This window comes from Martinezella sp. CNPSo 3957 (genome assembly GCF_057784395.1).
In genome coordinates, this window is the sequence record NZ_JBXSOU010000007.1 from 115,343 (window position 1) to 230,323 (window position 114,981).

Here is a 114,981-nt window from a genome sequence, read left to right on the forward strand (position 1 = left end):
TTGGCGCGATCCTTCGCGAGGCCATACCGCTCCTGGATTTTACCTTTGTAGCTGATCCCGCTTTCCCGCGATTTGATCGAGATCGCCGTCGGTAAGCTTACCCCATTGTTCTTTGACCTTGCCCTTAAACTGCTTCCAGTTGCTTTCGACGCGATTCCAATCCATGAGTGGCGGCATGGGTCGTCGGCTGTTCAGGCGAGCATGCGTATTTTGGGCTCGCGATCCCAATATCGCTTGGAAGCGGCCTCTATGAAGGAGCCGAGATCTACGACGCCGGCATCCGGTTGAATACCCGCTTTGTCGAGCAGCGCCTTGGCGGCTGCGTCATGACCGATGGCTTTCAAGTGTCCGAATGCATCCATGACCCACTGAACCGCCGCTCCCTCGTTCATCAAAGACGTTGCTCCCTCGTTTGAAAGAATGACGGCGATCGCGTCGAAAAGCTGCGAAGGCGAACCAAGGAGCTGTCCGTCGGCACGGATCGTATTTCCGTCGGAAAGCTTGGTCTCCCCGACCTTGGGTGCGACGATAAAGGGCCTCGCCTTGGCGTTGTTCAGAGCGCCGATGAGATCGGAGATCGCCTTGGCGTTGCTTCCGCCGGCGATCAATATGCCGATCTGCCGTCCTTCCAGCGTCTCCTTCATGTTTTTCTGAATGGAAAGAGCGGCGGACGCATCGAGCTCGATCGGTTCGCGCGCCGGCGAGTTCCTGGTCGGGTTGACAAGTCCCAGCCCGGCGGCAACGCGATTGGCGAGACCTGCATCGACGTTCAAGAGATTGCCGACCATGCGCGGAGGCACATGCGGCAGTTGCACTTTTGATAGTTCGAAGACGAAGGCGGAAGCAATGTGGGCCTGTTCCGACGGCGTCTGGGATTTCCAGAAGAGACGCGCCTGGCTGTAGTGGTCGGCAAAAAGTTCGGCACGCGCACGCCGCTTGTCGCCTTGTTCACCAGGAGCCGACGCATGCTCATAGGTGTGGAAGCCGGTTACGGGGCATTCGCGGGGGCCTCCAGCTTCGCTATTCTCACTCAAACTGTTCGGCTCGTAATTGGCGCGGCCCTTCGGAATCTCCATTTGCATTTGCCCGTCGCGCTGGAAATTCATGACGGGACATTTCGGCGCGTTGATTGGCAATTGATGGAAATTGGCGGTCCCGAGACGGGATTTCTGCGTGTCGAGATAGCTGAACAGACGACCCTGGAGCAGGGGATCGTTGGTGAAATCGACACCCGGTACGATGTTGGCCGGGCAGAACGCCACCTGTTCGGTTTCGGCAAAGAAATTGTCCGGGTTGCGATCGAGAACGAGGCGTCCGACGATCTTCAGCGGCAGGACTTCTTCCGGGATGATCTTGGTGGGGTCGAGGATGTCGTAGGGGAGGCTCTCCGCTAGAGCCTCGCCGAACAGCTGCAATCCCAACTCCCATTCCGGAAAGTGCCCGGCGGCGATCGCTTCGAAAAGATCGCGGCGATGATAGTCGTTATCGGCCGCCTGCAGTTTCAATGCCTCATCCCAGACCAGCGATTGCACGCCAAGCTTCGGTCTCCAGTGAAACTTCACGAATGTCGATTTGCCCGCATCGTTGACGAGGCGGAAAGTGTGAACGCCGAACCCTTGCATCATGCGGAAGGATCGGGGAATGGCGCGATCCGACATTGCCCACATCAGCATATGTGTGGATTCCGGCATGAGCGACGCCCAGTCCCAGAAGGTGTCATGGGCGGTGGCGGCCTGCGGATAGCCTCGGTCAGCTTCCATTTTAACGGCATGAACGAGGTCTGGAAACTTCATCGCGTCCTGGATGAAGAATACAGGGATGTTGTTGCCGACCAGGTCCCAATTGCCTTGCTTGGTATAGAACTTCACTGCAAAGCCGCGAACATCGCGCGGTGTGTCCACCGAGCCGGCGCCGCCGGCGACGGTTGAGAAGCGGACGAAAACCGGCGTCTTCTCGCCTTTGCGCTGAAAAAGATCGGCGCTCGTGATGTCCGAAAGCGGCTCATAAAGCTCAAAGAAGCCGTGCGCAGCCGATCCGCGGGCATGTACGATCCTTTCGGGAATACGCTCGTGGTCGAAATGGAAGATCTTTTCACGCAGGACAAAGTCTTCTAGCAGGGTCGGGCCCCGGACACCGGATTTGAGGCTGTTCTGATTGTCGGAAACCCGAATGCCCTGGTTGGTCGTCAGATGATCGGCGCCCCCATGAGGGCCGCTTTCGGGGATGTGCTGGTGTGTCTCGCCGCCTTCGCCGCGGGAAGTTTCGAAGGGTGTGTCTGTTGCCATGATATCCTCCTTCTGCCGTCAGAACTGCTGACCGAACCTCTTTCGATCGGCAATGTTCCGTTTGCTTAGAGATTGGTATCCGACGACCTCAAAGCTCGATCAGTGCGATGCCGAGATCCTTCCGATGGCGACGATGCAGCGCTACCGGCGTTTTGATGATGGTCGCTTCCAAGGTCGGATGCACGACACCTTCGAGGAAGTGACCGCCGCGCGTCGAGCCATCCCTGAGGCCCAAGACGGCATGAAGGTGGAGGTTCGCCTTGCCGTCGTCGCCCGTCGCAATATCACCGATCAGGCTCAGCACCTCGCACTGTTCGGCAACGGGAATCTTGCGATAGCTGCGGTCGGCGAAATCGAACCAGCCGACGGTCGCACGTTCAAAGGCGCCGATTGCGGTGATCGAAGCTGCGGTCAAACCCTGTTCGGTTGCGAATGCGGCAAGCGTCGCGAATGCTTTCTCATTCGCGTCGAGAACGACGACATAGGTCTTCTGCCCGTTCTGAAGATCGATTTTCTCGTGACGCATGGCATCGCCTCCATGTTGCCCGTCGTGATCGATGCATGCCAAGACTGCCTCTGCCGTTGGCGGCAGCCTCGGCACGGTCACTCTGCCGACCTTTGACTTGACGCATCGCTTCCTCTGCTGAATTCGGCGATCCGAAATCCTTGGAACGTCGAAGGGTCAGAACCACCCGGAGCCTCGCAGGTTCCATTGGCGTGAGGAGTCTTCGTCGTGCAGGAAACCTGAGGGTCGGATGAGGGTTGCGAGGGCAAACGATCCGGGCGAAAGGACCTGAGAAGGAAAAGGCGCATAGCTGCTCGTTGCGATGCGCGGCCCGGCGCTCTTCTCTCTGCTAATGGTGCTTGAAATACTGCACTTCGCGCTCGTGCTTTTCTGCCGCCTCACGGGTTTTGAAAGTCCCGAGGTTTTTACGCTTGTGCGTCTTGGGGTCGAGCTTGCGCGAGTAAAGGCGATATTCGCCTGACTTCAATTTGCGGATCATGGCAGCGTCTCCTTTCCTATGAATATAACCTCAAGGAGTGATTTCGGTTCCCGGCGCGATCGGGCTGATCCCCGGTGGGGCATCTCGGCCATGGCAGGGATATGTCGATAAAGGGATTGGCTGTCCTTATTTGTCCGCCAAATTCATACTCTAGTGAAATTCCGGAAACATGCGGCCCTGGCATGGTTGGCACATAGACAGCAACGAAGGGCTTGATGATGAAAAAGCTTGCGCCCATCACGTTCGGTACGGTGGTTTTCGCAACGGCGTCGTTTGCTCAAGCCTCGTCGGCGCGATGATCGACGAAGGTCTGCCGGAGGAGGAGGCGAATTTATATGGCGAGGGAATTCGCCGCGGCGGGTCCTGGTCGCCGCCCGCGTGCGATCTGGTATGCGCCTTCCTACCGTTATGGCTGCAATTTAGTGGGTGGAAACTTTCTCGTTGGCAAGAAGAATAACGTAGTCTTCTGAAGCGTCGGCCAAAGCTAGAGCAATTTCTTCCACCAAAAATCCTTCCTGTTGTAAATTATCGATCAACTCGGTCATAGCGATTTCGACACGAGCACGCGTAGCGCGCCGCGGAACTGCGGATGTGACATTGTTATTGCTATCTACACTCATTTTTAGATCCCTATTGAAAGACATGAGCGTCAAGAACACTACGCATATGTTGCTAATTATGCAAGTATAGACCGAATAATTGAAAAAAATATGACAACTATCTGTTGTATTATTTAGCGATTTAATGTTCCGGTGTGAAGATATACTTGTGAATCGCTGCGAAACTGGCGCGGGGCAGTTCAAGGGCGGCGGCACGATAGAGTTTATTGTACGCTATCGCACAGACCGACCCGGAGTGAGACGGCCACTTATGCACGTTGGCTCCAAGTATATGATAAGCTTGCAGGTTCTTATGTTTATTACGTTGGTGGTTAAGTTTCGTTTTGCTCCCTGCGGGTAACAAATATTTAGGACTATAAACCCACTCTACCGAGCGGCTTAATGGCCACGCTTAATACTTCGCGGCGAAATATGGCAGCTTAAGCGAGAGGCTCGCAGGCTTTCGGGTGCAATGGCTTGGAGGAGAGCATGCACGCTTTTTTGCAAAGTAAGGCTGGAAAGCAGCTCGCGGCTCTGGTGTGCGGTGCGGCCGTATTTTGGATTATCGGCTATGTTTGGCGTTCCTCCATATTTCATGGTTTGAGAAACATATCGGATAGGGCTGTCGACCTTGCCTTCTTGAACCTGATCGTCGTCGGGGCTGTGAGTTCGATCTATTCACTGTTGCGAATTCTTGATCTGCGCAGGGAGATGCAGAGACAAGAGGAGCTTGCGAGGCGAGCACATTGGATTGCAACGCATGACCATCTCACTCGCCTGCCCAACCGATATGCGCTCGAGAAATTCGAGGTTGGAAAATCCATCGATGCAGATGAGGACGGTCCTTCCACCGCAACCGTCTTCTCCCTCGATCTCGATGGTTTCAAGAAAGTCAACGATTTGGTCGGCCATCAAGGTGGCGATCGGCTTCTGCAGGAGGTTTCAAAGCGCCTGTCTCAATTGGCCGATCCTGCGAGTGTCTTTCGTCTGGGTGGTGATGAGTTTCTGGTTATTGCCAAGGGATTGGCGGCTCAGAAGGACGAAAACTTCGCAAAGTTGCTAATCCAGGCCATCAGCCAACCAATACAGGTCGGCACAATATCGTGCCAGGTGGGTGCGAGTGTCGGCTATGCCAGGTGGCCGGAACAAGGCATCGCTTTGGAGGACGTCTGCCATCGCTCCGACATCGCACTCTATCAGGCTAAGGGAATCGGCGCGAGCAGCGCATTGCAATTTTCGGAAGAGATGCAACGCAAAGTGACCGACCGTGCCAAGCTGGAAGGTGAGCTTCGCAAAGCAATCGCTGAATGTCGGATCCGGTCATTTTATCAGCCCCTTATTGACCTCCGCACAGGGGAAGTTTGTGGCTTCGAAGCTCTCGCCAGATGGACTTTAGACGATGGCGAACAGATATCGCCGCAGCACTTCATTCCCATCGCCGAGAACACCGGCATGATGACTGAGTTGTTTCAGCAGCTATTGCGAATGGCATGCGAGGATGCGAAGCTGTGGCCGGAGCACATATCACTCTCCTTCAACGTCTCAGCAATTCAGATGGACGACCGGTTGCTAGCAACGCGGATTCTCAAGATTTTGAGCAGTGTTGGTTTCGCCCCTGCCAGACTGGAAGTCGAGATCACCGAGAATGCTTTGATCCGCGATCCCAATCTTGCTGCATCGGTCATCGATGATCTTCATCACGCCGGCATTCAGATTGCGCTCGACGACTTCGGCACCGGCTACTCAAGTCTGGCGCAATTGGCTCGATATCGCTTTGACAAGATCAAAATCGACAAGAGTTTTGTGGATCCTGCTCGCATTTCTGACGAACGCCACGAAAAGATCCTGCAGGCGCTCCTCCGGATGAGCCGAGGGCTCGATGTAAAAACCACGGTCGAAGGCATCGAGAACCACACGCAGCTCGCCTATTTCTTGCGTGAGGGCTGCGATATCGGCCAAGGATATCTTTTTGGAAAAGCGATGCCCGCCTCTGACGTGATCCCTTATTTGCGCAATCGTAAGTCCGTGCTTAAACCCCAGGCGTTCCAAGTCTCCTAGAACTGGCAAAATCAGCAACTGGGGGCTGGGCATTTCTCTTGCTCGTAAAGAGGAGGAGGGTACCGCCGCCGCGTGATGAATGATGGGCCCGTGGACGCTGCACCACCCGGATCATCCAGCATCCTCAATTCGAGGTGCCAGACACCTGACACCTCAGCTGTCGCTAGACTGGGTTCTTGGAAATGCACAGGATTTCTAATCGACTGTCGCAATCCGCATCTCGGCTGCCGACGAACGCCGATAGCTGCTCGTCGGCAGCTATCGGCTCTTCGGCAGGAGAACCGAAAGGAAGGCGGGGATCCCTTCCGGTTATAGAACCCCGCGCCTTTGAGAAAGTTCCTGATGACAGTGGAATAGAGGTGTGCTCGTCCCTTTGGCGCTCGTATGTCCCGCCGGAACTTTAGCGTCGACCCTGGAAACAGGTCATTCACGAACGGGTCGCGGGCTCTTTGCACGAGTGGTTTTCTTCTCTTTTCGGTCATGCGGTCCCGAACCATTGCTTTTCAGGTCCTCTGACTTGTTAGCATCTTGCTCGGTTCGCTAAGGTCCAGACCCTCCGGTCGTCCCTCTTCCTTCCAGATCTGTATGCACGCTCACGACGCTTGTCCGGGTTTTTGTCTTCGTGATTGGCCACGGAAGTTCCTCCTGGTTTTTATCGGAAAGTCATTCGTCAATTCGCTAAATGACGGAGGCCGACGTTTCGCAGCCATCAGCAAATCGAGCTCGATACTCTATAGCGCCAGGGGCTCGCAATATAGCGCCAGATGCTCGCAATCTTTGTCAGTTCGGACCTGCCGACGTGAAGATTATCGAGCTCGTTCCTTGCCTCAAAGGAAGTCGATGCGCCAATCGGGGAGGTGCATCCACGGCGCGGCCAGATGCTTATGCTTGAAAAAATCGTATTGCGACACATTTTTAGACAATAGAGCAGTGCTCGTGGTCCAGCTGGAGGAAGGATTGGCAATCCTCATGTCTCCCTCATAGCCTGATGGCTATGCGCTGTTCCGGTGTTCAAACCCCAACCCGCTTCCCACCCAAGCTGGTCGGCGTTCGGCAAGCAGCTTTCGAGATTAGGCTGCTGGCGATGGAGGAGCGTGGATATGCCGCAAGATGCAAATGAGCCTGAAGGTTCGCCCTTCACCGCGTACGAACGGGGGAAGGTGTCCTCGGATTCGGTGATGAACAACACGCTGGGGGAACACTTCGGTATCTTGGGTCTTTCTGCCGAAGCGTGGCTTGCCGCCATTGTCGAAAACTCTGACGACGCGATTGTAAGCAAGACCGTCAGTGGCATCATCACGAGCTGGAACAGAAGCGCGGAGCGACTTTTCGGATTTTCAGCCGCCGAGGCGGTGGGGCGTCACATCAGTATCATTATTCCAGACGACCGCCTGCATGAAGAAGAAACCATTATTGATCACATTCGAAACGGCAGGCGGATCGAACATTTCGAGACGATAAGGCAGCATAAGGACGGAACGCTGCTCGATATTTCGCTGACGATTTCACCCGTCCGGGACAAGAATGGCGTAATTGTCGGAGCTTCGAAGATCGCCCGCGATATTTCGGAGCGAAAGCGGATGGCGGAGCGACAGCGGCTCATGCTGCGGGAAATGCATCATCGCATCAAAAATTTGTTCGCCATCGTCAGCGCATTGATTTCCGTCAGCGAAAGGTCCGCGGAAGCGCCCGGTTCATCTTTCGCCAACGATCTGCGCGCGCGGGTCGCAGCATTGGCCGCCGCCCAGAATTTTGTCCTAAAGGAATCCGAGGGCGGCTCCGATGGACATGCTTCAACAAGTCTTTTCGGTCTCATTGACGCAATCTTGTCGGCTCACCAGGACAAGAATGGCGCCCGCATCGTCGTTAGCGGAGAGGACGTTAGCGTGAACAATGCCGTGCTGACGTCGCTAGCTCTGCTTTTGCACGAATTCGCAACGAACGCGATCAAATATGGCTCTCTTTCGGTAAACGGCGGTCGGGTCGAAATCGAGGTCTCTCGTAATAACGGACTCGCGCTGACGTGGACAGAAGTCGATGGGCCTCCCGCACGGATTTCCGAAGGAGCCGCCGGCTTCGGATCAGAGCTCGAACGCATGACAATCGCCTCTTTGAGGGGATCGATCCATCGAGATTGGCGTCCTGATGGGGTGCGTATCCTCGTTGAAATCCCTGATCAGCTTCCGCGGCGTTAGGTGCATACGCTGATTGAGCTGGAAAATTTGAAGCGCGATGCCTCCACTGGCGGCCAGATTAACCTGAGATCATGAAAGGCAACTCGCCCGAGTCGGTCCTGATAACATTCTCATCGCGATTGCTGATCTAGCTTTGGCAATCCCGACATCAGCCGGTACGCTCGAAGATGTCGACGTTGGTCTGCACAGAATGAGCCCATCCCAGCTTCTCAATTCGGCCTGAATGGCCCGCTTTGGTGCTGGTCACGACGTGCCAGACCGTCCGCAGCTTGTTTTCACGCAACATTCCGGTGAATGAGCAGATCGAAGTTAGGCCTTGTTCGCTCGTTCCGAAGGCAAAATTAACGCAGTCGTCGAACCAAACACCGGTGGCTTGGAGTTTGTGGCCGTAAAATGCGCTATCGGGAAGGGCGGTTTTGAATGTGCCTTTGATCGATCCGTCGCGATCATCGATGATCGTCAGCGTTGATCCATACTGATTACGCCAAGTGCCTGTCCAACTCATTTCTGAGATCTCCCTATCTAGCTGATAAGGAAAACTCGCCTCTCGCTCTAATGTTTCAGCAGACCGGTGCAGCCAGATCTGTCGCCAGGTTGCCGGGCCTCATCAGCATGAATGTATCTTGATTTATTTTCAAATATCAATGCCAAGATTGCGACGTCGCTCAAGGGTGCGGTGCTCTTCCTCGGATTCCCTCTCAAATAATCGATCTAATCTCGCAAGGCATCGCCGGGCCAATAACCATTGCTTCGGAATCGTTGTGAACATTGGTATAGTTAAGTGGTTTAACTCCACGATCGGATGCCCTGTTCGCTGGCATATTTCGGGCCTTCTTGGGGGATTATCCGCCAAGCGACTGTACCGGGATCCTCAGACCGATGCGCAAGCCGTCCGATCTCCAATCTCGGGTGATCGAGCCCTTGAGAGCGTCCAATGCGAGTTGCTCCAATCGAGAGCCGAAACCCGCCGCTCCGCTTGGCGCCTCAATCGAGGGGCCGCCGACCTCGGCCCAATGCAACTCAACTCCATCCTGGTCTCGAACTTCGACGTCGATATGGCCACCCGATGCCGACAGCGCGCCATATTTGATCGAATTGGTAACCAGCTCATGAAGGAGCAACGCGATCGATGTAAGCGCAATAGCGCCGACCGCAATGTCATTGCCTTGGACGGCGATGCGCTCACCCTTCTGATCCTGGTGGGCTGCGGAAATCGCTTGAATGAGGGCAAAAAGGCTCGCGGAGCCGCTGGATTGGGAGTTTCCGCCGGTGTGACCCAAAACGAGATTGTGTGCGGCAGAAAGGGCCCGGATGCGCGCGCGCAAGTCGTCGGCAAGGCCGCGGGCGCTTGTGGTTGTTCGTTCGCTCACCGAGACAAGCGAATTCATCACGGCAAACAGGTTCTTCACCCGATGACTCATCTCTTGCAGCAGAAGATCTTGCCTCTCGATCAACCGCTTCCGCTCGGAAATGTCGCGTACGATCTTGGAAGCGCCGACGATCTCGCCATCCTTGTCCGTGACGGGGGAAACCGTCAGCGAAATATCGACCAGCGTCCCATCTTTGCGACATCTCACCGTCTCATAATGCTCAATCCGCCGGCCTGCCCGAATGGAGGCGATTATGGTTGCTTCCTCATCCAAAAGATTGGGCGGCACGATAATGGTGATGGGCTGTCCGATTGCTTCGGCGGCTGAGAAACCGAATAGTCGCTCTGCGCTTTTGTTCCAGCTCGTGATGATGCCGTTGACGGATTTGCTGATAATGGCATCTTCTGAACTTTCGACGATTGCAGCAAGCCAGGCGTCAGCCGATAAGGAGCGGGCGGCCGAATGGGCATCATTGCGTTCGTGTGACACTTGTTTCTCCTGTCTCTTACGCTGTCACAGATTGCGAGAATCAATTCGTCGTGTCGTCTCTTGGAGGCGCGATAGACTGCCTCTCAGCTGCCCGGATCGATCCGAGTAACCGCATTTAAATTATGCCCTGTATAATGGATGCCAAGCCGAGAAGTTTCAAAGTTGATGATGTCTCTAGCGGCATCAGCAGGGGTCTCCTGTTCAAAGTGGCGACTATTCGCCCGGAAAGTTCAATCGCGCTGGGGGCTTTGGGAACATTTCTATTGGCGAGATGTTGGAACGACCTAAATGCGCTGCCGCTTGCCGGACTTCCTGATGAAAGTGGACAGCTGCCGATCCGGCGCTATTTACCCTCCGGCCGGATCAGCGATCCGACAAACCGCACAATGATCTTGACGAGGCATTCATGCGAATCCTGGTTGTCGAAGACGAAGTTCTGATTGCCCTTGATGTGGAATCCGTGCTGCGCTCTGCCGGCTATGACGTTGCAGGGCCAGTCGGCAATAGCGAGGATGCTTCCGAGCTGGGAATTGGCGCCGATATCGCCCTCGTCGATGTTCATCTCAGTGATGGTCAGACGGGTCCCTCATTGGCTGGGTACCTCAGCCAAGCGCATGGTGTTACCGTCATATTCGCAACCGCCAATCCGGAAATCGTCGCCGCGGATCCTCACGCTATCGGGGCTCTGGTTAAGCCCGTCTTCGCCACCGATCTACTCAGCACCATAGAGTATGCCGTTGCGCTCCGCAGGGGCGAACCCGCTTCGGCCCCCCCCTGCCTGAAACGCCTTCAGGCGTAGTCTTCGGGCCGCCGTCGCCGCCCCGTAAATTTTCGAAAATGTGTCCCACTGCTTGATCCGACCCTGATGCGGACAAGGAGAAGCGCTCCGCAATCGCCAACGCCGATTTCGGACTTGTTCATGCAGGCCAAGATGTTCTGGTCCCACCGGCTGATGATCACGAAACCGATCGACGGTAAGCCCGCCACCGCTGCCAACGGGGGACGATCGGTATCGCCGCCACAAGCCCCGGCCATGTTCTGGCGTGACATGCCGCCGGTGTCGCACATGGTGGCGCGGCAATTGAGAGCCCACCTACGGAGCGCCCAAATGGAGCATTCGTCGCATATCTTCGCGATCCTGACGGAAACAAGCTGACGGCGAGGTCTCAGCCGACGAAATGAAAGGGCGTTTCCAGCGTCCCACCGTTGGAACCTCAGACCACCGGGAGGGGTTTAAGCGGTATGAATTTCGGAGGTCGAAGATGGGGCCTGCAAGATATTGCGCCGTGCGCGACACCGCTTGGTCTTGGTCCGTCCTTGACGCAAGCACAGGCCGGGTTGCGGCTTACAACAACGTTATTCTTGCCGGTCTCAGCGAACGTCTCGCCGAGGATATGGCAAAGCTGCTCAACGTGGAGTACTCGGCTGCCGACACGGAAATCTTCTCATCATCAAGATCACGCAAGATATAGGCATGGGCATGAGGCCTGCACTGCTCAGTCCCTGAGATGATTAGCAGCGCTCATGCCAAGCTCGAAGAGCTTTTTCTCATCGTGGACACCCTGCTGATAAAGCTTGATGACAAAGGCGGCAATGTCCTCAGCCTTTTCGGCTTCGCGATTAATGCTCAGTTCGGCAAGGATGGCGTCAAATACGTGTTGACAGGTACCGAGCGCCTCGGAATCCAGGGACATATCTCTGGTGCGAGAGTATCTATTGACCACCCTTCGCCATCTCCTGAGCATGGATTGGGATTTCACCTAGAAACTAAAACTTTCCTTGTGGCTTTTCAATAATCGAGATTAGGAGCGCTTCCGATTGTCAGGAGCGTCAAAAGCCCTGGGGCCGGCACGCTGGTCGGCTTGTCTTGGCTCATCTCGAACAGCGTATGCGGCGTTTCACTCCACTATTCCTGATTGACGAGGACGTACTTCACCACAATAAGGTCGCGCCGAGAAATTTGGTAAGAACGAGCGAAGCTGCAACAGGAGTATCAGAGTGACCGACCCGACCGTATCAGACGCAATCAACCGCATTTACGAATCCCTCCAGGCGGACAATGCCGACATCGACTTGCATATCGCGACCCTCAAGACAGCCTTGGCGCGGGCGGGTTTGAAGGAAGCCGTATTCGACCCGGCTAAACTGGTGCAGAACAATCGTTCAGGCAGAAAACTCATGCAGGCCTACTTTCGTCAACGCGGGGTAACGGTGAAATTCGCTAGCTCGTGACGCGGGGCCGATCTCGGCGATCATGTTCGCATTTCTGCTTCGTGGCCTGGACGCGACTATGCTGATCTTCGTGAGCATCGTTCCGAAGAATTGGCCCAACCGTCGGATGCGCCCGTTATTCTGCTAACCGGAATAGGACTTTTCTCATCTAAGCTGTGCGGGCCAAATCATTTTGGCAAAGTCACGCCTGAAATCTCCTCGCAGATCGCGATGAGGCGGTCTTGAAGCGCTGGATCATGAGCCTGCGGGTTCGCGGTCCGACGCTTCAGATGATAGAAGTATTCTCCCGTGACGTCCGCTTTTGGATCGTCGCCGGCAGCCAACCAGGCTTGTGTCAGATGGGCCTGTGCCATGTCGTCAGGCGCGCCAGGGCCGCCCATCTTGGTCGGAACCCATCCGGGCTCCAGCGAATTCGAAAACACGTCCCTCCAGCGCCGCGCGATCGCGAAGGCGAGCATTGCATCGTGCAGCTTGCTTTCGGCATAGGCCTCTGATCCGTTCCACCGGCGCTTTTTCCAGAGAATATCATTGAGATTGGCATCTGCATGATGGTGCATGCCGGAAGACAGGTAGACCAGTCGCTTCGGGGGTTCGATGAGTGCGGTCAGGATGTAGGCCGACAATGTGTTTATGGTGAAGACATGCGGCAGCCCATCGGAGGTGAGGCGATGAGCTTCGCGATAGCCGACGGCCGCATTATGGATCACTGCGTCGAACCGCCCGAGCCTGTTGACCTCGGCGGCGACATTTTTTGCGCCGACGATGGTCTCGAGATCGCCGATCACGACGGCCTCCGCCTTCGGGAGAGCGCGGCGGGCATCGCTGGCGCGGGCGGGATTGCGCGCATGAAGTACGACCTGATGGCCTTGTTCGGTTAGGCGTTCAGCCGCCATAAGGCCAAGACCGGTGGACGAGCCGGAAATGAAGATGCGGGACATGGAAATCTCCTTCGGGAGCCGGCGAACAATTCTCACAGGCAATGTGGAACAACGGTCAGGATTGTGAAGAGCGGGCGGTCTGGACAAGCGCAGCGCCGGCAAGAGCGCAGACCGCACCGAACAGGTAGACAGCTGCATATCCGAACTGTCCGGCGATGATGCCAGCGACCGGGCCGGAAATACCATAGGCGATATCGAGAAAAGCGACGAAGGCGCCCATGGCGCTGCCGCGATTAGCGGGAGGTACTCGCTTCAGCGCTTCGACGCCGAGAGCGGGAAAAATCAGTGCACAACCGAGACCGGTGACCAGGGCGCCGGCAAGCGCCATCCATTCATTGGGTGCCACCCAGATGAGCGCCTGGCCAGCTGCCTCTATCACCGAGGACCAGAACGCGATGCGATAGCCGCTCGTTCTGTCGGGCAGCGAGCCGAAGACGACGCGCACGAAGATGAAGCCGATGCCGAAGGCCGTCATCACCAAACCGGCATTCTTCCAATGGTGGGCTACAAAGTAGAGCGATGCAAAGGCGGTAAGAGCCGACAGTCCCGCTCCTTGCAGCATCAGGCCGGCCCCTTCGCGCCAGATTTGGCCGATGACCCTGTAGAAGGGCAGACGCGGGCCTACCGGGCTCGTACGAGAGGCCGACCGAAATGCGATAGCGATTGCGAGAAGCGGAGCAAGGATGCAGGCGATCATCGCGGTCTCCAGGCCGTAAGACTGATAAAGAGCCATGCCGACCGGCGCGCCGATGGCCAGTGCCGCGAACATGGCAATGCCGGTCCACGACATCGACATGCCTGCGCGCTGTGGTCCGACCGAGGCAATCGACCAGGAGACGCAACCAGTAACGAACAGGCTCTCTCCAAGTCCGGCAATCAACCGGCCGACAACAAGAATTGCAAGGCTGACATCTGGCGAGAAGATGGGCATGGCCGCCGCCAGATAGAAGAAGCCTGCGGTCATACTGATCGCGGCACCTTGCAGAGCGGAACGCTTGCCGCCCTTGAGATCGGTCACGCGTCCGGCATAGCCACGACTGAGCACGGTGGCGAGGAATTGGATGCCAATTGCCATGCCGACGACCAGATTGTTGAAGCCGAGCTTGTCGTGGATGAAGAGCGGGATGATCGGAAGCGGAAGTCCAACCGCGAGATAGCCACAAAAAAGTGCGGCGATGATCCCCGGAGCAGGACGCGAAAGATATGTGGGAGCGGCATTCGCTTTGGCCGCATCATTGATGAGAGATGCTGACATGACAGCCTCCATTCTGAAAGTCTGTGAGGTGGGAGTGCCGCCTAAAGGCGGCGGCACCGATTCAGGCCGCTTCTTCGGGGGCGGGTGCGCCGAACCGGCTCAGGCGATAACCGCTCTTTTCCAGCAGGTAATCGCGCGACGCGGTGATCTCAGCTGACAGCTTGATGAGATCGGTGCCGACCAGCTTTCCGCCACGTTTGCGGATCTCGCCGGCGACCATGACCGTATCGACATCCGAGCGCTCGACGGCCTGGACGATCGTGCCGACCGCGTTGTTGACCGGCGTGACCGCGACACCGTTGGCGCGCACCATGATGATATCGGCCTGCTTGCCGGGCGTCAGCGAACCGACCTCGCTCTCAAGTCCCGCAGCGCGAGCACCGTTCACCGTTGCCGCTTCAAGGACGCGCTCGATGGTGATCGGAGCGGGCACATTTTCTTCGCCCCGGAATTTGCGGTAACGCATGGCCGAGCGCTGCTGCAAAAATAGCGCGTGCATCTCGCCGAACATGTCGCTGCCGAAGGCAGTGTCGAGATCGATGCCAACAGCCGGCGTCAGACCATGGTCGATGGCTTGCTGATAGGCGAAACTCTCGTCATCGAAACCGAAAAGCGCATCGGAACGCGGGTTGACAGTGATGTTTACGCCGGCATTGGCAAAGAGGCGCCAAGTCTCCTGCGGAATGCGGGTGCAATGATTGAAGATGTTGTGCGGACCGAGCACGCCCTTTTCGGCAAATTCCGGGCCAAGCTTGGCAAGATCGCCGATGAACTCGGTCAGAATACGCATATCCAAGCTGCGGGCGACCTTCCACCAATCGAGATTAAGCTGGCCGAACAGGCCGACACGCACAAGGCCATCGCCCTGGTTCCAGTTCTCCGCCAGTCGCTTCAGATCGCCCGGCAGGTGGGCAGCAGAGGCCTTCTTGTCCATGGCAGCGCCGACCATATGCAGGGCGCGGATACCGCTGTCATCAAGTGCATCGAGCGCGGCGTCCGTATGTTCCGGGCTGCGGGAGGAATGACAAGCATCGATGACGGTCGTAATGCCGGCGTCAAGGCAGGCGAGCGCCGTAAGCCGGGTGCTGAGATACATGTCAAGCGGGCGATAATGGGAGCCGAGCGTTTCGGCGACCACATCGATATAGGCAAATAGGTCGTGCACATTAGGCATCATGCGGCGCATGGCGCCCAGCCACATGTGATGATGGGCGTCGATCAGACCCGGCATGACGATGGCGTCGGAGGCGTCGATGACAATTGCATCGGCAACGGCGAGGTTCGGTCCGATGGCCGCTATTCTGCCGTCTTCCACGAGCAGGTCGCCGCTGGCAAGATTGCCGACCGTTCTGTCCATCGTCAGGATGGTGCCGCCTTTGAAGAGCGTGCGGGGATGGTTGAGATTGCTCACGACTGGTCCTTTCAGGTTTAAAGCACGGGACCGTTATCGCTCCGGAATGATCTTGAATTAAGTGCGCTTATGTCAGATGATTCCTGATCAAAAGTCAGGGATTGGCACATGTCTTTCGATGGACGGATTCTTTCGGGGGTGAGCGTGCTTGCGGCCGTCGTTGAAGGCGGGAGCTTCGTCAAAGGCGCTGAACTGATAGGCATCACAGATTCCGGTGTAAGTCGGGCCATTGGTCGTCTCGAGACGCGCCTCGGTGTACGCCTGCTCGATCGAACGACGCGCTCGGTGACGCTAACCGACGAGGGGCGGCGGTTTTATGAAGAGGTGAAGCCGCACCTGACTGCGATCGAAGACGCTGCCGCGGTCGTGTCCGGCGCGGCATCCGCGGTGCGCGGCCGCTTGAGAGTGGATATCGATCCATTCTTTCTGCCGCTCGTGCTCGCAGGCCGGCTTGGTGGATTCTGCGAACGCTATCCGGATCTATCGATCGAGTTCGTGACTAGCGAGCATGTCGGAAATCTTGTTGCAGAGGGGATTGATCTCGCAATCCGGTTCGGCCAACCGCGCTTTGCCAGTCTGGTTGCGCGAAAGCTGATAGAAGCACCAATTCTCACCGTGGCCTCACCTCGCTATCTCGAGCGTCATGGCCGTCCGGCGCATCCTCGCGACCTCTCGGCTCATCGCTGTCTGCAATTTATCGATCCCTATACCGGGAAGCCATTCGAATGGGAGTTCATCCGGGACGGCGAGACCATCGATGTTCCGACGAGCGGACCGTTGACGTTCACTGACCCGAAGACAATGCTCGACGAATGCCTCGCCGGCACCGGCATCGCTCAGGTGATCGGCTGGGGAGTTGGGCAGGCATTGGCGAGAGGATCGCTGATCGACCTCTTTCCCGACTGGCATGGTGAACGCTTCCCGCTCTTTGCTTTCCATCCGTCGCGCAAGCACCCGCCAGCAAAGGTGCGGGCATTTGTCGATTTCTGCGCCGATATTACTACTGAACTCGAGCGTTAGATTGATAATGACCTAGTTTGCCAACTGATCGTCAAAATGTCGCTGTTGCGCAAAAGTCGCTTCCTCGCGCGCATCCTCGCTCCATGATCAAGCAACTATGTCAGCGGGCACGAGTTCCTATCCCTCCTGGGATGCCGACCGGATTTCGGTCGCCGCGCCTGCCAGCTGAGCTGAAGCGGGTGGCATAAGTTTGTCCTTCGTTCGCCCTTAGCTTACGAGTTCGCGCTCCTCTTATTCCACCCTCTTGTCACGGCTTCACGAAACGATGTGCAAAACGATCGGTCTTGCCCTTGATCGAAGGATCGAACACCTTGATCGAGTGCGGATCGTTCCTGTTCGCAAGCGCGGTGCTTTCCGCATCCAATGCGAAACCGGCAGCCTCCACCTCTTCGCGCACGGAGACAGGGTCGATGCGATGCAATGACTGGGCGTCGCTTAAGCCTCGTCCGCATTCGATACAGCGAGATGCTCGAAGCCCGCATCCTTCACGACATCTTCGAAATTTATTTTTATAAGGAATTCATCCTCAGCGATAAGAACCAGCAACTCACGCCCATCTCCGCCGATGACTTTCTCAGATTTCTCGGCGAAATTATCGACCGTGGGCGAGTCCTGCACATGCAGGCAGGAGCCCCCGGCCCTCAGCCACCAGCGCCTACGGATTCGTCTGCTGGCGGATGAGAAAAAGCTGGCGCATTGCCACCATGTGTCCATCGTCGCGCCTTCGCTGGGCGTGAGGAATTGGTCCGGGCAAGTAAGAAGCGGGCCGTTCCTAATAAGTCTTATGCCATCAGCTCATTGATCGTTGGTGTAGCGAGCGATCGTCTGGTACCGGGTGGCCGTGCGCGCTGCGACACAACCAATACAGGCAATACGCATTCAACAAAAACTAAGCGTTGACCCTTCGCTCTTAAGCCCGTATAGATGCGATATCGATCTTTTGCTTGGCGAGCTTTGTCTACCGCACGATTGACACCGTGCTCTAAGCGAACTTTTCTTTCAAAAATAGTCGGTCTTTACCTGCGTGGCATCCGCTCCGCAGTTCACCACTCTATGCTTTGAAAGGGTTCATCATGACCACTGGCACAGTAAAATGGTTCAATTCCACCAAGGGCTTCGGCTTCATTCAGCCTGACAACGGCGGCGCTGACACCTTCGTTCACATCTCGGCAGTCGAGCGCGCCGGAATGCGCGAACTCGTCGAAGGCCAGAAGATCGGCTTCGAACTTGAGCGCGACATGAAGTCGGGCAAGATGTCGGCCACCAATCTTCAGGCTGCTTAAGTGATATCGGCTTCCCTTTGACCACGGATGTACTGGCATTGCCGGAAGCACGCTATCATCTGAGGCCAGGCAGTTCGCCTGGCCTTTTTCATTTCGGCCCATCGCCGACATCGGGGAACCCAATGACAGAGACATATAGTAAATCTCGCCAGCAGGCCGAGATGGCCTTCAGCACTATCCAGACAGAGTTCTTTGCCAAGAACAATGCGATGGAGGAGCTCGAGTCGGCTGCGCAAGCACGCAATGCCAAGACTTTGCGGCTTCGAGAAGCGCACCTCGCGAAAGAACAAGCCGAGCGGACGTCGGCAACATCCACCCTGGTCGCCAAATAAGCGAAGGCAGGTTGGTCATCACCGCCTGCTACCATTAGGATACAGATTTGACATACCACAGAAACAACGAACTCGCCGACCGACGGTCAGCTGCCGCCGGCGCCAAAGCATCCCTTCTTCAAACTTACCGGGCCGCGAAAACGGCGACCGAACCTTCTCGACTTGCCAGGCAGGCCGAGCGGCTCTTGATTGTAGAAGCTCGCGAAGCCCGCCGTATTGAACGGGACCGTCTAAAGCTTGTGGAGCGCAGCCGGCTAGAGGCCGAGGCAGCAAACGAGCAGGCGGTCGCCGAGGCCGCTCGCAAGGCCGAGCGAGACAGACGCTATGCCAATCGCAAGGCCAGGCAAGCATAGGCCGCCAGGCGCTTCCGTCCGACCAACAGCCCTTAGACTGAGGCATCCGCGTCGAAATCACTCATGCTTTAGGAGCGACCGTGACCACTGATACAAAAGAGCTGCAGGCGATCAACACGGCCTGGCAAATCGCGATCCAGGAGATCCTGCGCATGGTCATCCGTGACATGTATCGCACCGAGGGTGAAGCAGCGTTCAACACGCACATCAAGCGCATCGAAGAAGCGGCCGTCGATAGTATCTACACGGATCTAAGACTTCGCGGCACTGACGAATGGACGGAAGTACTGGTCAAGGAACGAGCCAGCAACTTCGTGACGACCCTTCTGACCTCCTTCACCTACGACCGGGCCTGATCGGGCGGCACCAAGAGCTTCGGCCCTTTTTTGATATTCAAGGAGAAAAAATCATGCCGACAGACCAAAGGAGATCGCTTCTTTCTCCTAAAGAGAAAGTCGAGGCCAATTCACGAGCCATCGTGGCATCACTGACACCGTCTCAGGTGCAAGCCCTGAAGCTCGCGGGAAATGGCGACCTGCATTCTGCGGATGGAAGGTCTTGGACTCATCTTAATGCCGTCGTTACCTACGCAAGGTCGGATCGATTCAAAGAGCATCCGATCAAGGTGAAGTCGGCCACGACGACAACGGTTGAGCGACTTACCGAATTGGAGCTGCTTAGGAACCTCGATGGGACGGACGGGGAGGCACATTCGCCGCGCGCGATCACCATGGCGGGAAAGCTTTGGCTTCTCAAGCACAAGTGACTCAGGTAAATTCGCCCTGCGACCTGACGGCAAGCGTAGCATCTACCGCTGCGATTGATTGCCAAACCTGCGGAGCATGCTGCTCTTTTTCATCCGAATGGCCAAGGTTCACGACGGAAGCTGACGATGACCTGGCTTTGATACCCCGTCACTATGTTGAAGCTGATCAGCGCGTCATGCGTTGCGAGGGCTCGCGATGTTCCGCACTGTCGGGTGAGGTCGGGATCAACACGTCCTGTCTAGTGTACGAGGTGCGGCCAGACGTTTGTCGAGCTTGTGTTCCCGGTGACGAAGCATGCACGATAGCGCGCGCCAAAGTCCGTCTCTAGCGTATGATGGTAGAGCGAAGTGGTGCGTGTTATTCGTGACGGAGCCGGCTCAGGCTCGCTTAGCCGCCGCCAAGTGCGACGGGGGTGGCCTCTCTCATTGAAAATCAGTAGGCTACGGGCCTTTCCAGGCTCCTGTAGATCCACTCAGAAGGCCTGACTTCAGCAGCCGAAAAGTTAGGACGCTGCCTTTTTCATTTGTTTCATTTGCTTCGCCGGGAAAGCGGGTAATCTGGCGCGTCGTAGAGCGCCCGGATTTGATTGTGGTCGAAACGCGCCTCATTTACTTCCAATAGAGATCCTCGCTGCTGCGCGCCAGGCATGTCCTCGACCGCGAAGCGGAGCGCTTCGGCTGCCGTTTCGAAACGCCTGTAACGAAGTCCGCTGCGTCCGCGTGTCGCTTTGCCCGCATAAAGCCCCGCTCCGTCCGTGTAATCGAAACTGATCACGTCGTTGTCCTCCGCGTTCGGTAAGGGGGCTGACCTTCTACTCGCGCAGCGTCTCTGATGCCGCGCTCGGTCTCTCTGAGCTCGCGTCTGCGGCGCTGCATCCTCTCTCGAAGGTTCATTAGCTTTTCGGCATTTGATCCTGCTTCGGCGCGGGGCACGCGAAAGAGCTTTTCCGCGGATTGTCTGGGGGGATGATTTATCATTGGTTCCTCGAATAGTGGGTGCGACGGCGCGCCCATCCGCATTCATGTCGGCTTGATGGTGCGCCTGCGTGCTATTTCTTGTTCGGATTTCCCGGGTTGCCGCTTGCAAACTTAACCTGTGCGCCAGATGAGGCTGGTGCCACTTCTGGTGTTTTATCTTTCTTGAGCTTGCGGATCTCTCGGTTGCTGCGCATTTGGCCTTTAGCCATCATTTTCTCCTCGGGCGCTCGAATAAGTATCGGCGCTGCTTAATTGCTTAAATTTGGATTGGCATTTCTTCTGATACCGCTTAACTCACGCGGGAGGAGATAACGTCCTGCCGGGCCGTTGGCGTGCAGATTTTCCAAACGGTGCCGAAATTGGGAAACACCGTCATGCTCGCTAAAGGCAGCCTTCGCTCGGCGCCTCGGCCGACGGCGGTTTCCAGGAGCATGCAAAGATCCGCATGATCACGATATCCGAACGCACTCGTTCGAACCAGGTTTCGTGAAACGCATGCGGAATATTGGTTGGAAGACATCGCGTCCTCCTTTTGTTTGGGCAAGGCCGCCCACCGGGACGGCGATTCCTATGACACGGCTGTTCACGTCTAGGACGCGCCTGTCTCGCCGTTTGGGCAGGCCATGATCATTTCCCGACTGTTGCAAACGGAACTTCCCGGATGCAAGGCAGCTAGGCCTGATATACGCGCGGTCGGAACACGAACTGAGATATGTTCCTGGCCCGATGCGTACAGATATGCTTTGTCAAAGCAGATATTGTGGGATGCGACACCGCGAGCTTCCAGCACTAAGGCGGAACCCCGTATCTTGCAGTTCGATGTTATCGCGTTATCGCATTACAAGATCTCGAAAACGATCCTGTCATCGGAGCTATGGCAAATACCATTCCAAGCTCAATTCCCAGAAAAACAAAAGGCCGGGCATGGACCCGACCTCTCACAGTCATCCGGTTCAGCTGCCAGTACATCCGTGGTCAGCGGAGCGAATGACAAATTCATGCTGCCTGAAGGTTGTCAGCGGAACTCTTGCCGGACTTTCGGTCCTGCACGATGTCGTAGCTGATCTTCTGGCCGTCCGAAAGCGAGCGCATTCCCGCGCGCTCGACAGCAGAGATATGGACAAACACGTCCGTGCTGCCGTTATCAGGCTGAATGAAGCCGAAGCCCTTGACGGAATTAAACCACTTCACAGTACCAGTATTCATAACGATTTCCTTTCATGGCAATCGCTGTTGGTCCCGCGGTGCTTTGCGGGATGGGATCGATTTTTTGAGAGGAAATCCAACGGGAGCATAAGCTCTGGAACGACATCACAAGCAATGGTCGATGTCCTACATATACGCTCAATTTTTGATTTTACAATGGATAACGCGGAAATCGACGCTGTGCACCCAAGCCACGTGCTATTTTCCCCAGACCAGAAATGGCCGCCGCTCTGGCGGCGGCGCACCCAACCACTGCCAACAAGGCATTTCAGAAAGTCCTTGGTATGCCCCCATGAATATTTAATTCGATATCGGATAGCCCAAGCGATGAAGTTGCTTGCTGACACCGACGATCCAGTATGGAAGATCGCTTTTGATTGCGGTTTCGGCTCCAGCAGTCGATTTTACAAGCTGTTCAAGGATCGAACAGGCGACACGCCTCTGGTCTTTCGTAAATTGATCAGCAACAAGACTTCTTAAAGCCATGATCACTACCAGGGGCGGTATCCTTAATGGGATCATTCGGTGTTGACGAAGATTGGCTGCCGCTGTCCGGAATATTTACTCCCGCTATATTACGCCATTGGATCAAAATCTCTATGGGACGATCATCGGGCTTGCAGTTGAAAAGCTGAGTGCAGAACATCTCTGCTTCCATGTTTACCCTCGCCACGCGGCGTAAATTCTTTATATCGCCAGCTACTATGTAGGACCGTGATTGTGCTCGATTGTAAGGCCAGCCGCTTTCAACGAGGTATGACGTGCTGGTGGCGGTTAAAACTCTTCCCAGCTATCGTCGCTAACGGCCAATGCGGTAGAACCTTGCGTCTGGAGCTGCGGCCGCATACGCCGGCCAGCGGCTTGAAGGGAAGGATGGGCCGGACGATTGAGTGGCTTGGCCGGTTGGGCTGTTCGCGCGCCCTCGCCATATTTGAATTGCCCGAGCAGCTGGAACAATGCGGCTGCCTCGCGTGCGAGACTATGGCTGGCCGCCGTCTGCTCCTCTACCATCGCCGCATTTTTCTGTGTGCTTTGATCGACCGTATCGACTGCCTGATTGATCTCGCCGAGAGCGGTCGACTGTTCTCTCGCCGCCTCGACGATCGCCACGACGTTGGTGTCGATCTCCTGGACTTGGGCGGCGATTTCCTGCAGAGCCCCGCCGGCATTGGTCACCAGGGCGACACCATTGGCGACCTGGGCGCCAGATGCGGTGATCAAGGTCTTGATCTCTTTTGCCGCCTTTGCCGATCGTTGAGCGAGTTCGCGGACTTCTTGTGCCACAACGGCAAAGCCTTTGCCTGCATCTCCGGCTCTCGCAGCTTCGACTCCCGCATTCAGCGCCAAAAGGTTCGTCTGAAAGGCAATCTCATCGCTAACGCCGATGATGCTGGAGATCTCGCGCGAAGAGGCCTCGATCTGATCCATGGCACCAATGGCATTGCGCACGACGCCGCCTGAATGCTCGGCATGGGCTCTTGCTCGCGCAACGAGTCTTCCTGCTTCTTCAGCCCTTTGGCTGGAATTCTTCACGGTCGTGGTGATCTCCTCGAGGGCGGCAGCGGTCTCCTCAATCGAGGCTGCCTGCTGCTCGGTCCGCTTGGCAAGATCATCTGCAGCAACCCGCACCTCATTCGATCCAGAGGCAATCGCATGGGCGTTTTCTGCGACCGTTGCCATTGCTTGCTTCAGCTTGTCGGAGGCGCTGTTGAAATCGGTTCGCAACCGCTCAAGCGAAGGAATGAAAGCCTTCTCGATTTCTTGCGACAGATCTCCCTCGGCGAGATTGGTCAAACACTCGTTGCGATGCCGTTTCGATCGGTTGCGAGGACTGCGAGCTCCCTTCCAAACCCACTTGCATCACCGGCAGTTCTAGGATCTGCTAGCGTGGAGTTTTCCGACATTTGAGCGGAACTTCTTCGTTAACGTCTCGAGGCAATTCAATGCGTGTCGTGTTTCGGTGTGATCCTGCGCTTGTCGACCATCTGCCTCGTCCCGCTCCAGCTCGCAGCATTCTGCCGGACTGGCTCCGCGCCATGCCCGCGAAGGCGCATTCCGAGATTCACGGTCGGGAAATTCGAACCGTAAAGCAGTGCCCTCCCTTTGTTGATGCCATGTCCCACGGTTTTATGATTCTGCTCCCGTGCGATGTCACCGTTCGAAGCGGTGTCTTCACGTGGGATTGGGGCATCCCAGAGCCCTCGACCGAAGGACATCCGCGATCACCGCTCAGTTTTCATGTTGCTGAGCAGCTTGCTGGCGCACCGTTTTCCAACGGGCTGGCGGCTGTGAAATTCAACAGCTTTTGGACGATCGAACTGGAGGAGGGCTGGTCACTTTTTGCCATGCACCCGGTCAATCGCAACGAGCTTCCCTTCCGCTTGTTGACGGGTGTCGTAGATTCTGATCGCTTTTATGATGCGGGAATCAACTTCCCGGCAATCTGGACCGATCCTCATTTTTCAGGCGTGCTGCCAAAGGGCACCCCGATTGCACAGTGCTTTCCGGTCCCGCGCGCAGCTCCCGATCTGATCTTTGAAGGTTTCGACGGGACGTACAAGAGCGCCTATGAGAAAACCGTCGCAGAGGTTCTCGCCAATCCCGGAGTCTATCGGAAGCGCTTCCGCGTAAAGCGCCCGCGCGTAGCGCCAGAATCGGCTTGAATGTGAGCTGCACCTAGGATTGAAGCGTTCGCTTCAACGCTTCTCGGTCCAGCCATAGCTGGCCTCGCGGTGCCGAAGTTAGCGACATGGCGATTGCGCCCAATGTATCGGGCCTCAGGCTGTAGGCCGTCCGATAAGCCGCGATCGCATCGTCCATATCGCCCATGTCCTGCAACACGATGCCTAGATTGACGGCTGCCTCGGCGTCGTCAGGTCGCTGTTCCAGCGCTTTGCGATAAGCTTCGGCCGCACCAGCCAAGTCGTGCAAATCCTGCCGAACCAAGCCCAGGTCAAACCACATCGAGGGAGACCTGTCGATTGCTGCTACACCTTCCAGGACCGCAGCCGCGTCATCGGGCGATCCGTCTTCAAAAAGTATCCGACCGAGGCGCGCGGCAGCCTCCCGCGAAGCGGGGTTGGCACGGTTCAATGCCTTCCAAGCGCCGGCTGCCCGGTTCCGATCTCCTGCGGCATCGAAGGTCCGAGCTTGCTCAAGAAGGATTTCGACATTCGCAGATAATGTGGCGGCGCGGCCAAGGTGAAATATAGCTCGGTTGAAATCTCCCAACGATCGCGCGATGCGCCCAGCAAGCAGTTGGCCGGGGGCGTTATCAGGCATGCCCGCCAAACTGATTTCAATGTGGATGTTTGCCTTTGCAGCATCGCCCTTGGCGAACAAAATCGCCGCGAAAAGGTGGTTAAGGGTCGGGTTGCTCCGATCCTTCTGCAAGCCTGTCTCACATAAGGATATCGCTTGGCTGAAACGACCGGCATTGAAATCAGCCACGATTTGCCGGACCTGACTTTCGACCGCCGCAATACTCATGCCCCGCTTGCCTTTATCCGCTGCCGCTGGGAAAAGCGGCCGATATCGCAGTCATAAGTGCAGACTAAGCGACGCGCCACACAAATTCTTCAACTCGCCGATTAGATCTGCTGCGAGCGCGGTTCTACGGCCTATTGGCGGCCCCACTCCTGTTTTCGAAGGGCATTGCCTATGCAAACACCACCCTTGGGAAACTGCCCGTGATCCACCCCTCGCTGCTACTTTCCCAATCGCAAACTGAAATTGAAATCTTTGGCAGAAAATCCGGTTGATTTTGACCCCTAAGTCCAATGGACCCGGGGTATTTCGCGGTTTGGAATCGGGGATTAAAAGCGACAATGTAGGAACACTGGATAGCCACGACTGATCGTTGAGAATCTGCTAGTGGTCGTAAGATCAGGAAGGGAGCAGGTGGCCGATGATGTGGCCATTACCTGCCCGTGAAACATCTAGGACGAGATGCGCACCATTGCGACGATCGGGCTGCTGCTTGCCCTGAGTGCTCCCGCACAGGCACGCTCTCGTCTTGTTATCGCCTCTTCGAGCCTTCTAGGAAAAGCTGTGCGCAGGTTCGCGCGCGCGCGACGATCTCGTCGTCGGCGATTTCTTCCGCTTGGCCAAGCATGACGGCGCGTTGAGGTTCCATCACCATCATTCCCCGGAGCATTCCGATCGCGGTATGGACATCCTGAACCTCGATCTCTTGCGAGGCGATCCGTGTCTGTAGCCAATCTTCCATTGCCTTGCTGGTCTTTTGGATTGCCTGCGCAAAAAAAGCCGTTGCGATCTCGGGAAAACGTTCGGATTCGCTGAGGACAAGCCTTGTTATGATGATTGTTTCGTTGGAAAGCGTCAGTCTGCCATAGGCGATTAGCAGTTTTTCGAGGCTTTCCCGAAGGGGCAAGTGCGCGAGCTGCTCAAAATCCGAGGCAAGCATGTAGTCGTTGATCGTCTTTGAAATGACGTCGGAAAACAGATCGGCCTTCGCCGGGAACAGGCGATATAGCGTCTTTGTTGAAACGCCTGCCGTCTGAGCGATGATGCTGATGTTCGCCGGCGCATAGCCTGCTTTCATAAATTGCTGGTTTGCGGCATCGAGGATCAAGTCTCTCGTTTCCTCGTCTGATCTAACCTGCGGCCTGCCGCGGCATCGCTTTTCCTGCTGGTTGCGCTCACTCATCCTGAAGTCCTCGTGTCTCTCCTTCATGGTACGATCATTTTAGAAAATAACAAGTTTCCTAAAGTGAAAACTGGATCGAAGCGTGCCGCACGCTCTTTCGTCCCAAACATCCGGCAATAGCGCCCGAGGTCCGCGCCTCCAGGAAAAAGATCGAACATCCGCTAATCGCAAATTTAGGAAACCTTCCGTTTTCTAAAATATTGACATTGTCCGCGGCTGGCTTATATAGGAAAACAATAAGTTTCCTAAATAGAACTTATACCCCAATTTCAAGGCCGCGGCCGAGACGACAGCGACCTTTCACAAGGAGAAGGACGATGTCTGTTCAAACGTTGCATGCCGTGAACGAAAACGCTGCCGAAAGTCGATCTGTTGCCGATCCGACCGCGGAGCAAGTCCCAGCAACTCTCGATGCCGGAAAGGCGCCGCGGGTTGCTGAGGCAGATGCTAACGCTGGCGCGCAGACGCGCGGACGGCGGCTGTCTGGACGATCGCTGTTGTTCGGCGCAGCTGCCGTCGGGATCGCCGCCGCCGGGGCCTATTTTGGGCACAATTATTGGACAAACGGTCGCTTCGAAATTTCGACGGATGACGCCTATGTCAAGGCGGACAGTACGACCGTCGCGCCTAAGGTTTCCGGCTATCTGTCGGAAGTTCTCGTCAGCGACAATGAAGCCGTCAAGGCTGGTCAACCACTTGCCCGTATTGATGATCGGGATTTCCGCACGGCGCTCGATCAGGCGACGGCAGATGTCGCCGCTGCAGAGGCGACAGTCAACGCCAAGCAGGCATCGCTCGACATCCAGCAGTCCACCATCGCTGCCGCCCGGGCAACGCTCGATGTCGACAAGGCCAACGAAACCTTCGCCGAACAGAATAACAAGCGTTACACCAATCTGGCCACCAGTGGCTATGCACCGGTTCAAACGGCCCAGCAGACCGCTTCCGCGATTGCTGCAGCCCAGGCGACGATTGTGCGGGACACCGCGGCGCTCGATGCGGCTAGAAAGCAGGTCGATCTCTTGAATGCCGAGTTCGCTCAGGCCAGGGCGACGTTGGCGCATGACCAGGCGGTCGCGCATCAGGCCGAGCTCAACCTCTCCTATGCGACTATTGTCGCGCCCGTAGACGGAACCGTCGGCAACAGGACGTTGCGCGTTGGGCAATATGTCCAGGCCGGAACCCAGCTGATGTCGGTCGTTCCGACGACGGCCTACATTATCGCTAACTATAAGGAAACGCAGCTCACTGATGTCCATGCCGGTCAACCGGTCGACATCGATGTCGATATGTTTCCCGGCCGCACATATCGCGGTCGCGTCGACAGCATCGCCCCGGCAAGTGGTCAGGAATTCGCACTTCTACCGCCCGACAACGCCACCGGCAATTTCACGAAGGTCGTTCAACGTATCCCGGTCAAGATCGTCCTCGACGGAAGCACGGCTGACACAGCTGACCTGCGTCCCGGAATGTCCGTCCAGCCCAGCATCGACACCAAGACCGATGCCATCAGCCACTAGGTGCGAATGCAGGAGATCGTGTCATGTCCACCATCACGACAACAGCCGGCCACGCTCAGCAATCGCGCGCCAGCACCAAGGAATGGATCGCCGTTCTCGCCGGAATGATCGGCGCCTTCATGGCGATCCTGAATATTCAGATCACCAATGCCTCCCTTCTCGATATTGAGGGTGGCATAGGCACAGGCGTCGACAACGGCGCCTGGATTTCGACATCCTATCTCATTGGCGAGATCGTCGTCATTCCTTTGACGGCCTACTTCAGCAACGTCTTTTCCTTCCGTCGCTATATTCTCGTCAACTCCGTTCTCTTTCCCCTCTTTTCCATGGCCTGCGCCTTCGCGCATGATCTCGGAACGATGATCCTGCTTCGCGGGCTGCAAGGTTTTGCCGGTGGCGTCCTGATCCCGATGGCCTTCACCATGGTTCTGACCAAGCTGCCGAAAAATCAGCAGCCGCTGGGTCTTGCCATCTTTGCTCTTTCGGTCACCTTTGCCCCGGCGATCGGACCGACGATTGGCGGCTATCTGACCGAAAATTACGGCTGGCAGACCATCTTCTTCATCAACACCATCCCAAGCATGATCATGGCGATCGCTCTCGCCCTGACGCTCGAAAAGCAACCAATGCAACTCAGCCTCCTGAAGGAAGGAGACTGGGCGGGCATCGTGACGATGGCGGTTGGCCTTTCGGCTTTGCAGACCGTGCTGGAAGAAGGCAACAAGGAGGATTGGTTCTCCTCCCCCTTCATCGTCAAGCTCAGCATTGTCGCCTTTGTTTTTCTGGCAGCCTTTATCTTTATCGAGCTCAAGGTGAAGAAGCCGCTCGTGAAGCTCCGGCTGCTGACGCAGCGCAATTTTGGCATCGGCGTGCTCGTCAACGTCCTGGTCGGCGTCGCACTCTTCGGCACTGTCTACATCCTCCCGCAATATCTTGGACAAGTGCAGCGCTACAACGCCGAGCAGATCGGTAATGTGCTTGCCTGGACCGGTTTACCGCAACTCTTGCTCATCCCGCTGGTGCCAGTCCTGATGAAGCGCTTCGATGCCCGCTATATCGGCTTTCTCGGTATCTCGATCTTCGCCATCAGTTGCTTCATGAATGTCATGCTTTCGGCCGACAATGCCGGTGACCAGTTCTGGGTACCCAATATCGTGCGCGCCATCGGCCAGGCTCTCGTCTTGACACCGATTACCGCCATTACGACGGCCGGTATCGCTGCCGCGGACGCTGCCGCCGCCTCGGGCCTCACCAACATGCTGCGCAACCTTGGGGGCGCTGTCGGAACGGCCTCTCTTGGCACGATCCTGACCAAGCGCGAGCAATTTCACTCCAACATCATCGGTCAGTCGGTCACTCTTGCTCGCGATGAAGTTCGTGATCGCATTACGACCTTGACCGGCTACTTCATCCAGCACGGTGTTGCCGATCCCACTGTTGCGACCCACAAGGCGGTCATTGCACTTGGCCAGATCGTCCGACGGCAGGCTCTCATTCTCGGCTTCGGTGATACTTTCGCCGTGATCGGCATCGTTCTTTCCGCCGCAGCGGTCGCGCTGCTCTTTACGCGCAAACCGCAAGGCGGCGGTGGTGCAGGCGCTCATTGATCGCGCGCGTCCATCTGGTCGCCACGCTATCCCCTTCAATACGCTCACCGATCCCCTATCCGTGAGCGTTTCCGGCTCTTTCATCCAATAGATCTCGTTCCGCTTGCCGGCAGAGCTGCGCCCCGACTTCGTCGTGCCATCCGACCAACGTGCGGGAGAGCCGGCCGGTGCGGGATGACGTTTTGAGAGGCTGACTATCGTTTTCGATAACTCCCGCCTGTGCAGCGACCATCCTAGATTCGCATCTGTGGCCGGACGCGAGTGAGCGTCCTCCAGAGCGATTAGGAGTAACGACAATGACGAATACCAAGGGAACTGCCGTCGTCACGGGCGCGTCGACCGGCATTGGAGCTGTTTATGCAGAGCGCCTTGCGACGCGCGGCTATGATCTCGTTCTGGTCGCACGAAGTGCGGATAAGCTCGGCCAGGTTGCTGATCGAATTCGCGGCAGGACAGGCCGACAGGTGGATATCCTTCCCGCCGATCTTGCCGATACCGCAGACCTCGCGAATGTCGAGGATTTCTTGAAGACGACGCCGGATATTACCTTGCTGGTCAACAATGCCGGTCTTGGCGGCGCCTTGCGGCTTGTCGAGTCCGATATCGAACAGATGACCGCGATGATCTCGCTTAATGTGACGGCGTTGACGCGATTGACTTACGCGATCGTGCCGGAATTCATCGCGCGAGGATCAGGCACGATCATCAACATCGCGTCGATCGTCGCAGTCAATCCCGAACTGCTCAACGGCGTCTATGGCGGCACGAAAGCGTTTGTTGTCGCCTTCAGCCAAAATCTCCGGCACGAGCTGCAAGGGACAGGTGTTCATGTTCAGGTGGTCCTTCCAGGCGCGACCGCCACCGACTTCTGGGCGATCGCCGGCCGTCCGGTCGAATTGCTTCCAAGTGCGATCGTCATGAGCGGTGAGGATCTGGTCGATGCGGCACTCGTCGGGCTTGATCGCGGCGAGTTTGCAACCATCCCCTCGCTTCAGGAGGGCGAGCTGTTCGATGCTTACGAGGCGGCGCGCCAAGCCATGGCCGGCAAGCTGTCCACCTCCAAGCCGGCAGCCCGCTATCGTGTCTCAACCCCATAGTTGATGGCGTGGCGAAAAGCGCGGAAGGGGCGTCGACGCATCAAGGCGCCGTGAAGTTGGCAAATCTGCCTGCAATGATCGAAGCTCCAGAAATGGGGTCTTCTGTCCCTCCTGCCCCGAAGGGGTTATTGTAAGCGAGTGGGGCTTCATGGGGGATAGCATGGACCGTCTTGATGCGATGCAAGTGCTGCTGGCAGTCGTTGACGCCGGCAGCCTTTCTGCGGGAAGCCGAAAGCTCAACGCACCGCTGCCAAGCGTGAGCCGTAAGGTAGCGGAGCTTGAGCGCTTTCTCGGTACGAACTTGTTGATCCGCACCAGCCGGAATATTCAGTTGACCGATGCGGGCCGTGACTATGTGGAGGCGGCCCGGCAGATCGTGGCCCAGATCAAGGAAGCCGAGCTTCGAGCCTCGGGCGAATATGAGGTTCCGAGAGGCGAGCTTGCGATCACGATGCCGTTGCTCTTCGGCCAGCAACAGGTAATGCCGCTCGCGCTCGATTTTCTTTGCGAGCACCCTGAAATCACACTGAATGTCCTGTCCGTCGATCGTGTAGTTCATCTCGTGGATGAGCATGTCGATATCGGTGTCCGCCTGGGCCGCCTCGTCGATAGTTCGCTCTATGCGGTCAAGGTAGGTGACTTTCGTCTCGTGACCTATGCCAGCCCCTCCTACCTCGCTCGCAAAGGTCTACCCAGAAAGCCCGAAGATCTCGCCAGTCACGACGCTGCCGTGTTTGGTGCAATCGAGACAGCATCGTGGATCTATGATCTTGACGGGCGAAAGGTCCAGGCAGCGCCGAATATCCGAATCCGTGCCAATACCAGTACGGCTGCCATCGAGGCTGCTGTGCGTGGTATTGGTATTGCGCGGGCGCCGAGCTATCAAGCACTGGACGAACTACGAACCGGCGCATTGGTTCGCATCCTGGACGATCACGACAACAAGACCTTTCCGGTGCATCTGGTCTATGCGCGCCAAGGTCTGCTCCCATTGAAGGTGCGGGCCTTTCTGGACTGGATGGTACCCCGCATGCGTGAGGCGTTGCGGCAGCTCGAGGATATCAAGCCGGTGGGGAGAGAGTGAATTCCTGTCGTCCATATGCGCTGCTGCATGGCACGACCGTGCAGAGCCATCGTCGCCGCACGTGAGGCGAAGCAGACAAGCCTGCGATCGCAATGACCGCAGGCCTGACATTGTACTATGGTCCGGATTTGTAGCTGGTATCAGCGCAGCGATCGGAAGGCAGCGCGCATTTCGCTCGTGAACGCGGCCGGTTGTTCCCAGGCGGCGAAGTGGCCGCCCTTGTCGGGGCGATTGTAGTGGATGAGGTTCGGATAGGCGCGTTCGGCCCAGCTTCTAGGCGCTGGATAGAGTTCATCTGGGAAGACGCTCACCGCGACCGGCAGCGTGACGCCTTTGGGCGCGAAGAAGGCGAGCTTGCTTTCCCAGTAGAGGCGTGCCGATGAAATGGCAGTTCCGGTCAACCAATAGAGCGACACATTGTCGATCAGGTCTTCCTTCGAAAGTCCCTCCTGGCCGCCGTCGAAGACGCGAGTGATCAATTCCATGCTGCGCGCATCATGGTCGAACATCCATGAGGCAAGCCCGATCGGCGAATCGGCGAGTGCGTAGAGCGTCTGCGGACGCTTCGCCATCTCGATGGCATAGCCCAGGCCATTCTTGTAGAAATAGTCGAGCTGGTTATAGGCCTGGAGCTCTTCCGGAGACAGATCAGCCGGCGCACCTGCGCCTGCAGCGAGTGCCTTGGCAATATCGTCCGGCACCGTTGCCGGCATGTTCGTGTGGATGGCGATCAGGCCGGAAGGCCTGAGCAGTGCCAGTTGTTCGGTAACCGCATTGCCCCAATCACCGCCTTGAGCAACGTAACGCGTATAGCCGAGGCGCTCCATCAGGAGGGACCATGCCTTGGCGATGCGGATTGGATCCCAGCCAAGTTCGGTCGGTTTGCCCGAAAAGCCGTGTCCCGGCAAAGAGGGGATCACCACGTCGAAGGCGTCGGCTCCGGTGCCGCCATGGCGGGTAGGATCGGCCAGTGGGTCGATGACCTTGAGCTGTTCGAAAATCGACCCTGGCCAACCATGCGTGATGATCATCGGCAATGCGTTCGGGTGCTTCGATCTCACATGGATGAAGTGGATGTCGACACCATCGATCTCGGTGATGAAATTGGGCAGCTTGTTCAGAGAGTCTTCGGCCTTGCGCCAATCGTATTCATTCGCCCAATAATCGGCGACTGCTTTCATGGTCGCAAGCTTTAGACCTTGCGACGTATCGTCGACCGTCTCGCGGTCGGGCCAGCGCATTGCCTTTACGCGTTGCTTCATATCCGCAAGCGTAGCCTCGGATATGGCGACTTTAAACGGGCGCACCGCCGAATTGTCCGGGGCGATAGTGCTTGTTGCCGACGCAATACGAGGAAGGCTAAGGGCGGCAGCGCCGATCAGCGACGCGGCAACGAACTTGCGTCGGCCGACCTCTGTGCTGATGATTGACATCTTATTTCTCCTTTCAGGCGACCGTGACATGGGCATCAATGCCGCCCCGTGTCATTTTCGAGTAAGGGCAGATCGCATCAGCCGAGCTGACGAGTGATTGAGCCACGTCCGGATGGAGGCCGGGCAGGCTTACGTTGAGCCTTGCGACGAGATGGAAGCCTTCTCTGTCATCGAGGTTCAAATCGACTTCGGCGTCTACTGCTGTGCCATCCGGCAGTTCAATGCCAGCCTGGCTGGCAGCGCGCGCCAATGCCCCCTCGAAGCAGGCCGACCAACCGGCTGCGAAAAGTTGCTCGGGATTGGTGCCGGGGCGTTTGGTACCCGGGGTTGCGAGTTCGACCTCGAGTTGGCCATCCGAGCTTCGGGCTGCCCCGTCGCGGCCGCCGATTGTGTGAACGTAAGCAGTGTAAAGGGTCTTGCTGGTCATCGTTTCAATCCTCACTTGAGTTGCCGTGTTCCGGCCGACATCGACGCGCTTTTGTATGCACAGGGCTACATCGGACCTCGTGGTGATATCGGCCTGCTTCAATGCGATAAGCCTCTCAACTCGGATTTGACCGGCGGGCATCGCATCGATGTCAATCTAAGCGCTCCCAAATGCTGTAATCAGACCACAAGACTGGGAGGTTACATCTCATTTTCAGAGAGGATATTGATCTCGAATGAGGGCGGTTCGAAATAAATTGTCATGCGGCAAGCATAACAGTTGCGATTGACGCTAACCGTGCAGAGGCAGGCTGTTGGCCGTTGCGGGACCGTTTATTTCATCTTGGGCCAGGTAGGCATTGCTCTCATCTGCTGGCGGAGATCGGGTTCATTCGAAATTCGCAGCCATCGGCTTACGGCGTTCGATCTCAAAGCACGTCGTGGACGCTAAATGAGGAGAGCGATGTTCCACGCGGAATGCAATGCCACGGCAATGACCCCGCGAGGATCAGCACGGTGGCGAATACCAGGAAGCGGATGGGAGCAATTCTGTTACCAATGGTCATTGTGGCAAGGCCCGATCAAACCCAAGAAGGTTCGGCGTCTTTGTCGGTGGTTTTCGTGAGGGGCGGCATAGAAGCGGTCGACAGACAATTAGCTTTTAGATCCACGTGGCGGGCCGCCACGAGACACTGCGACTTTTGCCGGCCTGAGGGGACGGGTTCCTATGGTGTAGCCAGGCTCGGCCACCATCGTGACTGTGCCGTGGGGAATGCTCGGATCTTCCGTTTCGAACATTGCTTCATGAAAATTCGGATCAAATGCCTCGCCGGCGGGATTGAGCTTAGCAACGCCGTGCTTTTCCAGCGTGCGCAACAGCTCCTTTTCGGTAAGTTCAACGCCTTCTATCAGCGTCCGTACAGGCCCATTACCGTGACCAATTTCCTCTGGAATGCTGCTGATTGCGCGCGCGAGGTTATCGGCCACCCTTGTGATGTCGCGGGCGAATTGGGTGACAGCATATTGCCGCGCATCGTTTACATCGCGTTCGGCACGTCGGCGCACATTTTCCGTCTCCGCCAAAGCACGAAGAAGGCGATCTTGAAGGCTTTTGTTATCTGCCTCCAGACGTTCCAGTTTTTCGGACATGGCCATTCCGAGGGGCGGTTCGTCGGTAGCAGCAGCCTCCTGGCTGTTGTTTCCTTCGACAGGGTTGTTCGGCGAATGCGGGTCTTTCGAGGCATTTGCCGATTTTTCGTGAGGTTGCCGTTTCTCGTTGCTCATCTCGATGTCCTGTCACGATTTGTCACTGGAGGCTGAGAACGAAACACGCGCCTCGAATGTAAGGTTAAGAGAACTCACGGTACTGTTCCGAGCTGACAGGCAAAGCCGATCAGTGTCATGCCCTGGAACATCAGGTCGATCGCCAAAAGTAGGCCAAGGAGCCAGATGCTGTTGACGGGCCACCCGACTAGGAAAATCAATCCTGCAAGAGCAGTCACCGCACCGGATGCGATGATCCACGCCCAGCCTTTTGTCCACCTCGCGCGAATGCCAATAAGCAGTCGGAGCGCGCCAGACGATAAAGTGAGCACAGCAAGCAGCAACGTGAGGATCACGGAGGCGAGCGCAGGATTGGCGAAGGCGGTTGCACCGGCTATTGCATAGAATAAGCCGCTGACGAGCCAGAGGGAAAATCCGCCCCACGTCCTGACGCGCAACGCATGCAGGATTTGCAGCGCCCCGGCCACGGTCATCAGGACGCCAACATAGAAGACGGCGGCGATCGTCGCATAGAAAAGGTCGCCCGCAGCAACGGCGCCGAGGGCAATAAAGACGACACCGAGGACGAGAAACCATCCCCACTTCTTGTGCGCATTGGCAAATGCCTCCCGCCGAACGGGAATCACGCTGATGGACGTCATGTGCAGCCTCCTTTGCCCGAATGGACCGCAAGGATTTCAAATCTGCTTTCAGATCGGCGATTTCGCCGTTCCAAGCCCATATAGCTGATCGATGCAATGAACGTGCCACTTGAAATGACTTGTGAAAACAGTATGTTGCGTTGGCGGCAAAGGGGAGAATGGACATATTGTCCGAACCCTTCGGGACAAGATGTCGGATAAGCAAGTTGGGAAAAGAGATCAGATTCCCGGTGATGATCGGCGGATAAGGCCAATCGAGGCATCCCACCATTATGGCAGTGTAGCTGGAAACAGATAGTCGCCGAACCGTTTCCTGCGAGCTCTTTCGAATTGCTCAAGCGTCTGCGGTTTGACAAATAAAGCAACGACCTCGGGATGTGCTAAGCGGACCTTTTCCTCGATCGAAGCTACGCATTCCTCAATCTGCTCGGTGAATAAAGTAGGATCGAATTCAATACTCAGTGCCACCATCGCCTGATCGGGAGCGAGCTGGGCCGTCAGTGCGCTGTTTGCGTGCACAACGCCACGTTGTTCCTGTGCAATATTGCAAATGGCCTCGACCAGCGCCGGGGTTGCCCGTTCTCCTATGAGCAGGCTTTTGCTCTCGATCGCCAAAAGAATCGCCGTTATCGCGAGAACGATGCCGATCAGAATAGATGCTACTCCGTCCAGTACCGGCATTTGAAGCTTTTCGGCGGCGGCAATCCCGATCACGGCGATTGCAATGCCGATCAGAGCAGCGCTGTCTTCAAACAGCACCATGAATGCAGGCGGATCCTTGCTTTGGCGGAATGCTTTCCAGAAGCCGAGGTTGCCGCGTGCCTTTGCGAAGGCCCGCCAGCCGACAACCCAGGACGCGCTCTCGAACATAAAAGAAAGAGCCAGAACGATGTAGCTGATCTGTGCATATTCAATTGGTTGCGGATCCAACACATGCCGTATGCCTTGGTAGATCGAAACGCCTGCGCCTAACGCAAACAGCAGCAGTGCGACAATGAAACTCCAGAAATAGAGCTCACGGCCGAAGCCGAGGGGATGGACGAGGTCTGGCCTTCGAACGGCACGATGATATCCATAGAGAATAAGCCCTTCGTTTCCGCAATCGACGACTGAGTGCACAGCCTCGCTGAACATCGCGGCGCTACCGGTCGCTACGGCAGCAACGAGCTTCGTTATTGCGACTGCGATGTTGCCTGCCAATGCGGCATATACGGCTGTTCGGGCGGTATGTCGCCCCTGCACGCGCGGATCGGAAATCGCTGCGGACACCGCCGTCTCCTATGAAAAAGTTGACGCCAGCAAAATCACATTAACCGATCGAATGGCATTAATCCATGTCACGGAATGCATGTCCGGCTGCGGCTACCCCTTCGATGACACTCGGCGGCAGAAGATCCGCCGCGTCGGTGCCGTCAAAAATCCACTCCTTTGGATCGGCAAAGTCTGGAAGATTTGCTCCGGCGCGCACGTAGAGGCCGATGGCAGGCTTTTTTTCGTTGATGTAAAGATCGTATTCTTGCATGGGGAATCTCCTCTGCAACCCAACTCAGAACTCACGCAAATCTGCTCCCGGCCTAAATCTTGCCAATGGTAAAGAGTAGTGTCGGCCAAGTAGATTGTGCAACGAGACTGAAGCAACGGTCGTGCCAGTTCTAAAAGGTCAGCATAACCAATCGGCTATGACTACAAGAGCTTTGACTCCCGACATTATGTCGGTTGGGTTTTGGACAAAATGTCCACGCCGGCGTGCATGTTTGTAAGATTGTTCTCGTTTATCCGGAGTGTTGGATTGGAAGCTGGTCTCTTTTCCAATTCAATGCACGCGATGGGGTCGTGACAATTGCAAGGTGCCGGTGTGGTGACGGACATTTTGTCCGATCGGTGCGAGACATCCTGTCTGAGAAGTTCGTCAAATTTCCTATAAGTAATTGATATTTATGAATATCGAAAACTGGCACGACGGTTGCACCTGCCTTTCGGCAGTACCAGTTCGTTGCCCGATGTCATAGCGGCGGCAGTGTCTCTTCCGGACGGTCGCCGTTGCTCCTTGAGGAATGGTGGCATGGGCGAGCTGGCACAGGGGTGATCCCGGACGGATGCTGTGCGGGGCGCGAACATCAAATCCGCGAAGGAAACAGAGGAGTAATACGGTGAGTAAAGTTATCGGAATCGATCTGGGTACGACCAACTCCTGCGTTGCTGTGATGGACGGCAAGAACACGCGAATTATCGAGAACTCGGAAGGTGCGCGAACGACGCCCTCGATCGTTGCCTTCACTAGCGATGGCGAACGCCTGGTGGGCCAGCCTGCGCGCAGACAAGCGGTCACCAACCCTACAAACACGATTTTTGCCGTGAAGCGTCTCATCGGCCGTCGTTACGATGACCCGACGGTCGAAAAGGATAAGGGCCTCGTTCCTTATAAGATCGTCAAGGCGGGCAATGGCGACGCATGGGTCGAGGCGGAAGGCAAGACCTACTCACCGTCCCAGATTTCCGCCTTCATCCTGCAGAAAATGAAGGAGACCGCCGAAGCAAATCTCGGCGAGAAGGTGACACAGGCGGTCATCACGGTTCCTGCCTATTTCAACGATGCGCAACGGCAGGCCACCAAGGATGCGGGCAAGATCGCGGGGCTTGAGGTCCTGCGTATCATCAACGAGCCGACAGCCGCAGCGCTGGCATATGGGCTTGAGAAGAAGAAGCAAGCGAAGATTGCTGTCTATGACCTTGGCGGCGGCACCTTCGACATTTCGATCCTCGACATCGGAGATGGCGTCTTCGAGGTGAAGTCGACGAATGGCGACACGTTCCTCGGCGGCGAAGATTTCGATATGCGTCTTGTCGAATACCTCTGCTCGGAGTTCAAGAAAGAGCAGGGCATCGACCTGAAGACCGACAAGCTCGCGCTGCAGCGTCTGAAAGAAGCTGCCGAGAAGGCGAAGATCGAGCTTTCGACAACGACACAGACCGAAATCAATCTGCCTTTTATCACTGCCGATGCCACTGGACCCAAGCATCTGCAGGTCAAAATTACGCGCGCCAAGTTCGAGTCCCTGGTTGAAGATCTCGTGCAGCGGACAATCGAACCCTGCCTCAGCGCTCTGAAAGACGCCGGTCTGACGGCGAAGGAAGTGAGCGAGGTCGTGCTGGTCGGCGGCATGACCAGAATGCCGAAAATCCAGGAGGTCGTCGAAAAGATCTTCGGCAAGGAGCCTCATAAGGGCGTGAACCCTGATGAGGTGGTCGCCGTCGGTGCCGCGATTCAGGCGGGTGTGTTGCAGGGTGACGTCAAGGACGTCCTGCTTCTCGACGTCACGCCACTGTCGCTGGGGCTGGAAACCTTGGGCGGCGTCTTTACGCGTCTCATCGAGCGCAACACGACCGTCCCCGCGCGCAAGAGCCAGATATTCTCCACCGCTGAGGACAACCAGAACGCGGTGACAATCCGCGTCTTTCAGGGTGAGCGAGAATTGGCGGCAGACAACAAACTCCTCGGCCAGTTCGATCTGATGGGAATCCCGCCGGCACCGCGTGGCACTCCTCAGATCGAGGTCACCTTCGATATCGATGCCAACGGTATCGTCAACGTCTCAGCCAAGGATAAGGGGACCGGCAAGGAACAGAATATCCAGATCCAAGCCTCCGGCGGTCTTTCCGAAGCCGATATCGAGAGGATGGTCAAGGATGCCGAAACCCATGCCACCGAGGACAAGAAGCGCAGGGAAACCATCGAGGCCAAAAATGCCGGCGATGCTCTTATTCACGAAACGGAGAAAACTTTGGCCGAGCACGGCGCAAAGATTGCGGATGCCGATCGCCGGACGATCGAAGATGCCGTGTCGAATCTCCGTGAAGCATTGAAAGGCAATGACGGCGACGCGATCACAGCCAAGGTCAATGCGCTTCAGCAGGCCAGCATGAAGCTAGCCGAGGCGGTTTATTCGCAACCTCAGCAGTCTGACACAGCATCACCGGCTTCGGGAAATGATGATGTCGTCGATGCTGAATTCACCGAGCTCGACGACGATCAGAAGAAAGCGAATTGAGATCGATGGGGCGGAGCTTGGCAATCCGTCCCCCGATCGCCCCATGCATGATCACGGCAAAAGTCCAGCCATAGGGTGCTGCGTCCGGCTGGACTTGCCGTACTTTTCCTGCGGGGATCAATGGCCGCCCCTTCTTTATTCGTTGTCCCGCGTCGCGGAAAGGGCTCAGACGCTCGAGACGCCTCCCGCTCGATAATTGCTCAACTCAATCATATCCGGAGTAAGACGTGAAAAATCCTTATGAGGTTCTTGGGGTCAGTCCCACCGCCTCCGCATCGGATATTCAGTCCGCATATCGCAAGCTTGCAAAAAAGCTGCATCCTGACCTGAACCCCGGCGATAAATCTGCGGAAGACAAGTTCAAGGAGGTTGCCGCCGCTTATGACCTGGTCGGTGATGCGGACAAGCGAAAGCGCTTCGATGCTGGTGAGATCGATGAGAGCGGTGCGGAACGGCCGCAACATCATTATTACAGGGATTTCGCGCATTCCGACGATGGTCACCCCTATATGGATACATCCGGCTTTGCGGACTTCATGGAGTCCGACGATGCTTTCGCGGACCTGCTGAGGCGCAGTCAACGCAGCCGGGCAAACCGCCGCGGCGAAGATCTGCATTACACGCTCCCCATATCGTTCGTTGAATCGATAACCGGCGCCAGCAAGCGCCTAACGCTGCCGGGCGGGGGCACCCTTGATGTCACCATCCCGGCTGGCCTCGTCGACGGCAAGATCCTTCGCCTCAAGGGCAAAGGTGCTCCCGGTGCGGGGAAGGGCGGGCCTGGCGACGCCCTCATTCAGGTCGAAGTTCTACCCGATCCCCGCTTCGAGCGCGATGGGGACAACATATCGATAGAATTGCCGATTTCGCTCAACGAGGCCGTGCTCGGCGGGAAGATACGCGTGCCGACACCAACCGGCGACGTGTCCATGTCGATCCCAAAAGGATCGAACACGGGGACAACGCTGCGCCTTCGCGGCAAGGGTGCTCCGCAGTGGGGAGGAGGACATGGCGATGAATTCGTCAAGCTCAAGATTGTCCTGCCCAAGCACACTGATCCAGAGCTTGAGACCTTCGTGTCGAACTGGACGGCCGGAAGAGACTTCAACCCACGCGAGGACAGGTCATGATCATCACTAAGACGGAGCTTCTCACACAGTCGGGTCTCAAGGTGAAAACACTGGAACTATGGATCGAGCAGGAATGGGTCATTCCGCAGGATACACCGTCGGGGCCGGGTTTCTCGGATGCCGATATCGCCCGGGTCCATCTCATTCGCGACCTGACGGAAAAGGTCGGCGCGAACGATGCTGGGGTCGACGTCATCCTACATCTGCTCGACCAGCTACACGGCATGCGGCGTGCTTTTGAACAGTTGCAATCTAATCTGAAGGATACACTACCCTGAGGTGTGGATTGAAACAGTTGACAGCCCCTCCAGAGCGAGATGCTTTAGTGGCATGGCAATGCGCAATCGTCGATACAATAGCATCCAGGAGTGACGGTGATGTCTGAGCAAGAGTCCAACGATATATCGGAACGCGTCAAGAATCCCGAATTCGGACCGTGGCTCGCTCAAGCTTCGATCCTCGTCGTCGACGACGAACCGGGCATGAGAAATTTCCTGCTCAAGACCCTTGGTCCTCGCTGCAAGATTATTGAAGAGGCTGCGAATGCGGCCGAGGCGTCCCGCAAGCTCGATCAGCAGCATTTCGATGTCGTGATCCTCGACAACATTATGCCGAATATGAACGGCCTCGACTGGCTGGCCGAACAGCGCGCCGCTGGTTTCTTCGCGGATGTCATCCTCATGACTGCTTATGCCGATCTCGACACGGCTATAAATGCGGTGCGCGTCGGCGTGGTCGATTTCGTTCTGAAACCTTTCAGATCGAACCAATTGTTAAATTCGATTGCCCGTTGCCTCGATCGCAGCCGGTTGCAGCGCGAGAATGACGTCTTGCGGCATCAGTTGAAGTTCTCGGCCCACCAAGTCTATCTCCGAAACAATATCGTCGGGCAATCGCCTGCCATCGAGAAAGTACGGGCCATGATTGCCCGTGTTGCTCCGATATCGACGTCTGTCCTGCTGACTGGACCTTCCGGGACCGGCAAGGAAGTGGCTGCCCGTTCGATACATTCTCTTTCAGATCGTGCCGACAAGCTGTTCGTACCGATCAATTGCGGGGCCATTCCAGCCGACATGATCGAGAGCGAACTGTTCGGCCATTTGAAGGGGGCGTTTACAGGTGCCAATCGTACGCGTGAGGGGCTGTTCCTGCATGCACAAGGAGGCACGATCTTCCTCGATGAAATCGCCGAGATGCCATACTTGCTCCAGAGCAAACTACTGCGGGTATTGGAAGATCGGCGCGTTCGGCCGATTGGCTCGGAGCGCGAGCTTCCGTTCGACGCCAGGTTTATCTTCGCAACGAATGCCGATTTGGAGAGCCGGGTTGCAGCAGGGACCTTCCGAGCGGACCTTTATTTCCGCATCAACGTCGTCCAGATTCAACTGCCGCCGTTGAAGGACCGCGGCAATGACGTTTTGGAACTGGCAGGGCTGTTCATGCGCGAAGTCGCACAGCAGGTCGGTATGCCGGCAGTGGAGATCGATGAACATGTTCGATCCTATCTTTTGAGATATGATTGGCCGGGCAACATAAGAGAGCTACGGAATTTCATCGAAAGGGCTGTTATCCTCGGGAGCTTTCCCGAGGAGGCGGAAAGGTCTCCTTTGGTCCCTGCACGAGCCGGTGGGCAAAGCTTGGCGGAAATTGAAAAGCGTCATATTCTGGCTGTGCTGCGAGAGGTTGGCGGCGATCGTGAGGAGGCCGCTCGACGGCTCGGGATTTCTCGCAAGACGATCGATCGGAAATGTGTAAGCTGGAATGGGTGAGGGAACGAGCGAGATTTCAAACCGCAAGGCATCGGTCCGTTATCGCCTTCTGGCAATCGCCCTCGTCCCGATGCTTGTCATCCTGCCCATATTGCTGGGCATTACGATCTATCGCTGGAACGAACGGTTCGATGCGCTCGCAATATCCAAGGTCAACGATGACCTGACGATCGCCCATTTCTACATCGACAGAATGCTGGCGGTGACTGAAGAGCGTCTTGCCGCAGTCAGCCAATCTGCACGCTTTCGGGATCTCACCGCAGGTGGACATATCTCTACTGGTGATCTCAATGCCTTCCTGAATGAGACAGCCAATGATCGCGGCTTGGATTTCCTTTATCTTATCGATGGCTCGGGCAATGTCGTCGCCAGTAGCCGTCCACTCGCCAATGCCTTGCCACGCTGGGACTGGCCCGTCGTCAAGGCAGCTCTTGATGGCAAGTCATCAGCCGGGTTCGATGTCTTCGACCAGAATGAACTCTCCGCGCTGACACCAGAGCTTGCCGAGCGGGCGCGGATCGCGCTTGTGCAACCGGGTTCCGATTCCGCTATTCAACAGGAAAGCCGGGGTCTTATTCTTCATTCCGCCACTGAGGCGACCGGGGCGAATGGGAAGCGTGGCGCATTGGTTGCCGGCGTGCTTCTGAACAAGAACACCTCGTTTATCGATACCATCAACAGACTGATTTACAACGAAGCCAGCCTGCCCGTGGACAGCCGCGGGACCGCGACCGTCTTCCTTTCGGATGTCCGGATCAGCACCAATGTGGATCTTTTCGAAGGACGACGCGCGATCGGAACCCGCGTTTCGCCGGAGGTAGGCGAAGCGGTCCTCAAATATGGGAAGACCTGGAGAGAGCAGGCCTTCGTCGTCAATGACTGGTATATCTCGGCCTATCAACCGTTGCTGGATACTTACAATCGGCGCGTCGGGATGCTCTATGTCGGTTTCCTGCAGAAGCCATTTACCGATGCGAAAAGAGAAACGCTGATCGCGATCGTCATCGCCTTCGGCGTGGCGGTCGCCGCGACCGTACCCTTGTTCCTTGTCTGGACGACCAACATCTTCCGACCGCTGGAGCGCATGACCCGGACGATCAGCGCGGTCGAAACCGGCGACCTTACCGCGCGAACTGGCCTGCCGAAAATGAAAGACGAAATCGGTCAGGTCGCATCGGAACTGGACCGGTTGCTCGATCAGGTTCAGGAGCGTGATGCGGAATTGCGGCTATGGAATACGGAACTCAATCAGCGTGTCGAGGAGAGGGCCCGCGCGCTGCAGATGGCGAACGAGCAGCTCGAGACGACAACAAAGCAGCTGATCATGTCGGAAAAGCTCGCCGCGATCGGTGAAATTACGGCCGGCGTCGCTCATGAGATCAACAATCCCATTGCCGTGATCCAGGGCAATCTCGAAGTCATTCAGAGTATCGTCGGAGACGAGGCTGACAAAGCCAGAGGCGAGTTCAAGCTGATCGACCAGCAACTTATGCGCATCAGCGAGATGGTCACCAATCTCCTCAAATTTTCGAAGCCTCAGGAATATGCTGGGGTTCTGGAGCGATACAATCCCGCCGAAGTCATCACCGACACCCTACCGCTCGTACGGCACCTTCTGAAGAAAACCACCATCGTGATAGAGCGAGAGGACGGCGCATCCCGGCTCATTGCAATGCCCCGCAGCGAACTTCAGCAAGTCATGATCAATCTGATCGTCAATGCGTTCCATGCCATGCCTCAAGGAGGCAAGCTTATTCTTCGCACCGTCGATTCCGATGTGGATCGCGCGCCGGGTATAGCGGTCGAAGTCTCGGACACCGGCAGTGGCATGGAACCGGATGTCGTCAACAGAATTTTCGACGCGTTTTTTACGACCAAGCGCCGTGAAGGCACAGGTTTGGGCCTTTCCATCTGCCAGATGCTTGTGACGCGCCAGGGCGGCACGATTGCAGTCACCAGCAAACCCGGCGAGGGAACGACCTTTACGGTCTGGCTTCCGGAAGCCGCTTAACACAGTCCCGCTGGGGACAAATAGTCCCCTATCGGACGACAGTTTGTCCGCAACCGGTGCCGCTTGTCGCTGTGACCCATTGAAAAGACTTGGAAACCACAAGTGGCACGATTGTTGCGGCGTCGTTTCGCGAGCCGCCAATCCAGCCGTGTGACGGACGGCGATCGGGCGGAGTGGCATTCAACCCAAACCGAACCCTGGAGGTCCGCAATGACCGCCGTATCGACCGAACAGCTTTCGAAAGACATGCAAGCCTCGGCACAAAAGCTCGAAGAGGCCGGGCTAATCCCGCAATCGCAGGACCAGCCGCTGAACGCCAATGATCTGTTCTTTTATTTGACGCAGACATCCATGCCGATGGTCGACCTTCTGCAGCAGCACGGTCTTTTTCTCGATGATCGGGGATTGAATTACGATCTCACGCAATTCGACGCGATCAGCCTGATCGCCAACAAGGTGATCGCAGAACGACAGGCGGGCTATTTGGAGGGCGTCTGGAAGCAGCTTGATCTCTCAACCGACGAGGATATGGATTCAAACGGGACCTATATCCTCACGGCTCTTGCGGCGCTTGAAATCCTGTATGGCCCCCAACCGGTCTAGGCAACAGACCGCAACGAAAGACAATTTGTCCTGCCCAAGCCGACACATTGTCTTCGCCAGGGTTGTCTCAGGCGATCAAGCTTTTGATTTTAAACATTTTTAGCATCTGGCACGATGGTTGCTCCAGTGTTCCATGCCTGAAGAAGAATGGTTTGGAACGAGGGAGAGAGTTGTGTCCGATCTGATCGTTATCGTTTACCCGACCGAAGACAAAGCCGAAGCCATAAGGCAGAAGCTCGTGAACCTTCAGAAGGAATATTTGATCGAGCTTTCCGACGCCGTGATCGCCGTCAAACAGGACAATGGCAGGGTCAAGCTCATTCAATTGATGAACACGACGGCAGTCGGCGCCATTTCCGGCGGCTTCTGGGGGCTGTTGATCGGGTCCATTTTTCTCATGCCGCTCCTTGGCGCGTCGATCGGCGCCGCGTCCGGCGCACTTGGCGGCGCATTGACCGATTACGGCATCAATGACGGCTTCATGAGGGAGCTTGCAACAAATCTGAAGCCGGAGAACGCCGCGCTGTTCCTGCTGATCCGCAAGATGACCGCCGACAAGGTTCTCGACGAACTTAAGGGCACCGGTGGAACCGTCCTTAGAACATCGCTGGATCACACGAAGGAACAGGCGCTGCGCGACGCGCTGGCGGCATCCCCCGGCTTTGGGCAGCCGGCGCCCGCCGAGACTTCTTCGCACAACTGATGCTGACTTGTTTCAGCCGTCCAATCACCGTTGCAGAAGGTGGCCAAAATGAACGTCGAAAAATTCACGGACCGCGCGAAGGGCTTCATACAGTCGGCTCAATCGCTCGCCATGCGGGACGGAAACCCGCAATTTAACAGCCTGCACCTTCTGAAAGTATTGCTTGATGATAATGAGGGTCTCGTCTCCGGCCTTATCGATCGTTCCGGCGGCAACTCCCGCACCGTTCTCGGCGCGACCGAGGATGCGCTTGCAAAATTGCCGAAGGTCTCGGGCTCTGGGGCAGGCCAGGTCTATATGGCTTCCGAACTTGCCCGCATATTCGACGCTGCGGAAAAGATCGCCGAAAAAGCCGGCGATAGCTTCGTGACCGTGGAGCGTCTGTTCCAGTCATTGGTCGAGGAGCGCAACAGTGATGCGGGCAAGGTGCTGTCCGATACCGGGGTGAATCTTCAGGCGATCACGGCGGCGATCAGCGCGCTGCGCAAGGGACGAACCGCCGACAATGCCTCGGCAGAGAACGCTTACGACGCGTTGAAAAAATACGCCCGCGACCTAACCAAGGCTGCTCGGGACGGAAAACTGGATCCCGTGATCGGTCGCGACGAGGAGATCCGGCGCACGGTCCAGGTTTTGTCGCGCCGGACCAAAAACAATCCTGTCCTGATCGGCGAGCCGGGTGTCGGCAAGACTGCGATCGTCGAGGGGCTGGCGCTTCGTATCGTCAATGGCGACGTGCCCGAAAGCCTGCATAACAAGAAGCTTCTGGCGCTCGACCTCGGCGCTCTGATTGCTGGGGCGAAGTACAGGGGTGAGTTCGAGGAGCGGCTGAAGGCCGTACTGCAGGAGGTGACGTCTGCGGAAGGCGGCATCATCCTGTTCATCGATGAAATGCATACTCTGATCGGTGCGGGTAAGACAGATGGCGCCATGGACGCGTCCAATCTGCTGAAGCCGGCGCTGGCACGTGGTGAATTGCACTGCGTCGGTGCGACCACGCTCGATGAATACCGCAAGCATGTCGAGAAGGACCCTGCGCTGGCGCGGCGCTTTCAGCCGGTCTTCGTGCCGGAGCCGAGCGTGGAGGATACGATCTCGATCCTGCGCGGCCTGAAGGAGAAATACGAGCTGCATCATGGCGTGCGGATTTCGGATGCAGCGCTAGTGGCGGCGGCCACCCTGTCCAATCGCTACATCACGGATCGCTTCCTGCCCGACAAGGCGATCGATCTCGTCGACGAAGCCGCAGCGCGCCTGAAGATGCAGGTCGATTCGAAGCCGGAAGAGCTGGATACGATCGACCGCGATGTCATTCGTCTGAAGATCGAGCAGGAAGCGCTGAAAAAGGAGAATGACAAAGGATCGAAGGCCCGGCTTCAGGCTTTGGAAAAGGAACTGGCCGACCTGGAAAAGCGATCGGCCGACCTGACATCCAGGTGGCAGGCGGAAAAGGGCAAGCTTTCCGATGCGCAGAAGATCAAGAGCGAGCTTGAGCAATATCGCACCGAGCTTGCGAATGCCCAGCGCAAAGGCGAGTTCCAGCGCGCGGGCGAGCTTTCCTACAGCACTATCCCGGAACTGGAAAAGAAGCTTGCCGCGATCGAGGCAAGCGAAACCTCCTCGATCAGCGAGACGGTGACTGCCGACAACATCGCCCAAGTCGTATCGCGGTGGACCGGCGTGCCGGTCACCAAGATGCTGGAGGGTGAAAAGGACAAGCTGCTTCACATGGAGGAAAAGCTCGGCGAGCGGGTCGTCGGCCAGGCGCAGGCCGTGCGCGCGGTATCGACCGCCGTGCGCCGTGCCCGTGCCGGCCTGCAAGATCCCAATCGTCCGATCGGCTCCTTCATGTTCCTAGGGCCGACCGGCGTCGGCAAGACCGAACTTGCCAAGGCTCTTGCGGAATTCCTCTTCGATGACGAAACCGCGATGGTTCGCATCGATATGTCCGAATTCATGGAGAAGCACTCGGTTTCGCGGCTGATCGGCGCGCCTCCCGGTTATGTCGGCTATGACGAAGGCGGCGCATTGACCGAAGCCGTTCGCCGCCGACCTTACCAGGTCGTTCTCTTCGACGAAATCGAGAAGGCGCATCCGGATGTTTTCAACGTCCTGCTGCAGGTGCTTGACGATGGGCGGCTGACCGACGGCCAGGGCCGGACGGTCGATTTCCGCAACACGCTGATCATCATGACGTCGAATATCGGCGCCGAATATCTGGTCAACCAGCCGGAGGGTGAAAAGACGAGCGTGGTGCGCGAAGAGGTCATGGCGATGGTTCGCGTCCATTTCCGTCCGGAATTCCTCAATCGCATCGATGCGATCATCCTGTTTCATCGTCTCCAGAAGACCGAGATGGGCCGTATCGTCGATATTCAGTTCGCACGCCTCAAGAAGCTTCTCAGCGATCGAAAAATCAGCCTGTCGCTCGACACGAAGGCGCTGAACTGGCTTGCCGAAAAGGGGTGGGACCCGGCCTTTGGCGCGCGCCCGCTGAAACGGGCCATTCAGCGTTACGTTCAGGACCCGCTCGCCGAACTGCTTCTGGGCGGAGAGGTTCACGATGACTCGACCGTAAAGCTCTCGGTCGGAAAAGACGGGCTCACCTTCAACGGCAAGGCCGTCAAGATACTGGACGACGAAGACGAATAGGCGCGGCGGTCGACCGCGTAGCCCACCCCTTGCCAACCAAATCGCTGATCCCAGCATTCGCCTTGGGGTCCCAGTTCAGCAGCAAAGGAGAAGAAACATGACGGACCATAAGATCAAAGAGGGCATGGAAGTGATCGGTGCCGATGGCGTCCACGTCGGAACTGTCGACCGCGTCGAAGGCAATCGCATCAAGCTCATCAAGAGCGACAGCGGCGACGCCTTTCACAAGGGCCGCATCATCATTATATCGAACTCGGTTTCGTTGCCGGTGTCGAAGGCGACAAGGTTCGCCTTTCCGCCAATGCCGATATCGCTGTCACGCTCGAAGAGGAGCGATCAGGCCGTCCCGTGCCGGAGGATGAGTGATCGCGGCTTTTAATCGATTGCCTCGTGGCGGCTGCCCCGGGGCGATCGATCTCAATGAGGCACGCTTGAAATATTGCAGGACTATTTTGGTGGGTAGCCCATTCGTGAGGACTATCTCATTGTCGAGGGCGTGGCCTTGCCGGCACAGGCGCGCGCTCCTACAAATTGAGGTAGAAATCCCAAGACCAAAAACTGTGTGCGGCAATATCATTCCTCACCCGCATGCCAGGCGCGACATTTGAAAGATTTAACGGACGGATTATGGCGGCAGACGAAACAAAACCAACCCCACAGCCTGTTGTTGCTCGCCTCACGCGCGCGGCGATTTTTCTGGTTCTGACCATCAATCCCGGCCCGGACAACGAAAGAGCAGTGCGATCGCTGTGCGCCGATCTTGGCGGACTGCTTCGCGCGGTTGGGTTCCGCGATCTGGAGGGCAGGTTGTCCTGTGTCATGGGTTTCGGGTCCGAAGCATGGGACCGCCTGTTTCATGGACCGAGGCCGAAAGATCTGCATCCTTTCAAGGAAATTCAGGGTGTACACCATGCTGTTTCCACGCCGGGCGACGTCCTCTTTCACATTCGTGCGGCCCGCATGGATCTTTGTTTCGAGCTCGCGATGGAGATCATGTCGCGGCTTGGAGATGCGGTGGCAACCGCAGATCAAGTCCAGGGCTTCAACTATTTCGACGATCGCGATCTCATCGGTTTCGTCGACGGGACGGAAAACCCGGTCGATCAGGCAGCGATCGACGCGGCGATCATCGCCGACGAAGACCCGGCCTTTGCCGGCGGCAGCTATGTGATCGTCCAGAAATACCTGCACGACCTGAACAAATGGAATGCGATACCTGTCGAAGTGCAGGAGGGTATCGTTGGCCGCAAGAAATTCTCCAACGTCGAGCTCGATGACAGCGTCAAACCGAGCTACGCGCATAATGCGCTGACGACGATCGTCGAGAACGGCGAGGAGCTCGATATCGTCAGGGATAATATGCCCTTTGGCGATGTCGGGAAGGGCGAATTCGGGACCTATTTCATCGGCTACGCCCGATCCCCGGCGCGTATGGAACAGATGCTAGTCAATATGTTCGTCGGTCGACCACCGGGAAACTACGATCGCCTGCTTGACGTCAGCCAGGCGATTACCGGCAGCCTCTTCTTCGTTCCGTCGGCAACCTTTCTTGACAATGTCGAGCCCGACGCAGCCCCTGCACCGGTTGCCGAAGCTGAATCTGCCTCCACAGATCAATCGGACAATACGAACTCCGCTCCCCGGAATGAAAACACGGACGGCTCCCTCGGGATCGGTTCCTTAAAGAAAGAGGTTTGACATGGACAATCTTCACAGGAAACTCGCTCCGATCTCGAACAAGGCCTGGGAGCAGATCGAGGAAGAGGCGAGAAGGACGCTCAAGCGTCACCTGGCCGCACGGCGTGTGGTGGATGTCGACGGGCCGAAGGGCGCCGAATTTTCCGCCGCAGGCACGGGGCACCTTAAACAGGTCGATAGCCTAGGCGAGGGTGTCCAGGCTTCCCTGCGCGAAGTCAAGGCGGTTGTCGAACTTCGCGTTCCTTTCGAACTTTCGCGGTCCGCGATCGACGATGTTGAGCGCGGATCGGAGGATTCCGACTGGTCGCCGGTCAAAGAAGCCGCCCGCAAGCTGGCCTTCAGCGAAGACCGCGCCGTCTTCGAAGGCTTTGCTGCGGCCGGGATCCAGGGAATTCGCGAGGCCAGCAGCAATTCCGCCCTGAACCTTCCTTCGAGCCTCAAGAACTATCCCGATGTCGTTGCGAAGGCTGTCAGCCAGTTGCGTCTCGCCGGGGTCCAGGGTCCTTATGCCCTGGTTCTTGGTGAAGAAGAATATACCGCGGCAAGCGGCGGCAGCGACGAAGGCTATCCGGTGTTCCATCATATCGAAAAGGTTGTCGATGGTGGGATCATCTGGGCGCCCGCAATCAAGGGCGGCTTCGTTTTGACGACCAGGGGCGGGGACTTCGAGCTCGATCTCGGCCAGGACATCTCCATCGGCTATCTCAGCCATTCGGCGACGACAGTCGAACTCTACTTCCAGGAAAGCTTTACTTTCCGGATGCTGACCGCCGAAGCGGCGATTGCTTTACTGCCTGCGCAAGCTCAGATCGATAAGAGCGTGTAGGTTACTGGTAAGGGTGGATGTGACCATGGACAGCGGCTTGCCTCATCTCGGGTTTTGCGGGGCAAGCTATCCGTGCTCAATGGATTTTCGCGAGACAGAAAACGGTGCCCGACGCTCAAGCCGGATATACCGGCCGCCGCCGCTACCCCAAGCCATGCAGGGTGGCATGCATCCGCAGTCTTCAAATCGTCAGAGAAGGATCGATTCCACCGGCACAGGCATTTCCGGGAGATCTTCCTCTCCCAAAGCCTCTCTCAAGGTAATTTCGATCGACTTGGCGATCGCAGCAATCGGCAGGTCATTGGGCATGGTTCCGAATGGCATCTCCAGCTCGTCCCCAAGCGCATCCAGCCCGAAAAACGTGTAGGCGATAATGCCGGCGGCCAGCGGTGTAATTGGTCCCAGCATATTGGCGAGACCGAAGGGCAGGAGGAAGCAGAAGAGGTAAGCGGTTCTGTGAAGCAGAAGCGTGTAACCGAACGGAACCGGCGTGTTGCGCAGACGCTCGCAGCCGGCGATACCTTCGTTCATTCCCGAGATCGTGCGGTCGAGGATGCTGAACTCGATGTCAGTGACGTAGCCTTTGGCTGAAAGACCGGCGAGACAATCGCCCATCAATTGCAGGATATAGTTGGGCGCATTGGATGCTCTAAGAAGCCTAGCTCTTTCTTCATTCGAGAGCAGGGTTTCAACGTTGTCGCCTAGCCGATCTCCATAACGCAGGTGGCGCACAAGATCCTCGACAAGGACGATGTTCAGCCGGATCAGCCTTTCGCGCTCTTTGGCTGCCTGATCGCCACTCGGCAGCAAGATGATAGTCTGACGCGCCAGATCACGGCTGTGGGCAAGAAGATGGCCCCAGAGCCTTCGCCCCTCCCACCAGCGATCGTAGCAGGCGTTGTTGCGAAAGCCGAGAAAAATGGAAAGCGTCAGACCGATCAGATAAAACGGCGCCCCGTCGACCAGCGGAACGAGCGTAGGGTGTCGCGTGTGCGCCCAGACGACAATAGCCGACATGAACATGACGATGAGGACGCGGGGATAGATGCGTCTGATCACCGATCCTCGAATCTCGAAGAAGAGACGGAGCAGGTTCGGAGTTTCCCGGACGATCATGTTTCACCTGATTGCTGTGGCATTGCGTTTCGCGGCGATGAGGAATGACGTCACGGTAGCAAGGGTGAGCGAAACTGCTTCATCTGGCCTCTCACGCCAGGTTCGCTTCGCAAGAAGCGTACCATTTCGCGCAGACAGCATTGTCAAAGGCTTAGCAGGGCGAACCCACCGCAAAATGGACAAATTGTCCCTGGGAGTGAGACAAATTGTCCATGGAAAACAAGGAGATAACGTGTTCTACTGGCTATAGTGATACAGCGGCGGAGTGTGGGCTATGAGTGACAAGAAAGCAGAGTATAAAACCTATCACCATCCGGCGGGTGGATGGGGTGCCGCGGCTGCGACAGCGAAGGTGCTGCTGGAGCAAAGTGTCGTGACCAAAGGGTCGCGAGCGCTCCTTGCCATGAACCAGCCTGGTGGTTTCAAATGTCCAAGCTGCGCCTTCCCGGATGCCGACTGCAAGAAGACGCTCGAATTCTGCGAAAACGGCGCCAAGGCTCTGGCGCATGAAGCGACCAAATTCCGGGTCACGCGGGACTTTTTCGCCAAGCACACCGTCTCCGAGCTCATGGAACAGTCGGACTACTGGCTCGAGATGCAGGGCCGTTTGACGGAGCCGATGCGCTACGACGCAGCGACAGACAAATATGTGCCCTGCGACTGGGACACCGCCTTTGCAACGATTGGCAAGCATCTGAGATCGCTCGAGAGCCCGCATCAGGCCGAATTTTATACCTCCGGGCGCACGCCGAACGAAGCAGCTTTCCTCTACGCCATCTTTATCCGGGCGTTCGGCACCAATAATTTCCCTGACTGTTCCAACATGTGCCATGAGCCCACCAGCCGCGGTCTTCCGCCTGCGATCGGCGTCGGGAAGGGCACGGTGATCCTTGAGGATTTCGAACATGCCGAGGCGATCTTCGTCATCGGCCAGAACACCGGCACGAACTCGCCGCGCATGATGACGAATCTGGTCGAGGCACGAAAGCGCGGCGTTCCGATCGTCGCCGTCAATCCCATGCCGGAACGTGCGCTGATACGCTTCACCGAACCTCAGGACATGATCCAGATGGCAACCTTCGGCTCCACGCCGATCGCCAGCGAATTCGTCCACATGAAGATCGGCGGCGACCTCGCTTTCCTCAAAGGCATCATGCGCGTGATGTTCGAGCGCGAGGCCAAGGGCGAAACGATCCTCGACCATGACTTCATCGCCAAGCACACGGTTGGTCTCGACGCCATTCGCGACGAGGTGATGACCCATGATTGGCCCGAACTCGTCGCGGCGTCGGGGTTGGATGAAGACCAGATCCGCCGTTGCGCCGAAATCTATATCCGTTCGCGGGCAACGATGATCTGCTACGGCATGGGGCTCACCCAGCATCAGGACGGGTCGCGTCTGTTGCAACAGGTCGCAAATCTGTTGCTGCTGAAGGGCAATTTCGGGAAGCCGGGAGCGGGGATTTCACCGATCCGCGGACACTCGAATGTCCAGGGCGATCGCACCGTCGGGATCGATGAGAAGCCGACGCAGGACTATCTCGACAAAGTCCGAGACGTTTTCGGCTTCGAACCGCCCCGCGAGCACGGCCATCATACGGTCGAAACCATGGAGGCAATGGAGAATGGGACCGCCAAAGTCTTCATCGGCATGGGTGGGAACTTCGTTCGCGCAATCCCTGACACAGAGCGATCCTACGCGGCAATGCGTAATCTGGCGCTGACCGTCGGCATCACCACCAAGCTCAATCGCGGCCACATCGTCCATGGGAAGGAAGCGCTCATATTGCCGGTCATCGCCAGATCCGAGTGGATCCGTACGTCGGCCGGCGAACAGTTCGTAACAATCGAGGACTCCATGTCGAACGTCACGGCCTCGCGTGGCGTGCTGACTCCGGCCAGCGAGCATCTGAAGCCGGAGGTGGAGATTGTCTGCCGCATGGCCATGGCGACTCTTCCCGACAGCAAGATCCCGTGGGCGAGCTATATCGAGGACTATAACCTGATCCGTGACAAGATCGCGGCCGTCTATCCCGAAATCTATACCGACTTCAATGAGAAGATCAAAAATCCCAAGGGCTTCCACCTGGACGTTCCGCCGCGCCGGCTTGTCTGGCCGACACCGAACGGCAAGGCGAATTTTCTTCTGCTGCCTGGCCTGGAAGTGAATGCACCGGTCGCGGACCCGGCTATGCTGAGGCTTGCGACTGTGCGCTCGCACGACCAGTTCAACACGACCATCTACAGCTACAATGATCGCTATCGCGGCGTCTATAATGATCGTATGGTCCTGTTCATGAACGAGGACGATCGGAAGCAACGCAACCTCGAAGCGGGCGCACGCGTCTCTTTGGAGACGATCACCGAAGACGGCGTGCAGCGTCGGGTCGATGGTCTCACGGTGCTGGACTACCCGATGCCGCGGGGTTCGGTTGCCGGCTATTACCCGGAGCTCAATCCGCTTCTTCCGCTCGAATATTACGATAAGATCAGCGGCACTCCGGCAGCAAAGTCCATCCCTGTCAGGGTACTGGCGGCATAAGAAAGAAAGCGCCAGCAACAGTCACTTTCGAACCGATCTTAGCCAGGGAGACGGACGTTGTTTGAGAACCTAGACGCGGTCATTTTAGCGAGAGCCCAGTTCGCATTCACTGTCTCGTTCCATTTCATGTTTCCGGCCTTTTCGATCGGGCTTGCGAGTTTCCTCATGGTGCTCGAGGCGCTCTGGCTGAAAACGGGAGACGGCGTCTACGCCAATCTCTATCGCTACTGGCTGAAAATCTTCGCTGTTGTCTTCGGCATGGGCGTCGTCTCCGGCGTGGTCATGTCCTACCAGTTTGGCACGAACTGGTCCGTATTCTCTCAAAAGGCGGGGCCTATCATTGGCCCGCTGATGGCCTACGAAGTGCTCACGGCATTCTTCCTCGAGGCCGGATTTCTGGGAGTGATGCTCTTTGGAATAAACAAGGTCGGCAAAGGGTTACACTTCTTTGCCACGTGCATGGTGGCGCTCGGCACGCTCATTTCGGCAACGTGGATCCTCTCGGCCAACAGTTGGATGCACACGCCGACCGGCTTTGAGATCAATGCGAACGGACAGTTCGTGCCGGCGGGTTCCTGGCTGGCGATCATATTTAATCCCAGTTTCCCCTATCGCCTCGTGCATACGGTGCTGGCAGCCTACCTGACCACGGCCTTTGTCGTTGGCGGTGTCGGAGCATGGCATCTGCTCAAGGACCATTCCAATCGCGGGGCCGGGAAGATGTTCTCGATGGCGATGTGGATGGCCGCGGTCGTCACGCCGATCCAGATTTTCGCCGGCGACGCACACGGTCTCAACACGCTGGAACATCAGCCGACTAAGATCCTCGCAATGGAAGGCCACTATGAAGCACATGCCGAGGGCGCTCCGCTGATCCTCTTCGGTCTGCCGAGCAACGAGGAAGCGCGGGTACGCTACGAGATTGCCATCCCGCATCTCGGATCGCTGATCCTCAAACATGATCCTTTCGCGCCGATGCAGGGACTGAACGACTTTCCGCGTGATCAGTGGCCACCGGCTCCTATCATCTTCTGGTCGTTCCGCATCATGGTGGCGCTCGGATTTGCGATGCTCGGCATCGGCCTGTGGAGCCTTCTCGCCCGCTACAGACGGAAGCTCTACGAATGGGCGTGGCTGCATCGGGCGGCCGTGTGCATGGGGCCTGCGGGATTTGTCGCCGTGATCGCGGGATGGGTCACGACCGAGGTCGGTCGTCAACCGTTCACGGTTTACGGACTACTGCGAACGGCCGAGTCCCATTCGCCGCTTGCCGCCCCCGCCGTTGCAGTCTCGCTTCTGGCCTTTGTGATCGTTTATTTTTTCGCCTTCGGATCGGGCATCTTCTATCTGCTGCGGCTGATGTCCAAGCCGCCGGAACCGCATGAAAGCGAGCCGCCCCAGGTGCCGCAGCGCGCAGCGGGCATCACACCCGCCCCAAGTCTCGGCGCCGCGCTGCCTTTGGAGGATTGATCATGACCGAATATTTGGATCTCACCATCGTCTGGGCCATGATCATCGGTTTCGCGGTCTTTGCCTATGTCGTCATGGATGGTTTCGATCTTGGGATCGGCATATTGTTCCCGACATTTGCGGTGGGCGATGAGCGCGATCAGGCGATGAACTCGATCGCGCCCGTCTGGGACGGCAATGAGACATGGCTTGTGCTTGGGGGTGGTGCGCTCTTTGCGGCCTTCCCGCTCGCCTATGCGATCATTCTGCCGGCCACCTATCCGCTTGTCATCGCCATGTTGCTGGGATTGGTATTTCGTGGTGTGGCGTTCGAGTTTCGCTGGCGTCATCCCCGGCATAGAGCATTCTGGGATGCTGCCTTTTCCCTCGGGTCCCTGGTCGCTGCGTTTTCGCAGGGCATCATGTTGGGCGCGATTCTGCAGGGGCTCCATGTCGAAAATCAGGCTTATGCCGGCGGGTGGCTCGACTGGCTGAGCCCTTTCAGTCTCCTCACGGGTGTCGCGCTGGTGATCGGATATGCCCTGCTCGGGGCCTCATGGCTGGTCTGGAAGACAGAAAGCACCAGCTTGGCCCATGCCCGCAAACTGGCCTTCTGGCTCGGTATCGCAACGCTTGTTTCTCTCGCGGCGGTGAGCATTGCCACTCCCTTTCTCACCTATGACTACTGGCGTCGCTGGTTCGCTATGCCGGGCGTGCTGCTGACGGCGCAGGTTCCGCTTCTCGTCATGATTTCCGCCGCACTATTTTTCTGGAGCCTTAGGCGCGGCATGGAGCGGGTGCCGTTTGTCATGGCGCTGGCGATCTTCCTGCTGGGATTTTCCGGGCTCGGTATCAGCATCTATCCCTACATCGTGCCGCGATCGGTAACGATATGGGACGCGGCGGCGCCACCCCAGAGCCAGTGGTTCATGCTGGTCGGGGCGATGATCATCATCCCGATCATCCTGATCTACACGGCTTGGGCCTATTGGGTTTTCCGCGGCAAGGCGGGCGTGCATGGATATCACTGATGCCGGCTGAAACCTCTTCGATCTGGAAGCGCCTTGGGTGGATGATCGCGATCTGGGCAGCCAGCGTGATGTCCCTGGCTATCGTCGCGTTCCTGCTTCGGCTCATCCTGAAAACTGATAGCTGACCTGTGCGGCAGTTGGCCGGACTCTTGTGAAAGTGTTTGCGTGTGGATGACGATTTGAAGGGCCTTGTAAACTTAAGGAAACACGGACATTGATGTGAGATGACGGGCCATGACGAACCGTGATCTGCTCTATCGCCGCCACCGCTTTCCCGCCGAAATCATCGCGCACACCGTTTGGCTCTATTTCCGTTTCCCTCTCAGTCTGCGAATGGTCGAGGACATGCTTGTCGCCCGTGGCATCACGGTTTCGCATCAAACGGTCCGGCCGTGGGCAGAGAAATTCGGACGTCGTTTTGCCAACGAGATCGCCGTCGTTCGTCCGGACGTCTTGGCGTCGACCGCAGTCAACAAGCTGGCGCGTCGACGAAACCTATGTGAAGGTTCGCGGGCAATGGACGTACTTATAGCGAGCCGTCGACAAATTCGGCAACACGATCGATTTCTATCTGTCGCCAACCCCGAATGCCAAAGCAGCGAAGCGCTTTCTTGGCAAAGCCGTAAATGGTTTGAAGGATTGGGAAATGCCGGCTGTCATCAACACCGACAAGGCCCCGACCTACGGCATCGCGATTTCAGCACTGAAGGCCGAAGGCAAATGCGCGGAAGAGCTGGTGCATCGGCAGATCAAATACCTGAACAATGTCGCAGAGGCCGATCACGGCAAACTGAAACAGTTGATCAAACCGGTGAGAGGATACAAAACGCTAAAAACGGCCTATGCGACAATCAAAGGTTTTGAGGTCATACGCGCCTTGCGCAAGGGGCAGGCATCCATCTTCAATCTGAGCGGCGACATCTGTGGAGAAGCTCGCATCGTTGAACGCGCTTTCGGTATCGGACCGAGCGCCTTGACGGAAGCCGTCGCCCTACTCGCTTCAAATCTCGAAGGTCAGGCCGCGTAACGGCAGAGAAAACAGGACCTCTCCAACCAACCGGAATTCTTGCAACAGAGCCGCCTGAAATCCGTCAACCGGAAACGCGCTCCCCCCGCAGAAAATTTGCGACAGAACCAAATTTCTTGCCCCCTTTTTCTCGCTCCCCAGCATAAGATCGTTGAGTCGGGATTCTCAAAATTAAATGGAAAGTGACAGCGCAACCGCGCTTTCGGTCTTCAGATCTTCATATGCTTTTTTAAAACCTGGATGAATGCGGCGGCCTTGGGTTTGCTAAAGGCCGATGGTAACTGGACGGCCTGGATCGCGATCGTTCTTGATGGAAAAGGAGTGAGAAGTTGGACCAGCCTTTCCTCCCTGAGGTCGTTAGTTAGAAAGACATCGGGGCAGATGAAGATTCCCTTTCCCGCGCGCGCGGGCACAAGGCATGCGGGAGGGCTATTGGAGATGAAGGGACCAGTCACCGGGACGTGAATCTGCTTTCCTTCGACCAGGAAGGGCCAACGGTTAGGGTCAGGGTTGTTTGCGTCGCGAATGCAAATGTGACTGGACAATTCGGCAGGATGTTCCGGTTTACCGTGGCGTTGAATATAGGACGGAGCGGCGACAACCAAAAGCTTCGCCTCTCCGAGCTTTCGAGCCACCAGGCTTGAGTCTTTCAACGTGCCGATGCGCACGGCCAGATCGAAACCTTCTTCAGCGAGATTGACGTATTCATCCGACAAATGCAGCTCGACCGTAACATCAGGATGGTCGACCATGAAATCGAGAGCGGCAGCAGCGACGACCGTTTCGCCAAAAGTCAGCGGTGCGGCGACACGCAACGTGCCTTTCAGGCCGCTTGATGCCTCAAGGGACATGTCCAGCAAATCGAGTTCGTTTAAAACGCGCCGGCATCCCTCAAGATAGATACGACCATCGTGCGTCAATGACATAGATCGGGTCGTACGATGAAGCAAACTCATTCCCAAGTCGGCTTCGAGTTTTGCGATGTACTTACTGACGAGTTTGCCAGAAATGCCCAACCGAACGCTTGCAGCCGCGAATGATCCCGACTCGACCGCAGCGACAAAGGTTCGCATCCCGTCAATTTTATCCATCTCGATTGCCTTCATCCTGGCGAAACTGAGACGCTATAATCGCTGTTTCGGCGGATAATCGCCAGTGCTAAATTCGCGGAAGTGAAGTTCTGAAGTCGCTTTTCGATTTGGAGGGGAGGCTCCGGTGGTAAATAACTCCGATGGCCTATCGCTTTCTTTGGGGCGATTTCATCGGCTCTTAGTGAGTTGTCGTTGGTACGAACTTCACAGTTTCTATGGCGAGCTCCCGTGCCTCCTAATGCTAACAATGAAAGGAATTCGAAATGAGCCCAAAAGAAATAGTGCAGAGCGCTGTAGCAGCGCTGTTCACAGACTTTGATCCACAAGCTGCAGGTCACCTTCTCAAGGAAGACTACATTCAGCACAACCCCGCTGTACCCACAGGTGCCGCTCCTATCCTCGGGTTCCTGCCCGCGCTCAAGGAAAGTGGCCTGACGACTATTACCCACCGTGTCCTGGCGGAAGGAAATTTGGTGGTTCTGCACTCGACCTACGACAATGCACAGGCCTTCGGGGGCCAAACCATGATCGCATTTGACGTTTTCCGTGTCGAAGATGGCAAGCTCGCCGAACACTGGGACAATCTGCAAGCCGCCGTACCAGCGTCGAAAACGGTAAGTGGCAATTCGATGACAGACGGCGCGACCGACATCCGGGACCTCGCCAAAACCGCCGCAAACCGTGCGCTCGTCGAAAACTTTGTTCATGACGTGCTCATCGGCACGGCACCACAGAAGATCACAGATTATATATCGACCGAGACCTATATCCAGCACAACCCGATGGTGGGCAACGGATTGGAGGGTTTGGGCGAGGCGCTGAAGGCAATGGCTGCGGCCGGCCAGTCAATGGCTTACACCAAGACGCATTTGATCGTTGCCGAGGGCAATTTCGTGTTCACCGCTTCGGAGGGTAGCTTGGGTGAAACGCCAACCGCCTTCTTCGACCTCTTCCGTGTAGAGAATGGGAAAATTGTCGAGCATTGGGATACGATTTCCGCGATCCCGGCTCAGATGGCTCATAACAACGGAAAGTTCTAGGGAGGGCGAGATGAAATTCCTTCTGTCCATTTCCTTCTTATTTCTACTTTCAATGTCTGGTGTTGTGATGGCTCAAGAGAAACATGTCGTCGAAGTGGTGACGATGAACTTGAAGGATGGCGTGTCAGCGGACACGTTCGCGAAAGTCGACAAAGCCATCGAAGATCAGCATGTCAGCAAGCAGCCCGGTTTCATTTCGCGGGAAGCCGCGATAAACGGCCGTCAATGGCTCGTGATCGTGCATTGGAAATCAGCCGAAGCGGCACAAGCATCCATGGACAGCTTCGCAACCGCACCCGCAGCATCGCAGTTCATGGGAATGATCGACGCGTCAACGATGAAGATGACGCGTTATGACATCGTGAAGCGCTGAATTCGTTGCCCGGACGCGGCTCACCTAACGACTGTTGGGTCGGCCGCGCCCGGGCCTTCGCTTTCGAGGTCGGTCCTAATGAAATCGGCGGTCTGCTCGTAATGTCGCTGTAGCAGGCGTACAGCCTCGTCACTATTCCGATCGAGTACGGCTCTTAGAATATCCGCATGCTCCTGTGCCACCTTGCGTACACGAAACGCCTTGCGACTCGAAAGCGAGCGGTAACGATGAAGCCGGTCGGCGAGCTGTTCGCAGAAGCCGATCAGCGGTCGCGAACCGCAGCCGCCGATGAGCTGTGCGTGAAAGGCGCGATGCAGGCGCTCCCATTCCGGGTTGCTCTCGAACCGCTCCGGGTTCAAAGAGCGCGGCGCGCGCTCTAGCCGGTGGTGCGCCACGAGTAGGGCTTCCTCCCACGCCGACGTGCTGTTTGCGATCGATTCCCGCAAGGCCAGACCTTCCACCCAGCAGCGGGTTTTGGTCAGCTCCCCCAGCTCTTCAAGACTGATCGGTTTTACGAAGAAGCCGCGCTGCTCCTTGCCGATGACAAGATCCTCGGTCGTGAGGCGGTTTAACGCTTCCCGCAAGGGGGTTTGTCCTGCTTCGTAGTGCTCCATCAGAAAACGCAGCTGCAGCTTGCGGCCGGGCTCCAGGCGCGCGGACAGAATGTCGCCTTTCAGTCGTTCGTAAATGCTGGTTGCCAGTGTTGCGGGGCTCTCCGGCCTCCTGTTCAGCGCGTCTGCGTCCATATCGGGTCCGTTGTCCAAATCAGCTTTCTTATACACGATGACATGCAACTCGCACAATTTATAAATTTTTGCTTTACATGACAGTTTATGGATATTATTCGAAAGGGAACACAGGAGGAGAGTGTGGGCGAAGACAAACGAAGCACGGCGCGGTTTGACAGCGTTTGCAGCTGCTACGGCATAGACATTCACTGTCATGTCGTGCCGGCACGTTTTCCGCCGCCAGCCGGTTGCACACCGGTGCGCGGCTTTCCTTCGATGGTCGCCTCGGGCGATTGCCATGCCACCGTCGTCATCGACGGCAAGCCCTATCGAACGGTCAGCGATGCCTGCTGGGTTGCCGAACGGCGGCTTGAAGACATGGACAGGACCGGCATCCGCACTCAGGCTCTCTCTCCCATGCCGGAACTTTTTGGTTACTGGATCGAAACGAATGCAGCTTGCGATCTTATCCGATATGTCAACGATACGATTGCCGCGATCGTTGCCGAAGGCGAGAGGCGTTTCGTCGGGCTGGCCGGCGTTCCCCTGCAGGATATCGGCCTTGCGATCGGCGAGCTTCACCGCACGGTCGGCACCCTCGGTTTTCGCGGGGTCGAGATCGGCAGCAATATCAATGGCGTGCCGATCGGCGATCCTCGTTTCCATCCCTTCTTTGCGGAGGTGGAGAAGCTCAATGCGGCAGTCTTCGTGCATGCGGTGCGCCCGACCGGCATGGAGCGGTTGCTCGGGCCGGCACCGCTTCAGCAGGTGCTCGGCTATCCGACCGATGTGGGTCTGGCAGCCGCATCAGTGATCACTGGCGGGCTGCTTCAGAAATTCCCAAAGCTGCGGATCGCCTTTAGCCATGGCGGCGGCACATTTGCCTCACTGCTGCCGCGCCTGGAGCAGGGTTATGCTGCATTTCCGGCGGTCAAGGACATCATGCCGGAAGCGCCCTCGGCGCAGGCGCGGCGCCTTTACGTGGACTCGCTCGTCTTCGATACGGACACATTGCGGCGCCTGGTTTCCGTTTTCGGCCAGGAGCGGGTGCTGCTTGGCACCGACTATCCATTCAATTTTCGCGAAAAAGAGCCTGTTGCACGTATCAACGAGGCTTTCGCCGATCTCGAACTGCGTCAACGCCTGACGTTCGCGAACGCGCGGGCTTTCCTCGCTCTGGATGAGGTTTGATCAGATGACCAATTTTCCTGTTTCCGCCCTGCGGAGTGTCGAGTTGGGTACGCCCGATCTTGCAGCGTCTGTTGACTTTTATACCCGCGTCTGGGGCCTGGATGTCGTCGCCGAAGCGGAGAACAAGATTTTCCTGGCGGCAACGGGCGATGATTTTCATGTGTTGGAACTGAAGCAAAGCGGCCGCTCGGAATTGCGCAAGATTAGTTTTCGCGTCGGCACGGCTGAAGCGCTGGCGTCGCTTCTCTCAAAGTCGGTTGCCGCAGGCTGTACCGTGCTGCGCGACATCGGACCCGCCGATGGTCCGGCTGGCGGCGAACGTTTCGTCATCCGCGAGCCGCAAGGCTCCGTGCTGGAATTCGTACACGGCGACCGCCGCAAACAGGGGCGTGTGGTTGCCAACCGCCCGGGGCGGCTTGCCCATGTGAATATCAACAGTGTCGAGATCGAGGCGCTTGCGGACTTCTACCGAGATGTCCTCGGTTTCCGTCTGACGGACCGGTCGAAGCTTATGGCCTTCCTACGCTGCAACGATGACCATCATGCGGTCGTGCTGGCCGAGGCGCCGGTCAATGGGCTGAACCATGTCGCCTTTCTGATGCCGGATCTCGAATCCGTCATGCGAGGGTCTGGGCGCGTCGTCGATCACGGCTATCCGATCGGCTGGGGTGTCGGCAGGCATGGACCCGGCGACAATGTCTTTGCCTATTTCGTCGATCCGCAAGGCGCGGTGATCGAATATACCGCCGAAGTCCTGCAGGTGGACGACTCCTATCGCGTCCGAGGTCCTGAGGAATGGGTCTGGCCGCCCGGCCGGACGGATCATTGGGGCATCGCGCCTCCCAAAAGCGACGCCTGCAAGACGGCGCAGATTTCCATCGGCTTTTCCGGCGCCTGATGCGCCCAATAGACATTTGCAGAGGCATGCCTGTGACAAACGACAGTGAAATTTTGAACCGCTATGACGTGCTGGTTGTCGGCTTCGGCCCGGCAGGAGCGGTGGCCGCCGGCATGCTCGGCGCGCGAGGCCATTCCACGCTCGTCGTCGATCGGCTGACCGGTATCTATGACAAGCCGCGCGCTATCGCGCTCGACCACGAAATCCTGCGCCATTTCGATAATATGGGCATTGCCGATGAGGTGCTTCCCCATATCGCGCCGTTCACGGCGTCCCAGCATTTCGGCGCGGAGGGACAGCTCATTCGCCGCATCGACATGGTGCCGGAACCGTATCCGCTCGGCTACACCCCGAGCATGGTGTTTACACAGCCTCCGGTCGAAGCCGTGCTGAGACGGCATGCCGAGAGCTTCGACTGCGTGACGATAGAACTTGGCACGGAAATGGTCGATCTCGATCCTCAGGGGAATGAAGTGGTGGCGACGCTTCGGGATTCGTCTGGTAAGAGCCAGAGGATCGCAGCGAAATATGTGATCGGCTGCGACGGCGCGTGGAGCCGCGTGCGTGAACTGTCGGGAATGAAGCTCGAGGATCTCGTCTTCGACGAGCCGTGGCTCGTGGTTGATGTGAAGGTGCACGACGCTGCGCTTTCGAAACTACCGCAGACTTCGGCTCAGTTCTGTAATCCGGCGCGTCCGACCAGCTACATTATGGGGCCTAAGAATCACCGCCGCTGGGAAATCATGCTTCTGCCAGGCGAGGACCCACGCGAGATGGAAAAACCCGACAATGTCTGGCGGCTGCTGTCGCCATGGCTGCTGCCCGAAGACGGCGAGCTGTGGCGTGCCGCCGCCTACCGCTTTCATGCGCTGGTGGCCGACGAATGGCGGCGGGGTAGGGTGCTGATCGCCGGCGATGCCGCACATCAGCAGCCGCCCTTTATCGGACAGGGCATGTGTCAGGGCCTGCGCGACGTTTCCAATCTCGTCTGGCGGCTCGACCGCATCCTGAAGGGGCAGTCTTCCGAAGGGCTGCTGGATACCTACTCGGTGGAACGCAAGCGGCATGTGCAGACGCTGACCGGCAAGATCAAGGCGATTGGCCAGACGATCTGTGAACGCGATCCGGAGGCTGCCGCCGCGCGTGATGCCCGCATCCTTGCGGAGGGGGGCGGTCGGCCTCTTACCATTACTCGGCAGGAAATCGTCCCGCCGATCGAGAATGGGCTGATCGCCGAAGAAGGCACCCCGGCACGAGGGCTGCTCTTCCCGCAGCCGGTAATCATGGAAGGCACTTTACCGCGCCTATTGGATAAGTTCACCGGACCGGAGTGGCGGCTGGTTCTCGACGGTCGCCGGATCGGAGCAGGCGAGGGAGAAGCACTTGCCGGAGCCATCGATGGGATCGTGGTGAAAGCTGTCGTGTCCAAAGATGCAGACGCAATCGATCCGTTGGTGCTCCGGGAAAAGGATGGTGTGCTCTCGGCCTGGTTCGACCGGCATGGCGTCATCGCCGCTCTCGTCCGTCCGGACCATTACGTTTTCGGTGCAGCAAGATCGCTCGCCGATCTCAGTGAGCAACTTTCGGATCTGCATCGGCGTCTCGCATAAGACACCGCGCGATCCGCTGATGACGTCTTGATACGGTTTTTGGGAGGGAAACATGACCGATACAGCAATCCAGAAAGGCAGTTCTTGGCGTCCGTTTGCGGTGCTCATCCTGCTCTTCCTGTTTCAAACGCTGAACTTTTTCGACAAGCTCGTCTTTGGACTGTCGGCGGTGCCGATGATGAAGGAACTGCAGATCACACCGCAGCAGTTCGGTCTAATCGGGAGTAGTTTCTTTCTGCTGTTTTCGATTTCGGGTGTACTTGTCGGCCTGTTCGTCATAGGTCGTGTGCCGATCAAGTGGATCCTGGTGGCGCTTGCGGCGATCTGGTCACTGACCCAGATCCCGATCTATTTCACCAGTTCCGTAACGGTTCTGGTGATCTGCCGTATTCTTCTCGGTCTTGGTGAGGGGCCGGGCCTGCCGACGGCGCTCCATGCCGCGCATAACTGGTTCAGCCCGGAGAAGCGAAGCGTTCCAAGCGCAGTCGTTCTGCAGGGCATCAGTGTCGGCCTGCTCGCGGGTGGTCCACTGCTCACCTACATCATCGTCCAGTATGGCTGGCGCACCGGCTTCCTGTTTTGCGGTGTCATCGGTATCTGCTGGATTTTCGCCTGGCTGTTTATCGGTGGCGAAGGCCCTTATGCGGCGAGCAACGAAAAGACCGCTGCAAGCCAGCCTTCCGAGGCACCGATCCCCGCCCGCAAACTCTGGCTCGATCCGACGGTTCTTGGCGTCATCATAATGTCGACCATGTCCTACTGGATCGTCGGCATGTCCGCGACCTGGCTGCCGCCGTTCCTGCAGCAGGGGCTGGGCTACAGCCAGGTGCAGACCGGCAGCGTAATCTCCGCGGTCTACATTTTCCAGTCGCCGCTTCTGCTCATCGGCTCCTGGATCGCACAGCGTATGCTTCAGCGCGGTGTCAGCAAGCGCACGGCGCTCGGCAGCGCCTCGGGCTACGCTCTGCTCGTCAGCGGTCTCGCTCTGATTGGCTCCGTCCATGCCACCGGCGCGTTGCAGCTTGTGCTGATTGCGATTGCGTTTGCGGCGCCGAGCCTCACCACCATCTATGGCCCGATTACGCTCGGCGCTGTCGCTCCGGCGGTTCAACGCGGCAAACTCATCGTGGTCATCTATTCCGCAAATGCCGTTTCCGCCCTCGCATCGAATGCGGTCACCGGCATGATCGTCCAGCGGGCCGGCCCCGAGCATCTGCCCGATGGCTATGCGAACGCGATGATGTTTACCGCAGCGATCCTCATCATCGGTGCGATTTCCGCCTTCGCGCTGATCTTCCCCGACCGCACCATTCAGCGTTTCGGCGAGCGCAGCCGTATTTCCGATCACATGCAGCGGGCCTGACAGTCCGCCACTTCCAGCACTCAAGGAGAAGACCATATGAGACTGTCCACCGTCAGAATAGCCGGCCGCACGACCTGGGGCGTCATTGAAAACGATCGCTTCCTCGATGTCGGCGCGGTTCTTGCGTCGCGCTATGCCGATCTCAAATCCGCTGTAGCAGCCGGCCTGGCGGGCGTTGCCGAAGCCGCCGCCTCCTCTGCCGTCACGCCGCTTGGTGAAATCGAATGGCTGCCGGTCATTCCCAATCCCGACAAGATCCTCTGCGTTGGGCTGAACTATGAAATGCATCGCAAGGAGACGGGGCGTGCGGAGGTGGAAAACCCGACGATCTTTGCCCGCTATGCCAATAGCCAGACCGGCCATCTCGCCCCGATCATGCGCCCCAGGGTTTCGACTGAGCTTGACTTCGAAGGTGAACTGGCGGTCATCATCGGCAAATCGGGCCGTTACATCACCCGCGACGAGGCTATGGGATTCGTTGCTGGCTATGCCTGCTACAATGACGGTAGCGTGCGTGATTTCCAGCGTCATACGCATCAGTTCACACCGGGCAAGAATTTTCCCGACACCGGTGCTTTCGGGCCTTGGATGATGACGCCGGACGAACTTGGTCCGCTGCCCGATCTTCGCATTCAGACGCGCCTCAATGGGGCAGTCGTCCAGGATGCGACCTTCGGCCAGATGATCTTCGATATCGCCCGGCAGATCGAATATTGCTCCAGCTTCACGCGGCTGGAACCGGGCGACGTCATCGTCAGCGGCACACCGGGCGGGGTTGGCGCCAAGCGGCAGCCGCCGCTGTGGATGAAGCCGGGAGACGTCGTGGAGGTGGAGATCGACAGGCTCGGCATTCTCAGCAACCCGATCGTTGATGAACTGGGTTAGTATATGCTTACAGTTTGCGGTTGCGAACCGATGGAGGTCGACAGGCCCACAGAGGCCGCCAAAGTACATGAGGCGGCGCGGTTTGCGCCCCTTCAATTTGCCGGGATCGATTGAAATTCTTTCGGGAGGGATGCCATGAAACAGTTTATTGCCCTATGTGCGGCCGTATCGGTGCTCGCTTCAACAGCTTTATCGCAGGAGCAGCCGGCGCTTTCGGCCCGCGTCGCCACGACGCTGACCATTGACGGCCTTTCCTTCAAGGATCTCAATCGCAATGGCAAACTCGATCCTTATGAGGACTGGCGCCTCCCGGCTGCGGGGCGGGCCGCCGATCTCGTCAAGCAGATGACGCTAGAGGAGAAGGCCGGCCTGATGATGCATGGTACGGCCCCATCCGTCGGTCCCGGTTCCGGCATGGGGGTCGGGACCGAATATGATCTTGCACGTGCCACGGAGATGATCGACGGGCGCAAGGTCGTGACCTTCATAACGCGATTGGCGGGTGATCCTGCCCTATTGGCTGAGCAGAACAACAAGCTTCAGGAGATCGCGGAAGCTGGCCGGCTTGGGATTCCGGCGACGATCAGCACCGATCCGCGCAATCATTTCCAGTTCGTACTCGGCGCGAGTGTTTCGGCCGGGGGCTTCTCGAAATGGCCGGAGACCCTCGGGTTCGCGGCGATCGGCGACGCTGCGCTCATGCGGCGGTTTGGCGATATTGCCCGTCAGGAGTATCGCGCCGTCGGCATCCAGGAGGCATTGTCTCCCCAGGTCGATCTTGCCAGCGATCCTCGCTGGCCGCGCATCAACGGCACGTTCGGGGAGGATGCGCACCTTTCCAAATCCATGGCGGAAGCCTATGTCGCCGGGTTCCAGAACGGTGAGAATGGTATCAACAAAGACAGCGTCGTCGCCGTTGCCAAGCATTGGGTCGGTTATGGCGCGGCAAAGGACGGGTACGACAGTCACAACGCCTATGGCCGCCATGCGACCTTTCCCGGCAACAATTTTGCCGAGCATCTTATCCCTTTCGAGGGCGCCTTCAAGGCAAAGGTCGGGGGCGTGATGCCGACATATTCGATCCTGGACGGCGTGACCCTTAACGGCAAGCCGCTGGAGCCGGTGGGCGCAGGATACAGCAAGCAGCTTCTGACCGACCTGCTGCGTGGCCAGTACGACTTCGATGGTGTCGTTCTCAGCGATTGGCTTATCACCAACGACTGCAAGGGAACTTGCCTGGATGGCGAGAAGCCGGGTGTAAAGCCGACTTTGGACGAGGAAACCTTCGGCATGCCTTGGGGTGTGGAGGATTTGAGCCGCGTCGACCGGTTCGCAAAGGCGGTCAATGCCGGCGTCGATCAGTTTGGTGGCGTCACTTCTTCCGATCTTCTGGTTCAGGCCGTGAAGGAAGGAAAGATCAAAGAACAGCGCATTGATCAATCTGCAACTCGGATATTGATCCAGAAGTTCGAACAAGGCCTGTTCGAGAATCCCTATGTCGATCCCGAAAAGGCGCGCTCGATCGTCGGCAATCCGGCATTTGCGGCAGAGGCGAACGCCGCGCAGGCCAGGGCAATGGTGCTGCTCGACAATAAAGCCAAGCTTTTGCCGCTCCAGAGCGGCAAGAAAGTGTTCCTTTACGGCGTCGATCCAAAAGTGGCGGCCGCCCGAGGCTTTACAGTCGTTGCCACAGCCCGTGAAGCCGATTTCGCGCTGGTGCGACTGAATGCACCCTATCAGCAGCCGCACATGAATTATTTCTTCGGTTCCCGTCACCAGGAGGGCGATCTTGATTTCAAGGACGGCAATGCAGACTTCGAGGCCTTCAAGAGTGCCGCGAAGGAGGCCCCGACCATCGTCACGGTCTATCTGGCGCGGCCGGCGATCCTCACCGGGATACGCGAGCCTGCTACTGCCATCCTCGCCAATTTTGGCGCAAGCGACGCAGCTCTGTTCGACGCAATTGAGGGCAAGCAGAAGGCAGAAGGTAGCCTACCCTTCGAGCTTCCGTCATCGATGGACGACGTGCGCGCGCAGAAATCGGATGTACCGCACGACACCCGTAATCCCCTCTTCCCGATCGGGTACCATTTGGGATACTGACCCGTTGGTGAGCCCGAGAACCGACAGATCAATCGTGGAGCACAGCCATGCGGGCATAACAGCCATTAGAGAGCGTGTTCCGATCGCGTTTGCCGCCAGGTTGGCTATCCCAAGACGATCCGTGTTGATCAGGGAACGGAGTTCGTGTCCCGCGATCTCGACCTGTGGGCCTATGTCAAGGGCGTAACCCTGGACTTCTCAGGACCAGGCAAGCCGACCGATAACGCGTTCATTGACGCGTTCAACGGCCGCTTCCGAGCGGAGCGCCTGAACCAGCACTGGTTCCTAACCTCGCGCTATTGCGCAGCAATTGCGTATGCGGATGCCCAAAGCCGCCTCTGCTACGTGTCGCCTGACCTCTGACCCCAGGGAAGTTACCGGTCTCTGCGCGCATGATAGCCGGTGACGATCCCCGCCTTCTCGAGCTTGCGCAGCTGCATCCAGCAGGGCGTCGGCGAAAGGCCGGCCTTTTCTGCCAAATCTAGTTTGGTAATGCGGCCATTTCGCTGAATCGCATCGAGAATTCTGAGGTCGACCGCATCGATCTTCGTTGCCGCTAACTCTGCACTACCTTTTCGGCTTCCATCTCGGCAATATCCTGAAAGCGATCGGCGATACGCGCGTGGGGACGACCACCATCGGCAGCGCCGATCGCCACGATGATTTCGTCCGGGCCGGGCGCGTCGGGGACCACGAAATTCGCGGTCAGGAAGTGCGAGCGTTTGCCGCTCTCGCTCTTGTGCATCATTGGCAGCGATAGAAGCGCACCCGGACCATTGCGGGTGTTCGCGAATTCTAGGTAATTGGTGCCGCCGATCGCGTCGCGAAACGGGTTGCCGAACCGCAGCGTATGGATCATCGCGGAGGCATGCTCGATTTCGCCGTTTACGCCCGTCGCCGCAGCCTTGCCACAGGCCTCGATCTTGTTCGCATCGATCTGGAGCAGTAAACGGCGCGTCATCTCGCGGCTGAGGTCGCCGGCGATGCGAATGATCTCCGGTCGCAAGTTCTCAACAAACCCACGGCCGGCCCAGGGGTTCTCAATTACGGCCGCGACTACTATCATCGTCAGCGGGCGCGGAGCCACCCTGCCACCTTCGACCAATGTCTCTTCGATGAACGTCGATATTTTCCGAATGCCAAGTGTCATGTGCCGCGCCGATGCTAATGTTGAAGCCTGCTCCAGCCTAGCTTTTGGCGAATGCGCGTCTTCCTTCAGTCCGAGGAAATGTCCAGCATCTGATTCCTCTGAAGCAGAGTAGACTTGTTGACGGCGGTGGCGCATGCTGCTTGATAATCATCAAGGTCGAGGCAGTTTGGATCAGAAGTCTCAGATATTGGCGCTCCGCGACGTCGCAAGCCAGATTAACAGCGGCGGCGACCTGCAGACCGTGCTGCAGCATCTAATCTCGGCAGCCTGCCGCCATGCCCATTGGTCGCTCGGCTCGATCATGGGGATCGATGCGGCGCATGGCAATGCCTATGTCATCGTCCGTTACGACCCGACGCTGATCGAGCGGCAGCTGCCGGACAGGTGGGAGCTGGCGACCAGCCCGTCGTTGATCGCCCTGCAGCGCAATGAGCCCGTCTATATTCGCGACGCCCGTGAGTCCGTCGAATTTCCCGGCTACCGCAAGGAAGCATTCGAACGCGACTACCGCACCGTCGTCGTCATGCCGATGAACTGCAAGGACGCCGAGGGCCGGCCGATGGTGCTGAGCGTCATCTCGCGCCAGATCACCGAAGTCTCCGAAGACGACCTCGCCTTTCTTGGCGCGATTATCCATATGGGCGCCATCGCCGTCGAGCGCGAACACCGGCTGGAGGCCGAGAAGCGCGCGGCGCAGCGGCTCGAGCGGGCGCTGCAGGCACACACCTCGCTGCTCGAACATGTGCTTAGTGACGGTGCCGTCGCGCCGCTTTCGGCGATGGTCGGCATGATGCTGCCCAACCCGACCGTCGTCGTCGATTTCACGGCTAATCAGGTGATCGCAGGATGCCCGCCGAATGCGCTCTACGACGAGGCCTCCTGGCAGGCGGCGGCGGCCACCACGCTTGCCCGTCCCTTGATGAAGGCGGCGCGCGAGGCGATCGATCGCGGCACGACCGACGCCGCCAGTCTGTTTCTCGATGACGGCGCGCAACGTTTCAAGATTTCGGCTCGTATCGAGCCGCTGACCGTCGATAACCAGCTGGTCGGCGCATTGATCATCTTCCCGACCTCGCGCGAATTCAGCGACCTCGATCTGTTGATGCTCGACAGCGCCAAGTTCGCGCTCAGTGTGCAGATGATGCGCAGTTTCATTCGCTTCCGCTTCGAAACCCGCACCCAGACCGAACTATTCTTCGAGATCGTCGAGGCACGCTGGCGCAATGCCGGCGATGTCGCCCAGCGCGCTCAGCGGCTGGGGCTGAATTTCTCTGTGCCGCAGCAGATGATCGTCGTCGATTTTCCCGACAAGACGAAAGCCTTCGGCGGTGCCTCCGTCGATGTCGAGCATACGCTTGCCCGCATCATGCAGCAGGCTTCGCTGCAGGCAAACCTGATTGCCATCGATGGCGGCGTTGTCTGCCTCGTGCCTTATGATGCCAGCAAAAGGCAGGAGCGGACGGTTAAGCTGACGCGCCGTATCGCCGAGGAACTTGGCCGCTATTTCGACGAACCGCCTATTGTTGTCGCGGGCAATCGTTGCGCGGCGCTGTCCGATTATCCGGCCGCGTGGCAACGTTGCGGCCGGATGATCCGCATCGGCCGTTCCTTCGGCCTGACGGGCGCTGTTTCTGCACAGGATTTCGGGCCGCTGCCGATGCTGGTTGCGGCGTCCGAGGCAGGCGATGTGCGTAGCTTCGTGCAGGAAAGCGTCGGCGCCATCGCCGAGCATGATCGCGAGAATGGCACGCCCTATCTGGAAACGCTCTCCACCTACCTGCAGGAAGGCTGCCGCAGTCAGGCCTGTGCCGATACGATGGGCCTGCATGTGACGACGCTGCGCTACCGCCTGTCGCGTATCCAGGAACTCTTCGGTGTCGATGTCGAAACGCCGGAAAAGCGCTTCGCCGTCGAGCTGGCCATCCGCCTGCACGGCGTCATCGACAATCGCGTCAGCGCGGAAAAATAACCGCCGCCAATCGGTATCCGTGGTTTTGCAGCGCATGCTGCTTGCCGCTTTTCGTCTCCTACGGATCACAGCAGAAGTTTTCCGCTCACTCCGTCGAAGTCAAGGAAGAACGGCCGGACCGGCGGCGCTAGCCTCCTTTCAACAATGAAAGGGAGGCGAGACAGCATGGCGGAGACAGCGGCAAAGGCGGATGCGCCGATCGACCCGATCGCCCTGCGCCGGGCATTTGGAACCTTCGTGACGGGCGTCACCGTCATCACCACCCGCGACGAGGACGGAACGCCGCGCGGCATGACCGCGAACTCCTTCACCTCCGTCTCGCTCGACCCGCCTCTACTGCTGGTCTGCATCGCCAAGTCGGCATCCAGCTATCAGGCTTTCACCGGCGCCGGCTGCTTCGCCGTCAATATCCTCCACGAGGGACAGGTCGATGTATCCGCGACCTTTGCCTCCAAATCGCCGGACAAGTTCCAATCCGTCACACACGATCATATCCACACCGGCGCACCTGTCTTGACCGACAGCCTCACCTGGTTCGATTGCACGACCTACAATACCGTCGATGCCGGTGATCATGCTGTTCTGATCGGCGAAGTCCGCGCTTTCGGCACCAGTCCAACCGCACCACTCGGCTTCTGTCGCGGTCGTTACGCCAGCGTCAAGGATCCGCTGCCATCAGGCTGGCTCGCATCGCATGGCATGATCATCGGCTATCTGATCGAAGCCGGTGACGGTCTGCTGTTGCGCTCGGATGGCAAGGGCGGCTGGGTGCTTCCCTCGGCGCGCCGCCGCAAGGCCGACAGCCAGCTTGTCGTCGAAGGCGGCGATGCACTGCGGCTGATGCCGGAGGACACTTTCCTCTATTCCGTCTTCGACGTGGCCGATAGCGATCCCGGCTATCTCGTCTATCGTGCCCGGCTGGCGGGTGAGGGGGCGGGCGTCAACTTGCCTGCCGATCTCCGCTTCTTCGCCATCGACGATCTGCCCTATGGGGCGATCGCCACCCACGAATTGCGCTCCATGCTGCGCCGGTATGTGCGCGAGCGGCAGGCCGGCAGGTTCGGCATCTACATGGATTCAGACGACGGTGGCCGCGTCGCGATGATCGACGGCGGAGCCCGCGCCTGGATCCAAGCCTCCCAAGACCAAGGACAGTGACATGAAGACGACAGTGAGCTCCATCGAAGGTTCGCGACAGGGCCTGTTCATCAACGGCGAATTCGTGGCGCCGAAGAACGGCAGCTATATCGCCAGCTACGACCCGACCACCGGCGAGCGTTGGTACGATCTAGCCGAAGCCGATGTCGATGATGTCGAGGCGGCTGTCGCGGCCGCAAATGCCGCCTTCCGCAATCCGGCCTGGCGGCGCATGACGCAGACTGACCGCGGTGCGCTGGTGCGCAAGCTCGCAGAACTCGTCCGCGCCAATGCCGATACACTTGCCGATATCGAGACACGCGACAACGGCAAGCTGCTCAAGGAAACCCGAGCGCAGATGCGCTCGATGCCGGACAGCTATCACTACTTCGCCGGCATGGCCGACAAGCTGCAGGGCGACACCATTCCGATCAATCGGGCCGATACGCTGAACATCAACCTGCGCGAACCGCTCGGCGTCGTCGGTATGATCACGCCCTGGAATTCACCGCTGATGCTTCTGACCGGCACGCTGGCACCATGCCTGGCGATCGGCAATACCGTTGTCATCAAGCCGTCGGAACATGCGACCGCCTCGACGCTTGCGCTGGCCGAACTCATCCATGAAGCCGGCTTCCCGGCAGGTGTCGTCAACGTCGTCACCGGCACCGGCAAGAGCGCCGGCGAGGCGCTGACCCGCCATCCGGGCGTCGCCAAATATGTGTTCACCGGCAGCACCGCGACCGGCCGCCGCATCGCCGGCAATGCCGCGCAAAACCTCGTGCCCTGCTCGATGGAGCTCGGTGGAAAGTCGCCGCATGTGGTCTTCGGCGATGTCGAGATCGAGCATGCCGTCAACGGCGTCGTCTCCGGCGTCTTCGCCGCTGCAGGGCAGACCTGCGTTGCCGGTTCGCGCTGCTTCGTCGAAGCCAGCATCTACGACAAGTTCATCGATGCGCTGATTGCCCGTACCGCCCGCATCCGCGTCGGCCTGCCGACGGTCGATGAAACCGATATCGGCCCGCTGGCGCTCGCCGACCAGCTTTCCAAGGTCGAGGGTTACGTGGCCTCGGGCGTCAAGGAAGGCGCAAAGGTTGCGGCCGGTGGACGCCGGCCGCAGAAGGAAGGCCTTTCGAGCGGCGGCTGGTATTACGAGCCGACTGTCATGGTCGATGCGCAGAACGACATGGGCTTCATGCGCGACGAGATCTTCGGGCCCGTGGTCGGCGTCATGCCGTTCCGCGACGAGGCGGAAATGATCGCGCTTGCCAATGACAGCCATTACGGCCTCGCCTCCGGCATCTGGACCAAGGACATCGATCGGGCGCTTCGCTTCGCCAACCAGATCGAAGCCGGCACAGTGTGGGTCAATACCTACCGGTCCGCCTCCTTCATGTCCGCCAATGGCGGCTTCAAGGAAAGCGGCTACGGCCGGCGTGGCGGCTTCGAGGTGATGCATGAGTTCTCACGCCTGAAGAACGTCATCATCGATTATTCCGGGGCAATGCAGGACCCCTTCGTCATCCGTCTGAAGTGACGGCTCAAAGAAAATAGAGCCCGAAAGGGAGGCTAGCAGATGAAATTCGCAGTATCGCTGACCATGGAACGCTTCTCGCCCGACATTCCGATGTCAACGGCCAAGAACAATCTCCTGCAATTGGCACGCATGGCCGACGAGGGCGGCTTCGAGGCGCTCTGGACTGCCGAGCACCACACGATCGAATGTACGATCTCTCCCAATCCGTTCCAGACGCTCGTCTGGCTGGCGCAGCATACCGAGCAGATCCGCCTGGGTACCTCGACGCTGGTCGCGCCCTACTGGACCCCGATCCGTCTCGCCGGTGAATCCGCGCTCTGCGATCATCTGACCAACGGCCGCCTGGAATTCGGCATCGCCCGCGGTTCCTACCAGTATGAGTTCGACCGGATGGCCGGCGGCATGCCGCAGCAGGAGGGTGTCGCCTACATGAAGGAGATCGTCCCGGCTGTGAAGAAACTCTGGACCGGCGACTATGCCCATGACGGGCACTACTGGAAATTCCCGACTGCGACCTCAGTGCCGAAGCCGCTGCAGCAGCCGCATCCGCCGATCTGGGTTGCCGCCCGCGATCCGGGCTCCTTCGACTGGGCGATCGCCAACGGTGCCAGCATTCTCTCCACGCCGCTCTCGCAGCCGGCAGCCGAGATCCAGGTTCTGGCCGACAAGTTCACCAAGGCGGTTGCCGATCATCCCGAGGTACCGCGCCCGCGCTTCATGATGCAACGCCGCACCTGCGTTTACGACAAGCCGGATGGGTGGGAGCTCGCGGTAAAGCACAGCATGGATTATGGCCGCGCTTTTGAAAACCTCATGCAGAACATCGGTACGGTCCGCGAGGGCTTTCCCGAAGCCGTTCCCTACGAGGCGGTGAAGGGCAAGGACAATTATAACCCCGATAATATCCGCAAGAACCTGATGTTCGGGACACCGGACGAAGCGATCGAGAAACTGCTGGTCTACGAGGCCGCCGGTGTCGACCAATACTGTCTCGGCCTGACGTTCAACCTGCCTTTCGAGCTGCAGAAGCGCACGCTGGAACTGTTTGTCAAGGAAATCCTGCCCTTCTTTGCTGCACGCGAGAAGGAGCAGAAGCGCAAGACGGCGGTGGGCTGATATGGCTAAGACCGAGCGCCATACCGTCGGCGACGTCACGCTCAACTATCGCATCGATGGTAGCGGCGATCCGCTCGTGTGCATTCATGGCGTCGGCTCCTATCTCGAGGCCTGGGCCGGCGTCGTCGAGCGTCTCAAGGATCGATTCACGATCCTGACATTCGACCTTCGCGGCCATGGTTATTCGAGCCGGATAAAGGGGCGCTACGAGATCGACGATTTCGTCAATGAGGCACTGGCGCTTGCCGATAAGGCAGGCTTCTCGAATTTTAATCTCGCCGGCTTTTCGCTCGGCGGGCTGATCGCCCAGCGCCTGGCGCTGACCCACCTGGAGCGGCTGCGCAAGCTCGTGCTGCTATCGACAGTGGCCGGCCGGACGCCGGAAGAGCGGACGCGGGTTTTGGAGCGCCTCGCGGCGCTGCGGGCCGGCACTCCTGCTGATCATCACAATGCCTCGCTATCGCGCTGGCTGAGTGAAGAATTCCAGGCCGCAAACCCGGAGGTTATCGCAATGCTTCGCCAGCGCGATGCCGAGAACGATCCGGAATGCTATGCGGCGGCCTACCGCGTGCTCGCCGAGACCGACTTCGGCGGCTTCCTCGACCAGATCCGCTGCCCAACGCTGATCGCGACGGGGGAAGACGATGCCGGATCCAATCCGCGCATGGCCCGCTACATGCACGAGCGTATCCCGGGCTCGACGCTGTCAATCCTGCCGGGGCTGCGTCACTCAATCCTGATCGAGGCGCCGGAAACGGTGGCGAACCTGATGCGCGGCTTCCTGGCCGCCAAGGAAACGAACCATGGATGAGGCGCTCAGAAAAAGCGGTGAGGCCCTTCGCCGCAAGGTGCTCGGCGACGACTATGTCGACCGCGCCATCAACGGCGCCGACAGCTTCTCGGCACCGTTCCAGGACGTGCTCAACGAATATTGCTGGGGCACGGCCTGGACCGACGAAGGGCTCGATCTCAAGCAGCGCAGTCTCCTCAACCTCGGCATGCTGGCGGCGCTGAACCGCATGCATGAATTCGGCATCCATTTTCGCGGCGCGATCCGCAACGGCCTGACCGATGACGAACTGAGGGCAGCGCTCGTGCAGATCGCGGTTTATTGCGGCATTCCGGCTGGTGTTGAAGCCTTCCGGGTCGCGCGCTCCATCCGCGACGAGATGCGCCAGAAAGGAGAGCTCTGACTTCCATCGATTCAAGGAAGCGGCCGGCCTGCGGCTGCTTCAAATCGCCGGAAGACGAAAAGGTCTCTTCGACATCAAGATTGCATGACGGTACGGAAATGAGCCCGGGCCAAAAACCAAAAATGACAATAAAGGGAACCATCGCATGAACAGACTGACCAAGATTTCCGCAGCGGCAGCATCGCTTGCCGTGGCCTTCGCCGCCCTCCCAGCCAATGCCGGTGCCGTCCTCGACCGCGTCATGGCGGCCAAGGATCTGAAGGTTGCGACGGACGCCAATTGGGCGCCACAGTCCTTTATGAACGACAAGAACGAGCTTGACGGCTTCGACATCGACGTTGCCAAGGATATCGGCAAGCGTCTCGGCGTGAAGGTCGAGTTTGTGACGCCAGGCTGGGACATCATTACCGCCGGCAATTGGGCGGGACGCTGGGACATGCATGTCGGCTCGATGACGCCGACGAAGAAGCGCGCCGAGATCTTCGATTTTCCGGCGGTTTACTACTACACGCCGGCTGCAGTCGCGGTCCACAAGGATAGCAAGGTAACCAAGCTTTCCGACCTCAACGGCAAGGTTGTGGGAACCACGGCGACCTCGACCTTCGAGGCCTATGCCAAGCAGGAACTGACCCTGGATGCGGCCGGTGCGCCTCCATTCAAGTACGAATTCAAGCCGAAAGAGGTCAAATCCTACGCGAATTCGACCACGGCATTCGACGATCTGCGCCTGGGTGACGGCACGCGCCTCGACGCGGTTGTTTCCTCCCTGCCGAGCATCATCGATGCGAAAAAGGCAAACTATCCGATTAAGCAGATCGGCGATCCCGTCTTCTACGAGCCGCTCGCGGTGGCGATCGAACATGGCGACAAGGAGTTCAACGACAAGATCGCCGACGCCATAAAGGATATGAAGGTCGATGGCACACTCAGCAAGCTGTCTGTCAAGTGGTACGGCGTCGACTATACGGTCGTGAAGTAGCGGACATCAATCTCGGCGGCTTACTCGCTCAAGCCGCCGAACTGGTTGAAGGGGAAAGAGATGCTTTATCCCGATACGGTCGAATCCGAAGTCTTGGTTCACAAGCCCTGGTTCATCGCAACACTTTTCGCGACGGTTCTGGCTATTTTTCTGCTGTTCAATTTGACCGGCACGTCATTTGGCGAGCTTATGCGCCCGGTGATCGGCGACCCCGCGACGTCGGGCCTTTACGGACGTTTTGCCGTGGCATTCGCCATCGCAGTCATGTTTGCCCTGAATGTCGTCCTTATCGGCTTTGCGCCGCTCAGGCTGCAAATCGCCATCGTATGGCTTGAGCTTCTGATCCTTTTTCTCGCCTTCTTTGAGACATTCCATCTGAGCGTGCCGTTCATCGAGGAAAAGCTCCCTTTCCTCATCACGCAGGGACTTGTTACGACGATTTATGTATCGGCCGTATCAATTGTCATTGCATCGGCGATCGCCGTTCTGGGTGCCGTTGCGAAACTCTCGAATAATGGCTTTGCCTATGCCATCGCCAGCTTCTACACCTCGTTCTTTCGTGGCCTGCCCTTGTTGATGCAGGTTTACCTGATCTATCTAGGCCTGCCGCAGCTCGGCTTCGTGATCGATGCGGTTCCAGCCGGCATCCTTGCGCTCTCGCTTTGCTATGGTGCCTATATGACCGAGATCTTTCGATCGGGCATCCAGAGTATCGATCGTGGCCAGTGGGAAGCCTCGCGATCGATGGGATTTGGCTTTGGCCTTACGATGCGCAAGATCATTTTGCCGCAGGCCCTTCCCGTTATCATTCCCCCGACTGGAAACCAGTTCATCTCCATGCTGAAGGATAGCTCGCTCGTCTCGGTGATCGGCGTGTGGGAGCTGATGTTTCTGGCGCGCACCCTGGGTCAGAAGACCTTTCAGCATATGGAAATGCTGATTTCGGCGGCCATGCTCTATTGGATACTGTCGATCTGCCTGGAGCTTGTTCAAGCGCGCATTGAGCGCCATTACGCCAGGAGCAAAGTGCGATGAACGACGACAAGATCATCGAGGTCAAGAACGTCTCGAAATGGTACGGAAGCTTCAAGGTGTTGACCGACATCAATCTGACTGTCCGCAAGGGGGAGCGTATCGTGGTGTGTGGTCCTTCGGGATCAGGCAAGTCGACCCTTATCCGCTGTTTCAACCGGCTTGAGGCGCATCAGGAAGGCGAGATCACGGTCAATGGCATCTCGCTGCATGACCGGATGCGCAATGTTGGCGACGTGCGCAAGAATGTCGGCATGGTGTTTCAGCACTTCAATCTCTTCCCGCATATGACTGTGCTGATGAACTGCATGGTGGGCCCCATGTGGATCAAGGGCAAGTCGGAAGCCGAGGCGAGGCAGACGGCGCTGCGCTTCCTGGAGCGCGTCCGTATTCCAGAGCAGGCGAACAAGTACCCCGTGCAACTCTCCGGCGGTCAGCAGCAGCGCGTCGCGATCGCCCGGTCGCTCTGCATGCAGCCCCAGATTATGCTTTTCGACGAGCCGACCTCGGCACTCGACCCCGAAATGGTGTCCGAAGTGCTGGAGACGATGACGAGTCTCGCAAGGGATGGCATGACGATGGTCTGCGTAACGCACGAGATGGGTTTTGCCCGTGCGGTCGCCGATCGCGTCATCTTCATGAATGCGGGTCAAATCGTCGAAGAGGGCGCTCCGCAGGACTTCTTTGCCAACCCGCGCCACGAGCGAACGAAGCTTTTCCTGAGCCAGATTTTAAAACACTGACTGCCGGCTCGATGCTGCAGTAAAGGACGGTTCGATGCAGATTGAAGATGTGAATGCTGTACCAGTCAAGACGCCATCGCGCGATCTCGTCAGCAAAGACAGCATTCTTTCGATAAGGGATCTCGCGGTTGATTTCCGATTGGGTAACCGCTGGCTGCGCGTCGTCAAAGGCATCGATCTTGATATCGCCGCGGGCGAGACCCTCGCCATCGTGGGTGAGTCCGGGTCGGGAAAGAGCGTTACGTCGCTCGCCATCATGCGCCTGCTGCCGCGCCATGCCAGTCGGGTCGAGGGCAAGGTGATGCTCGCCGGCAGGGATCTGTTGTCGCTTCGGGAAGAACAGATGCGGCTCGTGCGCGGCAACGAGATCGGCATGGTCTTTCAGGAACCGATGACCAGCCTCAATCCTGTTTTCCCAGTGGGCAAGCAAATTCTGGAAGCATTGGCCATTCACCGCAGGATGTCGCGCAGCGATGCCAAGGCGGAGGTCATCCGCCTGCTCGACAAAGTGCGTCTTCCGAATGCCAGGAGCCGCTACCATGATTACCCGCACCAGTTCTCCGGCGGTATGCGTCAGCGCGTCATGATCGCCATGGCGCTGGCTTGCAGGCCGAAGCTTTTGATTGCCGATGAGCCGACAACCGCTCTCGACGTGACCATCCAGGGCCAGATCCTCGATCTCATAAAGGAATTGCAGGCCGAAGAACGGATGGCGGTTCTGTTCATTACGCATGATATGGGGGTCGTGGCAGAAATCGCCGATCGCACGCTCGTCATGTATCATGGCGAGGCCATCGAGACGGGTGCGACAGCCGAGGTCTTCAGGGACGGTGCCAAGCCCTATACTCGGGCTTTGCTCTCGGCTGTGCCGAAGCTCGGCGCGATGAGAGGCCTCACACATCCGGTGCGCTTTCCGACGATCGACGTTGGAGCATCGGCCGCCTTTAAAGAAAATACCTCTATCCGGAAGCCTGGAAAAGTCCTTCTCGAGGTGAAAGACCTGAAGACGCACTTTGACGTTCGCACGGGCATGTTTGGCCGCAAGTCCGGAGCTATTCATGCCGTCGAGGACGTCTCCTTCACCTTGCGTGCCGGCGAGATCCTGTCGCTTGTCGGCGAGTCCGGTTGCGGCAAGTCGACGATCGGCCGTTCGATCACGCGCCTTGTCGAGCCGACGAGTGGGGCCGTCAATTTTCAGGGCAAGGATATTCTTGCCCTCGACAAGGATGCCCTGCGATTGACACGCAGGGCTATTCAGATGGTCTTTCAGGATCCTTATGCCAGCCTCGACCCGCGCATGCAGGTCGGCAGCTCGATTGCCGAGGCGTTTCTCGCGCATGGGATGGGCACCCCTCGTGAGGCCCGAAACAAGGCGGCTGCTCTCCTCGAGAAGGTTGGCCTGAAGGCGGATATGCTGGAGCGCTACCCGCACGAGTTTTCCGGAGGGCAGCGCCAGCGCATAGCGATCGCCAGAGCGCTGATGCTCGATCCGAAGATCATCATCGCCGATGAAGCTGTTTCCGCGCTCGATGTTTCGGTAAAGGCCCAGGTCTGCAATCTTCTGCTCGATCTGCAATCACAGTTCGGTCTCGCCTATCTCTTTATCTCTCATGACATGGCGGTCGTTGAGCGCGTCAGCCATAGAGTGGCGGTCATGTATATGGGCGAAATCGTTGAGATCGGATCGCGTAGCTCCATCTTCGACAACCCCCAGCATCCCTATACGAAGAAGCTCATGGCAGCCGTGCCCGTACCAGACCCTGCGCGTCGCAGTTTGCGGCGCAATGCCTCGGGTGAGGAGATCCGCAGCCTCATTCGCCCGTTGGGTTACAAGGCGCCTGTTCGCGAGTTCCAGCAGGTCAGCGACGGACATTTCGTGCAGCTTAGTTGATGGTCGAGCAGATATCCGCGTTCCGGCAAGGGAAGGGAAATATGCCAATCGGCTCCTCCGGCACGCAGGATGGTAACGTAGGAACCAGGGAATAGCGTGCCGATGGCGAGCACCTTTTATGATCGACCGATCGTGTTTTCATCTAGTAGTTGGAGCAAATGAATGGCATCCCACGACAATTACAGCGACGTCGTCGCATGGAGACATCACATTCACCGCCATCCGGAACTGAGTTTTGATGTCTATGCTACCTCTGGTTTCATCGAGGCAAAATTACGGGAATTCGGCTGCGACGAGATCGTGACCGGCATCGGACAGACCGGATTAGTCGGTATCATCAACGGCAAGGGCGGCGGCTCGAGAACGATCGGCCTGCGGTCGGAAATGGACGCCTTGCCCATCCTGGAAGAAAGCGGCGTTCCGTGGGAATCCGAAATCCCCGGCAATATGCACGCCTGCGGCCATGATGGGCACGCGGCCATGCTGCTCGGCGCGGCGCAGGCTCTCGCGCGCGACAGGAACTTCTCCGGGCGGGTGGCCGTCATTTTCCAACCGGCGGAAGAGAAGGGCGGTGGTGGTCGCGAAATGGTGAAGGATGGTCTGATGGATCGTTTTTCGATCGATGCGGTCTATGGCATGCACAATATGCCCGGGCTCCCCGTTGGGCATTTTGCGATAAGCGCCGGGCCGATCCTGGCGGAGACCGCCGAATTCGACGTCAAGATCACCGGCCTCGGCGGGCATGCGGCCAGGCCGCACGCAACGATTGATCCCGTCATCATCGCCGCGCAGATCATACTTGCGGCACAGACGATTGCCTCTCGTTCCATCGACCCTCTGGACGCGGTCGTGGTTTCCATCACCCGCGTTCTTGCCGGCGAAGCCTACAACGTGATTGCTCCCGAAGCGACCTTGCGCGGCACCATTCGCTCGCTTCGCGGCGAAGATACGGAGACGGCCAAGGAACGCTTCCAGGCGATCTGCGAGGGATGCGCCGCGATGTTCGGCGGGAGTGCCGAGGTGACCTATTACGAAGGCTATCCCGTCACATTCAATTGGGCCGACCAGACGGAGATAGCGCGCAACGCAGCCGCGCAGGTGACGGCCAAGCACGAGGATGTCGTGTCGACACGGCCTGCCATGGGAGCGGAAGATTTCGCGTTCATGCTCGAAAAGCGGCCGGGCGCGATGATCTTGATCGGCAACGGCGAGTCGGCCGGACTCCATCATCCGAAATATGATTTCAGCGATGAGGCAATCCCGTTTGGCGTCAATTACTGGCTGCACCTTGTCGGCCGCGAGTTGCCCTTGACGGTCTGATCTTTCTGTTTGGCCGGAGTGCGGCTGTAGCCAGCTCTTTCACTCTTTCCTACGAAAGAATGCGCCGCACTTCCTCATTCGAGAGGATGCTTTCTGGTTGAGGCGCCATAGGCTCTCATGCGGAGCATTCCGGCCGAATTCGATCGTTGCTCGCCATAATTATTTGCCCGCCAAAGCAGCGGGCGAAATCAAACAAAAAGTGGGAACAAAAACGATGAAAACAAAGCTCTTTGCAATAGCATGTGCCTTACCCGCTTTGCTTGCCGCAACTGCTAGTCTGGCGGGGCGTGGATCGGATGGGGATCTGAAAATCCTGTCGTGGCAGGCAATCTCCACGCTCAATCCCTACTTGTCGGGGGGAACCAAGGAGCAATATGCTTCTTCCGTCGTGCTGGAGCCCCTCGCTCGCTACGACGAGATCGGCAAAATGGTGCCGGCGCTGGCCGACTCTATTCCGTCGATTGAAAACGGCGGTATATCGAGCGACCTGATGTCGATCACCTGGAAGCTCAAGGCCGGCGTGAAGTGGTCTGACGGAACAGATTTTACCGCTGATGATGTCGTTTTCACCTGGCAATATTGCACGGCGCCTGGAGGAGGCTGCGCAGCGGCGGCTTATTTCGACCAGATCGCCAAAGTCGAGGCGCTGGATCCCCTGACCGTTAAGATCACCTTCAGCAGCCCGAAGCCTTTTCCGTACTCGGCTTTCGTCGGTGCGATGGCGCCGATCCTCCAGAAGAAGCAGTTTGGCGCGTGCACCGGTGCCAAGGCGTCAACTTGCACCGCGCAGAATTTCGCACCCCATGGGACCGGGCCATTCAAGGTCAGGGACTTCAAGGCCAACGACGTTGTGACATTCGACGCCAATCCCTATTACCGCGACCCGGCCAAGCCGGCATTTGCGACGCTGACCATAAAGGGCGGCGGCGATCCTACGTCCGCGGCTAGCGCTGTTCTCGAAACAGGCGAGTTCGACTATGCGTGGTTTTTGCAGCTTGAACCAGAAGTGCTCAAGCAAATGGAAGCCGCCGGGAAGGGAACTATCGTGACCTCGTTCGGCACACAGGTGGAACGCGTCGATACAAACCCCTTCGCAAATGATCCCTCGCTCGGCGTCAAGCGCTCAACCGCCGAAGCGGGCGTCAATCCGCTTCTCAGCGATCCGGCTGTGCGAAAGGCGCTGTCGTTGGCGATCGATCGGGAACTGATCGTCGAAGCCGTTTACGGCAAGGCTGGCCGGCCGACTTGCAATGTGCTGCCGGCGCCTGCGGTCAATGCGTCAAACGCAGTCGACTGGTGTCTGAAACCGGATGTCGATGGTGCAAACAAGTTGCTCGACGAGGCCGGTTGGAAACTCGGCCCGGACAATGTCCGCGTCAAGAGCGGGGTGCGGCTTTCCGTTGTCTTTCAGACATCCACGAACTCGGTTCGCCAATCGGAACAGGCGCTGCTGAAGGATATGTGGTCACAGATTGGCGTGGCAACCGAACTGCGCAACATCAATCCCTCGATCTTCTTTGGGGGAGATGCGGGCAATCCGGATACCCTGCGCAAATTCTACGCGGACTTGGAGATGTTCAGCAATAATTTCCCCGGAACTGATCCGGAAGCCTATATGGCCGCCTGGACATGCAACAAGATACCGAGTGACAAGAATGCCTGGCAGGGAGCGAACTCCACACGCTATTGCAATCCCGAATATGACCGGATTGTCATGGAGCTCTCCAAGACACCCGGCATGGACGCTCGAGGGGCGCTTGCCAAGAAGCTGAACGACCTGCTGGTCAATGACGGCGCGATCATTCCGCTCGTCTATCGCGGCGAAGTGGCAGCGCGTTCTGTCAGCCTCGATGGCGTGCGGATGACGTCCTGGGATTCGCAGCTCTGGAATGTCGCCGACTGGACAAGACATCGCAAGTAGCTGCCTCGGTCGTGGCTGGTCGAGCGGCCGCGGCAGTTCAGACGGGAGACGGACTAATGTTTGCTTTTACAATGCGGCGATTGCTCTACGCCATTCCAACGCTGCTTATCATCAGCTTTGTGATTTTCATGCTCCTTGACCTTGCTCCCGGAGATCCGACAGGCAACCTGCCAATGACCATTCCCGATGAGGTCCGCGAGCAAATTCGCCTTTCTCTGGGCCTCGATCAGCCATTCTTCCTACGCTATCTGAAGTGGCTGTATCAGTTTGTCGTCAATGAGCCATTGAATATTTTCCAGCAAATCACCGGCCTGGATGTCGGGGCGGAAAATCGCCTTCGCGTGATATCCTGGGCAACACGCAGTCCTGTTGCCGATCTGATAGCACAGCGGTTACCGCAGACACTGACAGTCGTTGGCTTTGCCTATCTTCTGGGCATTATTCTGGCTGTCCCGATGGGTGTCATATCCGCTTATCGACAGTATTCTGCGGTGGACCAGATATTCACGTTCATCTCGATGATTGGATATTCCGTGCCGAGCTTTTTCACCGGCGTCCTGCTCATCGTGATATTCAGCGTGCATCTTCAATGGTTTCCATCTGTCTATGATACCAATCTCCATGTAGTGAGCTGGGAGACATTCATACAGCAGATCAAGCAGATGGTTCTGCCGGTTGCTGTGCTGACCTTGTACAACATGTCGCAGATTGCGCGATTTGTTCGCTCGTCCATCTTGGAAAACCTTCATCAGGACTATGTACGAACCGCTCGCGCCAAGGGCGTGAAAGAACACATCATATTATTCGTCCATGTCCTGCGAAACGGGCTTATCCCCGTCGTCACCGTGATTGCGCTTGGCGTTCCCACGATTTTCTCCGGGGCGATCGTCACTGAGCAGATCTTTCGGGTGAATGGCATCGGCCAACTTCTGATATCCGCCGTCCAGGGCGCTGATCTCCCGCTCGTTCAGAGCCTGACTTTTATCTTCGCGATCCTGATCGTTCTGTTCAACCTGATCGCAGACGTGCTCTACGGCATCCTAGATCCGAGGATTCGTTATGACTGATATTTCGAGTGAATCCAGGTCAGGCACCGAACATCGTAGGAACTCCTCGCTGTGGATCGTGTTGCGACATCTACGCCAAAGCCCTGCAAGCGTGACGGGAGCGTTCGTATTTCTTTCGATCACCCTGATTATTCTTGTCGGCCCTTATGTTCATCCGGTCGATCCGGGGAAAATGGATATCCGCGCCAGAAATGTGGTGATGTCGCTCGCCCATCCGCTCGGGACGGACAATCTCGGTCATGACATTCTAGCTCAGCTGATGGCAGGGGGGCGCATATCGCTTGCCGTGGGATTGACCGCGATGCTGCTGTCGCTCTTCATCGGCACGTTTGTCGGCATCCTGGCGGGCACCATGCCGCGCCTGGACGGATGGCTCATGCGGCTTGTCGATCTCTTCCTTTCACTGCCGCTCCTGCCGCTCCTGATGGTGGTTATCCTGCTTTTTCGCGATAGCTTACGCAGTCTCGTTGGAGCCGAAGCCGGTATCTTCCTGCTAATCGTATCGGTGATCGGCGCAACGAGCTGGATGCATACTGCGCGCGTGGTGCGAGGAGACGTTTTGTCCCTGCGAAGTCGGGAATTCATCCTTGCGGCCAGAAGCGGCGGCATTCGCGAGCATCAGATCGTCCTGCGCCATATTCTACCAAACGTAATGAGTTCCATACTGGTATCGGCGACGCTCGGTCTGAGTTCGGCCATCGTTGCGGAATCGGCGTTGAGCTTCCTAGGCCTCGGCTTTCCTTCCGACTTTCCGACTTGGGGCAGAATGCTAAATGACGGTGTAGACTTCATTCGCACCAGCCCGGCAAGAGCGTTATGGCCAGGTCTTGCGATCTCTCTGACCGTCTTGAGTGTCAATTATATCGGCGATGCGTTACGCGATGCGCTTTCTCTGAACAGACGAGGATGACATGCGGAACACGTCGAGCATTTCGTCACGAAACAGTTGACGACGCTGTTGATTTCCACCGAGAATTGAGCCGCCTCCTCATTGGAGAGACAAAGGGTAAATAGTTCCGCCAGTCCCATAAATCGTACTACGCCGATTGGAATGCCTAAGTCATTGATAATGTGGGATGCGACACGAAAACAGCGGTTCGCTTCCCTTCAAGAGCATTATTTTGAGATTTGCGTTGGACGAATGGCCGGTTATTGCCTGAAACGGCTGGGCAGAAAAGGATGTGCGTCGCCGCTGATGCGATTTTCGAGCGCATCGAGTACGAGATCCGCCGTCTTGGGAGCTGCCGCGATGCCGACATGTCCGTGGCCGAAGGCGGCGACCAGACCGGGATGCCGCGACAGCGGGCCGATCACCGGCAGGCCATCTGGCGTGGAGGGACGATGCCCCATCCAGAGACGAAGACTGGGTGTCTTGTCGACGGACAGATAGGGATAGCTCGTCAGGGCATGCCGTTGCAGCACCTGAGCGCGCTCCCAATTCGGAGGTTTGTTCACGGTTGCAAGCTCGACCTGGCCGGAAAGGCGCAGACCCATATTGGTCGGTGTGTTGGCCATCCGACCGGTACTCGGCATTACGGGAATTTCGAAGGGTGTTTGCCCTGATGTTACGGTCACATGGTAACCCCGTTCGCTCTGCATTGGAATGCGCACGCCGAGCGGGCGAAGCAGGCGGCCGGAATGTATGCCTGCAGCCACGACGATGCGGTCGGCTGATAGCGTCTCGCCACCCTCAAGTACTACTTGCGGCGTCGGGCCGTCCAGGATGGCGGTCACGGCAGACTGGTGAAACCGTACGCCCTTGTGTCGGGCGGATTCCACAATGCCGGCCACATAGCGTCCGGTATCGCGGCAATGGGCACCGTTCACCACATGGATGGCGAACCGGTAGGGGGGACCGAGAGCCGGGAGCTTTCTCCGGATTTCGGTCTCGTCCCACTCCTCATATGCAACGCCGTTTTCTCGGCGCAGCTCCCAACTCAGCGCTTCGGCCTCGAAGGCAGCCCGATCCGGATAGGCGTAGAGCAGCCCTTTTTGAAGAACGAGCTGCTCCTGTCCGGTCTTTCGTGCGAGTTCCAAATGTCGCTCGGGGCCATCATGCAGCAGGAAGTTCAGCAATTTCGCGGTCCGGCGCACGCGGTTCTTGCTGGCGCCGGCCCACAAAAACCGCAGCAGCCAGGGTGTCAGCTGCGGTAGCGACCTCCAATCGATCGTCAGCGGCCCGTTTCGATCGAGAAGGAAGCCGGGAACCTTTCGCCACAGACCGGGCATGCTCATCGGAATGATTGAGGCCGGGCTGATCCAGCCGCCATTGCCGTAGCTTGCTCCAGCTTCGCTGCCCGGCGCGTTGCCGTCGCAAAGCGCGACATCCCAGCCCGCCTCCGCCAATCTCAACGCCGCGGTGGCACCGATAATGCCCGCACCAACCACGATTACCTTGCCTGTCATTGCCGTTTCGTCCTGCTCTCAGGAAAGTCCGCCATGGAAATGGCTGAGGAATTCCCGCGTTCTCGTCTCGCGGGGGGTGTTGATGACTTGTCGGGCATCACCCGACTCGACGACGAAGCCGTCCTGCATGAAGATGACCGTGTCGGCGACTTCGCGGGCAAATGCCATCTCATGGGTGACGAGGATCATCGTCATCCCGTGCTCGGCAAGTTGGCGAATGACCGCCAGAACCTCGCTGACCAGTGCAGGGTCGAGGGCAGAGGTGGCCTCATCGAACAGCATGACTTCCGGTTTCATGGCGAGCGCGCGCGCGATCGCCACGCGCTGCTTCTGTCCACCCGAAAGCTGCTCCGGCCGCGCGTCGGCTTTCGCGACCAGGCCGACCTTGGCGAGAAGCTCCATGGCGACGGTCCGGGCGGAACTCCTGTCCTGCTTCAACACGCTCACCGGCCCGACCATCACATTGTCGATGACGCTCATATGCGGGAACAGATTGAAGTTCTGAAACACCATCCCTGTATTGGCACGGAAGGCTGCGAGATCCCGATCGCGCATGGCAACCCGGCTTGCGGAAAAATCCATCCGCCTTCCGCCGATGGTAATGCAGCCCGCATCCGGCAATGACAGCAGATTGAGGCTGCGCAACAGCGTCGACTTTCCCGAACCGCTTGGCCCGATCATCGCCACCACATGACCGCGCGGCACGGAAAGGTTGATGTCCTTCAAGACGTCGAGAGGACCGAAGGATTTCTTCAGGCCCACCACCTCGATCATCGGTTCCGTACCCGCCATCGTCCGGATCTCGCTATTCATGTCCTGCGACCCTCCAGCCAATGCGCCACGCGTGTCATAGGAAACAGGACGGCCAGATAGATGAATGCAATCAAGGTGTAGGTTTCGAGCGGCCGGTAGGTGGCTGATGTCACGAGCTGACCTTGATAGAGCAGGTCAGGCACGGCGAGCACGGACAGAAGCGAGGTGTTCTTGAGCTGCAGGACGGACTGATTGACCAGCGGCGGCACCATGCGGCGCAGCGCCTGCGGCAAGATGATCTTGGCCATCAACTGACCTCGTCGCATGCCGATCGCTCGACCTGCATCCCATTGCCCAGTATCGATCGAGACGATGCCACCCCTAATGATCTCGGCATAGAACGCGGCGCCGTACATGGTAAGCGTGATGAAGGCTGCCATCGCTGGCGAGATCTGGATTCCGACCAGCATGGGCAGGGCATAGTAACACCAGACCAGCTGCACGAGGACAGGCGTACAGCGGAACAGTTCCACGATCGTCATGATCGGAACGGTGACGATTTTCAAACCCGAAAGTCGGGCAAGAGCAAAGACCGTGCCGACGACAATTCCGGAGACGATGGTCAGAATGGTAAAGCCGACCGTGTAGCCCAAGCCTTGAAGAAACAGGCCGCGATACTGCCAAAGGCCGGAGAAGTCCCATTGATATTGCATCACAGCGCGCTTTGTTCGGCCCGGCGGAAGGTCCGGGGAGAGGTTGAGGTGAAAAGCCACTCGCCAAGCGTCAGGATGTCGAAGACGGGGAGATCGAGGGCAGCCGAAATCGCCTGGGCAAAGGGCGGCATGTTGGTGCATTCCAGCACGATGGCGCCGACGGATGGATGCTCGGCGACAAGCCTTCGGGCTGCATCGATCACCTCCGCCTCCAAAGCCGCATAATCATATGCTGCCGAGCCTTCGACGAGTGCGTGAAATGCCCCACCGGCAGGCACGCCGCGCACGGGAACGGACGGATCGGCCCCGCAGGCTTCAAACACTTGTGGACCGAGACTGGCTGCATCATAGGTTATCACGCCGGGGCGCAGGCCCGCGCCGAGCGCCATTTCGACCATGGACAGCTGCATCAGGCTGGAGGCGGCGACCGGCACGCCCAGCGCCTCGGCCAGTTTTCGTTGGTGTCGCGCCATGAAGCCGCAAGACGTGATGATCGCGCTGCAGCCCTCCGAGATCAGCTCTCGTCCCGCGGCGACGAAATCTTCGACGAGACCCTCGCCGTCTGCGCGGACGACGAGAGAAACGGAGGCGCCGCGCACCCGGCGGAACTTGACCGGAAAGCGCCATGACGCAGAATGGCCGACATCGCCGGGCGGACGTTCGAACGTCGTATCCAGCATGATGATGCCCAACGCACCCGAAGAGACGGACATGGTCGTGCCTGTCAGAAGGTCAGGTTTGCAGGCAGCGCGGCCTTGTCGACACCCACGAGCGCCAAGCTTTCGACAATCCAGCTCGAGACTTTGCCTTGCCCACGGCGCTCCGCAAGCCAGGCATCGACATAGTCGCGGAATTCGCCATTCGGATCACGGCGCACACCGATCGTAGTCGGCTGGCTTCCATGGGGATCCGGAATGATGAGTTTGACGTTTGGAGCGAGGTGTTTCGTCGTCACCACGGCAAGGAGCGCCACCTGGATGATGGCGTCGGCACGACCCGACTGAAGCGCCAGAATGGTCTCATCGGCAGATTTGAGCGCGACCAGCGTGCAGTTCGGCAGGTTCTTGCGGGCGAAATTGTCCTGCGTCGAGCCGAGGTCGACGGCCACCCGCATCTCCGGCTTGTTCATTTCCTCCCACTTCGTTACCTCCAGACCCTTGCGAGCAACGAGTGTGAAGGTATTGTCCATCAGCGCCTTGGTGAAGTCGACAACCTTGGCGCGCTCCGGACTGTTGCTCAGCCCGAACATGATGTCGATCTTGTTGCTCTGCAGATCGATCACCGAGTTGCCCCAGGTCGTCTCGACCAGTTCCAGCTTGACGCCGATATATTGCGCGAGGTCGTGTCCCATCGCGACGCAGAAACCTTCCCATTCTCCGGTTGCGAGATTCTTGTGATAATAAGGCTCGGTGCCTGCAAACACGCCGATCCGCAGCGCGCCACGCGCCCGGATCGCTTCGAGCGTCGGACCTTCGGTCGCTGCAAGAAGCGCGGAGGATGGAAGTAGCGCAGCAGCGCCTGTGAGCAGCACTGCCCTTCCGAAGTCACGTCTGTTCATGGTCATATCCCAGTTGATTGCTCGTTCCCTATTGCGCCTTACGGGCGATCAATGCGTTTTCGCGATTGATTTTGTTGGAAAGCACGACGGAATAGGTCACGCTTTCGATTTCTTCGATCCGGGCAAGCTCTTCGATGAGTGCTTCCAGATCTTCCAAAAAATTGACGTTCACGCGACAGAGAATGTTGGCCGGGCCGCTGATCGCGTCGGCGGTCAGGATCTCGGGATAGCCGCGCAATACTGCAAACAGCCTCTGCGTCGCGCGCAGGGCGGTGGTAATGAAGATATAGGCTGAAACGCTTTGATCAATCTCGCGACGGCCGACGATGGCACGATAGCCAAGGATGACGCCACGGCGTTCCAGCCGCTCGATACGCTCTTGGACACTTGAGCGCGCCAGCCCGACACGTCGCGCCAATTCACTGGCCGTTACGCGTGCGTTTTCCTCCAGCATGCTGAGCAGATTGCGGTCAATGCTGTCGCCGTAGTCCATGTCGTTCCCACTTTCTTTTGTGGAAAGACTGGAGCCAAATTTCCCCGAAGAAAAGCATTGAAAAATGGGTTCTTCATGACTTTTATTCATGCTGATCAACAGGAGCTTCGTCATGCGCCGTTTTCTGCCGTCCTTGAGCGCCCTGCATGCATTCGATGCCTCCGTGCGTCATCTGAGCTTTACCAAGGCTGCCGAGGACATGGGGATCACGCAAAGCGGCATCAGTCGGCAGATAAAAAACCTTGAGGATTTTCTTGGTCTTACCCTGTTCGAGCGAGCCGGCCCGAAACTGATCCTGACGGAAGAAGGCGCGCGTTATTATGATGAGATTTCGCGCCTCCTCGATAAGCTGGAAGATGTCTCCATCGATGCCGTCCGCGGTCGAAAGGCGCAGAGTATGCTGAAAATCGGCTTTCCGCCGACATTGATGCGGCGCTGGGGCGCGGCGATGCTGACTGCCTTTGCAACCGCGCATCCTCAAACATGGTTCGAGGTCTATCCCTGCCGCCACGACCTCGATTTCGCGGCATCTGAGCTGGATCTTGCGTTTGTGCGCGGTACAGGCAATTGGAGCGGCGCGCGCAGCCAGTTGCTCTTTGAGGAGGAGTTGATCGTGGTTGGCGCGCCGAAACTGGTGCCGTTGCAAGGCTTGCCAAGCGATGAGGCCCTGCTGGAATATCCGCTGATTCAGAATTCCAGTCGCCCGAGCTTGTGGCTGCATTGGCTGCGAGGGGCGGGTGTGCACTACAAGAGCCGTATTTACGGTCCGCGCTTGCCCAACTTCGATATGATCCTCGAATGCGCCATTGGCGGCATGGGGCTGGCAGTCGTTCCCGAGCCCCATGTGCGCACCGAACTGGCCACGGGGATTCTGAAGCCCGCTCTAAACAGGCTTCAGACGTCCGGCGAGGGTTTTTATCTCTGTTTCCCGCAGGCACGGATGAACTCGGCTAATGTGCGAATCTTCCGCGATTGGTTCGCCACCGAATTCACCCGCCGGCGGCAATTTTTGCCCCCGGCTTTTCCTTTAGATCAAAAATAGGCCTTCTCCACCGGCTGCAGTTCGAGAGGGTCTTCTCCCCGTTTCAATAGCCAGGAATAGACCGGCTGGTCGCGTGGTCATCTGCGGCGGGTTTTTCCGCGGCGAGATAGATGGTGTGTTGCGCAGATTATTGTGACAGTCGGTGTTCGTCGTCGATCAGGATCAGGCGGCTAGGTGGTGTGCTGCCCCACGCCCAGAGGACGAGATTGAACTCGTCGTTCGTTGCAGCAGGTGCGAAGCTCTTCACGAGCAGCCCGCAACAGCCGTCGGCAGCAAGCTGGCGCGCGAAGGCTTGTGTTTTCGCCTCACCCGAAACCTTCATCTGGTCACGCCAGGTTGGATCGGCGAGTGCCTTCGCATCCATGCCCTGCGCCCGAAGGGCCGCGTCGTCTCGGCAGTCGAACACATATTCGATATCGGCATCATAGGAAACCAGAGTCGTCGGTTGCAGATTTCCGACCTGATTGGCTTCCTTGAGCGCCGTCATGATTGTCAGCGACGTATAGAGGGCCGGCACGCCTTTCGGGTTGAAGCGACCGCCATAGAGTTCCGCGCCGCGTCCCGACAAAGGCTCGCGGGCGTAGATCGGGTTGAGCGCCCGGTAGAGCTTTCCCTGATACTGCATCGGCGGGGGGTTATGCGTGAATGCCGGCGTCGACCGCGTCGATATAGTCGAGCACCTCGTCGGCGCGACCGTTGCGGACCAGTTGCATCGCCGTCTGACCGGAGAAGCCAGACAGCGGCTCGGAGCGATACCAGGCGTAGGCCATCAGCGCCGAGCCGAAGCGCGGTTCGACCTTATTGACGATCTCAATCAGCTCGCGCAGGCGTCGCTGCGTTCTGTCGGAGCGAATACGATCCTTACGTTGGATCGCGTCTTTTCCAAGCCCGGCGGTGCGCGCGATCTCTTCGCTGGTCGTGCGAAATGCATCCGCGATCTTGCGTGGTGCGAACAGCCCATCGTCTGCATATTGGGCGATGCCCATGATCCGCCTCCATCTTCAGAGTGCCATTAATATAGACGCTATATAGCGTCAATAATGGCGGCATTCAACGCCTTTGGAAAAATGAGGGAGGAACTCCTCTCGCAGATCGGTGGAATTGTCACTGAATTACCGCTGCGACAATCGCTCGCAGCATGTGTTCCGTTTCGTCTCTGGGGCAGATCCGCCTCTTCGTATACTGGGGACGGTTGGGTCTCAATGCATGTTCAATCCTGACTAGATGAAGCTTCCTTGCTCTATCAGGCCCCTGCGTTCGAGACGATCGATGATCCGTACGGTTCCCGCGACGAAATTATCAGAGCATCGTTCGGAAGCGGTCGGGCAAGCGCCTTTGCCTCGTTCGTCCCAAGGCGCCTACATCCAGATGTCGGTCTCCTCCTTCGTCAGCAACAGGACCAGCATGGCCTTGTCGTGGATCGGCTTGACGAGATGGTTGGGCACCGTAAAGTTAATCTGTCGGCGATTGGCCTGTGCGATCCTTCGACATGACTCAATTCGCTCATGATCGCCTTTACCGCCGCCATCGATTTCCAGCTGAAGTGATTGCGCATGCCGTGTGGCTCTATCTTCGTTTTCCGCTCGGTCAGCGCATGGTCGAGGTCCTGCTGGCGGCGCGTGGGATCCTCGTTTCGCACCAGACCATGTGTCTGTGGGCGGAGAAATTCGGTCGGCATTTCGCCAATGATATCCGGAGGCGATCCGCCGGCAGGCTCGGCGACAAATGGTACCTCGATGAGGTCGCCATCTCTATTGGCGGCAAGAAACACTGGCTTTGGCGCGCCGTCGATCAGGACGGTTTTGTTCTCGACGTGCTGGTGCGGAGCTGCCGTAATACCAAGGCCGCCAAACGTCTGATGCGAAAGTTTATGAAAGGACAGGAGCACTCGCCCCGCGTCATGATCACCGACAAATTGCGATCCTACGGCGCAGCAAAGCGCGACATCATGCCCGGCGTCGAGCATCGTTCGCACAAAGGCCTGAACAACCGGGCGGAGAATTTGATCACGATCGTTCGGCCTAGCAAGGCGGTTTACCGCGGGAGCCGGACAGTCATGCCGGGCTCCAGGCCACTGTCGCCACCGGTGGGATCGAGCCGTAGCCAGAAACTGTTGAGATCGTGATCCCCGACCGCTCGGGCTGCCCGCCAGGTGGCAAATTCGCCAAGCGGCCGGAGTTCGGTGACGCGGGCTTCGATGGTGCCGTTGCTCGTCTTCAGGGCGACGGTTTTGCCGATTGTCAGATCCTTCAAGGCATCTTCGCGTAACGTGAAGGCAAACCATCTTTGGCCCGCCGGCTCGATCGTCATCACGGGTGCGCCGGGGGACAGAGCTTCTCCAAGTTCGGCGACCTGAATGACAACGGTGGCATCGGCCGGCGCCGTCAGCTGCGTCTTCTCGAAGGCAATCTGTGCCTCATTGACCGCTGCCTGAGCCGCCGCCACCCGGGCGTCGGCAAGCGCGAGCTCCTCCTTCGTCGGGCCGGCGCGTGCGGCGGTCAATTGGGCGCGTTTGAGGTCGAGATCAGCCTGCGCCTTTTGAAGTTCCGCCGCGGTCTCATCGAGTACCTGGCGGCTGCCGGAGCCCTTCGCAACAAGCGCGGCTGCGCGCGTGTTCTGTTGTTGAGCAAGCAGGAGGTTTGCCTCGGCTGTCTTCACCGATTGCTCGGCGATGGCCACTTCTTCCGAGCGAACGCCGGCATAGATGTGGTCGCGGTTCGCCTTGGCGCTGGCGGCGGCTGCCTTGGCTTCTCCCAGCGCCGCGGCCAGTTCCGGGCTATCCACCGTCGCCAGCAAGTCGCCTCGCTTGATATGCTGACCCGGCAGGACGGCAACGCTGAGCAGGCGGCCGCCGACCTCAGGCGCGATGCGGATCTCGGTACGCTGGACCATGCCGGGCGCTGCATTGTCGGTTGCGCCAGAGTCGCCGGAGAAGGTGGCCGCCCCGCTGCCAAGCGCCGCCACGACAAGCGATGCCATCAGCAGAGGCGTGCGGAAGACGGGTCGACGAAACATCCTAGCTTTCATTCTTGCCTCCTTCGTGCCTCGTTGCCCACCACGCAGAGGCCATGGCGAACGTCGCGTAAACGATCGCCAGCGCCCAGAGAGCCAGCCAATTGCTGCGCACGTCTGTCAGCGACGCGCCCATCTGGTTGACGCGCACCAGGCCGTCGATCGCGGAAGTGCTTGGCAGCACTTGGCTCGCGATGCGGATCGACCGTGGGATTGCCTCGAGCGGCCAGGCCACGCCCACCTGGAAAAACAACGGCAGGCTGATGGCGATGAAGAGCAGCACCGCCGTCTCACGTCGAGTGAACCACGATCCGACGAATTGCCCTAGGAAGCTCACCGCAAGGATGAAGGGGACGGCGAGCGCCAGCATGTCCAGAAGCCCCCCGTTTGTCGAAAACCCGTAAATGCGCGGCAGTATAATAAGGTAGAGCGCGAAACCGGGCAGCACGAGCAGGAGATGCGCGAGCGCCTGACCGAACACTGCCGCGGGTCGGCCGCGAGCGTGCCGGGACGCTCTTCCTCCCTGTTCGAAGGCAACGCCGCCGAGCGTGGCCGAGCCCATCAGCAAGGTCTGCTGCAGGATCAGGACGAAGGCAGCCGGCACGACGTAGCTGGCATAGCCGCCAGTGGGGTTGAACAGCGGTTGATTGAGGATTTCGACCGGCGAGTTCCTGACGAGAGCGGCCCGAAACAGGCTCCCATCGTCCCTCGCGCTGCCGGCCGCGACGTCCGCCGACACGGTCGCCGCTGCCTCCGTTATACCCTGTAGTGTGCGATTGTAGAGCAGGAAGTAGGCGGAATCGACATAGATTGGCAGCCGGGCTCCCGCGCCTTTCAAAACCTCCCGCTCCGTGCCCTCCGGGATCCCGACGATGCCGAACACTTCGCGCCGGGCGAGTGCGGCCTGAGCGGCCTCCAGCGTATTCGGACGAGCCGCCACTTGCGTCGCCTCGTCGGCGTCGATCATTTGGATGAGAGATCGGCTTAGGTTCGTCGTGTCGTCGTCGACGACTGCCACGGGGATTTTGCGGACCAGTTGTCCGAGATAGGGCTGGGGATAGAATACGCCGTAGATGATCGGCGCCAGCACGATAAGGCCGAAGACGGCGCTATCGCCAAGGACGCGCTTATATTCGGCCGCGAACGCTCCTACGACGCCGGGACGCGCGATGGGCTGTGTCGCGGCCGCCTCCGGATGACGGACGGGAGCGCGCGCAATGACGTTCAGCCGCAGCCAGGACAGCGCGAAATAGACGGTAGCGAGGGCGGCAAGCGCCATGAACGGACGCACGGAATCGTAGGCGGGCACGCCGCGGGCGGCCTGATCGAACAGGATCTGGATATACCAGCGAAGCGGCAGCATATCGCCCCAGACCCGCGCAAAACCGCCCATCGCAAGAACCGGGAAGCCAACGCCGGCAAAGCCGAATGCGGGTGAGCAGATGATGCCGGTCAACGACAGGCCGAGCGGGAGGTTTCTGACGAGCAACTGGAGCAGCGCCCCGAGCGACAGATAAGCGATGACGAGGAGAAGGGCAGAGGCGCCCATCAGGACGACATCGCCACGAAAGGGGATCTGATTGAGGCCGTGGATGATGCCGAGTCCCACGACCATCATTAGGACAAAGATCCCAAAATAGGGTGCGAGCTTGCCGACCAGCGCGGTGAGGGGATTGCCGCCCGCAGCATCCAGCCACGCCTGCACGCTGCGCGATCCGAATTCGGAACCGACGGCATAGCCGCCCGCGATCGCCGTCAATACATGCAGCACCGTCGGCAGGATGGCGCGCAGCAAAAACTGCACATAGTTGAGCGCCGGATTGGTCAGCACATATTGCTCGGTGATGAGTGGCCCAGGACGGTATCCGCCTCCGCCCGCTTGTTTCGGCAGTGCTGCTGCGGCCGCCGCGATCGACGCCTGCAATCCGCCCGATGCGATATTGCCCGGCGAGAAATACTGCTTGTTATAGAAGATCACGATCTGCGGGCGTTTAGCCGCGTAAATATCGCGTTCGAAGTTCTCCGGAATATAGACTGCCGCGATCGCGGCACCCGAGCGGATCGAGTGCATGGCGCCGTCAAGATCGGAGGACCGGTGCGCCACCGCGACGGACGGCGCAGCATCGATGGATTGGATGAAGCGCAGCGACGTGTCGGAATGGTCCATGTCGACCACATCGACGCTGAGATTTCGGACCACCGCATTGCTGAACGTTGTGGTCAGGATGGAAAAGGCGATCAGGGGAACGGCGAGCACAAGCAGCAGCGCCACCCGGTCGCGTCGGATCCACGTCACCTCGCGCGAGACAACTGCAAGCAGACCCGGGGTTGCGTGCTGAGACATCAGCGTACACTGCTCCATTGCAGATAGGCACTCATGCCGGGACGAAGTTCTGGGATTTTATCGGTCGGATAGGCCCGCACTTCGAAGGTGCGGAGGTCGAAATCGCCGGTCGCACGCGTCGCACGCCAGCCGGAATACTCGCCGCGGGTCGCGATGGTCCTGATCTCGACCGACACCAGCCGATCGCCGAGGGCGGGGATGCGGACATCAAGCTTGTCGCCCACCTTCAGGCCCTTCACGAGATCTTCGCGCAGATCGAAGCTTAGCCAGACATCGCTGAGGTCCACCAACGAGAGAAGGGGCACCCCGGGCGATACGAATTCGCCGATTTCGCCGCCCACCTGGTAGACCTGCGATCCGACGGGCGCCGTCACCGTCATCTCGTTGACCTGAGTATTAAGGGTGGCAACCGCCGCTGCGGCCTTGCCCACTTCGGCTTGGGCGACGCCACGTTCTTCCTTGGTATAGCCCGCAACAGCCTCGTCATAGGCAAGCTTGGCTTGTTCGAGGCCGCGTCTTGCCACATCGAGCGACGCCGTTGCCTCATTCAACGTCTGCATGGAGGCGACGCCTTTGGTGGTCAGTTCGTTCGTACGGTTGTAAGTCTGCTGGGCGAGTACCAGATTGGCCTCCGCCGCGGCGATTGCCGCCTTGCGCTGCGCGACGACTTCCTGGCGGATGCCGGCGTCTATACGGGCGAGCTCGGCTATGGCGACTGCTTTCGCCGCTTCAGCCTGTTTCAGCTTGCTGATGATTTGAGGATTGTCGATCTTCACCAGCACTTGGCCGGCGGCAACGTTCTGACCGCGATCCACCGGTCGCTCACCAATGCGACCTTCGACACGGGCAGCGATGTCGATGCGCGTGGCATTCGCTTCTCCCTGCACCAGCAAGGGCTGAGGCTGAACGAGGTACCATAGCGATAAGCCGACGATTGCCGCTACGGTCACGGTGACGATGAGGACGGCAGCGCGAGACGAACCGGTCGGTGGTGGCAATGTTTTTTTTGCCTCGTACTTCTGATCCCCCGGCGATTGCATCAGCTCGTTCATTACGACGTCCTCCGCTGACCAAGTGCAGTCTATTTTACACTCTACTAGTCTGGGCTTGCTCCGTGAAGCAGTTTCACCTGAGGCTGCTGCCCGTTTATTCACGGATACCGAGTAATAGCGAAAATCGGGACAAAACAGGTCACTACAGTGGGTAGGCGAGCGCGGGGCGAGAGAGAGACCAATTACCGTTTGCGCATGCAACGGCGCCGCATTGGCAACAACTCGCCTTAACCCAGCGTACGAGGAGTGCCATCAGGGCCGGTTAAATCATTGTGCGATAGAATGGATCACCAAAATTGCCGGAACGATGATGCCGGGCAACTACTCAATGTGTAATCGATCTTCGCCACACTTCGGGAGACGTACCCACGGCTGTGGCAAAGACGCGGGACAAATGTTCGGAATTGGCGAACCGGCATTCCAGTCGCTGCCGCGAACGTTATTTTGTTGCTCAATATTTCCACCTCCAAGAATTTTGTAAACCAACGTTTCCTGTGCGGAAAATTCCGTATTGGCGCCGCAAAGCCCTTCTTTTCAGGGAATTGATAGTTTGTATAAGGTTTGAGAAAACGGAATTAAGCCCATGAACGCGAACTCTACGCCAGATATTCTGATCGTCGATGATGACCATGAGATACGTTCGCTCCTGAGCCGGTATCTCGGGGAGCAGGGGTTCCGTGTGGCGGCGGCGAGCGACCTTCGCGGATGCAACGACGCGATGAACCGCCGCCGGCCTGACCTGCTCGTGCTGGATGTCATGCTTCCCGATGGATCCGGCCTCGATCTCTGCCGTGATTTGCGAAACCGCCGTCCAAGGGTTCCCGTCATCCTGCTGACCGCCCTGAAGGAGGACATAGATCGTATCCTCGGTCTTGAGATCGGTGCCGATGATTATCTCGGCAAACCGTTCAATCCGCGTGAGCTGGCTGCGCGCATCCGCGCCGTATTGCGCCGCATGAACGAGGATTCGTCGGCGGAGCCCGAGCAAAGGCGCTATCAGTTCGCGGATATGGTGCTTGATCCGCAACTTCGTCGGGTGAGCCGGGATAACGGCGAGGTCATTGCGCTGACGGGTGCGGAATTCGATCTTCTCAAGGCGTTTCTCGAGCGCGCCGGCCGGCTGCTGTCGCGCGATCAGCTGCTCGACTTGACGCAGGGACGTGATCGCGACCCTGCCGATCGCTCGATCGATGTCCTGATGAGCCGGCTGCGTCGCAAGCTCGGGGAAACGACGGAAGATCCCATTTTCAGAACGATCCGCAACGGCGGCTATCAGCTCGTCGTCCCGGTGACGGCCATCAAAGGCGATTCATGAGGTCACTTGGCGCGCGCCTGGCACTACTCCTGCTGACAGCCATCGTCCTGGTCGTCATTTCGTCATCTTTCGTGGCAAGCCTTGTCATGCAAGGGCCGCGACCAGACATGATGATCGATGGGACGGCCCGGCAGCTTGCCGTTCTCGCGACCTTCGCGGAGAAGGATCGCGCCATGGCGGAATCGGCAGGGCTGATCATTGCTCCCATGCCAGCCGGCGACCCGACTGACGAAGAGCTCTCTCACCTTCTCGCCGAGGCGCTGCTTCGCATTTCCGGCATGCGGGAGGCAATCATATCGCACCGGTCGACGGGCGCGTTGATCGCGTCATTGAAGCTCTCCGACGGCAACTGGCTGGTCATGCCGATGGCGCCGCATGGCCCGCCTCCGGACGGCTGGAAGATTCTTGTGGGCTGGCTCGGCCTCATCATCATCGGCAGCGTGCTCGTTTCCATCTTTGCCGCTTCCAAGATCATGAAGCCGCTGCGTCTGTTGGAACAGGCGGTGGTGGCAGTCAATCCCGACGGCACGCTGCCGCACATACCCGTGAGCGGCCCGGGCGAAATTCGTGCCACTGCGCAAGCGCTCAACAGCCTCTCGGCGAGAGTGAAGGCTGCCACGGAAAGCCGGATGCGGCTTGTCGCCGCCGCTGGACATGATCTGCGAACGCCGATGACCCGAATGCGGTTGCGTGCCGAGTTCATCCGAGACGAGGAAGAGCGGCGCAAATGGCTTGCCGATCTGGAGGAGCTGGACAGGATCGCCGATAGCGCCATCGGCCTCGTTCGCGAAGAGATTTCCCAGGACAGCCTGGAGCAGGTCCGGCTCGACAGAGTCGTCGAAGGTATCGTCACAGAACTTAAGGCGATCGACATGATCGTCAAGAGCGGCGATTTGGAGGAGGCGACAATCTGCGCGGGGCCGCTGGCGATTACACGCGCGTTGCGCAACCTGCTCATCAATGCCGCAACACATGGCCAGTCGGCGACGGTGACGGTCACGCATCTTGGCAACCGGGCCGTCGTGAGGATTATCGATACCGGTCCCGGCATCCCCGAGGATCGATTGGATCAGGTGTTCGAACCCTTTTTCCGAATCGATATCGCAAGGCAAAGATCCTTCCCCGGCGCTGGCCTCGGCATGGCTATCGCGCACGAAATCGTCACCCGATTCGAAGGCGAAATCACCGTGCGAAACCGCCAGCCGCGGGGGCTGGAGCAAGTCGTGTCATTCAAGAGCGCCGAAGCGAAGGCCGCAGGCTGATCAAGCAGAAAAGACCGAACGGATCAGAGGTATGCAAATTCGGCCACGCTCCAGGCTAGCGGTTGGGTAAGGACCCGACTTTGCCTCAAAACAGGATTTACTTGCGTAGGAATTTCGAAAATTCTATGAACGACAGTATTTGCAGTAAGCTCATAGAACTTACCAAATAATTTTTTCCCGATAGAAAAGCCGAGACACCAAAATTCGCCAAAATGCCCTGTTTCAGCAACATTCCGAAATGTTCTGAGCGCCAACTAATGTAAAATTGTTGCCGATCATCAGCTTTGCTCGAGCAGGCTTTGATCGCCCCGCATACCCGGCTTCGCCATGACGCCCCCAACACGAATGGCGAAGCCGGATTTCTTTCCGGCAACGCCACCGAAATTTTATCCAGGACAATCAGTCTCTTGAGAGTGCCGTCACGGGATCGAGCAGGGAAGCGTTGCGCGCCGGCAGGTAGCCGAACGTAAGGCCGATGGCGCAGGAGCAGGTGAAGGCGAGGATGATTGAACCCGCTGAATAGACCAAAGTAAAATTGGATCCGAAATAATTGAACGCGGCACCGAAGCCAAGTGCCGTTGCAATGCCGAAAGCGCCGCCGAGCAGACAAACCAGCACGGCTTCAATGAGAAATTGCTGCAGGATGTCCTGGCGTCTTGCGCCGACTGCCATGCGCACGCCGATTTCGGCAACGCGTTCGGATACCGAGACGAGCATGATGTTCATGACGCCGATACCGCCGACCAGCAGCGAGATGACGGCGATGGACGAGATAAGCAGAGTCATCGTCCGAATGGTGCTCGTGATCGTCTGACGGATATCGTCGGTGTTGAGGATGAAGAAATCCCTGGTGCCATGTCGACGTTCCAGAAATTGCGTCACAGCCGCCTCGGCCGTCGCGCTATCGGCGTCATCAGCAACGCGTACGGTGACGCTGCGCAACGACATGTCGCCGAGGAAGCGAGTTTGTACGCCGGTATAAGGAAGGTAGACCGAAAGATTGTCGCTGGAGCCGAAGCCTCCCTGCTGCGCGGCGATAACACCGATGACGCGCACGGGGACCTTGCCAACGAAGATCGTCTGCCCGATCGGGCTGAGGCTTTTGTCCGCAAACAGCGACGTCGCTGTATTCTGATCGATTACCGCATCCTGCGTCATTCCTCGGACTCCGTCGGAATCAAACAGCCGGCCCGCGACCAGTTTCGATCCTTTCACCGAAAAATAAGCGTCGCCGACGCCGTTGATCAAAGCATTTGCCTCCGTCGCACCGAAGCGCACTGTATTGCTGGTAGAAACGGTCGGTGTTACGGCGGCGACATAGGTGAGCTTTGCCAGTGCATCGGCATCGGCAACCACCAAAGTCTTTATACGTCCGGACCGGGTATCGCCGAAGCTCTTGCCGGGAAAGATCTCCAGCGTGTTCGTGCCGAGGCTGTTGATATTTGCCAGGACCTTTCGCTGCGATCCCTCGCCGAGCGCTATGACGCTGACGACCGAAGCAATGCCGATAATAATTCCAAGCATGGTCAGGAAGGTACGCAGCCGATGTGCTTGCAGGGCAAGCATCGCCATCCGGAACGCTTCGAGTAGCCGACCCGTCATTTCACCCCAGCCCGGCTTGTCGGCGTGGGTCTCGGCAAGGGAGGCTTGGGGTTCCGCCGTGTCGTTTCGCGTCCGTCGGTCGGCGACTATGCGGCCGTCGGAAATTTCGATGATGCGGTCAGCGCGCGAAGCGACATTCATGTCGTGAGTGACGATGACGACCGTACGCCCCTCGGCATGCAGTTCGCCGAGAATGCGGAGCACCTCTTCACCGCTCTGCCGGTCGAGCGCACCGGTCGGCTCGTCGGCAAGAATGACATTGCCATTATTCATTAAGGCGCGCGCAATTGAGACGCGCTGCTGCTGGCCACCGGAAAGCTGACCCGGCCGATGGTTGCCGCGCTCGCGCATGCCGAGACGTTCAAGCAGCGCGATAGCACGTTCACGTCTCGTCTCGCCCGGCCGCCCGGCATAGATCGCCGGTACCTCAATGTTGCCGATTGCCGTCAATTCCGAAAGCAGATGGTAGCGCTGGAAGATGAAACCGAAATGTTCTCGCCGCAGCCGGGACAGGGCGTCGCTGTCGAGGCTATGCGTATGCACGCCAGCGATCGCGTAGGTGCCGTCGGTGGGGCGATCGAGCAGGCCGATGATGTTCATCAGGGTCGATTTTCCGGAGCCGGAAGGCCCGACGATGGCAACCATCTCGCCTTCGGTTATCGCCAGATCGACATCCTGTAACACCGCGATAGTGCGATCACCAGACTGGTATTCGCGCCGCACGCGCCGCAATTCGATGATGGGGGAGGGCACGACTTAGAATCCCATGGGCGGCGGCGGGCCGCCATTGTTGCTGCTGCTCGGCGTCGTCCTGGCGCTCACCTCGCCGATAACGACATTCTCACCCTCCGATAGGCCGGACCGGATCTCGGCGGAGACATTGTTGTTGAGGCCGACGGTGACCTTGCGCTGGTTTCGCTTACCATCGTCGCCCAGCGTCTGAACGACATAGGAACCGTCCGCCGACCTGACGCCCAATGCGGAGGAGGGGATGGTGAGCACATTCTTAGCCTCGCCGAGGACGACGTGAACTTCGGCCGACATGTAGGTTCGGAAATAATTCTCGCGGTTGGGCACGGCGAAGACGCCGTTGTAGTAGATTGCCGAGGATGACGACGACGATGTCGTGCTGCTGCTGGAAGACGAAGTGGTGGTCGAGGAGGTGACGCTGCTGTCACTGGTGATCGATTCCGGTGCCGGTTCGATCGATTGCAGCGTGGCGTCATGGCGCGTGCCGGGATCACCCATAATGGTGAAATAGAGAGGCTGCCCGGCCTTGACCTTGATGACATCGGCTTCCGATATTTCAGTGCGAACGATCATCGTATCGAGCTGCCCCAGAATGATGATGGTCGGCGCCGATTGCGCCGCATTGACCGTCTGGCCCTGCTGGTTGACGATGGCAAGCACGGTGCCGTCCATCGGCGCCGTGATGCGCGTATAGGAAAGATTGGCGCGCGCCGTTTCGACCGCAACTTCGGCCGAGGTGATCTGCGCGTCGAGAGCCGCGATCTGGGCGGTGATCTTCTTGACGCTCGCTTCCGCGCTATCAAGGTCGGCCTTGGAGCCTGCCTGACTGCGGAATACCGTCTGCTGGCGGACGAGCGTGAGCTGTGCGTTCGCAAAATCGGCCTCGCTTTCCTGACGCTGTGCCTTGACGTTTGCGAGGGAGGCCTGCGCGGTCTTCAGGTCGTTGCTTTGCGTGGTCGAGTCGATTTCGGCAACCAGCGCATCCTTCTTCACCGTATCGCCGAGCTTGACGTGAAGCGCGGTAATCCGCCCGGAGACCTGTGCACCGACGGCAACCAGTTTGGTCGGCTTGAATGTGCCGGAGGCGAGGACCGCCTCCTCGACATTGCCGCGCGTCACCGGCGCGGTGATGGCGGATGATGTCTGCCGGTCGAAGTAGCCATGCCAGAAGAGGACGCCGCCCATGATCGCAAGTCCGAGCACGCCTGCGAGCGCTGGACGTGCCGGCTTGATGCGCCGGCGTGACGGAGACTTTGTCGGTGCTAGATTTTCGGCGCGCTTCGGATTGATGGTCGCTGGCGCTTCGCGATCTAAGATGTTCAGCATGGGACTACTTGGCCATCGTCAGGTGCGGGCCGGTATTGGTATCGACCACCGCAGGTTTGGAAACATCGACCTGCCCGTCCCAGCCTCCGCCGAACGCCTTGTTGAGCGAGATATAATCGGTGGCGATCGAAGCCTTGCTTTGAATGACGGCCTCCTCGGCGCTATAGAGCGAACGTTCCGCATCGAGCACATCGAGGAAATCCGTAACGCCCGCCTGGTTCAGCGTGCGCGAGAGATCCGACGCACGGCGATAGGAGCTGCTGGAAGAAACGAGCTTGGCATATTTCAGCCGCTCCTGAGTGAGTGACACGACTGCGTTCTCGACATCTTCCATGGCCGAAAGCACGGCCGACTGAAAGGCGATGAAATATTGATCCCGCTCCGCCTTAGCGACTTCGACGGCGGCCTTCAGCTGGCCGCCCTGGAAGATCGGCACTGTCAGTGACGGGCCGAACGTCCATCCGATGGAGGACCTCTTCGCCAGATCGCCGATATTGGCGGCCGACGAAGAAATGTCGCCCGTTAGCGAAATGGACGGATAGCGATTGGCTTCAGCCTGACCGATCTTCGCCGTGTATTGTGCAAGTTGCCGCTCTGCGAGACGGACGTCCGGCCGAGACGTCAGGATATCGGCCGGAATACCGGTCGAGATATTCATCCTGGGGCTCGGAATGGGGCCGCCCGTCCTGAGCGTGTCCTCAAGCGTGGCCGGCGGTTTGCCCAGCAGCACACTCAGGCGATGGACCGCTTCCGCATAGGAGATTTCATAGGTCGGAATATCCGACTCGGTGCTGCTGGCGAGAGCATCGGCCTTGGCCGAGTCGACGCCGGTGGCGCTACCTGCCAGATACTCCGTACGCGTTAGGGCTGCGCTCTTGCGTTGGGATACGGCGGTGCACTTGGCAAGATCGCGTAGCGCCTGGTATTCGCGCGCCTGAACATAGTAGGACGCGACATCGCCGATCAATGTGAGCATGGTGTCGCGTAGCTGCTCGTCGGCAGCATCGACACTATATTTTGCTGCCTCGGCGGCGCGCTTGTTGCCGCCGAAGAGATCGAGCTCCCAACTGGCGTCGAAACCGCCGTTATAAAGCGTGGAGAAGATCGCGTCGGTGGTGCCGCTTGATGCGGCCGACGTGCGTGTTCGCGTCCCCGAACCAGTTCCCTGGAGGCTCGGCAGCAATGCGCCTTTCTGCTCGCGGTAGGTGGCGCGCGCTTCACGGATTTTTGCCTTGGCCGTCGCCACATCCAGGTTGTTGGCCATTGCCTCGTCGATCAGCGCATCAAGTGTCGGATCCTTGAGCTGCTTCCACCATTGAGACAATTCCGGCGCCTTCGAAGGCTTCGTTCTGGCTTTACTGCCCCAATGAGACGGCATTGCAAGGTCGGGTGTCCGGTAATCCGGGCCGACGACGCAGCTTGTCAGCGTCCCGGCAAGTGCGGCGGATATGGCTATATATGGCAAGCTTTTGCTTGCACGCGAACATGTCGACAAGACTTTTATTCCTGCTCAATTGGTCTTTGCGCCGGCTTGCCGATCCTCGTGCGGGCGATGGAGCCCGCGGAAGGCAATTGGCTTCTCCCGCCGAAAGGGCGGATCTGGCACGCGAGAGGTCCGGGAACGCCGGGCGGGGCGCTCCCGGACCATTCAGCCCCATAGGGGCTACTCCTTCCAACCGACGAGGGCGTCCGGGGGGATCTCGATCGATTGGAGGCGGAGAGGAAATAGTCTGGATCGACTAAGCAGTGGGCTTCCCAGACCGAACCTCTATCGCGGTCAGCGGAATGCAGGAGGGGTGGGAACGAGAGATCGTTCGGCATTTTCAAGCTTTGCAAGCTGATCCGTGGTCAAAACCGTGCGAAGAGCGGTAGCTTTGTCCTTGAGGGCAGTCGCCTTGGCGGCACGATCAAGAACGCGCTCGGCGATACGCTCGCCGAAGAGCTCAGTCGGCTTATCGTCGTCGTGGTCTGGCTGCTGCGCGGCGTCGTCATTCACGGGCGGCGGGCCAGGGGGGCGATGCTTTGGGAAGGCCAGAAAATCGGTAAGCGCGTTGGTATAATCCCTCCAGGCATCAAGCTGAGTGCTGCGAACGCCGATCAAGGTTTCCATCGCCGACAACTTCCCCGCCAGTTCCAGGGCCGGATTCGATGGATGAGGGAAGCCATGCGGCGGCAGGGGCATGTCTTCGCCAAAGGCCATCATCGGCCCTTGGGGAGGTGGACCGGGGAAGCCCCAACCTTCCGGCGGCATATGAGCCGGCGGGCACGGCGATGCCATCTCGGCGACCGGTGGGGTCTGAGCGTCTGTGGTAACTGCCGGCTCGCTGGCGAGTGCCGAAGCGGCGATGCCGCCGATAGCCGTTACCAACAAAGTTGCGACGATATGCCGTTGCCTCATAATCAGTGCCTTCATTACGATTTACTGATGCTGAGGCTAGCGGGGCCATGTGAACGCTATACGTCCTGATATTTCTGAACATTTCTCGGCGGGGGAATGTTGTGAATGAAGTTTGCCGGAAGCTTGACGGCAACATTTCATTACAACTTTTCTTGAGGCCCCGCGTATTTATTGTTAGGAAATCAATGAAGGTGCGGACCTCGGCCGAGAGATATTTGCGGCTCGGATATACCGCGTAAAGTGTGCTGTTGAAGCCGAGCACGATAGCCGGAAGCATCAGTCTATCGCGCGCAACCACTTACCTTTTCGGTCTGCATCCAGCGGGGCATGCAAGCGCCCTGTTGACGTCACGCCGAAAGGCTGGAAGGTGTTGAGGGAGAATCTCGGCATTCACGAACAGGCTTTGCTCTGACGACCGCTCTGCCGCATTGACTTCATTTCGACAAAGGATGATCTTGGTACGCCATATTATGGTATTCGAAGATCGAGGTGTGGAAATGAATGATGATGCGCAGGGCGCCGCAATTCGCGTGGAGCGTCCGACGAAGACGCTGCGGGAGCTCGCTCTGGACAAGGTGCGGGAGGCGATCATCAACGGCTACTTCCGCCCGGGCGACCGCCTGGTCGAACGCGATCTGTGCGCCCAGCTCGGCGTCAGCCGCACGATCGTTCGCGAGGTCTTGCGCCATCTCGAATCCGAAGGTCTGGTTGCCAATCTCCCGAACAAGGGACCGATTGTTGCTCAGCTCAATCATGACGAAGCCAAGCAGATCTACGAAATCCGCGCCGCGCTCGAAGGGATGGCGGCACGGCTTTGCGCCGAGCAGAACAATCCCGCGATCGCCGATGCTCTGGACAAGTCGCTCGAGGACATACGGCATAGCTACAGCGAGAAGGATATGGCCAGCGTGCTCGCTCACACATCGTCCTTCTATCAGACGCTGTTCAGCATGGTCGATCGCCATGTGGCCTGGGGTGTCGTCAACCTCCTGACCGTGCGCATCAATCACCTGCGTTCTATGACGATCAAGACGCAAAATCGCGATGTCCAAGGGCCTGCGCAGATGGCGCGTATCGTCGATGCTATCCGGCGTGGCGACGGCGAGGGCGCCTATCAGGCGGCGATGGATCATGTCACCAGCGCAAGCGCCATTGCTCAGGCCGTGCTTTCCGGGCGGCAGCCGATCGATTGATTTCTCGCCAAGGCTATGAAAATGACGGCTTCCTCTTCCTTTCTCGGCTTCTCGGACCGCTTTGACGATGGTCGTCTGCCGCGTGTGGTGATCTTTGGGGCGGGGCACGGCAGCACCTATCCCGGCAAGGACAGCGGCGGCTATGCGTTATCGGCCGGGGCAATCCGGGACGCCAGCCAGGGTGATGCCGGGCTTGTCGAACACTGGGATTTCGATCTCGGCGGCCCGCTGTTCGACGGCAAGCCGATTTCCTGCGTCGACGTGGGGAACATTGAGACCGTCATGCATGACAATGCCGGCAACCGGAGCCGAATTGAGGCCAAGACACGCGACGTTCTGGCATTGTCGGCCGTGCCGATCTTGCTCGGCGGTGACTGCTCGGTAACGATCCCTTTTATTGCAGGCTTTGCGGATCACGGACCGGTCTGGGTCCTGCAGATCGACGCCCACATCGACTGGCGTGACGAACTGCATGGCGAGCGCTACGGCTATTCGAGCCCGATGCGCCGGGCAAGCGAAATGGTGCATGTCGCCGGAATGGTTCAAGTCGGTCTTCGCAGCGTCGGAAGCGCCCGTTCCACCGAGATCGAGGCTGCACAGAGCTACGGCAGCCACTTCGTGACTGCCCGCGAGATCCATACGCAGGGCGTTGCCGCGGCCCTTCGGCATATTCCGGAAGGAGCTCGGGTCGTCGTCACCCTGGATTGCGACAGCATCGATCCCGGCATCATGCCGGGTGTGGCGGCGCGGACGCCGGGCGGTCTCACCTATACGCAGGTTATCGACCTGATCGCCGGCCTCGGCCGGCGGGCTGACATTGCGGGTTTCGATCTGGTGGAGCTCTATCCACCCGCCGATATCGATGGGCTTTCGGCTCCGACCGCCGCTCGTATCGTCGTCAACGCAATCGGCGCTATCGTCCGCCAGGGGTAACGCCGGCGAAATTCCCGCCGTGTGAGGGGCCGACTTGCACGACGCCGGATGATACCGGTGGGCGTCACGCCTCATCAAATTGTCGTTTGTCTGGTGAAGCGGGTTGACTCTCTCACGCCCTCGATGTGACGGTATACCATAATAACGAATACAAAAGCGGAACATCAATAGCTGAAGGTATGCGATGATAAGCATCGCTTTCGCTGGTGCTTGTCGCGTATATCGATAAAGCACTGATATAGCTGATTATTTCTGATGCGCGACACGTTTTTCAATCCGGTCGCTTAAGGCCGCTTGACAGAATAGTATTATGGCATACCATCATATATAATATTAGATGAGAGCGAGCCATGAGCCTTCAGATCCGAAAAACTGTCCTGCAGATCGAAACGACGCTTCTTGAAGGGGGGAAGGCAGCGGCTACGCCGCTAAAGCTTTTCTCGGCCTGCGCGATCGTTAAAAATCCCTGGGCCGGCCGCGGCTTCGTTGCGGATCTGAAGCCCGAGATTCACGCCGCCGCGCCAGTTCTCGGTGAATTGCTCACCAAGATGATCATCGATGCGGTCGGATCGGGCGAGGCAGTCGAAGCCTATGGCAAATCCGCCGTCGTGGGTCTCGATGGTGAGATCGAACATGCATCCGCGCTGATCCACACCCTGCGTTTCGGCAATCACTATCGCCATGCCGTCGGCGCCAAATCCTATCTCGCTTTCTGCAACACGCGCGGACCGGCCAATGCACCGATCATGATCCCGTTGATGGACAAGAATGATGAAGGCCGTCGTTCGCATTATCTGACAATCCAGACGTCGGTCCCCGATGCGCCTGCCGCCGACGAGATCGTCGTAGCGCTCGGCGCCTCCGTCGGTGGACGGCCGCATCATCGCATCGGTGACCGTTACCAGGACCTCAAGGATCTGGGGCAGGACGTCTCCAATCCGGCCGGCGTGTAAGGATCGGATGCTTGGATGCCGGCGATGGAAACGATGGATCAGAACAAGGCCGATCATGTGGCTGTAGGAGGCTTGCTCCGCAAGCACACGGCGCACGGCACCGCCTATCATGAAGTCGGCAAAGGCGAGCCGCTAGTGCTGATCCATGGTGTCGGCATGCGGCTTGAAGCCTGGACGCCCCAGATCGTGGCTTTTTCCGGAAGCCATCGCGTCATCGCCGTCGATATGCCGGGTCATGGCGAAAGCGTTGGTTTGCCCGCCGGCAGCAAGCTGGAAGCCTTCGTTGCCTGGTTCGGCGGCTTTCTCGATGAGATGGCGTTCGGTGAGGTCAATGTTGCCGGCCATTCGATGGGTGCGCTCGTTGCAGGAGGGGCTGCTGCCACCTTCGGTGAGCGGATCAAGCGAGTCGCCTATCTCAATGGCGTCTATCGGCGCGATCCCGAGGCCAAGGCGGCCGTGCTGGCACGCGCAGCCGCAATACCGCTTTCAGGTGTCGACAAGGAAGGCCCGCTACTGCGTTGGTTCGGCGATGATGCTCAAAGTGAAGCCGCGCGGGAGCTCACGCGGAACTGGTTGGGCCTTGTGGATCCGAAAGGTTATGCCACAGCCTATGCCGCTTTCGCCGGCGGTGATGAGACCTATGCCGATCGCTGGCCCGATGTCGAGGCACCTGCACTGTTCCTGACGGGATCCGACGATCCGAACTCGACGCCGCGGATGGCGGAGCAGATGGCCGCGGCGGCACCCAAAGGCTGGGCACGGATCGTCGAAGGGCATCGCCATATGGTGAACTTGACGGCGCCAGATATCGTCAATGAGCTGCTTGCCGAGTGGCTTTCATGCGGGGAGGACGCAAGATGACGGCACAAGATTTCGATCCAAGGGCGCTGCGCGACGCCTTCGGCGCGTTTCCGACCGGCGTGACGGTTGTGACCGCACGCGATCAGGCTGGCCTGCCGATCGGCTTTACGGCGAATTCTTTCACGTCGGTGTCGCTTGAGCCGCCGCTTCTTCTTGTTTGCCTGGCAAAGACCTCGCGTAATTTCGCGGCTATGACGAGTGCCAACCACTTTGCGATCAATGTGCTGTCGGAAACACAGAAGGCCGTCTCCAACACCTTTGCGCGGCCCGTCGAAGACAGGTTCGCCGCCGTCGAGTGGAATTCAGGTGCTGATGGCTGCCCAATCCTTGCCGATGTCGCCGCCTGGTTCGAATGCGCCATGGAGCAGGTGATCGAAGCCGGCGACCATGTCGTCCTGATGGGACGTATCGTCTCGTTCGACAATAGCGGCCGCAATGGCCTCGGCTATGCGCGCGGCGGCTATTTCACGCCGATCCTGGCAAGCAAGGCAGTCTCTGCCGCAGCGGAGGGCAATATCGAACTTGGCGCGGTGGTCGAGCGCGATGGCGAAATCCTGCTGCTTGGCAATGACGTTCTCGCTCTTCCGAATTGCGAGGGCAGGGAGGGCAGCCCAGCCGACATTCTTGGCCAGTATCTGACTGCACTGACCGGCCTGCCGGTGACGGTTGGCTTTCTATACTCGGTCTATGAAGGCAAGAGCGATGGCAAGCATCACATCGTCTATCGCGCCTTCGCCTCGCAAGGCGAGCCGCGTGAGGGCAGGTTCATGAAGCCGGATGCTTTGAAGGCGGTGCACTTCAAGACGAGTTCGACGGCCGATATCGTCGCCCGCTTCGCAATGGAAAGCCAGATTGGCAATTTCGGGGTCTATTTTGGCGACGAGACCTCCGGCTTGGTGCGGCCGATTTCCGGGAAGGCGGTGCAAGCATGAAATTCTCTCTCTTCGTTCACATGGAGCGCCTCGACGCGAGCCAGACCCATAAGAGCCTCTATGAGGAATTCGTCGCGCTCTGCGAGATCGCCGACAAGGGCGGCATGCACGCGATCTGGACGGGCGAGCATCACGGGATGGATTTCACCATCGCGCCCAATCCTTTCGTGACGATCGCCGATCTGGCGCGCCGGACGTCACGGGCAAGGCTTGGCACGGGAACGGTGATCGCGCCGTTCTGGCATCCGATCAAGCTTGCCGGCGAAGCCGCCATGGCCGACATCATCTGCGACGGCCGCCTCGATATCGGTATTGCCCGCGGCGCCTATTCCTTCGAGTATGAGCGGCTGCTGCCGGGTCTTGATGCCTGGGGTGCCGGCCAGCGCATGCGCGAGCTCATCCCCGCCATCAAAGGCATCTGGCAAGGGGACTACGCCCATGATGGCGAATTCTTCAAATTCCCATCGACCACTTCGGCGCCGAAGCCGCTGCAAGAGCCGAACCCGCCGATCTGGGTTGCAGCGCGCGACCCGAATTCGCACGAATTTGCCGTCGCCAATGGCTGCAATGTTCAGGTGACGCCGCTTTGGCAGGGTGACGACGAGGTCGGCGCGCTGATGGGTCGCTTCAACGATGCCTGCGCAAAGAACCTGCATATAGAGCGCCCGAAGATCATGCTCCTGCGGCATACCTATGTCGGCTCTTCGGAGGACGATATCGCACGGGCCGCGCATGAGCTCAGCGTCTATTACAATTACTTCTTCGCCTGGTTCAAGAACGAGAAACCGGTCCATCAGGGCCTGATCGAGCGCATCCCCGAAGAGGATATTCGCGCCAACGCCATGCTGTCCGATGCGGTCATGCGCAGCAACAATGTTGTCGGCGACGCCTCGACGGTGATTGCCCGGCTAAAGACATATGAAGCGATGGGTTACGACGAATATTCCTTCTGGATCGACACAGGCATGTCCTTCGAGCGCAAGAAAGCTTCGCTCGAACGCTTCATCGCCGAAGTCATGCCGGCATTTGCGGAGTGAACGCCATGCAGCGCTTCCAGTATTATATCGATGGCGAGTTTCTGGATGGGGAGGCGTGCTTCCAGAGCATCGATCCCGCGACCGGAGACGTCTGGGCCGAGATGCCGGAAGCGCGCGAGGCCGATGTCGACCGTGCCGTCGATGCCGCTGAGAGGGCGCTCTATGATGGCCCCTGGGCAAAGACGACGGCGACGCAGCGCGGCAAGCTCCTCTACAAGCTCGCCGATCTCGTGGCAGTCAATGCGCAGAAACTTGCCGAACTGGAAACGCGCGACACCGGCAAGATCATTCGCGAGACCTCGGCGCAGATTGCCTATGTTGCCGACTATTATCGCTACTATGCCGGCATCGCCGACAAGATCGAGGGTTCCTATCTGCCGATCGACAAGCCGGACATGGATGTCTGGCTGCGCCGCGAGCCGGTCGGCGTCGTTGCCATGGTCGTGCCCTGGAACAGCCAGCTGTTCCTGTCGGCCGTTAAGATCGGCCCGGCATTGGCCGCCGGCTGCACCATGGTCGTCAAGGCTTCGGAAGACGCGCCGGCGCCGCTTCTGGAATTCGCGCGGCT

The 114,981-nt window shown here is 58.2% G+C and carries 103 protein-coding genes and 12 pseudogenes (2 of these 115 only partly in view); 69 read left to right on the top strand and 46 right to left on the bottom strand.

Features of this window, described 5'->3' with window-relative positions:
• From AC13QE_RS17810 to AC13QE_RS17830, 5 genes and pseudogenes are all read right to left on the bottom strand, one after another.
• Positions 1-165, bottom strand: a pseudogene (locus tag AC13QE_RS17810) (CsbD family protein) (it extends 40 nt beyond the left edge of the window).
• Positions 166-191: 26 nt separating this feature from the next.
• The gene (locus tag AC13QE_RS17815; protein ID WP_488484671.1) at positions 192-2,285 is read right to left on the bottom strand and encodes a catalase; all 2,094 of its coding nucleotides are present in this window, start codon (positions 2,283-2,285) and stop codon (positions 192-194) included.
• An 88-nt stretch (positions 2,286-2,373) separates the two neighbouring features.
• Positions 2,374-2,811: a PPC domain-containing DNA-binding protein gene (locus AC13QE_RS17820; protein WP_488484672.1), complete on the bottom strand. Its 438-nt coding sequence runs from the start codon at positions 2,809-2,811 to the stop codon at positions 2,374-2,376.
• 328 nt (positions 2,812-3,139) lie between these two features.
• A complete protein-coding gene (locus AC13QE_RS17825) occupies positions 3,140-3,289 on the bottom strand; it encodes a hypothetical protein (protein WP_095438695.1) in 150 nt (49 codons plus the stop codon).
• 419 nt (positions 3,290-3,708) lie between these two features.
• Entirely contained in the window at positions 3,709-3,909 is a 201-nt protein-coding gene (locus tag AC13QE_RS17830) for a hypothetical protein (RefSeq protein WP_132720886.1), read from the bottom strand.
• Between the two features lie 468 nt (positions 3,910-4,377).
• Here AC13QE_RS17830 and AC13QE_RS17835 point away from each other — a divergent pair, with 468 nt between their 5' ends.
• On the top strand, positions 4,378-5,946 hold the full coding sequence (locus AC13QE_RS17835; RefSeq protein WP_488484673.1) for a putative bifunctional diguanylate cyclase/phosphodiesterase: 1,569 nt from the start codon (positions 4,378-4,380) through the stop codon (positions 5,944-5,946).
• A 1,100-nt stretch (positions 5,947-7,046) separates the two neighbouring features.
• Positions 7,047-8,141: a sensor histidine kinase gene (locus tag AC13QE_RS17840; protein WP_488484674.1), complete on the top strand. Its 1,095-nt coding sequence runs from the start codon at positions 7,047-7,049 to the stop codon at positions 8,139-8,141.
• Positions 8,142-8,289: 148 nt separating this feature from the next.
• On the opposite strand, the gene AC13QE_RS17845 is transcribed toward AC13QE_RS17840, so the two are convergent.
• Together AC13QE_RS17845 and AC13QE_RS17850 are read right to left on the bottom strand one after the other, a co-directional pair.
• Entirely contained in the window at positions 8,290-8,646 is a 357-nt protein-coding gene (locus tag AC13QE_RS17845) for an avidin/streptavidin family protein (protein ID WP_488484675.1), read from the bottom strand.
• Positions 8,647-8,983: 337 nt separating this feature from the next.
• Entirely contained in the window at positions 8,984-10,000 is a 1,017-nt protein-coding gene (locus tag AC13QE_RS17850; RefSeq protein ID WP_488484676.1) for a PAS domain S-box protein, read from the bottom strand.
• 406 nt (positions 10,001-10,406) lie between these two features.
• Between AC13QE_RS17850 and AC13QE_RS17855 the strand changes: the two genes are divergently transcribed.
• Both AC13QE_RS17855 and AC13QE_RS17860 read left to right on the top strand, forming a co-directional pair.
• On the top strand, positions 10,407-10,799 hold the full coding sequence (locus AC13QE_RS17855) for a response regulator (RefSeq protein ID WP_132720890.1): 393 nt from the start codon (positions 10,407-10,409) through the stop codon (positions 10,797-10,799).
• A gap of 147 nt (positions 10,800-10,946) precedes the next feature.
• Positions 10,947-11,182, top strand: a pseudogene (locus AC13QE_RS17860) (VOC family protein); the annotation flags it as partial.
• A gap of 314 nt (positions 11,183-11,496) precedes the next feature.
• Here the strand turns inward: AC13QE_RS17860 and AC13QE_RS17865 are convergent.
• The gene (locus AC13QE_RS17865; protein ID WP_488484677.1) at positions 11,497-11,724 is read right to left on the bottom strand and encodes a hypothetical protein; all 228 of its coding nucleotides are present in this window, start codon (positions 11,722-11,724) and stop codon (positions 11,497-11,499) included.
• Between the two features lie 274 nt (positions 11,725-11,998).
• Between AC13QE_RS17865 and AC13QE_RS17870 the strand changes: the two genes are divergently transcribed.
• Positions 11,999-12,232 carry a hypothetical protein gene (locus AC13QE_RS17870; RefSeq protein WP_488484678.1) on the top strand — a complete coding sequence of 78 codons (234 nt, stop codon included), beginning with the start codon at positions 11,999-12,001 and terminating at the stop codon, positions 12,230-12,232.
• Between the two features lie 167 nt (positions 12,233-12,399).
• On the opposite strand, the gene AC13QE_RS17875 is transcribed toward AC13QE_RS17870, so the two are convergent.
• From AC13QE_RS17875 to AC13QE_RS17885, 3 genes are all read right to left on the bottom strand, one after another.
• On the bottom strand, positions 12,400-13,170 hold the full coding sequence (locus tag AC13QE_RS17875; RefSeq protein ID WP_488484679.1) for an SDR family NAD(P)-dependent oxidoreductase: 771 nt from the start codon (positions 13,168-13,170) through the stop codon (positions 12,400-12,402).
• A gap of 55 nt (positions 13,171-13,225) precedes the next feature.
• The gene (locus AC13QE_RS17880; RefSeq protein ID WP_488484680.1) at positions 13,226-14,425 is read right to left on the bottom strand and encodes an arabinose transporter; all 1,200 of its coding nucleotides are present in this window, start codon (positions 14,423-14,425) and stop codon (positions 13,226-13,228) included.
• A gap of 61 nt (positions 14,426-14,486) precedes the next feature.
• Complete coding sequence (locus tag AC13QE_RS17885; RefSeq protein ID WP_488484681.1) at positions 14,487-15,836, bottom strand: amidohydrolase family protein; 1,350 nt, start codon at positions 15,834-15,836, stop codon at positions 14,487-14,489.
• 108 nt (positions 15,837-15,944) lie between these two features.
• On the opposite strand from AC13QE_RS17885, the gene AC13QE_RS17890 reads away from it, so the two are divergent.
• Entirely contained in the window at positions 15,945-16,856 is a 912-nt protein-coding gene (locus tag AC13QE_RS17890) for a LysR family transcriptional regulator (protein WP_488484682.1), read from the top strand.
• Positions 16,857-17,103: 247 nt separating this feature from the next.
• Here the strand turns inward: AC13QE_RS17890 and AC13QE_RS17895 are convergent.
• Positions 17,104-17,304: pseudogene (locus AC13QE_RS17895) on the bottom strand (class I SAM-dependent methyltransferase); the annotation flags it as partial.
• Here AC13QE_RS17895 and AC13QE_RS17900 point away from each other — a divergent pair.
• The 7 genes from AC13QE_RS17900 to AC13QE_RS17930 all read left to right on the top strand — a co-directional run bounded on the left by AC13QE_RS17900 (position 17,277) and on the right by AC13QE_RS17930 (position 19,919).
• Positions 17,277-17,537, top strand: coding sequence for a hypothetical protein (locus tag AC13QE_RS17900; RefSeq protein ID WP_488484683.1), 261 nt, complete (start codon positions 17,277-17,279; stop codon positions 17,535-17,537). The pseudogene AC13QE_RS17895 and the gene AC13QE_RS17900 sit on opposite strands and share 28 nt — an antisense overlap.
• 392 nt (positions 17,538-17,929) lie before the next feature.
• Entirely contained in the window at positions 17,930-18,139 is a 210-nt protein-coding gene (locus tag AC13QE_RS17905; protein ID WP_488484684.1) for a cold-shock protein, read from the top strand.
• 122 nt (positions 18,140-18,261) lie between these two features.
• A complete protein-coding gene (locus AC13QE_RS17910; protein ID WP_488484685.1) occupies positions 18,262-18,471 on the top strand; it encodes a hypothetical protein in 210 nt (69 codons plus the stop codon).
• 47 nt (positions 18,472-18,518) lie between these two features.
• Positions 18,519-18,824 carry a DUF6481 family protein gene (locus tag AC13QE_RS17915; RefSeq protein ID WP_488484686.1) on the top strand — a complete coding sequence of 102 codons (306 nt, stop codon included), beginning with the start codon at positions 18,519-18,521 and terminating at the stop codon, positions 18,822-18,824.
• 80 nt (positions 18,825-18,904) lie between these two features.
• Entirely contained in the window at positions 18,905-19,180 is a 276-nt protein-coding gene (locus AC13QE_RS17920) for a hypothetical protein (protein WP_112337786.1), read from the top strand.
• A 53-nt stretch (positions 19,181-19,233) separates the two neighbouring features.
• Positions 19,234-19,590, top strand: a complete 357-nt coding sequence (locus AC13QE_RS17925) for a hypothetical protein (RefSeq protein WP_488484687.1) — start codon at positions 19,234-19,236, stop codon at positions 19,588-19,590.
• Between the two features lie 23 nt (positions 19,591-19,613).
• Positions 19,614-19,919, top strand: coding sequence for a YkgJ family cysteine cluster protein (locus AC13QE_RS17930; protein ID WP_488484823.1), 306 nt, complete (start codon positions 19,614-19,616; stop codon positions 19,917-19,919).
• A gap of 200 nt (positions 19,920-20,119) precedes the next feature.
• Here the strand turns inward: AC13QE_RS17930 and AC13QE_RS17935 are convergent, their stop codons facing one another.
• The 3 genes from AC13QE_RS17935 to AC13QE_RS17945 form a co-directional block, all read right to left on the bottom strand.
• Positions 20,120-20,365, bottom strand: a complete 246-nt coding sequence (locus AC13QE_RS17935; RefSeq protein ID WP_488484688.1) for a hypothetical protein — start codon at positions 20,363-20,365, stop codon at positions 20,120-20,122.
• 274 nt (positions 20,366-20,639) lie between these two features.
• The gene (locus tag AC13QE_RS17940) at positions 20,640-20,777 is read right to left on the bottom strand and encodes a hypothetical protein (protein WP_488484689.1); all 138 of its coding nucleotides are present in this window, start codon (positions 20,775-20,777) and stop codon (positions 20,640-20,642) included.
• A gap of 787 nt (positions 20,778-21,564) precedes the next feature.
• Positions 21,565-21,774, bottom strand: coding sequence for a cold-shock protein (locus AC13QE_RS17945; protein ID WP_112338766.1), 210 nt, complete (start codon positions 21,772-21,774; stop codon positions 21,565-21,567).
• Positions 21,775-21,998: 224 nt separating this feature from the next.
• On the opposite strand from AC13QE_RS17945, the pseudogene AC13QE_RS17950 reads away from it, so the two are divergent.
• Positions 21,999-22,254, top strand: a pseudogene (locus AC13QE_RS17950) (helix-turn-helix transcriptional regulator); the annotation flags it as partial.
• A gap of 294 nt (positions 22,255-22,548) precedes the next feature.
• On the opposite strand, the pseudogene AC13QE_RS17955 reads toward AC13QE_RS17950, so the two are convergent.
• Positions 22,549-23,571: pseudogene (locus AC13QE_RS17955) on the bottom strand (methyl-accepting chemotaxis protein); the annotation flags it as partial.
• Positions 23,572-23,717: 146 nt separating this feature from the next.
• On the opposite strand from AC13QE_RS17955, the gene AC13QE_RS17960 reads away from it, so the two are divergent.
• Entirely contained in the window at positions 23,718-24,437 is a 720-nt protein-coding gene (locus AC13QE_RS17960; protein WP_488484690.1) for a hypothetical protein, read from the top strand.
• Between the two features lie 13 nt (positions 24,438-24,450).
• On the opposite strand, the gene AC13QE_RS17965 is transcribed toward AC13QE_RS17960, so the two are convergent.
• Positions 24,451-25,263, bottom strand: coding sequence for a tetratricopeptide repeat protein (locus AC13QE_RS17965; RefSeq protein WP_488484691.1), 813 nt, complete (start codon positions 25,261-25,263; stop codon positions 24,451-24,453).
• Positions 25,264-25,792: 529 nt separating this feature from the next.
• Complete coding sequence (locus AC13QE_RS17970; protein WP_488484692.1) at positions 25,793-26,443, bottom strand: TetR/AcrR family transcriptional regulator; 651 nt, start codon at positions 26,441-26,443, stop codon at positions 25,793-25,795.
• A gap of 317 nt (positions 26,444-26,760) precedes the next feature.
• On the opposite strand from AC13QE_RS17970, the gene AC13QE_RS17975 reads away from it, so the two are divergent.
• From AC13QE_RS17975 to AC13QE_RS17990, 4 genes are all read left to right on the top strand, one after another.
• On the top strand, positions 26,761-27,963 hold the full coding sequence (locus AC13QE_RS17975; protein WP_488484693.1) for an HlyD family secretion protein: 1,203 nt from the start codon (positions 26,761-26,763) through the stop codon (positions 27,961-27,963).
• Between the two features lie 23 nt (positions 27,964-27,986).
• The gene (locus AC13QE_RS17980; RefSeq protein ID WP_488484694.1) at positions 27,987-29,570 is read left to right on the top strand and encodes a DHA2 family efflux MFS transporter permease subunit; all 1,584 of its coding nucleotides are present in this window, start codon (positions 27,987-27,989) and stop codon (positions 29,568-29,570) included.
• Positions 29,571-29,866: 296 nt separating this feature from the next.
• Positions 29,867-30,667, top strand: coding sequence for an SDR family NAD(P)-dependent oxidoreductase (locus AC13QE_RS17985; RefSeq protein ID WP_488484695.1), 801 nt, complete (start codon positions 29,867-29,869; stop codon positions 30,665-30,667).
• A gap of 160 nt (positions 30,668-30,827) precedes the next feature.
• The gene (locus tag AC13QE_RS17990) at positions 30,828-31,751 is read left to right on the top strand and encodes a LysR family transcriptional regulator (RefSeq protein WP_132720907.1); all 924 of its coding nucleotides are present in this window, start codon (positions 30,828-30,830) and stop codon (positions 31,749-31,751) included.
• 140 nt (positions 31,752-31,891) lie between these two features.
• Here the strand turns inward: AC13QE_RS17990 and AC13QE_RS17995 are convergent, their stop codons facing one another.
• From AC13QE_RS17995 to AC13QE_RS18020, 6 genes are all read right to left on the bottom strand, one after another.
• On the bottom strand, positions 31,892-33,184 hold the full coding sequence (locus AC13QE_RS17995) for an epoxide hydrolase family protein (protein WP_488484696.1): 1,293 nt from the start codon (positions 33,182-33,184) through the stop codon (positions 31,892-31,894).
• A 13-nt stretch (positions 33,185-33,197) separates the two neighbouring features.
• Positions 33,198-33,611, bottom strand: a complete 414-nt coding sequence (locus AC13QE_RS18000; RefSeq protein WP_488484697.1) for an organic hydroperoxide resistance protein — start codon at positions 33,609-33,611, stop codon at positions 33,198-33,200.
• Between the two features lie 653 nt (positions 33,612-34,264).
• The gene (gene grpE / locus AC13QE_RS18005; protein ID WP_488484698.1) at positions 34,265-34,894 is read right to left on the bottom strand and encodes a nucleotide exchange factor GrpE; all 630 of its coding nucleotides are present in this window, start codon (positions 34,892-34,894) and stop codon (positions 34,265-34,267) included.
• A 74-nt stretch (positions 34,895-34,968) separates the two neighbouring features.
• Complete coding sequence (locus AC13QE_RS18010; RefSeq protein ID WP_488484699.1) at positions 34,969-35,535, bottom strand: HdeD family acid-resistance protein; 567 nt, start codon at positions 35,533-35,535, stop codon at positions 34,969-34,971.
• A gap of 270 nt (positions 35,536-35,805) precedes the next feature.
• The gene (locus AC13QE_RS18015) at positions 35,806-36,804 is read right to left on the bottom strand and encodes a cation diffusion facilitator family transporter (protein WP_488484700.1); all 999 of its coding nucleotides are present in this window, start codon (positions 36,802-36,804) and stop codon (positions 35,806-35,808) included.
• A 58-nt stretch (positions 36,805-36,862) separates the two neighbouring features.
• Entirely contained in the window at positions 36,863-37,057 is a 195-nt protein-coding gene (locus AC13QE_RS18020) for a hypothetical protein (RefSeq protein ID WP_488484701.1), read from the bottom strand.
• A 574-nt stretch (positions 37,058-37,631) separates the two neighbouring features.
• Between AC13QE_RS18020 and dnaK the strand changes: the two genes are divergently transcribed.
• The 11 genes and pseudogenes from dnaK (at position 37,632) to AC13QE_RS18075 (ending at position 50,976) form a co-directional block, all read left to right on the top strand.
• Positions 37,632-39,584 (top strand): molecular chaperone DnaK, encoded by a 1,953-nt coding sequence (dnaK, locus tag AC13QE_RS18025; RefSeq protein WP_488484824.1) that lies wholly within the window; start codon positions 37,632-37,634, stop codon positions 39,582-39,584.
• 227 nt (positions 39,585-39,811) lie between these two features.
• Complete coding sequence (locus AC13QE_RS18030; RefSeq protein ID WP_488484702.1) at positions 39,812-40,714, top strand: DnaJ C-terminal domain-containing protein; 903 nt, start codon at positions 39,812-39,814, stop codon at positions 40,712-40,714.
• Positions 40,711-40,992, top strand: coding sequence for a chaperone modulator CbpM (locus tag AC13QE_RS18035; protein ID WP_488484703.1), 282 nt, complete (start codon positions 40,711-40,713; stop codon positions 40,990-40,992). The genes AC13QE_RS18030 and AC13QE_RS18035 overlap by 4 nt, the downstream gene beginning before the upstream one ends.
• A gap of 99 nt (positions 40,993-41,091) precedes the next feature.
• Positions 41,092-42,483, top strand: a complete 1,392-nt coding sequence (locus AC13QE_RS18040) for a sigma-54-dependent transcriptional regulator (RefSeq protein WP_488484704.1) — start codon at positions 41,092-41,094, stop codon at positions 42,481-42,483.
• Complete coding sequence (locus AC13QE_RS18045) at positions 42,476-44,494, top strand: sensor histidine kinase (protein ID WP_488484705.1); 2,019 nt, start codon at positions 42,476-42,478, stop codon at positions 44,492-44,494. Before AC13QE_RS18040 ends, AC13QE_RS18045 begins: the two co-directional genes overlap by 8 nt.
• Positions 44,495-44,704: 210 nt before the next feature.
• A complete protein-coding gene (locus AC13QE_RS18050) occupies positions 44,705-45,097 on the top strand; it encodes a hypothetical protein (RefSeq protein WP_488484706.1) in 393 nt (130 codons plus the stop codon).
• A 172-nt stretch (positions 45,098-45,269) separates the two neighbouring features.
• Positions 45,270-45,800, top strand: a complete 531-nt coding sequence (locus AC13QE_RS18055; RefSeq protein WP_488484707.1) for a DUF1269 domain-containing protein — start codon at positions 45,270-45,272, stop codon at positions 45,798-45,800.
• A gap of 48 nt (positions 45,801-45,848) precedes the next feature.
• Positions 45,849-48,452 carry an ATP-dependent chaperone ClpB gene (gene clpB / locus AC13QE_RS18060; protein ID WP_488484708.1) on the top strand — a complete coding sequence of 868 codons (2,604 nt, stop codon included), beginning with the start codon at positions 45,849-45,851 and terminating at the stop codon, positions 48,450-48,452.
• 97 nt (positions 48,453-48,549) lie between these two features.
• A pseudogene (locus AC13QE_RS18065) lies at positions 48,550-48,818 on the top strand (DUF2171 domain-containing protein).
• Positions 48,819-49,079: 261 nt separating this feature from the next.
• Complete coding sequence (locus AC13QE_RS18070; protein ID WP_488484709.1) at positions 49,080-50,150, top strand: Dyp-type peroxidase; 1,071 nt, start codon at positions 49,080-49,082, stop codon at positions 50,148-50,150.
• A gap of 1 nt (position 50,151) precedes the next feature.
• On the top strand, positions 50,152-50,976 hold the full coding sequence (locus tag AC13QE_RS18075; RefSeq protein ID WP_488484710.1) for a family 1 encapsulin nanocompartment shell protein: 825 nt from the start codon (positions 50,152-50,154) through the stop codon (positions 50,974-50,976).
• Between the two features lie 189 nt (positions 50,977-51,165).
• Here AC13QE_RS18075 and AC13QE_RS18080 read toward each other — a convergent pair whose 3' ends face one another.
• Positions 51,166-52,092 (bottom strand): bestrophin family protein, encoded by a 927-nt coding sequence (locus tag AC13QE_RS18080; RefSeq protein WP_488484711.1) that lies wholly within the window; start codon positions 52,090-52,092, stop codon positions 51,166-51,168.
• Between the two features lie 274 nt (positions 52,093-52,366).
• Here AC13QE_RS18080 and AC13QE_RS18085 point away from each other — a divergent pair, with 274 nt between their 5' ends.
• The 5 genes and pseudogenes from AC13QE_RS18085 (at position 52,367) to AC13QE_RS18105 (ending at position 58,141) form a co-directional block, all read left to right on the top strand.
• Positions 52,367-54,634 (top strand): FdhF/YdeP family oxidoreductase, encoded by a 2,268-nt coding sequence (locus AC13QE_RS18085; RefSeq protein WP_488484712.1) that lies wholly within the window; start codon positions 52,367-52,369, stop codon positions 54,632-54,634.
• A gap of 57 nt (positions 54,635-54,691) precedes the next feature.
• Complete coding sequence (locus AC13QE_RS18090) at positions 54,692-56,104, top strand: cytochrome ubiquinol oxidase subunit I (protein ID WP_488484713.1); 1,413 nt, start codon at positions 54,692-54,694, stop codon at positions 56,102-56,104.
• Positions 56,105-56,106: 2 nt separating this feature from the next.
• Positions 56,107-57,114 (top strand): cytochrome d ubiquinol oxidase subunit II, encoded by a 1,008-nt coding sequence (gene cydB / locus AC13QE_RS18095; RefSeq protein WP_488484714.1) that lies wholly within the window; start codon positions 56,107-56,109, stop codon positions 57,112-57,114.
• Positions 57,114-57,239, top strand: coding sequence for a DUF2474 domain-containing protein (locus AC13QE_RS18100; protein WP_488484715.1), 126 nt, complete (start codon positions 57,114-57,116; stop codon positions 57,237-57,239). The genes cydB and AC13QE_RS18100 overlap by 1 nt, the downstream gene beginning before the upstream one ends.
• A gap of 109 nt (positions 57,240-57,348) precedes the next feature.
• A pseudogene (locus AC13QE_RS18105) lies at positions 57,349-58,141 on the top strand (IS6 family transposase).
• A 209-nt stretch (positions 58,142-58,350) separates the two neighbouring features.
• Here the strand turns inward: AC13QE_RS18105 and AC13QE_RS18110 are convergent.
• A complete protein-coding gene (locus AC13QE_RS18110) occupies positions 58,351-59,232 on the bottom strand; it encodes a LysR family transcriptional regulator (protein ID WP_488484716.1) in 882 nt (293 codons plus the stop codon).
• A 263-nt stretch (positions 59,233-59,495) separates the two neighbouring features.
• On the opposite strand from AC13QE_RS18110, the gene AC13QE_RS18115 reads away from it, so the two are divergent.
• Both AC13QE_RS18115 and AC13QE_RS18120 read left to right on the top strand, forming a co-directional pair.
• A complete protein-coding gene (locus tag AC13QE_RS18115) occupies positions 59,496-60,272 on the top strand; it encodes a nuclear transport factor 2 family protein (protein ID WP_132718704.1) in 777 nt (258 codons plus the stop codon).
• Positions 60,273-60,282: 10 nt separating this feature from the next.
• Positions 60,283-60,645, top strand: a complete 363-nt coding sequence (locus AC13QE_RS18120) for an antibiotic biosynthesis monooxygenase family protein (RefSeq protein WP_488484717.1) — start codon at positions 60,283-60,285, stop codon at positions 60,643-60,645.
• Positions 60,646-60,665: 20 nt separating this feature from the next.
• Here AC13QE_RS18120 and AC13QE_RS18125 read toward each other — a convergent pair whose 3' ends face one another.
• Complete coding sequence (locus tag AC13QE_RS18125) at positions 60,666-61,391, bottom strand: GntR family transcriptional regulator (protein ID WP_488484718.1); 726 nt, start codon at positions 61,389-61,391, stop codon at positions 60,666-60,668.
• A 123-nt stretch (positions 61,392-61,514) separates the two neighbouring features.
• Between AC13QE_RS18125 and AC13QE_RS18130 the strand changes: the two genes are divergently transcribed.
• The 7 genes and pseudogenes from AC13QE_RS18130 to AC13QE_RS18160 all read left to right on the top strand — a co-directional run.
• Positions 61,515-62,564, top strand: coding sequence for an amidohydrolase family protein (locus tag AC13QE_RS18130; RefSeq protein ID WP_488484719.1), 1,050 nt, complete (start codon positions 61,515-61,517; stop codon positions 62,562-62,564).
• A gap of 4 nt (positions 62,565-62,568) precedes the next feature.
• Complete coding sequence (locus AC13QE_RS18135) at positions 62,569-63,462, top strand: VOC family protein (RefSeq protein WP_488484720.1); 894 nt, start codon at positions 62,569-62,571, stop codon at positions 63,460-63,462.
• 26 nt (positions 63,463-63,488) lie between these two features.
• On the top strand, positions 63,489-65,072 hold the full coding sequence (gene mhpA / locus AC13QE_RS18140) for a bifunctional 3-(3-hydroxy-phenyl)propionate/3-hydroxycinnamic acid hydroxylase MhpA (RefSeq protein ID WP_488484721.1): 1,584 nt from the start codon (positions 63,489-63,491) through the stop codon (positions 65,070-65,072).
• A 52-nt stretch (positions 65,073-65,124) separates the two neighbouring features.
• Entirely contained in the window at positions 65,125-66,435 is a 1,311-nt protein-coding gene (locus tag AC13QE_RS18145; RefSeq protein WP_488484722.1) for an MFS transporter, read from the top strand.
• 36 nt (positions 66,436-66,471) lie between these two features.
• On the top strand, positions 66,472-67,320 hold the full coding sequence (locus AC13QE_RS18150; protein WP_488484723.1) for a fumarylacetoacetate hydrolase family protein: 849 nt from the start codon (positions 66,472-66,474) through the stop codon (positions 67,318-67,320).
• A gap of 135 nt (positions 67,321-67,455) precedes the next feature.
• Positions 67,456-69,423 carry a glycoside hydrolase family 3 protein gene (locus AC13QE_RS18155; protein WP_488484724.1) on the top strand — a complete coding sequence of 656 codons (1,968 nt, stop codon included), beginning with the start codon at positions 67,456-67,458 and terminating at the stop codon, positions 69,421-69,423.
• A gap of 81 nt (positions 69,424-69,504) precedes the next feature.
• A pseudogene (locus AC13QE_RS18160) lies at positions 69,505-69,714 on the top strand (integrase core domain-containing protein); the annotation flags it as partial.
• Between the two features lie 95 nt (positions 69,715-69,809).
• Here the strand turns inward: AC13QE_RS18160 and AC13QE_RS18165 are convergent.
• A pseudogene (locus AC13QE_RS18165) lies at positions 69,810-69,968 on the bottom strand (Lrp/AsnC family transcriptional regulator); the annotation flags it as partial.
• Between the two features lie 11 nt (positions 69,969-69,979).
• Positions 69,980-70,573, bottom strand: coding sequence for an amino acid synthesis family protein (locus AC13QE_RS18170; RefSeq protein WP_488484825.1), 594 nt, complete (start codon positions 70,571-70,573; stop codon positions 69,980-69,982).
• Positions 70,574-70,739: 166 nt separating this feature from the next.
• Between AC13QE_RS18170 and AC13QE_RS18175 the strand changes: the two genes are divergently transcribed.
• The 14 genes from AC13QE_RS18175 (at position 70,740) to AC13QE_RS18240 (ending at position 87,388) form a co-directional block, all read left to right on the top strand.
• Positions 70,740-72,542 (top strand): helix-turn-helix domain-containing protein, encoded by a 1,803-nt coding sequence (locus tag AC13QE_RS18175; protein WP_488484725.1) that lies wholly within the window; start codon positions 70,740-70,742, stop codon positions 72,540-72,542.
• Positions 72,543-72,707: 165 nt separating this feature from the next.
• Complete coding sequence (locus tag AC13QE_RS18180) at positions 72,708-73,700, top strand: flavin reductase (RefSeq protein WP_488484726.1); 993 nt, start codon at positions 72,708-72,710, stop codon at positions 73,698-73,700.
• 1 nt (position 73,701) lies between these two features.
• Positions 73,702-75,216 (top strand): aldehyde dehydrogenase, encoded by a 1,515-nt coding sequence (locus AC13QE_RS18185; RefSeq protein WP_488484727.1) that lies wholly within the window; start codon positions 73,702-73,704, stop codon positions 75,214-75,216.
• A gap of 39 nt (positions 75,217-75,255) precedes the next feature.
• A complete protein-coding gene (locus AC13QE_RS18190; RefSeq protein ID WP_488484728.1) occupies positions 75,256-76,332 on the top strand; it encodes an LLM class flavin-dependent oxidoreductase in 1,077 nt (358 codons plus the stop codon).
• Between the two features lies 1 nt (position 76,333).
• On the top strand, positions 76,334-77,143 hold the full coding sequence (locus tag AC13QE_RS18195; RefSeq protein WP_132718737.1) for an alpha/beta fold hydrolase: 810 nt from the start codon (positions 76,334-76,336) through the stop codon (positions 77,141-77,143).
• The gene (locus AC13QE_RS18200; RefSeq protein WP_488484729.1) at positions 77,136-77,525 is read left to right on the top strand and encodes a carboxymuconolactone decarboxylase family protein; all 390 of its coding nucleotides are present in this window, start codon (positions 77,136-77,138) and stop codon (positions 77,523-77,525) included. The genes AC13QE_RS18195 and AC13QE_RS18200 overlap by 8 nt, the downstream gene beginning before the upstream one ends.
• Positions 77,526-77,670: 145 nt before the next feature.
• Complete coding sequence (locus tag AC13QE_RS18205) at positions 77,671-78,504, top strand: transporter substrate-binding domain-containing protein (protein ID WP_132718742.1); 834 nt, start codon at positions 77,671-77,673, stop codon at positions 78,502-78,504.
• A 60-nt stretch (positions 78,505-78,564) separates the two neighbouring features.
• Complete coding sequence (locus tag AC13QE_RS18210; protein ID WP_488484730.1) at positions 78,565-79,539, top strand: amino acid ABC transporter permease; 975 nt, start codon at positions 78,565-78,567, stop codon at positions 79,537-79,539.
• On the top strand, positions 79,536-80,279 hold the full coding sequence (locus AC13QE_RS18215; protein WP_488484731.1) for an amino acid ABC transporter ATP-binding protein: 744 nt from the start codon (positions 79,536-79,538) through the stop codon (positions 80,277-80,279). Before AC13QE_RS18210 ends, AC13QE_RS18215 begins: the two co-directional genes overlap by 4 nt.
• A gap of 34 nt (positions 80,280-80,313) precedes the next feature.
• Positions 80,314-82,170: an ABC transporter ATP-binding protein gene (locus AC13QE_RS18220; protein WP_488484732.1), complete on the top strand. Its 1,857-nt coding sequence runs from the start codon at positions 80,314-80,316 to the stop codon at positions 82,168-82,170.
• 162 nt (positions 82,171-82,332) lie between these two features.
• Positions 82,333-83,490, top strand: a complete 1,158-nt coding sequence (locus tag AC13QE_RS18225; protein WP_488484733.1) for an amidohydrolase — start codon at positions 82,333-82,335, stop codon at positions 83,488-83,490.
• Between the two features lie 214 nt (positions 83,491-83,704).
• Entirely contained in the window at positions 83,705-85,411 is a 1,707-nt protein-coding gene (locus AC13QE_RS18230) for a peptide ABC transporter substrate-binding protein (protein WP_488484734.1), read from the top strand.
• 56 nt (positions 85,412-85,467) lie between these two features.
• Positions 85,468-86,478 carry an ABC transporter permease gene (locus AC13QE_RS18235; protein WP_488484735.1) on the top strand — a complete coding sequence of 337 codons (1,011 nt, stop codon included), beginning with the start codon at positions 85,468-85,470 and terminating at the stop codon, positions 86,476-86,478.
• Positions 86,471-87,388, top strand: coding sequence for an ABC transporter permease (locus AC13QE_RS18240; protein WP_488484736.1), 918 nt, complete (start codon positions 86,471-86,473; stop codon positions 87,386-87,388). Before AC13QE_RS18235 ends, AC13QE_RS18240 begins: the two co-directional genes overlap by 8 nt.
• Before the next feature lie 239 nt (positions 87,389-87,627).
• On the opposite strand, the gene AC13QE_RS18245 is transcribed toward AC13QE_RS18240, so the two are convergent.
• From AC13QE_RS18245 to AC13QE_RS18270, 6 genes are read right to left on the bottom strand one after another with little or no spacing between them, the layout of a single operon-like run.
• Complete coding sequence (locus AC13QE_RS18245; RefSeq protein ID WP_488484737.1) at positions 87,628-88,884, bottom strand: NAD(P)/FAD-dependent oxidoreductase; 1,257 nt, start codon at positions 88,882-88,884, stop codon at positions 87,628-87,630.
• Positions 88,885-88,902: 18 nt separating this feature from the next.
• Complete coding sequence (locus AC13QE_RS18250) at positions 88,903-89,697, bottom strand: amino acid ABC transporter ATP-binding protein (RefSeq protein WP_488484738.1); 795 nt, start codon at positions 89,695-89,697, stop codon at positions 88,903-88,905.
• Positions 89,694-90,350, bottom strand: coding sequence for an amino acid ABC transporter permease (locus AC13QE_RS18255; RefSeq protein ID WP_132721208.1), 657 nt, complete (start codon positions 90,348-90,350; stop codon positions 89,694-89,696). The genes AC13QE_RS18250 and AC13QE_RS18255 overlap by 4 nt, the downstream gene beginning before the upstream one ends.
• Entirely contained in the window at positions 90,350-91,063 is a 714-nt protein-coding gene (locus AC13QE_RS18260) for an aspartate/glutamate racemase family protein (protein WP_488484739.1), read from the bottom strand. Before AC13QE_RS18260 ends, AC13QE_RS18255 begins: the two co-directional genes overlap by 1 nt.
• An 11-nt stretch (positions 91,064-91,074) precedes the next feature.
• Complete coding sequence (locus AC13QE_RS18265) at positions 91,075-91,908, bottom strand: transporter substrate-binding domain-containing protein (protein ID WP_488484740.1); 834 nt, start codon at positions 91,906-91,908, stop codon at positions 91,075-91,077.
• A 28-nt stretch (positions 91,909-91,936) separates the two neighbouring features.
• Positions 91,937-92,515, bottom strand: a complete 579-nt coding sequence (locus AC13QE_RS18270; protein WP_488484741.1) for an Lrp/AsnC family transcriptional regulator — start codon at positions 92,513-92,515, stop codon at positions 91,937-91,939.
• Here AC13QE_RS18270 and AC13QE_RS18275 point away from each other — a divergent pair.
• Positions 92,514-93,443 (top strand): LysR substrate-binding domain-containing protein, encoded by a 930-nt coding sequence (locus AC13QE_RS18275; protein WP_488484742.1) that lies wholly within the window; start codon positions 92,514-92,516, stop codon positions 93,441-93,443. The two genes, AC13QE_RS18270 and AC13QE_RS18275, sit on opposite strands and share 2 nt — an antisense overlap.
• A 127-nt stretch (positions 93,444-93,570) precedes the next feature.
• Here AC13QE_RS18275 and AC13QE_RS18280 read toward each other — a convergent pair whose 3' ends face one another.
• From AC13QE_RS18280 to AC13QE_RS18290, 3 genes and pseudogenes are all read right to left on the bottom strand, one after another.
• Positions 93,571-94,068, bottom strand: a complete 498-nt coding sequence (locus AC13QE_RS18280) for an RES family NAD+ phosphorylase (protein WP_488484743.1) — start codon at positions 94,066-94,068, stop codon at positions 93,571-93,573.
• A gap of 10 nt (positions 94,069-94,078) precedes the next feature.
• The gene (locus tag AC13QE_RS18285; RefSeq protein ID WP_488484744.1) at positions 94,079-94,429 is read right to left on the bottom strand and encodes an antitoxin Xre/MbcA/ParS toxin-binding domain-containing protein; all 351 of its coding nucleotides are present in this window, start codon (positions 94,427-94,429) and stop codon (positions 94,079-94,081) included.
• A 234-nt stretch (positions 94,430-94,663) separates the two neighbouring features.
• Positions 94,664-94,891 (bottom strand): annotated as a pseudogene (locus AC13QE_RS18290) (SOS response-associated peptidase); the annotation flags it as partial.
• Positions 94,892-94,932: 41 nt separating this feature from the next.
• On the opposite strand from AC13QE_RS18290, the pseudogene AC13QE_RS18295 reads away from it, so the two are divergent.
• Positions 94,933-95,484, top strand: a pseudogene (locus AC13QE_RS18295) (IS6 family transposase); the annotation flags it as partial.
• Here AC13QE_RS18295 and AC13QE_RS18300 read toward each other — a convergent pair.
• Genes AC13QE_RS18300 through AC13QE_RS18310 form a run of 3 tightly spaced genes read right to left on the bottom strand, consistent with a single transcriptional unit; the run spans position 95,478 to position 99,851 of the window.
• Positions 95,478-96,470 (bottom strand): RND family efflux transporter, encoded by a 993-nt coding sequence (locus tag AC13QE_RS18300; protein WP_132721234.1) that lies wholly within the window; start codon positions 96,468-96,470, stop codon positions 95,478-95,480. The pseudogene AC13QE_RS18295 and the gene AC13QE_RS18300 overlap by 7 nt on opposite strands.
• Positions 96,460-98,799, bottom strand: coding sequence for an ABC transporter permease (locus AC13QE_RS18305; RefSeq protein ID WP_488484745.1), 2,340 nt, complete (start codon positions 98,797-98,799; stop codon positions 96,460-96,462). The genes AC13QE_RS18300 and AC13QE_RS18305 overlap by 11 nt, the downstream gene beginning before the upstream one ends.
• Positions 98,799-99,851 (bottom strand): HlyD family secretion protein, encoded by a 1,053-nt coding sequence (locus AC13QE_RS18310; protein ID WP_488484746.1) that lies wholly within the window; start codon positions 99,849-99,851, stop codon positions 98,799-98,801. The genes AC13QE_RS18305 and AC13QE_RS18310 overlap by 1 nt, the downstream gene beginning before the upstream one ends.
• Positions 99,852-100,434: 583 nt before the next feature.
• Between AC13QE_RS18310 and AC13QE_RS18315 the strand changes: the two genes are divergently transcribed.
• Positions 100,435-101,166, top strand: a complete 732-nt coding sequence (locus AC13QE_RS18315; protein WP_488484747.1) for a response regulator — start codon at positions 100,435-100,437, stop codon at positions 101,164-101,166.
• Positions 101,163-102,428 carry an ATP-binding protein gene (locus tag AC13QE_RS18320; RefSeq protein ID WP_488484748.1) on the top strand — a complete coding sequence of 422 codons (1,266 nt, stop codon included), beginning with the start codon at positions 101,163-101,165 and terminating at the stop codon, positions 102,426-102,428. Before AC13QE_RS18315 ends, AC13QE_RS18320 begins: the two co-directional genes overlap by 4 nt.
• 399 nt (positions 102,429-102,827) lie before the next feature.
• Here the strand turns inward: AC13QE_RS18320 and AC13QE_RS18325 are convergent, their stop codons facing one another.
• From AC13QE_RS18325 to AC13QE_RS18345, 5 genes and pseudogenes are all read right to left on the bottom strand, one after another.
• Complete coding sequence (locus AC13QE_RS18325; protein ID WP_488484749.1) at positions 102,828-104,783, bottom strand: MacB family efflux pump subunit; 1,956 nt, start codon at positions 104,781-104,783, stop codon at positions 102,828-102,830.
• A 3-nt stretch (positions 104,784-104,786) separates the two neighbouring features.
• Complete coding sequence (locus tag AC13QE_RS18330; protein WP_488484750.1) at positions 104,787-106,106, bottom strand: efflux RND transporter periplasmic adaptor subunit; 1,320 nt, start codon at positions 106,104-106,106, stop codon at positions 104,787-104,789.
• A gap of 4 nt (positions 106,107-106,110) precedes the next feature.
• Positions 106,111-107,571, bottom strand: coding sequence for an efflux transporter outer membrane subunit (locus tag AC13QE_RS18335; RefSeq protein WP_488484751.1), 1,461 nt, complete (start codon positions 107,569-107,571; stop codon positions 106,111-106,113).
• A gap of 312 nt (positions 107,572-107,883) precedes the next feature.
• Positions 107,884-108,504 (bottom strand): hypothetical protein, encoded by a 621-nt coding sequence (locus AC13QE_RS18340; RefSeq protein ID WP_488484826.1) that lies wholly within the window; start codon positions 108,502-108,504, stop codon positions 107,884-107,886.
• A gap of 163 nt (positions 108,505-108,667) precedes the next feature.
• Positions 108,668-108,763: pseudogene (locus tag AC13QE_RS18345) on the bottom strand (LysR family transcriptional regulator); the annotation flags it as partial.
• A 238-nt stretch (positions 108,764-109,001) separates the two neighbouring features.
• On the opposite strand from AC13QE_RS18345, the gene AC13QE_RS18350 reads away from it, so the two are divergent.
• The 7 genes from AC13QE_RS18350 to AC13QE_RS18380 form a co-directional block, all read left to right on the top strand.
• On the top strand, positions 109,002-109,697 hold the full coding sequence (locus AC13QE_RS18350) for a GntR family transcriptional regulator (protein ID WP_488484752.1): 696 nt from the start codon (positions 109,002-109,004) through the stop codon (positions 109,695-109,697).
• Positions 109,698-109,718: 21 nt separating this feature from the next.
• Entirely contained in the window at positions 109,719-110,630 is a 912-nt protein-coding gene (locus AC13QE_RS18355; RefSeq protein ID WP_488484753.1) for an agmatinase, read from the top strand.
• Between the two features lie 350 nt (positions 110,631-110,980).
• Positions 110,981-111,583: an amino acid synthesis family protein gene (locus AC13QE_RS18360; protein WP_488484754.1), complete on the top strand. Its 603-nt coding sequence runs from the start codon at positions 110,981-110,983 to the stop codon at positions 111,581-111,583.
• A 24-nt stretch (positions 111,584-111,607) separates the two neighbouring features.
• Positions 111,608-112,444 (top strand): alpha/beta fold hydrolase, encoded by an 837-nt coding sequence (locus AC13QE_RS18365; RefSeq protein WP_488484755.1) that lies wholly within the window; start codon positions 111,608-111,610, stop codon positions 112,442-112,444.
• On the top strand, positions 112,441-113,376 hold the full coding sequence (locus tag AC13QE_RS18370; protein WP_488484756.1) for a flavin reductase family protein: 936 nt from the start codon (positions 112,441-112,443) through the stop codon (positions 113,374-113,376). Before AC13QE_RS18365 ends, AC13QE_RS18370 begins: the two co-directional genes overlap by 4 nt.
• Positions 113,373-114,413, top strand: a complete 1,041-nt coding sequence (locus AC13QE_RS18375) for an LLM class flavin-dependent oxidoreductase (protein ID WP_488484757.1) — start codon at positions 113,373-113,375, stop codon at positions 114,411-114,413. The genes AC13QE_RS18370 and AC13QE_RS18375 overlap by 4 nt, the downstream gene beginning before the upstream one ends.
• 5 nt (positions 114,414-114,418) lie before the next feature.
• Positions 114,419-114,981 carry the start of an aldehyde dehydrogenase gene (locus tag AC13QE_RS18380; protein ID WP_488484758.1) on the top strand. Its footprint extends 901 nt past the window's final position, so 563 of the gene's 1,464 nt are visible here — the first part of the coding sequence; its start codon is at positions 114,419-114,421; its stop codon lies off the right edge, out of view.

Coding starts and splice junctions, on each gene's coding strand:
- AC13QE_RS18170 (WP_488484825.1), bottom strand. CDS start 70,573: ATGACACTTGGCATTCGGAAAATATCGACGTTCATCGAAGAGACATTG.
- AC13QE_RS17820 (WP_488484672.1), bottom strand. CDS start 2,811: ATGCGTCACGAGAAAATCGATCTTCAGAACGGGCAGAAGACCTATGTC.
- AC13QE_RS18000 (WP_488484697.1), bottom strand. CDS start 33,611: ATGACCAGCAAGACCCTTTACACTGCTTACGTTCACACAATCGGCGGC.
- AC13QE_RS17975 (WP_488484693.1), top strand. CDS start 26,761: ATGTCTGTTCAAACGTTGCATGCCGTGAACGAAAACGCTGCCGAAAGT.
- AC13QE_RS18045 (WP_488484705.1), top strand. CDS start 42,476: ATGGGTGAGGGAACGAGCGAGATTTCAAACCGCAAGGCATCGGTCCGT.
- AC13QE_RS18210 (WP_488484730.1), top strand. CDS start 78,565: ATGCTTTATCCCGATACGGTCGAATCCGAAGTCTTGGTTCACAAGCCC.
- AC13QE_RS18270 (WP_488484741.1), bottom strand. CDS start 92,515: ATGACGAAGCTCCTGTTGATCAGCATGAATAAAAGTCATGAAGAACCC.
- AC13QE_RS17900 (WP_488484683.1), top strand. CDS start 17,277: ATGACTGGGCGTCGCTTAAGCCTCGTCCGCATTCGATACAGCGAGATG.
- AC13QE_RS18300 (WP_132721234.1), bottom strand. CDS start 96,470: ATGAAAGCTAGGATGTTTCGTCGACCCGTCTTCCGCACGCCTCTGCTG.
- AC13QE_RS17980 (WP_488484694.1), top strand. CDS start 27,987: ATGTCCACCATCACGACAACAGCCGGCCACGCTCAGCAATCGCGCGCC.
- AC13QE_RS17825 (WP_095438695.1), bottom strand. CDS start 3,289: ATGATCCGCAAATTGAAGTCAGGCGAATATCGCCTTTACTCGCGCAAG.
- AC13QE_RS18040 (WP_488484704.1), top strand. CDS start 41,092: ATGTCTGAGCAAGAGTCCAACGATATATCGGAACGCGTCAAGAATCCC.
- AC13QE_RS17995 (WP_488484696.1), bottom strand. CDS start 33,184: ATGTCAATCATCAGCACAGAGGTCGGCCGACGCAAGTTCGTTGCCGCG.
- AC13QE_RS17910 (WP_488484685.1), top strand. CDS start 18,262: ATGACAGAGACATATAGTAAATCTCGCCAGCAGGCCGAGATGGCCTTC.
- AC13QE_RS17905 (WP_488484684.1), top strand. CDS start 17,930: ATGACCACTGGCACAGTAAAATGGTTCAATTCCACCAAGGGCTTCGGC.
- AC13QE_RS18180 (WP_488484726.1), top strand. CDS start 72,708: ATGGCGGAGACAGCGGCAAAGGCGGATGCGCCGATCGACCCGATCGCC.
- AC13QE_RS17940 (WP_488484689.1), bottom strand. CDS start 20,777: ATGGCTAAAGGCCAAATGCGCAGCAACCGAGAGATCCGCAAGCTCAAG.
- AC13QE_RS18085 (WP_488484712.1), top strand. CDS start 52,367: ATGAGTGACAAGAAAGCAGAGTATAAAACCTATCACCATCCGGCGGGT.
- AC13QE_RS18305 (WP_488484745.1), bottom strand. CDS start 98,799: ATGTCTCAGCACGCAACCCCGGGTCTGCTTGCAGTTGTCTCGCGCGAG.
- AC13QE_RS18265 (WP_488484740.1), bottom strand. CDS start 91,908: ATGAACAGACGTGACTTCGGAAGGGCAGTGCTGCTCACAGGCGCTGCT.
- AC13QE_RS17845 (WP_488484675.1), bottom strand. CDS start 8,646: ATGAGTTGGACAGGCACTTGGCGTAATCAGTATGGATCAACGCTGACG.
- AC13QE_RS18185 (WP_488484727.1), top strand. CDS start 73,702: ATGAAGACGACAGTGAGCTCCATCGAAGGTTCGCGACAGGGCCTGTTC.
- AC13QE_RS18275 (WP_488484742.1), top strand. CDS start 92,514: ATGCGCCGTTTTCTGCCGTCCTTGAGCGCCCTGCATGCATTCGATGCC.
- AC13QE_RS18350 (WP_488484752.1), top strand. CDS start 109,002: ATGAATGATGATGCGCAGGGCGCCGCAATTCGCGTGGAGCGTCCGACG.
- AC13QE_RS18280 (WP_488484743.1), bottom strand. CDS start 94,068: ATGCAGTATCAGGGAAAGCTCTACCGGGCGCTCAACCCGATCTACGCC.
- AC13QE_RS18110 (WP_488484716.1), bottom strand. CDS start 59,232: ATGGATAAAATTGACGGGATGCGAACCTTTGTCGCTGCGGTCGAGTCG.
- AC13QE_RS18215 (WP_488484731.1), top strand. CDS start 79,536: ATGAACGACGACAAGATCATCGAGGTCAAGAACGTCTCGAAATGGTAC.
- AC13QE_RS18100 (WP_488484715.1), top strand. CDS start 57,114: ATGCCGGCTGAAACCTCTTCGATCTGGAAGCGCCTTGGGTGGATGATC.
- grpE (WP_488484698.1), bottom strand. CDS start 34,894: ATGAGCAACGAGAAACGGCAACCTCACGAAAAATCGGCAAATGCCTCG.
- AC13QE_RS18145 (WP_488484722.1), top strand. CDS start 65,125: ATGACCGATACAGCAATCCAGAAAGGCAGTTCTTGGCGTCCGTTTGCG.
- AC13QE_RS18360 (WP_488484754.1), top strand. CDS start 110,981: ATGAGCCTTCAGATCCGAAAAACTGTCCTGCAGATCGAAACGACGCTT.
- AC13QE_RS18070 (WP_488484709.1), top strand. CDS start 49,080: ATGGCGGCAGACGAAACAAAACCAACCCCACAGCCTGTTGTTGCTCGC.
- AC13QE_RS18240 (WP_488484736.1), top strand. CDS start 86,471: ATGACTGATATTTCGAGTGAATCCAGGTCAGGCACCGAACATCGTAGG.
- AC13QE_RS17875 (WP_488484679.1), bottom strand. CDS start 13,170: ATGTCCCGCATCTTCATTTCCGGCTCGTCCACCGGTCTTGGCCTTATG.
- dnaK (WP_488484824.1), top strand. CDS start 37,632: ATGCTGTGCGGGGCGCGAACATCAAATCCGCGAAGGAAACAGAGGAGT.
- AC13QE_RS18150 (WP_488484723.1), top strand. CDS start 66,472: ATGAGACTGTCCACCGTCAGAATAGCCGGCCGCACGACCTGGGGCGTC.
- AC13QE_RS17835 (WP_488484673.1), top strand. CDS start 4,378: ATGCACGCTTTTTTGCAAAGTAAGGCTGGAAAGCAGCTCGCGGCTCTG.
- AC13QE_RS18330 (WP_488484750.1), bottom strand. CDS start 106,106: ATGCTGAACATCTTAGATCGCGAAGCGCCAGCGACCATCAATCCGAAG.
- AC13QE_RS18260 (WP_488484739.1), bottom strand. CDS start 91,063: ATGTCCGTCTCTTCGGGTGCGTTGGGCATCATCATGCTGGATACGACG.
- AC13QE_RS18235 (WP_488484735.1), top strand. CDS start 85,468: ATGTTTGCTTTTACAATGCGGCGATTGCTCTACGCCATTCCAACGCTG.
- AC13QE_RS18205 (WP_132718742.1), top strand. CDS start 77,671: ATGAACAGACTGACCAAGATTTCCGCAGCGGCAGCATCGCTTGCCGTG.
- AC13QE_RS18135 (WP_488484720.1), top strand. CDS start 62,569: ATGACCAATTTTCCTGTTTCCGCCCTGCGGAGTGTCGAGTTGGGTACG.
- AC13QE_RS17830 (WP_132720886.1), bottom strand. CDS start 3,909: ATGAGTGTAGATAGCAATAACAATGTCACATCCGCAGTTCCGCGGCGC.
- AC13QE_RS18320 (WP_488484748.1), top strand. CDS start 101,163: ATGAGGTCACTTGGCGCGCGCCTGGCACTACTCCTGCTGACAGCCATC.
- AC13QE_RS18125 (WP_488484718.1), bottom strand. CDS start 61,391: ATGGACGCAGACGCGCTGAACAGGAGGCCGGAGAGCCCCGCAACACTG.
- AC13QE_RS18075 (WP_488484710.1), top strand. CDS start 50,152: ATGGACAATCTTCACAGGAAACTCGCTCCGATCTCGAACAAGGCCTGG.
- AC13QE_RS18080 (WP_488484711.1), bottom strand. CDS start 52,092: ATGATCGTCCGGGAAACTCCGAACCTGCTCCGTCTCTTCTTCGAGATT.
- AC13QE_RS17840 (WP_488484674.1), top strand. CDS start 7,047: ATGCCGCAAGATGCAAATGAGCCTGAAGGTTCGCCCTTCACCGCGTAC.
- AC13QE_RS18115 (WP_132718704.1), top strand. CDS start 59,496: ATGAGCCCAAAAGAAATAGTGCAGAGCGCTGTAGCAGCGCTGTTCACA.
- AC13QE_RS17855 (WP_132720890.1), top strand. CDS start 10,407: ATGCGAATCCTGGTTGTCGAAGACGAAGTTCTGATTGCCCTTGATGTG.
- AC13QE_RS18365 (WP_488484755.1), top strand. CDS start 111,608: ATGGAAACGATGGATCAGAACAAGGCCGATCATGTGGCTGTAGGAGGC.
- AC13QE_RS17880 (WP_488484680.1), bottom strand. CDS start 14,425: ATGTCAGCATCTCTCATCAATGATGCGGCCAAAGCGAATGCCGCTCCC.
- AC13QE_RS18310 (WP_488484746.1), bottom strand. CDS start 99,851: ATGAACGAGCTGATGCAATCGCCGGGGGATCAGAAGTACGAGGCAAAA.
- AC13QE_RS18285 (WP_488484744.1), bottom strand. CDS start 94,429: ATGGGCATCGCCCAATATGCAGACGATGGGCTGTTCGCACCACGCAAG.
- AC13QE_RS18340 (WP_488484826.1), bottom strand. CDS start 108,504: ATGAGGCAACGGCATATCGTCGCAACTTTGTTGGTAACGGCTATCGGC.
- AC13QE_RS17990 (WP_132720907.1), top strand. CDS start 30,828: ATGGACCGTCTTGATGCGATGCAAGTGCTGCTGGCAGTCGTTGACGCC.
- AC13QE_RS18220 (WP_488484732.1), top strand. CDS start 80,314: ATGCAGATTGAAGATGTGAATGCTGTACCAGTCAAGACGCCATCGCGC.
- AC13QE_RS18200 (WP_488484729.1), top strand. CDS start 77,136: ATGGATGAGGCGCTCAGAAAAAGCGGTGAGGCCCTTCGCCGCAAGGTG.
- AC13QE_RS18225 (WP_488484733.1), top strand. CDS start 82,333: ATGGCATCCCACGACAATTACAGCGACGTCGTCGCATGGAGACATCAC.
- AC13QE_RS17960 (WP_488484690.1), top strand. CDS start 23,718: ATGCGTGTCGTGTTTCGGTGTGATCCTGCGCTTGTCGACCATCTGCCT.
- AC13QE_RS17970 (WP_488484692.1), bottom strand. CDS start 26,443: ATGAGTGAGCGCAACCAGCAGGAAAAGCGATGCCGCGGCAGGCCGCAG.
- mhpA (WP_488484721.1), top strand. CDS start 63,489: ATGCCTGTGACAAACGACAGTGAAATTTTGAACCGCTATGACGTGCTG.
- cydB (WP_488484714.1), top strand. CDS start 56,107: ATGACCGAATATTTGGATCTCACCATCGTCTGGGCCATGATCATCGGT.
- AC13QE_RS18195 (WP_132718737.1), top strand. CDS start 76,334: ATGGCTAAGACCGAGCGCCATACCGTCGGCGACGTCACGCTCAACTAT.
- AC13QE_RS18020 (WP_488484701.1), bottom strand. CDS start 37,057: ATGCAAGAATACGATCTTTACATCAACGAAAAAAAGCCTGCCATCGGC.
- AC13QE_RS17965 (WP_488484691.1), bottom strand. CDS start 25,263: ATGAGTATTGCGGCGGTCGAAAGTCAGGTCCGGCAAATCGTGGCTGAT.
- AC13QE_RS17985 (WP_488484695.1), top strand. CDS start 29,867: ATGACGAATACCAAGGGAACTGCCGTCGTCACGGGCGCGTCGACCGGC.
- AC13QE_RS18245 (WP_488484737.1), bottom strand. CDS start 88,884: ATGACAGGCAAGGTAATCGTGGTTGGTGCGGGCATTATCGGTGCCACC.
- AC13QE_RS17925 (WP_488484687.1), top strand. CDS start 19,234: ATGCCGACAGACCAAAGGAGATCGCTTCTTTCTCCTAAAGAGAAAGTC.
- AC13QE_RS18375 (WP_488484757.1), top strand. CDS start 113,373: ATGAAATTCTCTCTCTTCGTTCACATGGAGCGCCTCGACGCGAGCCAG.
- AC13QE_RS18155 (WP_488484724.1), top strand. CDS start 67,456: ATGAAACAGTTTATTGCCCTATGTGCGGCCGTATCGGTGCTCGCTTCA.
- AC13QE_RS18250 (WP_488484738.1), bottom strand. CDS start 89,697: ATGAATAGCGAGATCCGGACGATGGCGGGTACGGAACCGATGATCGAG.
- AC13QE_RS18120 (WP_488484717.1), top strand. CDS start 60,283: ATGAAATTCCTTCTGTCCATTTCCTTCTTATTTCTACTTTCAATGTCT.
- AC13QE_RS17815 (WP_488484671.1), bottom strand. CDS start 2,285: ATGGCAACAGACACACCCTTCGAAACTTCCCGCGGCGAAGGCGGCGAG.
- AC13QE_RS18255 (WP_132721208.1), bottom strand. CDS start 90,350: ATGCAATATCAATGGGACTTCTCCGGCCTTTGGCAGTATCGCGGCCTG.
- AC13QE_RS18355 (WP_488484753.1), top strand. CDS start 109,719: ATGACGGCTTCCTCTTCCTTTCTCGGCTTCTCGGACCGCTTTGACGAT.
- AC13QE_RS17890 (WP_488484682.1), top strand. CDS start 15,945: ATGTCTTTCGATGGACGGATTCTTTCGGGGGTGAGCGTGCTTGCGGCC.
- AC13QE_RS17945 (WP_112338766.1), bottom strand. CDS start 21,774: ATGAATACTGGTACTGTGAAGTGGTTTAATTCCGTCAAGGGCTTCGGC.
- clpB (WP_488484708.1), top strand. CDS start 45,849: ATGAACGTCGAAAAATTCACGGACCGCGCGAAGGGCTTCATACAGTCG.
- AC13QE_RS18050 (WP_488484706.1), top strand. CDS start 44,705: ATGACCGCCGTATCGACCGAACAGCTTTCGAAAGACATGCAAGCCTCG.
- AC13QE_RS18190 (WP_488484728.1), top strand. CDS start 75,256: ATGAAATTCGCAGTATCGCTGACCATGGAACGCTTCTCGCCCGACATT.
- AC13QE_RS18230 (WP_488484734.1), top strand. CDS start 83,705: ATGAAAACAAAGCTCTTTGCAATAGCATGTGCCTTACCCGCTTTGCTT.
- AC13QE_RS18035 (WP_488484703.1), top strand. CDS start 40,711: ATGATCATCACTAAGACGGAGCTTCTCACACAGTCGGGTCTCAAGGTG.
- AC13QE_RS18315 (WP_488484747.1), top strand. CDS start 100,435: ATGAACGCGAACTCTACGCCAGATATTCTGATCGTCGATGATGACCAT.
- AC13QE_RS18010 (WP_488484699.1), bottom strand. CDS start 35,535: ATGACGTCCATCAGCGTGATTCCCGTTCGGCGGGAGGCATTTGCCAAT.
- AC13QE_RS18370 (WP_488484756.1), top strand. CDS start 112,441: ATGACGGCACAAGATTTCGATCCAAGGGCGCTGCGCGACGCCTTCGGC.